Source organism: Methylobacterium sp. Leaf112 (assembly GCF_001423295.1).
GTDB lineage: Bacteria > Pseudomonadota > Alphaproteobacteria > Rhizobiales > Beijerinckiaceae > Methylobacterium.
In genome coordinates this window covers 1-84,366 of record NZ_LMNG01000006.1, presented here as the reverse complement: position 1 = coordinate 84,366, position 84,366 = coordinate 1, and the positions used below count along the sequence as shown (strand labels likewise).

Sequence of the window (84,366 nt, the reverse complement as noted above, 5' to 3'; positions counted from 1 at the left end):
AAGCCCGGCAGCCCGCTGCTCGGCACGCCGCTGGTGCCCGTGGTCTACCGGATCAACATGCGCGACCCCAACAGCCTGTTCCTCACCCAGGCCTTCCGTATGCGCAACCGCGACCTCGTCTACGTCTCCAACGCCCCCTTCACCGAGGTTCAGAAGGTCCTGTCGGTGTTCTCCACCGTCACCGCGCCCGTCGCCGCCGGTGCCTCCCTCTACGCCACCGCCCGCTGAGAGGACGATGCGGGCCGGAGCGGTCTTCCTCGGGGCGATGGTCCGCGCCGGGTTCGCCCGTTGCGGAGCGCGGCACGAATCCAGACTTGCGTTCTCGTGCAGCTTCCCGCACGGGTCGGGCGGTCCAAGGGGTGCGAGCCCCGCATTGTCTTCGGTAGATCCGCTGAAACCTTCCTGAGGTCGAACGAGGCGTGAGACGGGGCGAGACGAGGTTCAGACGCGCGACCCGGCGCCTCGGGCTCGATGGGCGGTGGGCGGCCGGCCTCCTGCTGTTGAGCCTCGTGCCGGTGAGCCTCCTGCCGGCCGGGGCCGCGCGGGCGGACGTCGTCATCGGCGTCGCCGTGCCGCGCTCGGGCGCCTACGTGGCGGTGGGCGAGCAGGTTCTGCGCGGCGTCCAGGCTGCGGCCCGCGATGCCAACGCGAAGGGCGGCCTCGACGGCCAGACCATCGTCCTCGACGTGCAGGACGACGCCTGCGATTCCAACAAGGCCGTGGCGGTGGCCAACCACTACGCCGCGCAGGGCGTGCGCCTCGTGGTCGGCCATGTCTGCTCCAACGCCTCGCTCGCCGCTTCGGAAGTCTACGCCGCCAACGGCACCCTGATGATCACGGCGGCGTCCGTGGCCGCCAAGCTCACCGATCGCGGCCTGCCGACGATCTTTCGGGTCTGCGGGCGCGACGACGACCAGGTCAAGCTGTCGGCGACGATCCTGGCCGAGCGCTTCCGCGAAAAGAAGATCGCCATCCTCAACGACCTCACGCCGGGCTCGCGCAACCTCGCCGCCGCGACGAAGGAGAACCTCAACCGCATCGGCATCAACGAGGCCCTCGCCACGGCCTTCGCCTCCAGCGACGCCGACGACGCGGCGCTGGCCGACCGCCTCAAGGAAGCCGGCATCGCGGTGGCGTATTACGGCGGGGACGCCCGCGAGATGGGCCGTCTGGTGCGGATCGCGGCCGAGCGGGGCTACAGGCCGCAATGGTTCGGCACCTCGGCCATCGCCACCCAGGAATTCGCTACCATCGCGGGACCGGCCAGCAACGGCGTGCTGATGACCTTCTACCTCGACCCGCGCCGCAAGCCCGAGGCGGCAGCCGTGGTCGCCGCCTTCAAGGCCGAGGGCGTCGAGCCCGAGGGCTCGACGATCTACGGCTACGCCGCCCTCCAGGCCCTGGTGGCGGCGGGCAACTTCGCCCACAGCCAGGATTCCAAGCGCCTCGCCGCGACCCTGCATGCCGAGCGCTTCGACCTCGTGCTCGGTTCCGTCGGCTTCGACGCCAAGGGCGACGTCACGGCGCAGGGCTACGTTCTCTACGTCTGGAACGACGGGACCTTCGCTTACGCCAAATGATCCCGGCCCCGATGATTCTTCGCCAAATGACCCGGCACGGGATCGTTTCGGGCGCGTCCCCGTTCGTGAACCGATGGCCGGACGGGCCGCCCGCGCCGATTCTCCGGTGCGTGGATCGATTGTGAAGCGAGGCGTCATGCCCCCACCCCTCTCCGGACGCGCCCTCCCCCGGCGCGCCCTCCTCGCCGCCGGTCTCGGCGGTGCGGCGGCCGTCGCCGCGCCCGCCCTCGCGCAAGGGGCGCCGGAGCTGCGCTGGCGCCTCGCCAGCGCGTACCCCAAGGGCCTCGATATCCTGTACGGCGCTGCCGAGACCCTGGGCCGCCTCGTGGCCGAGGCGACCGACGGCCGTTTCCAGATTCAGGTTCAGGGACCGGGCGAGCCGGTGCCGGGGGACGGAATCCTCGATGCCGTCGCGGCCCGCACCGTCGAGATGGGCTATGCGCCCGCGACGCAGGGGGTGGCGAAGGACCAGACCTTCGCCCTCGCCACCGCCATCCCCTTCGGCCTCAACGCCCGGGGTCAGTCCGCGTGGTGGCTCGACGGCGGCGCCGCCGACCTGTTCGCCGAGATCTTCTCCCGCAACGGCCTCGTGGCCCTGCCGGCCGGCAACACCGGCGCGCAGATGGGAGGCTGGTTCCGCAAGGAGGTGAAGGCAACGGCCGATCTCCAGGGCCTCAAGCTGCGCATCGCCGGCCTCGGTGGCCAGGTCCTGGCCAAGCTCGGCGCCGTGCCGCAGGCGACGCCCGGTCCGGAGATCTACGGCGCCCTCGAAGCCAAGACCCTCGATGCCGCCGAATGGATCGGCCCCTACGACGACGAGAAGCTCGGCCTCCAGAAGGTGGCGCCGATCTACCATTATCCGGGCTTCTGGGAGGGCGGCGCCCTCATCCACGTCTGGTTCAACGCCGAAGCGTGGAAGGCCCTGCCGAAGGCGTATCAGACGATCCTGCGGTCTGCGGCCGCGCAGGTCCACGCCGAGGTTCAGGCCCGGTACGATGCGCGCAATCCCAAGGCCCTGCGCCGCCTCGTCGCCGCCGGGGCGCAGCTGCGTCCGTTCCCCCAGGAGGTGATGGAAGCCGCCTTGAAGGCGTCGACGGATGTCTACAACGAGATCGCGGGCAAGAATCCGGACTTCAAGCGCATCTACGAAGCGATGCGGACCTTCCGGAACGAGGAATACCTCTGGTTCCAGGTCGCCGAGTACACCTACGACAACTTCATGATCCGCGCCCGCGCACGGGGATGACTTCACGATCCGCGCCCGCGCGGGGGGACCTGCATCGCGCCGAAAAAAAGGCCGCTCCGAAGAGCGGCCCGAAGTCTAGGGAGGAAACGCCCAAGAAGGGCAACGGGAGCGCGACGCCATCGCGTTCCCGCAATGCACAATCTGATCCTCCCGCTCGGAAATGCAAGGCCGTTGGGGCAGCACCCCTGTCGCTTTTCGTGCAACCCGACACGTTGTAATCCGTCTGTCTCCAAAATGTCGCAGGCCCCCGGTGGCGTCCCTGCAACGTCGCCGAGCCGCATCGAGACGGGCGGGGCCAGCGTCAACGCCCTGATGCCAAGGGGTTTTTCGAGCGCGACAAAGACCGGTCCGCGGTGCGGATCTGGCCGAAGGCCGTGCTCATCCGCCGCCGCCGCGCGTGTCGCCGAGGCTCTACATTTTCAGCACCACACGGGATGCGGCGGGCACGATGACGATACAGGCAGGACGAATCAGGGTGTTGAACGACGTGGAACCCCGCGCGGACGGGGCCTACGTCGTCTACCTGCTGCAGCAGGCGAATCGCGCCCATTTCAACCCGGCGCTGGAATACGCCGTCGCGGAGGCCAACCGCCTCGGCGTGCCGGTCGTCGCGTGCTTCGGCCTCCTCGACGGGGCCAACGGCTTTCCCGAGGCCAACGCCCGGCACTATGCCTTCCTGCTGCAGGGCCTCGCCGACGCCAGGGCCGGGTTCGACCGGCGCGGGATCGGCTTCTGCCTGCGCAAGGCCTCCCCCGCCGAGATCGCCATCGACCTCGCCCGCGACGCCGCCCTGCTCGTCCTCGACCGCGGCTATCTCGCCATCCAGAAGCGCTGGTACGGGGAGATCGTGGCGGCGGTGAAGACCCGCATCGTCCAGGTCGAGGGCGATGTCGTCGTTCCCGTCGAGGTGGCCTCGACCAAGCACGAATACGCCGCCCGCACCCTGCGGCCGAAGCTCAACCGCCTGTTCGACGACTATATCGTCGGTCTGTCCGAGCGCACCGTGAAGCACAGGGCCGGGCGCGGCCTGCCGAAGGCCGAGATCGACATCGCCGACCCGGACGCGGTGCTGGCCGGCATGACCCTCGACCGGGACGTTCCCCCGGTCAAACGCTTCACGGGCGGCGAGACGGAAGCGCGGCGGCGCCTCAAGGCCTACCTCGCCGGCCCGTTCGCCACTTACGGGGCCGAGCGCAACAAGCCCGAGGCGGGCGCGGCCTCGCACATGAGCCCCTACCTGCATTTCGGCCAGATCTCGCCCGTGGAGATCGCGCTCGCCGTGCGCGCCGCCAGGACCGGCGGGGACGACGACAAGACCGCCTATCTCGAGGAGCTCATCGTGCGGCGCGAGCTCGCCATGAACCACGTCCACTACACGAAGGGCTACGAGTCCTACGCCGACGCGGTGCCCGAATGGGCGCGCAAGACCCTGGCCGAGCACGCCGACGATCCGCGTCCGCACACCTACACCGAGGCCGAACTCGCCGCGGGCGAGACCCACGACGTCCACTGGAACGCGGCCCAGGCCGAGATGCGCGAGACCGGCTACATGCACAACCACCTGCGCATGTACTGGGGCAAGAAGATCCTCGACTGGTCGCCCTCCCCCGAGGAAGGATTCAGGCGCACCCTGCGCCTCAACAACCGCTACTTCCTCGACGGCCGCGACGCCAATTCGTTCACCAACGTCGCCTGGGTCTACGGCCTGCACGACCGCCCCTGGGCCCGGCGCAAGGTCTTCGGGACCGTGCGCTACCAGAGCGAGAATTCCTTGAAGAAATTCGACGCCAAGGCCTACCTGAAGACCGTCGCGGAGCTGTGCGCGGCGGAAGGCGTGAAGGCGTGATGCAAGGCGTGATTCGAGAGGGGTGATGCAAGGCGGGCCGGCGCCGGGTATGCGCCTTGCCTGAGGCGCCGTGCGCCGCAACGCCGGATCCCCCACCCATGCCGTCCCGTTCCCGCATCCGCCCCGCCATCACACGTTTGCGCAGTGGGGCCGTCGATGCCTTCGCGGTCTGGCGGCGGCGGCTGCTGTTCCTCCTCGGCGGCATCGGCGTCGGCCTCGCCGCCGTCCTGATGGCCAAGCTCGCCGATGCGGCGCAGGAGGGGTTCCGGATGATCCTGTCCCTGTCGCCCTGGATGGCCCTCGCGGTCACGCCCGTGGGGTTCGGCCTGTGCACCTACCTCGCCCGCACGGTGTTCCCGAATTCACAGGGCTCGGGCATTCCCCAGGTGATCGCGGCGCGCCACACGGCTACGGCGTCCCTGCGGCGGGCCCTGGTCTCCCTGCGCACGGCCGCGGGGAAGATCGTCGTGATGGCGCTCGGGCTGCTGTTCGGCGCCTCCACGGGACGCGAGGGCCCGACCGTCCAGGTCGGCGCGGCGATCATGGCCGCCGTCGGCCACCTCACCCCCAATCGCCAGCCCGGTCTCATCCTCGCCGGTGGGGCCGCCGGGGTTGCCGCGGCCTTCAACACGCCCATCGCCGGCATCGTCTTCGGGATCGAGGAACTCGGACGCGCCTACGAGGCCCGGACCGGCGGACTGATCGTGGCGGCCATCGTGGCGGCCGGCCTCACCGCCCTGGCGATCACCGGCAACTACACCTATTTCGGCACCACCGACGCGGCCCTCCCGTTCGGCCCCGGCTGGATCGCCGTGCCGGTGATCGGCGTCCTCGGCGGGCTGACGGGCGGCGTGTTCGCCCGCGTCGTCATCCTGTTCGCCCGCGGATTGCCCGGGCGTCCCGGCGCCGTCATCGCGCGCCGGCCCATCGTGTTCGCGGTGGCCTGTGGCCTCGGTGTCGCCCTGTGCGGCCTCGCCTCGGGCGGCGCCGTCTACGGCACCGGCTACGAGGAGGCCCGCACCCTCCTCCATGGCGCCGGTGGCGGCGCCCTCGATTTCGCGCCCCTGAAGTTCCTCGCGACCCTGTTCTCGGCCATCAGCGGCATTCCGGGCGGTCTGTTCGCGCCCTCCCTCAGCGTCGGGGCCGGCCTCGGCGCCGTGTTCCAGGGCGCCTTCCCGGGGGTGCCCGTGGCGGCCCTCGTCCTCGTCGGCATGGTGGCCTACCTCACCGGCGTGCTCCAGGCGCCCATCACGGCCTTCGTCATCGTCACCGAGATGACCCAGGGCCACGCCCTGATGATCCCCCTCATGATCGCCGCCCTCATCAGCGACGCCGTCTCGAAATCCATCTGCCCGGAGGGGCTCTACCATGCCCTGGCCGCGGGCCTGCTGGCGCGGGCGGAGAACCGTCAGGCCGGCTGATGCGGCCCGACGACCGGGCCGACCCCGGACGCCCGACCGAATCCGCGAGCTTGGCGGGAACGGAAGCGTGACCGCAGGGTTATCGCTCGTTCCCGCGTGCTGGAGTGCTGCGCATGACCCTGTTGAAATGGGCCCTCATCTGTTTCCTGATCTCCCTCGTGGCGGGTGGTCTCGGCTTCACCGGCATCGCCTCGGGCGCGGGCTCCCTGGCGCGCATCCTGTTCGGGCTGTTCCTCGTGGTGGCGATCGTCATCGTGGTCGTGGCCTTCGCCGTCGGGCAGGCGGTCTTCTGATCCCGTGGCGGGCGGCATGACCGGCGCGGCGCCGATGCGGGATCGGATCTGCCTCGTCACGGGCGCGACCTCCGGCATCGGCTTCGAGACGGCCCTCGGCCTCGCCCGAAGGGGCGCCCGGGTCGGCCTCGTCGGTCGCGATGCCGCCCGCACCCGTGACGCGGTCGGGACGATCCAGGCGGCGGTCCCGGGTGCACAGGTCGATGCCTTCGTGGCGGACCTCTCCGCACAGGCTGAGATCCGGCGTCTCGCCGGTGAAGTCCGGGCGCTTTATCCGCGCCTCGACGTGCTCGTGAACAACGCCGGCGCGATCTTCGACAGCCATCGGCTCACGGAGGACGGGATCGAGCGCACCTGGGCGCTCGATCATCTCGCCTATGTGTGCCTCACCCTCGAACTTCTCGACCTGCTGAAGGCGAGCGCGCCGTCGCGCATCGTCAACGTCGCCTCGGCGGCGCACACCCGTGGGCGCATCGCCTTCGACGACATCGGCCATGCGCGCGGCTTCTCCGCCATGACGGTGTATTCCCAGGCCAAGCTCGGGAACGTGCTGTTCACCAAGGCCCTCGCCCGCCGCCTCGACGGCACGGGCGTGACAGTGAACGCCCTGCATCCCGGCGTCATCGCCAGTGGGTTCGCCGCCGGCACCGGGGGCTGGTTCGGCTTCGGCTGGCGCCTGATCCGCCCGTTCATGGCTTCGCCGGTCGCCGGTGCGGCCACGTCGATCCACGTGGCGAGCGCACCGGAGCTCGCGGGTGTGACGGGACTCTACTTCGCGCGCTCGCGCCCGGTGGCGACCTCGCGCCGGGCCGCCGATCCCGATCTGCAGGAACGGGTCTGGCACCTGAGCCTCGACCAGCTCGGTCTGCCTTCGACGGCCGCGTCATCCGGAGCGGCGGCGACCTGACCGGCCTGAATGCATTCCGCGCATACCCATCCCCTCATTCGGGGGCGTTGTAGGGTGCAGTGCAAAATGGCATCTCAGTCACATGCACCGCAGCGATGGCGTCGCCGCGGTGTGCCCTTCTTGGGCGTTTCCTCCCTAGACTTCGGGCCGCTCCCTCACCGGGGCGGCCTTTTTTCGTCTTCGGTGGAGCGGCTTCTAGCCTCCCCGCCCCCTGGCGACAAGCACAATGATGCGCCGGCCGCCGAAGGGGTGGTGTTTTGTTGCGCAATTCTTCGTGCGGACAGCCGATTCATGCTTCCGTGGGCACGAAGGCCCCCGACAGGGCCTCCGCGATGAGCGCCCGCGTCTCGGCCACGCCGTAGAGGGCGACGAACGAACCGAAGCGGGGGCCGCGCGCCTCGCCGAACAGCACGTTGTAGATGGTGGTGAACCAGGCCTGCGACACGCCGGGCCGTCCGTCCGGGCTCTTCGCCTTGCCCGAGAGGTCGGGAAAGTGCCGCCGCCCGACCTCGTACACGATGGCCTGGAGCCCTTCCGGATCGGTCGAGCCCTCATGCGCCGCCAGGGTCTCGGACAGGTCCGAGAGGGCGGCCGCTTCCGCCTCCGTCGCCGCCCGGTAGGTCTTCTGCGGCCGCACCACGTCCCGGAAATACGCGAGTGCGTGGCCGACGAGCCGGGCGAGGACTGGATGGGTCTGCGGGCCGACATCCGGATCGTAGCGGCGGATGAAGCCCCACAGCACCGCCGGATCTTCGGTGTTGGCCACCGCCGCGAGGTTGAGGAGCATGGCGAAGTTGAGCGCACCGCCCTTGCCGACCGCCTCGGCCGCCGGCGGCCGGCCGGCGTGCAGGTGCCAGACCGGGTTGCCGAGCTGCTGGGCCGGCTCCTGGCCGGGAAACTTCTCGAGGAAGCCGAGATAGTCGTCGACCTGGCGCGGGATCATCTCCACGAACAGGCGCTTGGCCTCGCGGGGCTTGTTGTACATGAACAGCGCCAGGCTGTCGGCGGTGCCGTAGACGAGCCAGTCGTCGATGGACAGGCCGTTGCCCTTCGACTTCGAGATCTTGCGGCCTTCACGATCGAGGAAGAGCTCGTAGTTGAAGCCCTCCGGCGGTTCGCCACCGAGGGCGCGGGCGATCTCGCCCGACAGCTTCACCGAATCGATGAGATCCTTGCCGGCCATCTCGTAGTCGATGCCCAGCGCCACCCAGCGCATGGCCCAGTCGGGCTTCCATTGAAGCTTGGCATGGCCGCCGGTCACGGGGGTCTCGTAGGCCTCCCCCGTCTTCGGGTCGCGCCACACCAGGGTGCCGGCGCCAGACCGCACCTCGTCGATGGCCACCTGCATCACCTCCCCGGTCACAGGGTGGATCGGCAGGAACGGCGAGTAGCTCGCCGAGCGCTCGGCGCGCAGGGACGGCAGCATGATCGCCATCACGGCCTCGTAGCGGTCGAGCACAGTCAGCAGGGCCGTGTCGAACAGCCCGGCCTTGTAGCATTCGGTGGCCGAGCGGAACTCGTAGTCGAAGCCGAACGCGTCGAGGAAGCGGCGCAACTCGGCGTTGTTGTGTGCGCCGAAGCTCTCGTGGGTGCCGAACGGGTCCGGCACCTTGGTGAGGGGCTGGTTGAGGGCCGCGATGAGCATCGGCTTGTTCGGCACGTTGTCCGGCACCTTGCGCAGACCGTCCATGTCGTCCGAGAACGCGATGAGCCGCGTCGGCACGCTGTCCTTCGTCAGCACCCGGAAGGCGTGACGCACCATGGAGGTGCGGGCGACTTCGCCGAAGGTGCCGATATGCGGCAGGCCCGAGGGGCCGTATCCGGTCTCGAACAGCACTTCGCTTTTTGGGTTTCGCTCGAGCCGTGCCAACAGCTTGCGCGCCTCCTCGAACGGCCACGCGGTGGCGGAGACGGCGGCCTCTATGAGGGTGGGGTCGAGGGCGAGCGGGGACGAAGTCGAGGACGACATGAGGCCGGGGTTCGGTTCCAGTGAGCGCCTTGGCGGAAGGGCGTCACCCTAAGCGGGATTGCGCCGGCAGGCCAACGCAATCCCGTCTTCGAACCCCTGAAGCGTGCGGACCGGTTCCGGCGGCGGGCGCTTCAGCCGTTCTGCTGACGCGTGAGGCTGCTCGCGTCGCCGGACGTATCGGTCATGGGGCTCGTGGATCCGCTGACGTTGTCGCCGCCCGTGGCCTCGGCGCCCACGTCGTCGGCCAGGCGGTTGCCGACGTGGTCCTGATACTGCTCGGTCTGGACGTTCTTGCTGTCGAGGCCGCGCTCGTCGCTGTGCTGGGCCTTGTCGCGATTGCTCAGGACCATGTTTTCCGGGAGGATGCCCTCCGGGAGATCGGTCATCGCGCCCGTTCCGGAGCTCTTGCCTTGGGTGCCGGGCCCCATCTTGTGCTTGTTCGCGTTCGCCATGCTGCGCTCACTCTCTCATTCGGCTTCGCCCCGGGACGAATCCGCGCCGGGGCAGATCGCGTTGGGGGAACGATGTCAGTGCGACCGGGCGGGACTGTTGCCGTCCGCGTCGTGGGCGTGGTGACGGTCACGTTCTCCGCCGCCGCCCGAGACGTGGGACTTGGCATCGCTGGTCGGGCTGCCGGGATTCGAGCCGTCACGCGTCTCCGCTTGCGGCTTGCTCGCGTCCTGGTGACTGCTGCCGGGGCCGCCGTGATGCCGGTCGGCGGCAGGTGTCTTCTTCGAGGTGCTCATTACCGATCCTGCTGATGGCCTTGATGGGTGGTGTTCACCTTGGAATTGCCGGCCTGACCGATCGTGTCGGGGTTCCGGGTCTGGCCCGAACCCTTGGGCCCGGTGGCGAGGGGGGCGTCGGGTGCGCTTCCGGGCCCCTTGTCGGACTGGTTGGCCGGGGGGACGGGCGGTGCCTTGGTGGTCATGCGGCCTCCTCTGGGCATCGAACGGGTGATGAGGACTCAACCGGACTGTCGCGCGCCGGTTCCGGATGCACTGGTCTTCGCGGTCGCGCCGCAAGACTTCGCGGCGAACGGCGAAGGACCGGCTCCGCTGGCGATGCATCGCCTTCCGACAAGGCTGTTATGGCGAAGCTATGGTCCGGTAGAAGTTGCGGACCTGATCGCGCCTTGTCGGGCGATGACGTAATGTCGGCCGGTGTGAGCTTGCTGTAAGTCGTCGTTTTGAGGTGCGATACGCATCGGATGCGCGCGATACCCTTGGGATGCGCGCGATACCCTTGCCGGGAGCGAGTTCCCCGGGCAGAACGGTGCCGTTCGCGGAACGCCCTAGAACGGACTGACGGGGAAGAACCTGAGGTAGAGTTCGGCGTACTTGCCGTCGTCCCACACCCGCTGCAGGGCGTCGTCGAGGGCGCGGGCCAAGGCCGCGTCGTCGGGTCGGGTGACGAGGCCGATGCCCTCGCCGAAATAGCGGTTCTCGAGGTAGTCGCCGCCGACGAGGGCGCAACACTGCGCCGATTCGATGCCGCCGACCCACAGGGCGAGGTTGAGGCCGTCGGCGAAGACGTACTCCACTTCGCCGCGCCGCAGGGCGCCCTCGGCGGCGGCGAGATCGTTGAAGTCGCGCGCCTCCGCCTTGGGGAAGAACGCCTTGAGGTAGGCCGCGTGGGCGCTGCCCGCGACCACGCCGACGCTGCGGCCGGCGAGGGCCGTGGCGGAGGGGACGGGCAGCGCCTTGTCCGTGCGCGCCGCGAACCGGCCCGGCCAGCGAAAGTACGGCCGGGTGGCCAGGAACCGCGCCCGCAGGGCCGGCGTGAGCGGGATGGCGGCGGCGACCACGTCGCCCTGCTTGTCGGCCAGCGCATCGAGCAGCGTGTCGAAGCGCCGGGCCTGGACCGTGCAGGTCAGGGCGAGTTTCTCGCAGACCGCGCGGGCGAGCTCCACCGAGAAGCCCGTGGGCGTGCCGTCCGGCCCGGGGAAGTGCAGGGGCGGGAACTCGTCGTCCGTGAGGAAGCGGACCGTGCGGCTCGTCTGGGGCGCGTCGATGCGCTCCTGGCGCGCGCGCGGGTTCCAGAAGTTCGGGATGGCGACCCCCTGTCCCGGCGCGGGAGGCGTCTGCGCGTCTGCGCGTCCCACCAGCAGGGCCATCGCCACGGCGAGGACCGCCGGAGAAATCCAGCGCGTCCTTGACCTCGGGGTTGTATTCGTGGTGCGCTGGTTGTGCGCGGACGCGGTCTGGCTCACGCCGTCTCCCTAGCACGTTCTCGAGCCGCCGGGAGACGCTCCCGTTGTCGATCCTCGGTTTACCCTTCGTGTCGCAGGCCGGCGTCTCGCCCCTGCCGCCCGACCTCGCCTTCCTCCTGGATCACGGTGTCGATCCGGCAGCCCTGGCCAAGGCCGCCGACCGCGCCCGCGCCTGGGGCACCGACGGAGCCTCCGCCCTTCTCGCGTCGGGCACCGTCACGGAGGAGGCCTATTACCGGGCACTCGCGGCCGAACTCGGCACCCCCTTCCTCGCCGACGCGATCCCCCTGGGGCCCGGCGCACGCTACCCCGAGAGCGTGGTCGCCGGCGTCGCCCCCCTGCTGCCGGGCGCGCCGGCCGCCTTCGTCCTGGCGCCGCGCGGCGCCGCCATCGCTGAAGTGCTGGGCGGGCGCAGCCCCATGGGTCGGATGCCGGCACTGACCACGCCCCGCGCCCTGCGCGAGGCCGTCTTCAGCGCCAACCCCGCCGGCATCGCCGCCGCCGCGGCGGATTCCCTTCAGGTCCACCGGCCCGACTGGGCGCTGAAGGCCCGTCCCATGGGACCGACCCTCGCCATCGCCGGCCTGATCGCCGGACTCGCGGTGGTCGCCATGGTCGAACTTCCGCCCACCCTGGTCGTGGGCCTCTGGACCGCCGTCCAACTCGTGCTCCTCGCCATGGTGACCCTGCGGGTCGCCGCCGTCAGCGTCGAGGCGGAGGGCGTGGCGGCGGACGCGTGCCTGGCCGATGCCGACCTCCCCGTCTACACGGTGTTCGTCGCCCTGCACCGGGAAGCGGCCGTGGTCCCACGCCTCACCGCGGCCCTCTCGGCCTTCGACTATCCGGCGGCCAAGCTCGACATCAAGTTCGTGATCGAGGCGCACGATGCCGAGACGGCCGCCGCCCTGGCCGCCGCTGATCTCCGGCGCAATGATCCGTTTTTGCGATCAAAGTCCCGTTTCGAAGCATTTGCTTCGCACGGGATAGTTACCGGACGTTAAGCGAGGCTGTTTTCGCGAGAAAGCAGCCTCGCTGTCGTTCACGGCTTATGTCGTGCCAGGATCAATGCCGCGAGCATGACGGCGTAGGTGCCAACAGCCTCGCGGCGGTCGCAGCCAGCGGCTGACCAAGCCACCCCGCTACGATCCGACGTCATGCCTGGCAGTCATCCCGTCCCTGTCGTGCGCGGCGCCAGCAACGTCCGACTGTGGCGGGAGTTTCCCATGCGTCGAGGCGCCGGACGCGCCTTTGCCAGCCCCGAGCCCCAAGGAACATCATGTCCCGCGAGACCAGCATCCAGGCGACCGAGAAATTCGGCGAACTTGTCAACGGCGGTCGTTTCGAATCCTTCCCCGAAGTCGTCGCCCCGGATTGCCACGATCATGACCCTGCGCCGGGCCAGCACATGGGTCCCGAGGGATACCAGGCTTTCTTCACGCAGCTCCGTTCCGCCTTCCCCGACATGCAGGTCGAGGTGAAGAAGCTCGTCGCCGACGGAGACAGCGTCGCCTTCGCCTACACGCTCACCGGCACGCACCAGGGCGACTTCAACGGCCACAAGCCGACCGGGAAGGCCATCAAGGTCCGTGGTATGCAGATCGGCCGTTTCGTCGACGGCAAGATGGTCGAGCGGTGGGGCTCGTCCGACGAGCTCGGCATCCTCAAGCAGATCGGCGCCATCGAGGGCTGATGGAGGCTTCCGCGAGGGCGTCCCGGCCACGGGACGTCGTCAAGGCTCAGCCCGGGGCGGCCCATGGACCGCCCCGGACGCTCAAGAACCGATCGCTGGCTACCCGACCCCTCAGGCGCTCCGGGCCTGGTCGGGATGACGGCGATCCGCGAACTCCTCGATGATCTTGGCGCAGAAGGCCGGCAGGTCCTTGGGCGTGCGGCTGGTGACGAGCCCCTTGTCGCAAACGACCTCCTCATCGACCCATGTGCCACCGGCGTTCTCGATGTCGCGCCGGACCGTAGGATAGGAGGTCAGCGTCCGCCCTTTCACGACGTCCGCCTCAATCAGCGTCCATGGCCCGTGGCAGATGACCCCGACCGGCTTGCCCGCAGCGAAGAAGTCCCGGACGAACGCCACGACATCCTTGCTCGCCCGGAGCTTGTCGGCGCCTACGCAGCCGCCGGGGATGACGAGCCCGTCGTAGTCCGCCGCCGAGGCCCCATCGATGGTCCGGTCCACCTTGTACCGGCCGGCCGGATCGAGATCGTTGTTCACGGTCTCAGCCTCGCCTGCCTCCAGACCGATGACCGTCACGGTCGCCCCGGCCTGCTTCACTGCCTCGTGGGGCTTCGCGAACTCCGGCTCCTCGGTGCCGCGCGGCGCGATCAGGATCGCGATCTTCTTGCCCTGTAAGCTCATGTCATCGTCCTTCTGGATGTCAGGTTTCAATAGAGGCGCAGGTCGCGCCGTTCCTCACGCCGGGATGCGGTCGATGCCGGCGGTATCCTCGGCCGCCACGCCGTTCTCGCGGTGGCGGAAGTCGCTCAGCGCCCTGTAGACCTGGAGGCGCGCCCGCATCACCGAACCGAGCGGTCGGTGCGCCGCGAGGCTGTGCGCCGGGCGAAAGGTCATGACCTCGTCGAAGTAGCGCACCCGTTGCGGCGAATAGGCGTCCTGGCGCGGAAGGCGGAGCGTCGCCACCGTCCGGTAGGGGCTGACCGAGACCGGCCAGTCGACCGAGGCGTCCTCGATGGGCTGCCGCTCAGCATCCGCCCAAAGCTGCGCCTTAAGCTCAAACATCACCTCGTTCTCCCGGAAGAACGCGACGGTGGCGTGCCGGAAGCCGTCCTCGTCCTGGTGCGGGTCGAGCCGCCACTCGGACAGCGCACGTTGGGACTCGTTCGCGGGTTCAGCCCCGAGCTTGGCAACGAAATCGCCGAAGCGTACCGGCGCCTGGCTGAAGTAGCTGTCGGCCAGCGGGTGGCTGTAGGGGTGCCCGAAGAAGTCGGCGAGCGCGCTCTCGGTGCCGAAGGCATGCAGCGCCTTGTTGAGGTTGCGCATGGTGGAGGACACCGCGCTCTTCACGCCCTCCGGCAGACCGGTCGACTTGCCGATGACAGTGCCGTCGCGCAGGAAGCCGGCCGCTGTACCGGACGGGAAGGTCGTGCCGGTTGCGAGCACGAAGTCCTGGGTGTCGACGGAATGGCCAGGGAGCTTCTCCCCGGGAACGTCGAAGACCTTGATGGACATGCCGCGATGGGTCGACACCCGGTCGCCCAGGGTCTCGCCCGGGCCCTGCGCGAAGCGTACCGCGACGGGATGGCTACCAGGCGTGGCGAACAGCCCTTGCGCCAGTTCCGACGAAAGGCCCGCAGCGACCGTCAGCTCGCCCGTGACGCAAGCCGAGCTCTTGGCGTGGCTGGCACGGACCGCGTGGTGCTCCCGCTTCTCGACCGTCTCCGACTGCTGGGTCATGCCCTTTATGATGCCGTCGATGGTATCCTGCTCGTCCGGCGCCGGTTGCTCGATGTCGGGGGCGTAGCGCAGGTAGGTCATGCTTATCCTTCGGTTGTAGCCTCGACCGTGCTTGGTCACTCGCTGAGGCAGGCTGCCGCCCAGCCATCTCCCGATGCCGGACCCGCCCGGAAGCAGGCGCTCCTCGGACGTTGGCTGGGCCTTACTGTCGTGAATGCGACTCAGGCAGATCGGTTCTCTGACACCCCCGGGCGGTTCGGTCTTTCCCGACGGACCTTCCACGGACGACCGAATGGAACACGAGCCCAGACGCAGGAAAGTCCCGCACAACCGCTGGGCTATCGGCTGGTACGACGACGGTGTCCGCTTCGATGTCTCGTCATTCGAAAGCGTCCGAACGCATAACCACCCGTCACGGGCGTTCGTGGCGGCTGCCACCGATCGGATCTCGATGATTGGCCACCAGCGGATGAAGGACCCGGACGTCGCTCAGACGGCGTCGTGGATCGCGTCGATAACTTGGTCCGCGCTGTAGGGCTTGGGCACGAACAGGCCGTGGTCCGGGATTTCCCCGTCGGCGAAACGCTGGCGTCCCGAGGTCACGACGAGGCGGATGTCGGGCCACGCGTCGTGGACGCGACCGGCCAGGGTCACCCCGCACATGGTGCCCGGCATGTCGACGTCCGTGAAAAGCGCGCCGATGTCCGACCGCTCGTGAAGGATGAACCACGCCTCGTCGGCATGGCGCGCCTCGACGATCTCGAAGCCAGCATCCTCCAACATCTCGACCGCGCAGAGGCGCACGAGGTCGTCGTCCTCGACGACGAGGACGGCCGAGGCTTCCATGGAGCGCTTCGTCGTCATGGTTTTGCAACACAGGTTAAGTCGATTGGTTGCGAGCGGAGCCGCGTCATTTGAGCGGTCCCGGCATGCACCGAGGAGCGTCCTGGGCGCGGCCGCATCAGGAGGGCCTCACGGAAAGGTTCGTCTCTCTCCTTTTCGTGATGTCGACCAGGGCTGGCCGAGACAGTCACGGATAGCTTTGCCGGAGCAAACGCGGGCGGCGGGAGTTCCCCACTGCCAAGGCGGGAATGCGCCCCCCGCACGACACAGGGTCCGGTTCGGAAAGACGCATGGTTCAAGGAACGACTCTGGCCGGTGACGAGTGGACGCTCGAAAGTTTCACAGGGGCGATCCACCGGGGTGGCGTCGGCCTATGGGCATGGTCGCCGGAACGGCGCCTGGCTCAACTCGACGGTTTGTGCCGGGAGTTCTGGGCCACGACGGAGTCGGTCGTCACCATCGACGCCCTGTTCGAGAAGGTCGCCGCCGACGACCGCCACGGCATGATGCTCGACTGGGCGGCCAGCGCCAACGACCCGCAGCCCTACAGCTTCGATTTTCGCATCGGGGACGGACCCGACGCGCGCTGGATTTCGGCGCGTGGCGTAGGTGGGGATGCCGGCAAGGTCGGCGAGTGGGTCCAGGCCATCTTCCTCGACATCACCGACCGGAAGCGGGCCGAGGAAGCCGAGCACCTGCTGACGTCCGAGCTCGCCCACCGCGTCTCGAACATGTTCACCGTCGCCCGGGCGCTCACCGCCATCGTAGCCCGGGACGCCAAGTCGACCCCGAGTTTCGCCGAGGACCTTTCGCGGCGCTTCGGGGTGCTGCACGAGGCGACGACCATGGCGACCCGGTCGCACAAGCTCGACCAGGGCAACGTCAGGCTGGGTGACCTCGCCGAGCGTATCCTGTCTCCGTACCGGAACGGTGCCAACATCGACGTCGACGTGGACGCCGCCGCGGTCGCCACCCCCGACAGGGTCAACGACTACGCGATGATCTTCCACGAACTCGCCACCAACTCAGCCAAGTACGGGGCCCTGTCCGGAGGCGGCGATCTCAAACTGGTCGGGCGCATCGAACACGACGTCCTGACCCTCGACTGGACCGAGGGCGCCGCCCCGTCCGGGACGTCCAAGGCGGAAGGCACGGGATTCGGTTCGCGCCTGCTCAGGCAAACCATCGAGCGCAGCCTAGCCGGCCGGTTCGAACGCACCATCGACGATGGCGGCCTGCACTTCCGGATGGTCGTTCCGGCGGCCTGACCGGCGTCGCGTCCCATCGTGCGAACCGGATCGGCGCGGCTAGGTGCCGTGCCACCATGCGGCTCCGACTCACCCTCGGAGTTGGCCCATTCCTCACCTGTGGATCCGAAGCCCTGCGCGCATCGGCCCACCTCGAACCGTGGTTCAGCACCCATGGCGAATTTGCTAGACGGCCTCGCGTGACAGACGCGACAGACCTTCCCACGCCGGCCGAGGCCGAGGCAGAGATCGTTCTGCGGGACACGCACCGCATCCTCTCCGAGATCGCCGGAGGGGAGGACATCACCGACCCGTTCGCCGCAGCCGTGCGCGCGACGCGAATGCCGATGATCATCACGGACCCGCGCCAACCGGACAACCCAATCATCTTCGTCAACCGCGCCTTCACCCGGCTCACGGGGTACGCGCACGACGAGATCATCGGACGGAACTGCCGCTTCCTCCAGGGACCCGAGACCGACCGGGACGACGTCGCCCGCGTGCGCGAGGCCATCGCAGCCCGGCGCGGCATCGAGGTCGCGCTCCTCAACTACCGCAAGGACGGCACGACCTTCTGGAACCAGCTGCTCCTGGCGCCGGTCAAGGACGCCGCCGGCGAGGTCGCGTACTTCTTTGCGAGCCAGTACGACGTCAGCGCCGACGTCTTGCAGCTCGCGGCCTTGCGCGGCGAGAACGCCGCCCTGTCGGCGGCCCGCGCCACCGACGCCGAGCGCCTGCAGTTCAGCGAGATGGCGCTGCGGCTGGCGACCGAGGCGGCCGAGATCGGCACCTGGGACCTCGACATCGTCTCCGATGCACTGACCCTGTCCGAACGCACCCGCGGCCTGTTCGGCCTGTCTCCGAACGCGCCATGCGGTCTCGGTACGCTTCGTGACTGCCTGCACCCCGACGACCGGGAGGCGACGCTGTCGGCGTTCGCCGCCACCCTCGATCCGGAGCGGCGCGCACCGTTCGAGGCCGAGTTCCGCGTCGTCTCCCCCTTGGACGGTACCGTGCGCTGGGTGGGGGCCAAGGGGCGTTGCCTGTTCGACGAGCATGGCCGTGCGTTCCGGGCGCTCGGGACCATGGTCGACGCCACGGCCCGGCGAGAAACCGAGGAGCGCTACACGGCGCTGTTCGAGGCGGTCGACGACGGCTTCTGCATCATCGAGTTCATCGACGGGCCGCACGGTCCGGCGAGCGACTACGTCCACACCGTCGCCAACCAAGGCTACGAGCGCCAGACCGGGATCGCGAACATCGTCGGGCGGACGTTGCGCGACCTCGCGCCGGACGAGGCCGAGGGCTGGCTAAATCTCTACGGCGGCGTGCTGCGGACGGGGGAATCGATCCGGTTCGAACGGGCGTTCCCGGTTGCCGGTCGGCACATCGAGGTCTCGGCAGCGCGGATCGAACCGGCGAGCCGGCGTCAGGTCTCGGTGTTGTTCCGGGACGTCACCGCCCGCAGGCGCGCGGAGGCAGACCTCCAGGCCAGCGAGGCGCAGTTCCGCGCCTTCGCCGAGGCCGTGCCGAACCAAGTCTGGGCGGCCCGGCCGAACGGCACGCTGTACTGGTTCAACGGGCAGGCATACGCCTACACCGGCGTCGATCCGGGTAGCCTGAACCGGGTCGCGACCTGGGTCGACCTGATCCATCCCGACGACCTGCCGGCGGCCCGGGAAGGCTGGGCTCGTTCCATCGAAACGGGTGAGCACTACGAGGTCGAGTTCCGTATCCGCGGGGCCGATGGCGCCCATCGCTGGTTCCTGGCGAGGGCGCAGCCTGTCCGGGACGCGGCCGGCACGATCACACAATGGGTCGGTACCCATACCGACGTCGACGAGCGACGCCGCCAGGCCGAGGAGCTCGAACGCCAGGTTGCCGCGCGTACGGCCGAGCGGGACATGATCTGGAGGGCATCCTCGGACATGCTCTGCGTGGCCAACTTCGACGGCCGCTTCGTCAGCCTCAACCCGGCCTGGACGGCGACGCTCGGCTGGACGGAAGCCGAGATGAAGGCCGGCCCGTTCCTCGACTTCGTCCATCCCGACGACCGCGCCCTGACCGAGGAAGCCGCGGTGGGTCTGGCGCGGGGCGACGCGCAGATGTCGTTCGAGAACCGCTACCGCCATCGCGACGGAAGCTGGCGCTGGCTCTCCTGGAACGCGGTCCCGACCGGTGGCCTGATCTACGCCACCGTGCGCGACGTGACCGCCGCCAAGGCCCAGGCCGAGGCGCTCGCCCGAACCGAGGAGGCACTGCGGCAATCGCAGAAGATGGAGGCGGTCGGGCAACTCACGGGGGGCCTCGCGCATGACTTTAACAACATGCTGGCGGGCATCGTCGGCTCGCTGGAGCTGATGCAGACGCGCATGCTCCAGGGCCGGATGGGCGACCTGGAGCGCTACATCGGGGCCGCCCAGGGCGCGGCCCGACGCGCCGCCGCCCTGACGCACCGCCTGCTCGCCTTCTCCCGACGCCAGACCCTCGCGCCCAAGCCGACCGACGTGAACCGGCTGATCGAGGGCATGGAGGAGCTCGTGCGCCGCACGGTCGGGCCGGCGGTGTCCGTCGAGGTGGTCGGCGCCGGCGGCCTGTGGCCGACCCTGGTCGATCCGAGCCAGCTTGAGAACGCCTTGCTCAACCTCTGCATCAACGCCCGGGATGCCATGCCCGACGGCGGCCGCATCGTCGTCGAGACGAGCAACCGCTGGCTCGACCGGACCGCCGCCCGCGAGCGCGACCTGGAGCCGGGGCAGTACGTGGCGCTGTGCGTCTCGGACAACGGCACCGGCATGGCACCCGACATAGTGGCCAAGGCGTTCGACCCGTTCTTCACCACCAAGCCGATGGGCGAGGGTACGGGCCTCGGTTTGTCGATGATCTACGGCTTCGCCAAGCAGTCCGGCGGGCAGGTGCGGATCTATTCCGAGCCTGGGAACGGCACGATGGTCTGCCTCTACCTACCCCGCCACCGCGGTGAGGCGGATGTGTCGGAGGCGGTCCCGGACCTTTCGGCGGCCGCCAGGGCCAAGGCTGGCGAGACGGTGTTGGTCGTCGACGACGAGCCCACCGTCCGGATGCTCGTCACCGAGGTGCTAGAGGATCTAGGCTACGCGGCCATCGAGGCGGGCGACGGCGCCTCCGGCCTCAAGGTGCTGCAGTCGGACGTGCGCATAGACCTGCTGGTGACCGACGTCGGCCTGCCCGGCGGCATGAACGGACGGCAGATGGCGGACGCGGCCAAGGTCTCGCGCCCCGGCCTGAAGGTGCTGTTCATCACCGGCTACGCCGAGAACGCCGCGCTCAACCACGGCCACCTCGCCCCCGGCATGGAGATCCTGGTGAAGCCGTTCGCCCTGGAGGCGCTCGCAAGCCGCATCCGAGGGCTGATCGAGGAGAGGTCGTAAGGTTCGAGGTCCGTTGCGGCATCGCCGGAACGACGCGGTGGAGCATGGACGATATCGCCGGGTCGGTGGATAACGATGCACCTGCGCCAGGGCAGCTTGAATTTTACGACAAGCGGACTGCGGCTTAGCGGAAGTGCATAATGTTTGGTTGCTTGGCTCTGACGACTGCGGCACTGTTTACCGGGGCAGCATTTTATATAAATATCGCCGAGCATCCTGCTCGTGCAATTTTGTCAGACAGTGCATTCCTGACGCAATGGAAACCTTCATATAATCGAGGGCTCCTGATGCAGTCGAGCTTAGCGATCATTGGGTTCTTGCTAGGCGCCGTCGCATGGTGGATCGAAGGAAGGTTACTTTTTCTGGTCGGCGCACTTCTGATGATAGCGAATTGGCCCTGGACGTTATTCGGTATCTTGCCGGTCAATCGGGTGTTGATGGCTACCGAACCAGCGGTAGCCGGTCCGGAAACACGAAAGCTTCTCGCTAAGTGGAACGGGCTGCACGCGGTGCGGACCGCGTTGGGGATTGCCGCTACGGTCTGTTTCCTCGCCGCGCTCACTGCAAATCCAAACTGAGCCACGATTCGCTACCTACTCGGTAGGTCGTTCGGCGGTTTGCTCGAAGGTCCTGGGGGGGCCGCTAGCCGTCACGACGCGGTCTCAGTTCCACGATGTTGGGGCCTTCGTTCCCTAACGCCACCGGCGAACCGAGAACCTCGGCGACCTTGCGCGCGAGTTGCTCCCGCTTGAACGGCTTGCCGATGAGGTGGACCCCGTCGTCGAGGCGACCGTGGTGGACGATGGAGTTCTCCGTGTAGCCGGACATGAAGATCACCCTGACCTCCGGGCGGATCGCGGCGATGCTCTCCGATAGATCGCGTCCGCGTACCTTGCCGGGCAGCACCACGTCGGTCAGCAGCAGGTCGACCTGCGAAGCGTGGAGCCCGAACATCCGCAGGCCCTCCTCGCCGTCGGCCGCCTCCAGCACCCGGTAGCCGAGGTCGGAGAGGATCGCGCAGGCGATCTCGCGCACCGCCGCCTCGTCCTCGACCACCAGCACCGTCGCCGATCCGCGCGGCAGGTCGATGGGGGCGGACGTGCGGGTCGCCGCGGCGGTGACGGCCTTCATGGCGCGCGGCAGGTAGATCTTCACCGTCGTGCCCTGGCCGGGCTCGGAGTAGATCTTCACATGCCCGCCGGACTGCTTGACGAAGCCGAACACCATGGCGAGGCCGAGCCCCGTGCCCTTGCCGTCCGGCTTGGTCGTGAAGAAGGGTTCGAACACCCGCGCCACGACCTCGCGCGTCATGCCGTGGCCGGTGTCGGAGACCGCCACCATGGCGTAGTCGCCCGGCGTCACCTCGGTGTTGTCGCGGGCGTATGCCTCGTCCAGCACCTTGTTGCCGAGCTCGATGGTGAGGCGGCCGCCGCCCGGCATCGCGTCGCGGGCGTTCAGGGCGAGGTTGAGGACGGCGCTCTCCAACTGCGCCGGGTCGGCCATGGCCGGCCAGAGCCCGGCGGTCTCGACGTAGCGGACGTCGATGTGCTCGCCGAGGGTGCGACGCAGGAGCGGCACCAGATCGGGCATGGTGGCTGCAAGGTCGATGGCGGCAGGCGCCAGCGGCTGCTTGCGGGCGAATGCGAGGAGCTGGCTGGTCAGGGTCGCCCCGCGCTGGGCCGCCCAGGCCGCGCGCTCGATGCGCTGCTGCAGCTTGGGGTCGTCGCTCACCTTGGCGCGTACGAACTCAAGGTTCCCGACGATGACCTGCAGCAGGTTGTTGAAGTCATGCGCGATGCCCCCGGTCAGCTGGCCGATGGCCTGCATTTTCTGGGCTTCCCGCAGCACACCCTCGGCCTGGACGCGCTTGGTCATATCGGAAAGGGTCAGTACGAACCCGCCGTCCGGCATCGGGGTGCGGCGGATCTCAAGGTGGTGGCTGTCAGCGCGCTGGCGCTCGTAGGTCACGGCCTCGCCCGGCTGCTGGCTGCCATGTCGGATCTGATCCTCGGTCTCCAGGGCGGGACGGCCCGGCTCCGCCGTGTGCTCGACGAAGGCGGCGTAGGCGGTGCCCGGACGCACCATCGCCTTGGGCAGGTCGAGCAGAACCTGGAAGCAATGATTCCAGTTCTTGAGCTTCCGATCCGGTCCGAAAACGGCGACGCCCTGGCTGAGGCTGTCGAGAGTGGTGCGCAGGCGCAGGACGAGATCACCCTGGGCGATCTCCGCCTTGTGGGAGCGCGACCATGCTTGGTTGAGGAGCCGCGCGGCAGCCAAAAGGACCAGGATGGCGAGCGCGGAGCCGCCGATCACCATCCAGCGCACCCAGCCGGCACGGGCATCGTTCTGGGCGACGCGTTCGGTCAGCAACTTCTCCTCGTCGGCGAGCATCGCCGACAGGGACGCCTCGGCATCCCTCATGTACGCCTTGCCGGCATCCGAATTGACGATGCGTAGCGCCGTTTCCAACCCGGAATCCCGCCGCGCCTGCACGGTCTGGGCGAGTTCCTCCAACTTGTGCTGGATCACGGGTGCGAGGTCCCGCAACCGTTGCTGCTGCACCGGATTGTCGGCGGTGAGTTTTTGCATCTCGCCCTGGAGCACGCCGATGCGGTCGCGGGCGGCGTCATAGGGTGCGAGGTACTCGTCCTTGCCCGTGAGCACGTAGCCACGCTGGCCCGTCTCTGCGTCGCGCAGGGCGATGGCGAGGTCCTTGAGCGTGCCGAGGACGTCGTAGCTGTGCTGCGACCACTGCCGCGCGTCGCGGGAGGCATTGAGCCTTTCCCAGGTCATCGCGCCGACGAGGGCGAGGATAGCCAGCAGCACCCCGAGGATCAGGACATTCGCACGGGCGACGAGGTGCTTGGTCATGCCGTCCCTCCCCCGTTCGACGCCAATCGCCACCGACTGGAGCCCGGACCGAGATCCCAGTCCCTCGGACGCAGTGAAGGGGACGCTCGGAGGCCTACGCGTCGATCATGGCACAACGCACGGCGCTTGAGGGAAATGAAGCGCTTCCCATTGCCTGCTTCCCTAGGAGTCGCGAATTTCCACGCTCCAAGCGTGTGGTCACCGACCCACGCGCTGCTGCAGGTGCGCAGGGTAGCGGTCCCCTTGCACCGTCACCTTGCCGAGCACATCCGCGATGGTGGCCAGGTCCTCGGGACCGAGCTCGACCTCGGCCGCGCCGATATTCTCTTCAAGCCGGTGGAGCTTGGTCGTCCCGGGGATGGGCACGATCCACGGCTTGCGGGCGAGCAGCCAGGCCAGGGCGATCTGGGCCGGCGTCACGCCCTTGCCGGCGGCGATGCCCTTCACGACCTCGACCAGGGCCTGGTTCGCCTTCCGATTCTCCTCGGAGAAGCGCGGCACGCTATTGCGAAAATCGGTCTTGTCGAAGGTCGTCGCCTCGCTGATCGCACCGGTCAGAAAACCCTTGCCGAGCGGACTGAACGGGACGAAGCCGATCCCGAGCGCCTCGCAGGTCGGAAGCACCTCGGCCTCCGGCTCGCGCCACCACAACGAATACTCGCTCTGGAGCGCCGCGACCGGCTGGACGGCATGGGCCCGGCGAAGCGACTGCGTACCCGCCTCCGACATGCCGAAATGCTTGACCTTGCCCTCGCGGATCAGGTCGCGGACCGTGCCGGCGACGTCCTCGACGGGCACGTCCGGGTCGATCCGGTGCTGGTAGAACAGGTCGATCCGGTCCGTCCCGAGCCGTCGCAGCGAGGCGTCGGCCACCGCGCGGATGTTCTCCGGGCGGCTGTCCAGGCCCTTCTGCACGTCGCCCCCGGGGAAGCCGAACTTGGTGGCGATGACGACCCTGTCGCGGATAGGGGCGAGCGCCTTGCCGAGCACCTCCTCGTTCACGAACGGGCCGTACGCCTCGGCGGTGTCGAAGAAGGTCACGCCCCGCTCGAAGGCGGCGCGGATCAGCGCGACCGCCTCCCGCGTCTCCGTGGCGGGGCCGTAGCCGTAGCTCAGACCCATGCAGCCGAGACCGATGGCCGATACTTCGGGGCCGCCCGTGCCCAATGTGCGCGTCTTCATGGTGGTGCTTCCGTGAGTTGAGTTTTGCCGGCGCGGGGCGATCAGGCCCGGTACTGCGCGTCGGTGACGTGCTCCATCCAGTCGACGGGGCTGCCGTCGCGCTTCTCCTGGACGGCGATGTGGCTCATGCCGGTCGTGGCAGTGGCGCCGTGCCAGTGCTTCTCGCTGGGCTCGAACCAGACGACGTCGCCTGGCCGGATCTCCTCGACCGCGCCGCCCTCGCGCTGGACCCAGCCGAGGCCGGCCATGACGATCAGCGTCTGCCCGAGCGGATGGGTGTGCCAGGCGGTGCGTGCGCCCGGTTCGAACGTGAAGTGCGCCCCGGCCACCCGGGACGGCTCCGGCGGCCCGAACAGCGGGTCGACGCGGACGGACCCGGTGAACCACTCCGCCGGTCCCTTGCCGGACGGCTGCGAGCCGCTGCGCCTGATCTCCATGACGGATCTCCTTCGTGCGTCGCCGGCCCCGCCGGTCGTTCATGACGGCAACCTAGCCCTCGGGCCTTTGGCCGATTAGACGGTAAGATCGGCATGGGGCTATGAATAAGGTTCATGAATGGCGCGCGAGAACCTCAACGACCTGGCGGCCTTCGTCGCGGTCGCGCGCGAGCGGAGCTTCACCCGGGCGGCGGCGCAGCTCGGGGTCTCGCAATCGGCCCTCAGCCACAGCATGAAGACCCTTGAGACGCGCCTCGGCCTGCGTCTGCTGACCCGCACCACCCGCAGCGTCGCCCCGACGGAGGTGGGGGAGCGGCTCCTCAGGACCGTGCGATCACGCCTGGAGGATATCGACGAGGAGATCGCGACGCTCACCGGTATGCGGGACAAGCCCGCCGGAACCGTCCGCATCACCTCGGGCGAGCACTCCGCCGAGACCATCCTGCTGCCGGCCATGGAGCGGCTGCTGCCTGCCTACCCCGACATCAAGGTCGAGATCGTCACCGACAACGGGCTGACGAACATCGTCAGCGACGGCTTCGACGCCGGGGTGCGCCATGGCGAGATGGTCGAGAAGGACATGATCGCGGTGCGGATCGGGCCGGACATCCGCATGGCCGTCGTCGGATCGAGCGAGTATTTCGAGAACCGTGGGAGGCCCCGGAAGCCGCAGGACCTGATGCACCACCGCTGCATCAACCTTCGCCTGCCGACGCGGGGGAACATCTACGCCTGGGAGTTCGAGAAGGCCGGCCGCGAGCTCAACGTGCGGGTCGAGGGCCAGATGGTGTTCAACAACACCGGCCTGATCCTGAAGGCCGCCCTGGGCGGGCTGGGCCTCGCCTACCTGCCGGAGGACCGGGTGCGGCCCTACGTCGATGAGGGCCGACTCAAGCGGGTCCTGGCCGAATGGTGCCCCCCGTTCGCCGGCTACCACCTGTACTACCCGAGCCGGCACCAGCACGCCCCGGCCTTCGCCCTGGTGGTCGAGGCGCTCCGCTACCGGGGATGAGGACCTTCGACTGCACCCCGGGAAGCGATCCCATCGAGTATCCCGAAGCGCTTTAACTGCTATCGGCAGGAAAAGTTGGCTTTGGCAGGCTGGTAATTCAAAGTAATACTTGACTTAGGGGGCGTTCGGCCCTATAGTCTGTCTATCGGCACAGCGAGAGCTTGTCGTGTCTCCCGTGCCTCCGGCGTTTGCCGTTCGGTGGCGCGGGTTCCCGCAAACGTCCGGAACCGAGGTCAGCCATGACTATCGTCCAACAGAACCATCCACCCTCACGAAGGAACATTTACCTATGTCAGGTCACGTAACCCCCACCCCCACCCCTTCCCCGACCCTCCCGCCCATCATCCCCTACGCCCAGATCACCCGCGACATGCTCGCGGCCGTCAACCGCTACGCAACCCCGATCTCCATCTCGCATGGCTCATGGGGTCAGCATTGGGGCACCGGCTCCTACCTCGAAGACCCGAGCGGAGCGCTCCTGCTCAGCAACGAACACGTGCTCGCGCTGCATCCGTCCCAGGCGCTGACGCACAAGTTCCGCAACCTCGACACCATCTGGCAGATCACCGGCCCGTGCCTTCGCGCCCCGCATCCGCTCGATGGCGCGCTCGCCCGCGTCGCCCCCGCAGTCTGGCAGGGCCACGGCCACCACGGCGGCGCGGTGCCGCCGAGCCGGATCGCACCTCTGCATGCCCCGGTCGATTGCGAACTCCTCTTCGTCTACGGCTTCGCGGCACAGAATGCCCGCTTCACCTTCGGCACCATGGTCGCGAACGGCACCGGCTACCTGTGTCAGGAAACCCCAGGCGGCGCGGCGCTCTCGGGTAATGCCTTCAACCGGCTCACCTCGTCCGGCGTGTTCGACCCCGCCCTGCATTTCGCGGTCGAGCACCGGCCCGGCCCGGCCCAGCACGTCGTGGGCAGTGGTCCGTTGCCAGTGCCACCCGGTATGAGCGGCTCGCTCGTCTGGAACACGCGGTACTACGAGACGCTGCAAGCTGGCGGCACCTGGAACGCCGGTCTGGCGCAGGTCACCGGCTTGATCTGGGGGTGGGATTCGACCTCGGGTTACCTCGTGGCGACCAGGATCGATCAGGTGAATGCCTTGGTCACAGCCAGCATCGGCGTCATCTGATCGAGACGGGACGGGCGGCAACGCTTCCCGTACCCGTCTTCCAAAACCATACGGGCAAGCCCGGCGGCGTCTCGACGGCTCGCCCGATCCGATGGCGTTCAGGCGGTCCGCGAGCAGCGGTGGTGGTCCGGGCTACGACCACCTTGTCATGCGGACCTCCGCCGTACCGGGGAAGAAGCTGGCGGGCCACCTGCCAGCCCACGGCGGCGACTGTCCCGAAGCGCCGACACGGCCTCGTCGGCAGCCCTTTGGCCGCTGTCGTGCGCCCCGTGGGCGGTCGTGAAGTCGAAAGGGTGGGTTGCCTCGCCCGCGAAGAAGAGGCGGTCCTCGTAGGGCTGGGCCAGCCGAGCCCGCGCCTGGGACCGGCCCGGAAGGGCGCAGCTATACGCTCCGCCGATGGATGCCATCCGGCTCCATCCGGTTGCCGCGAGCGGTCGGATCGCGGACGCCACGTCGGTGCCGAACAGGGCTGCCAACTCCGCCAACACGAAGGCGAAGCCGGCGGCCGGGCCTTCCTCCTCCAAGATCCGAGCGCCTTCTCCCCCGAGGAACGCCTCGATCACCGGCCATCCGTTCGGGCGGATGGAGTAGGCGGCGGCCCTTGGGTCCCGCAGGTTGCCGTAGGCATGCGAGTCCGGCTCGAACGCGGCATCGCGCCCGATCTCCAGGAAGATCTTTTCGTTGCGACCGAGAGGCAGGGCGGCGGCGGCCTCGCGCCATGGGTCCACGTGGGAGGGAAGCCGGATCGCGTCGCCGGCCAGGACCGCGGTCGAGACCGTGAGGATGGCGGCCCCGGCCCGGACGGTGCCGGCGCGCGTGGTGACCGCGACGCCGTCCGCCGTCAGGTCGATCCGCTCGGCGGGGGTGGCGAGCCGCAGCGCCGTCGAGGACGGCAGGCTGGCGGCGACCAGCGTGCCGTATCCAAGCGGCAGGTGCCAGTTCCAGCCCGTCGAGGCATCGTCGTAGGTGAGGTAGTCGGCGGCGGATATCTGCTCGGGGGCGACGCCGCTCATGAAGCCGGCGATGGCTCGCACGTAGGCGTTCCAGGTGCCGCCGGGCTCAAGGGCATCGCTGGCTCGGTCGCTATTCGCCGCCACGGTCCGGAGCCGCTCCTCCCAGTCGCCGAACGCCCCCTGCGCCACCTCCTGGGCGTCCTCGTCCTGGGTGCTGCCGGGATGCGCCTTCGACCACGGCGGCTCGCCTCGGTTGACCGGAAAACCCGATGCCTCGGCGATGCCGACCCAGGCGTTGCGGTCGCCTGAGTGAAGCCACTCGCAACCGAGATCGAGCGGATAGCCCCCTAGGTCCTGCGTGTGGGCGCGGCCTCCGAGACGCGACGACGCCTCCAGCAGCAGGGTCGACGAGCCATGGGCCGCTAGCCGCCGTGCGGCGCCGATGCCGGCGGCGCCTCCCCCTACGATGATGACGTCGAACGTGCTGTCCATGAGGCCAAGGTGAGGTCGGACGACACCGCTTCCAAGACACCGACGCCTGGTGCGACGCGGCCGACGATACCAGGACGACCAGTTGCCCATCCTGACGGCGGCGTGACGAAATTATTCGATATCCGCTTGCCGAGAGAATCCTCGGCGCCTAGATCTGGGAGAGGAGCCGATGGCCTGGGCTGCAAGCGACCCAAAAGGCGGCGAATTCGATCTCGGATCGACCTCTGTACGGCAACCATCTCAGCCGGCGCAGGGTGATCATGAAGCGCTTGTGATTACCCCTTCAAGACGCCGGGTTGAAATGGATATGCCATGTCCCTTCCCAAGGACTGCGCGGACCACCTCCGCTCGAACTACAAGGCCCTGACCGGCAAGAAGCTCGGATCGGGACACGCTCACGAGATCGTGGCGGCCTATTTCGGCTATCCCACGGCGGCGGCACTCCAGGCGGAGCGGCGGTTTCCGCTGGATGCCATGGCTGAGGCCGATTTCCTCATCCCCGACCTTCGACTCATGGACGGACGGGTTCGCCAGATCCAGAAGGAACTCGTCGGTCCGCCTGACGTGAACGGTCTCGCATCCGTCCTAGGCGCTTTCATCGTCGCTTCCGGGCACTTCGCCGGGGAGGTCTGGCTTGCCCGTCAATTGGACGACGAGGTCAACGATTACGTGCAACGCAACCCCGCGGAGGTCGAGGAGGCGTTATCCGGAGAGATGGCGACCACGAACGCCTATTTCGACGAGATCTACATCGACGAGTGCGACGTCCAGCCGAACCCCGATGCGTTGGTGGTGACCGTGTCGGGGTCGATGGATGGCGAGAACGACCCGGATCAGGTCTACCACGGCGACAAGATCCTGTTCACGAGCGTGCTGACATTCGAGCGCGTTTCCGGTCGCGTTGGCTACGCCCGTCCCGAATTCGATACCAGCGGCGGCATCGATACCGAGGGTATGTACGACTACGAGGACGCATAGCGTTTCGGTGAGGCTGAACCGAGACCCGGCGACGCGATGGCCCCACGACCCTTGTCGGTCGTGGGGCCATCCGACCTTGCGGGCGTCGGAGCCTTCCCGGGATGCGGTCCAGGGATCGGCTGGTGGAAATCTTCGAGGACGTCGCACCGCCGCTCGACCTCAACGTGGACGAGTGCCGAAAGCTGAGGACCGTACGGCCCGATGGATGGCCGGAAGGCCCTCCGTCCGGGGGCTACGACTCTGACAGGCGTAAGGTCGTGGACGCACTCATGTGAAGCGGACCCGGGTTCCGGTCGGGTAGGTTCCCTTCCTGCGCCCCTCCCGGCACGCCTCCACTTGGATCGCGGCCGGCACGCGGGCCTCCATCCCTTTCAGGATGCCCTTGTAATGGGTCTCGCGGAATGGGGTTTCCTCGACGACGAAGCGCTCGACCTCGTCCACATTCGTCACGGACCCGGCGAACCGACGCGAAAGGATGCCTTCGAGTTGCGAGGTGTCCTGTCCGTCGAAGAGGACCTGTTGGCTGGGATCCGTCGCATCGGAGAAAGTCATCCCCCCGCGCTGGTCCACGGACCACATGGCCTCCTTCATCTTCTTGAGACCCCGCTGGTTCTTCGTTGCGAAGAACAGGTAGTAGTCGGTTCTTTCGCGACCGTTGCGCATCTCGAAGTGACGGACATAGCGTGCTCCGGCCACGGACAGGAGTTGCTTGGCGTAGAGATCGCGGATGCCGGCCTTGCGCTGAGTCGGTGGGAGCATGGTCAGCCGGCGCCATTCCCCGCAGCCGAACAGGGCATCGAAGTTGGCCCCCTGATCGGGATGCGCGAGGAAGCGATTGATCTCCTCGAACATGAAATTGACCAACACCTCGCCGCTGGCGCGGTCCATCAGGTCCCGCATCGCGGCCATCGGAATGCCGTTCCATCCGAACGGGTCGACCAAGGCGAACACCGGTGCGTTCCGGGGGTGGTTGCGGAGCGCATCGGCGTAGACCTGCTCGAAGCCCTCGCCCGCATGGACGTGCACATGGAGGTTGCGCGGCTGGGGCCGGACGGCGAACAGCGCCGCGATGCATTCCCGCAACCGGTCAGCCCGGGCCATATCCTTCTCGATAAAGTGGAAGTGGCACTCCGCCGGGATCGGTTTCGGCTGGTCGAGGAATGCCTTGAGCGCGATCAGCGGTGAGCCGTCGCTGCCGTCGTCGTAGACGCCGGGTCCGGCGAAGCCGTCGACGAGGACCATCCGCGGAAAGCCGCCCTGCGCCAGGATCGGAAACCACGCTTGCAGGTAGCGCCGAAGGATCTCGTGCTTCGCCCTGGTGTGGTCCTCAAGGGGCCACGTGACCTGCTGCGGTTTCATCCGTCGCCCCTACGCCACGGCGGACAGCGCCGCGCGCGCACTCCTCGGCCATCCATTGTGCTCCCGTCCATCCAGCAGCCGGCCACCGGTTTTCGGCGAACGGCCGCCCCATTGCTTGAAAAAGAACGGGACGTCGGCACGCGTGCACTGTTCCAGGAGGTCGACGACCCAGGATCTCTCCATGGGGCGGGCGCCAGGCCCGCTTTCGCCGCCCACAATGACCCAATGCAAGCCGTTCAGATTTAAACTGCCGACGGGGCCTAACAAGGGCTCGACCGACAGGAAACGCACGGATGCGTTTGTCTTCGAGAGGTGAGTGACCCGAGACTTCTTGCTGCCGTCCTCGACGGACACGCCGAGCCAGATGTGAGGTGGCACTGGTCCGTCTCGATAACGGGCGTTGACGTAGTCGCGCATCAGCGAACTGCGCTTCGTCAGTATCTGGAACTCATGCCAGTCGGCCCGCTCCATGGTGTCGAAGACACGGTCCACGAACGAGACCGGAACGTCCTTGTGGAACAGGTCGCTCATCGAATTCACGAAGATCATCCTCGGACGCCGCCATGTGAGCGGCTGTTCGAGACGGTTCGGGCGGAGGGTCAGGTCGAAACCCGACTCGAATGGATGATCCGGGACGCCCCGGAAGCGCTCCGAGAACCTCGCGGCATAACAGTTGTCGCAGCCGGCGCTAATCTTGGTGCAGCCCGTCACCGGGTTCCAAGTCGCCTCGGTCCACTCTATCGCCGAATTCTGGGCCATGTGAACAAAAATAGAACCTATGGAGGGATGTGGCAACGGTCAGCTTGGCCGAGCGGGATGCCTTGCACCAGACCTCGGAATAAGCCCTCCACTCCGTGACCGACGCCAGTGGCAGCGCCTCACTGTCCTCACGGACCGAGCGTCCGAGGTCACGATCCTCCAGGAGGCGATACGTCATTTCGAACCGGCGCGCCCCGTTCGCGGGCTGATCGCAATGGCGCACGGTCTCAGCACGTTGAAGGCTTGGCTATCGCTTGCCCGCCCGACGACCGAGTACGGTCCAACGTAGGTAAGGGCAGTCTTGATGGTGCGCCGCTCGGAACGTGGCTCCTTCAGGAGAGGAGGACGCCGACACCGGAGACGATGCCGCTTGCGATGACGCCACCGCCGGCGCGCATGCCCAAGTCCTTGATGACCGCGAGCGCCTTTCCAACCTTCTTTCCGTCGGGGTTCGCTTTGCCCGCCTCGGCCTGCGCCTCCGCGACGACCTCGCGCATCTCGTCCCTGACCGCAGACGGGAGATGTGCGATCAGGCCGCTCGTCTCGGCCAGGAAATCCCGGACCTTCCGGACGTCCATGCCGCCGTCGGACGTCTGGTTCGCGGCAATCGTGTTCGTGCCGCCGGAGACGTTGCCGGCGACGCCGATGGACTGGTTCTGGGCGATGAAGTTCTGGGTCACGCTGTATGCCTCCGTCCGTTCCGATGCGGTGAACATGGTACCGTCGCCGAGGACGCCGGCGCTCTCTAGGGCAATCGTCCAGTCGAGGATCAGCCGACGCACCATTCCCAGCGCACGCGAGACCTCCATCGAGGTGAATCGATACCGGGTGGGAAACGTGAGTGCGCTTCCGTAGGCATCCATCCGCACCGGCCCACGTGCCGCCGTGAGATACCCGGAGGACGCACCGTGGAGCAGCTCTTCCAACTCGTAGACCGATTGGAAGAGGCCTACGACCGGCTGGGCGCCCTCGTGGACGATGGGGCACCATCCACGCATGGGGTTGCGGAACTCGTGCCAGCACTCGACGATGCGGTAGGGCGGCAACTCGTCGTCCGCCCCATAGCCGTCCGTCTCCTTCTCCAGCCAATCCGGCACGCCGGGCAGCGACAGTCGTCTCGCCGCGATCCGCGCACGGCTCAGGATGCTCGCCAGCGGAACGTTGCGGTCCTGGGCCTCCGCCTGGACCTTCAGGATGATCGACTGATGCACGCTCGCGGCACCTTCGCATTGGGAGGACGTCGCCGGATCGCGGCGTAGGGCGCGACCGCGGATGAGCCGTGGCAGGGCGACCATGTTTGCACGCCTCCAAGGGCTCGGTCACGAGGCAAGCTTGAGGAACAAAACGAGCCCAGAAACCTTAACTTGCAATTGTCGGCTGAGGTTGCCATCGGCCGAAGACTTTGCGCGAAAAGCTTTCGAACCGAGGCATCGAGCGGTCGACGGTCGTCGGGGATAGCCGATGAAGTGCGAGATCGAGTTCCTGCCGGTCGGCGATGCGTCGAAGGCCGGTGACGCCATCGTCATCCGGTACGGCGAGCCCTACGATTACAAGCTGATGCTGGTCGACGGCGGGCATGCCAAGACCGGCGAGCAGATCGTCGCCCACCTCAGGCGGTTCTTCGGTCCCAGCCCGGTCCTGGAGCACGTTGTCCTGACCCATGCCGACGGCGACCACGCTTCCGGCTTACGCACGGTCTTCGAGCGGATCCCGGTTCGAAATCTATGGATGCACGCCCTCTGGCTCCATGCCGAGGAAGCGTTCCCGTTGTTTGCAAACAAGGCGACGACCATCGAAAGCCTCACCCGTCGGATCAAGGGCGAGTACGATATCGTCTCGGACGTCTACGACCTGGCCGCAGAACAGGGGTGCGCCATACGCCCAGCATTCGCAGGCAGTGACATCGGACCATTCCGCGTTCTGTCGCCGGACCTATGGACCTACCTTCACCTGTTACCCCAGTTCGATAAGACGCCGGACCCCGACCAGCCAGCCATCGAGCGACAGGGCCTATGGATCGGCAAGGCCAGCCCGGCGAGCCGCCTGTTCGAGTCTGTGAAGGCGTCCCTGCAGAGCTGGACGACCGAAACCTGGGACAGGGAGCGTCTCAGGGACGGCGGCATCACCAGCGCCAGCAACGAGTCGAGCGTTGTCCTGTACGGCTCGTTCGACGGCGGCCCGGTCCTGCTGACGGGGGATGCCGGCAATCGCGGGCTGGGATGGGCGGCGGAAGCAGCCGTTCGGATGGGGCTTCCTCTCCAGGGCTTCCAAATGGTGCAGGTTCCCCATCACGGCAGCCGCCGCAATTCCGGCCCGACCATGCTGAACCGCATCCTGGGCCCGATCCAGCCCCAGCACGGCCCGACGCGGTTCTCCGCCTACGTTTCGGCCCCTGCCGACGACAGCAAGCATCCACGCAACATCGTGCTCAACGCCTTCACCCGGCGCGGCGGCTACGTGATCGCCACACAGGGCGTGTCCAAGGTGCACTGGGGCGGATTCCCGGCCCGACCCGGATACACCGCGGCCGGTCAGGTGCCGTTCTTCGACCGCGTGGAGGAGTACACGTGAGCAAGGGGTCCACGTCCAAGGCCCTGAAGGATGCGAACCGGCCGAAGCTCTGGACGACCATCGCCGCGAACGTCGCCGTCCTCTATGCCTTCTCGCAGTACCAGGCCGTCTCCACCGTCGGTCTCAAGGGCGTGGTCGCGGGCGCCACGAGCCTCGTCCCACTGTCGCTGGCCCTCATCCTCACCACCGTCGCCAACGGGCTGCTGAGCGACCCCACCAAGACCCGGCTGGTCTTCCTGCGTTGGAAGCATGCATTGCCCGGCCACCGCGCCTTCAGCGTGTTCGCCGCCTCCGATCCCCGCATCGACCTCAACGGCCTGAGGAAGCTGCTGGGCAAGGACTGGCCGACCGACCCTGTGGCCGAGAACCGGATGTGGTACCGCCTCTTCAAGGACAGCGAGAACGATCCGGCGGTCCTCTACAGCCATGGCGAGTACCTGTTCACCCGCGACTACACGGGGTTCGCGGCGTTGTGCCTGATCGGGCTGGGTGCGGCCGCAGCCGTCATAATCGAGCCGCCGACGGTCCTGATGGCCTATCTCGGCTGCCTGCTGCTGCAGTTCCTGGTCGTCCGGCACACCGCGTCCACCTACGGCGAGCGCTTCGTATGCACGGTGCTCGCAAGGAAGGCGGCGAGGCCGCTCAGGCAGCCCGCCTCGACGACGAGGCGCGATCCGAAACCCGAGAAAGCCACCTGACGTTCACCCGGCTTTACGCACAACGGTGCCGTATAATCGTCTAGCGCCTGATGCATCAATTAAGATTTTATGATAAAGGCAGGCTATGCGCGATTTAAGAAATCGATCAATGGCTTCGAGCCCTTGAGAAGATCGACGATCTCTTTCAGGCCGCTCGATTTGGTAAGTCTAACGTCGGGCAAGAACTCCCTCGTTATAAAACCATCTTTTTTCAAGTATTCCATTGCCGGGTCGTCATGCTCGAATTGAAGCGGCCCGCGCTTCAGTGACTTGCCGCTTTGAGACTGTATTCCGTTGGGGAACAGTTCCACAAATGAGTGACTCGTGACGATGCGCTCAAAATCTTTGAAGCCATGTGAAACCTTTCTACGGTAATTCAGTAAGTCCGGACCCTTAGGGTTGGGCGCTCCACCTCCGACGAAACAATTGCCGGGCTCAATGTGTACAGCGTAGCTGGCTGCAAGGCCCTGAATGCCCTGTAGACCCACGACGATATAGAAGTCCGTCTTGTATGGACCCTTCCCTTTTCCAAAACGCAGGTCCCGGTTGAGTCGTGTCACGCATGTCTCGGGCTTCGGAGGTTTCTTTGCTATTGCCTCATCGAATTTAGATACCTCTGCGACGATGCATGCGGCGAATTCGGTGACATCATTTTTTGTTCTATTCATCTCATCTTGTTGATCATGTGCCCATTGCGTCGAATTGTTATTTTTGAGGCGCGCCAAGAAATCGAAACTATCCTGCTGCAACATGATGACGGCCTATTTCTGATTTTTAGGAAAGAATTATTGTGGCGAGCAGTTTAGTTCGAAAAAATTACGCCACACAAACTCAAATAGAGGGATTTAGTCTCTCGAAGTTTGTGTACGTTGCATTATCATCCGGAAGACCTGACGAGTCGTAGGTTATTGACCGCTTCGGCATTGCAATGCGCTGGGTCTTTAGACCACCACTTTTTAAGATGTTCATGGCGACGCCCGGGATAACGTTCAGGCAACATTTCCGCCGCCGACACTGTCTCGGCGGTAAACACCCGGTAATCCTGCCGTACCTCGCAAAAGGCACCGATCATTTGGCGACCTTCGTCGAAACCCAATCCGATAGGCCAGATCACGTGTTCGCGACGCTTCTCTCCCGTAGAGACATAGGTGATCCTTACCTTGCGCTGCTCTCGAATTGCTTGTCGCAGGACCATCAGATCGGGTGGTTCGGTGCCGTCCTTCCTCCCGCAGACGTGAAAGGCATCGCTCTCCAGTTCGTCCCGCATGTCCGCAGGAAGGACCGCGCTGATCTTCGCGAGCACATTGGCCGCGGCGAGCGCCAATCCCGGGTCGGTATGCTCCGAGACCCATTGCGCGCCGAGCGCCAAGGCCTGGATCTCCTCGTTCGAGAACATGAGGGGAGGCAGCATGAAGCCAGGTCTCAGGACGTAGCCTATACCCCGCTCCCCTTCGATAGAGGCACCGAGCGCTTGAAGCGCGGAGATGTCACGGTAGATCGTACGCAGTGAAACTCCCGCTTCCATGGCCAGATCCGCGCCGGAAACCGGATGCCGGTGTCGACGCAAAATCTGCATAAGGTCGAGGATGCGTTGACTTTTGGTCATGGGGCTAGCCCGTCATGATCGCCGCGGGGAAGCGGCACGGTCTGCTCAACCGAACGAAACCAGCGCCTTGCCCGGAAGCTTTCGGCCACGTTCCAGAGCTGTCAACAACGGGATGGCTTGAAACAACGGAACGGTCTCCGCAACGGGCAGTCGAAGAATCCCGTCGCCCGAAGCCTTTGCCAGGGCGTCGAGGATGTCTGGCCTCGCATTGATGATGATCGGCTTCAGCCGCCGGTCGAACAAGGCCCTGACGAATTTCAAGGGCTGCGGATCGATGTCGAGGAACACTCCACCCTTCCTTAGTAAACTCATCCCCACCGCGATCCGCATCGTTCCGGCGGTGTCGTAGACGACATCGTAGCGATGCCCGATCCTGGCGAGATCGGTGGAGCGATAGTCGTAGACGTCCTGAAGGCCCATCGCCTGGGCGCGTGGGAACGACTCGGCGCTGCAACTCCCGGAGACCTTGGCCCCCAGCATCCTCGCCAATTGAACAGCCGCCTCGCCGACCGCGCCGGTGCAGCCGTTGATGAACACGTGCTGCCCGGCCTTCAGGCGCGCCTTGTCGACCAGTCCGTTCCACGCGGTGACGCCAGGCGTGCCGAGACACGCGGCGGCCTCAAAGGAAACACCCTCCGCCATCTTCGCCAGGAAGGTATCCGGAGCGATGACGGCTTCGGCCGTCGCCCCGCAAGCTTTTATGTTCGTCAGGCCAAAGACCGCATCTCCCGGTTTGACCCGCGTCACACCCGCGCCGACGTCGAGAACCACGCCGGAGAAATCGCATCCCATGGCGCGCGGAAAACGCTTGCCGGTTACGAGCTTCATGTCACCGCGGCGAACCTTCCAGTCGACCGGGTTCAGGGCCGCGAAACGGACGTCGACCGCCACTTCGCCGGGCTTGAGACCCGGCAGTTCGAAGGAGGCAAGGCGCATGACCTCCGGGCCGCCGTATCTATCGTACTCGATGCGTCTCATCGGATTGACCAGGTCTCGCTGCTGGAAGGTGCGTTCCGGCAACCTAGAACGGCTCAGTGACAGATTGTGTCAGCAGCGATTGCGTCCGTCGCTTTCCCGCCCGCATCCAATTCACCGACATCGGCGAAGAGCCGCTTTCAGATTGAAGGTTACCTCGACGAAAGGGCCTCTCGTCCGACCTGAGATCCCACGCATCAGAGCGGACAGGATGCTGTCGTTCGACACGCATCGGATGGATCATACTATGAACGACTGCCGCAGCCGTAAAGAAGGCTATTCGGCAGCTTTTCCCTCCAGCGGCGACAGATTATCTGACGACGGACAGCGTCAATATGCCCGCTGCGAGAGATAAGAGCGCCAAATAAACTTCTCTCTTGAAGCTTTGGCATGTGTTAGACTGATCTAGCCATAACCTCAAGCGCCGAATGAAAATCAAGTGAATAGTCTACGTTTTTATGCCAGTTTTTCCGGTTTACGGCCGGCCTTGACATTGGTTGCTCCCCAATAGTTATGCGTCGAAGCGATTTTGCCGTTCTCATCGAATTTCATGACGTCCAGCGTCTCGACTATCATATCTTGGCCGTCGATGGTCATCCGTGCCACGAAAGCCGCAGCACCATAGTCGCCCGCGATGCGCACCTCGCCTTCGAGACGCATCTCGATGAACCCGCCCATCGCCTCGAATGATCCTTGAAAGAAATCGAACAGCTCCTTGCCACGTCGTTCCTGGGAACCCACGGGGTCAAAAATTACGCCATCGGGCGCGAACAGATCGACGATGCCTTGCGCATCGCCCTTGGACATCCGATCCCCATATTCCTGAAATGCCCAGCGAATGTGTTCCGGGCTGTTCTTTGCCGAGATACTACCGAAAAGCATCTTCAGCGGGGTCGGTAGGCTGGTAAGTTCTGTCATCGTTTATTCCTTACTAAGCGATTGAATAACTGCCACCTTGATTACCGCACAACGCCCTCGAAAAGTTACGAGCAGTCCAGTCTATGCGGGAACGTAGCTTAAGCGGTGGCCCCGAGCGCAAAGTCAGCCCTGGCGGCCCGGCTAAGGCTCAAGCGGATCAGCAAACGATGGAAGGGCCTGATCACGGCAATGTAAGCCCGCGCACGACGATTGTGGCATCGAACAACCGTGGTCGCGAGCACGCGGTCGAAGTCATCAGATCCCTTCTGGACCAACAAGGAGATGCGCAAATCCATGAGGCGGTCATCCTTCCCCACTATCAGCTCGTCGTCATGCATCGACAAAACCGGGAAAATGCCGACATGATCGCTGCCATCATCCGAGCCGCGCGGCTTTTCGGCTGCCTTCAGTCCGAGGCGACGGGTAACGCCGTCACGGATCGAGAACAGGGTCTTTAGCCCCGGCAAAGGTTGGCCGAGGACTGCCTCTCCGATTGCGCGGAGGTTGGTGTTCAAGCCGCTACGAAGGGGTGCGGAAAAGGTGTCGACGAGGTCTGCATCCCGGTACCAATCCGCTAACCGGCTTTGGACGGGGGGCGGTTGCTCGGTCACGGTCGGGGAATAAGTCATTTTCTGGAAGTACCTTTGTGAGGCCCTGTCGCCACCGCAGCAGCACTCGCTCGGCTCGGATCGTCTTGGTGTGGTTGAGGCTCTGTGCGGCAAATTGATCCCTACCGACCAGCATGGATTACCGTCTTTGCAGTGAAAGGCGTGTATTGGACGCCTCTCCCGGCTACTCAGAACTTACCGTTCTGGTTTTTCCATTCAGACTTGGCACGGATGGCCTCGATCACGTCCCAGTGCTCGGCAATCTTTCCGTTCTCGACGCGGAACAGATCATAGAAAGCGGTCGACCGACCGGCGAATGTACCCTCGCTCATGGTGAGCACGAAGTTACCCTGGCCCAACACACGGTGCACGGTGTCATACTTGATGGCGAGCCCGTTTTTCGCCATGGAATCGAACGCCTTGCCAAGCTCGGACAGGCCGTCACCGATCTGGGGATTGTGCTGGATGTAGCTGTCGCCCTCGAAGTAACCAGCAAATTTTTCCGTTCGGCCGTTGACGAGGATGTCGTCGACGTAGGCTTTCACGAGCGCCTTGTTGGCCTCGGTCTTGTCGAGGTCGGAGATCGCGGTCTGACCGTCCGTCATGGTGTGACCGCTCGGGTTGGGACCTGCGACTTCCTGCAAGTTGTCCCAGTGCTCAACGATCTTGCCAGATTCGAAGCGGTAGATGTCGAAACCTACCTTCGAGCCGAAGAATTCATAGTTGCAGTGCGCCACTACGAAGTCGCCATCCTCGAAGATACGCACAATGTCCACCCTGACCGAGTCCTTAGGCAGGGCGGCAAGCATCTGGGTGAAGCCGGAGAGGCCGTCCGGGACGGCGAGATTGTGCTGGATGTAACCATCGGCACTAATCACGGAGATGGCGTCTGAGGCACCCGACGATGCGGCTTCGAGCAAGGCGATAACCTGCTGTTTTCTTGTGGTCATGGTCGTCTCCTGTGCGAGGGCGGCCATGATGTCCGCAGCATCAGAGCGGCAAGGGTTGTAGAAGCGGCAAGATCCAGACGCCGCATTGAATGAACGGACGGCAATATGTATTAGAAATGGATACATATTAGTATGTACCTAATCCACGCACAGACTCCTGTAAAGGGGCGGCGCGGCGAATTCGCTGGACTGTCAGGCCGTCTCGGTGGCGTCCGCCCTCAGGTTATTTTCGTTCATGGCTACTTCGGCAGCCATGCTCGCAATCGTGGTGCGGGCAAGCTCCGCAAGCAGCGCCCGCTCCGTCGCCTGCATGTGTGCCTTGAATACCGGTGGGATATGACGCCCGATGGGACAGGCCGGATTGGGGTCGGCATGGATGCCGAACAAGGAACTTTCATCATCGACCGACTGATACACGTCTAGCAACGTGATCTCTTCGCCCGGTCGAGCCAGCAGGGCACCACCACCCGTTCCCATCTGAGATGTCGTAAGACCGGCCTTGGCAAGCTGGGACATCAGGCGACGGATCAGGGAAGGATTGGTGTTGACGCTCGATGCGATCAGCTCCGAGCTTGCGGGCACCCCCTGCTGGGCTTGCAGGATGATGAGGATATGGGTGGCGACGGCGAAGCGAGTGTTCATAGGGCGAGGCCCGTGGGTCGGATTTTCAACTGGCACCGTAAGTGGTGTTGCAGCCCTCACTTATCACGATGCAAGGCTGCGGGGCCGGCTTTCCTCCGAGGCTGTGTGAAAACGTGGTCCGCCCCCATTGAAGTGGTCCGCCTGTTACCGCGTGCCTGGCGCACCTGAGGTTGACCCCGTTTGTGGTCCACGACCTATGCAAGGTCTCGGGCTGTGACAGCTTGGTTGGCGAAGGCTCGGGGCGTCAAGCCGACCAGGGCCGTGTGGGGTCGAGGCGACCTCAAGCCGGCGGCCCTATGGCGGGGGACTCCGACAGCCTTTCCATAATCCGGCTCAGGGTAACGGGGGCCAATCCCAGCAATCGACGCCGACGTCGAGGCTTGTACGGGTAGCCGGGATGCTGCCGTGGGAATGTCCGTAGACGTGAAGGTCGCCGTGCCAGCCGTGGGGCCAGGTCAGGTGCGCATGGTGGCTGACGGCCGACTTCATCTGGCTCCCCCGCAAGTCGATGGTGAAACTGGTGCGTCCGGGCGTCTACCCTCCGCTCCGCGGCACGGCATTGCGCCTCGATGACGACGCCTCGATCCTCTACAAGCGTGGACTTCTTCCGGACCTACCCGGGCAAGTACGTGCCCAACCCCCTGATGATGCGGGCCCAGCGCCTCGACACCCCGTCATGGGACACGGTCCTCCGCGAGACCCTGGCGCTCACGAAGATGAATTGGAACAACACCCAGTTCGACGGCGGCCTGCCCATCACCATGCGTGCCGCCCGCCAGGTCGGGGAGATCCTGAAGCACGTGCCCACCGGAGCGCTGCCTGACCCGCGGTACCGCTTCTACATGTGAGTCCGTTCACCCGGCCTTGCGCACCAGAGTGCCGTCCGGAGCCTTCTCGAAATACTTCCCGTGCTCCCACCGGCCGATCATCTTCTTCTTCAGCGTGTCCTCGTCGAGCGGCTCCTTGTGCAGCCGAGCCCCACGGTGGATCGAGTCCTTCAAGCCTGCCAGGATCTCGTCCAGCGGCCGCGATCCGCCGACCGGCATCATCTCCGCCACCTCGGCCATGACCCGATCCCAGAACTCCTCCGCGCGTATCCGGTCCAGGCGCCTCCGCATCTGCTCGTTCTCGGCCCGCAGCTTCAGCACCTCGGCCGCCTCCCGCGCCAGCCGGACGTTCTCCTCCCGTAGGAAATCGCATTCCGTCAGGGCGTCGTCGCGGAGCTCGTCGTTGGCCCGGAGCCTGGCCTCCAGCTTCCTGCGGTCGTCCTCGAAGAGCTTCGCCTGGCTCGCCTGCGCGGCCTCGACGACAGCCCGCGTGAACGCCACGAGCTCGCCCTGGACCGTCTCCGGCAGGTCGTTCACCACCAGCCGCGGCCGGTAGTCCCGGTCCGCTTTCCACTCGCGCAGGATCGGCCCGACGATCCGGTTGGTGCCGCCGTTCGGCAGCGCGGCGATCAGGTTGCGCAGGCTCACGCGCTTCCGGGCGGCGAGCAGCTTGTCGCACGCCCGGTAGATCATCGCCTCGTAGATCGCGTCCTTGCCCGCCATCGCCCGCACTTCCTCTCGACAAGAGGATGAGGCCAACGTGGTTAATGATTCCGAAAGCTTGGGACGCAGGCACGGGGAAGCGCGTCCCGGTGCCCGCTGCCCTCGGAGTCGCGAATCCGCGGCCCCGAGCCTGGCCCGCCACGGGTCCCGGACCGGATTTCCTCGAAACACGGGGGTATCTTCCACAGCGATCCACCGCCCGCGGAGAAAGTCGGCCACCGACCGGCCAGGAACTACCGAGGCCTGTTGACGCCGTCGAATTCCAGCTGCAACCGTTCGCCATCCGTTCCCCGGCGCAACCGCCCCACACCCGGATCGAGACGTGCCCCTTCCCGACACCATAGCGAGACGCCGCCCGCCCGCCGGCGGGACCGCGCCCGCTTCCCGGACCATCCCAGGGGCCTGACCGACGCTTGCGCGTCCGGCGGCCCGAGAGGCCGCCATGACCGATCACGTCGACGCCATCGCTGCGTCCCCCCGAGCCTCCTTCGCGGCGCCACCGCTGGACACCGACGATAGTGCGCGCCACATCGGCGAGATCTTCCGCCGTCTGGCCCAGGCCGCCGAAACCTTCCCGCCCCAGGCGTATGCCCGGATCGTCGCCGCCGTCCTGGTCGCCCTCGGCAAGGCCGTGCTGGTCGAAGCCGAGCGCCACGCCGAGAGGCTGCGCGAGCGGATGGCGCCGGCTCGGCCCGGCATCAAGGTTTCCGCGAGCGCCCGCCGAGTCGACTTCGACGGGTGGGACCCCGGCGATCCGACCGAATCCTGACCCCGCCCAACTACCAGCGAGCCAACCGATGAAACTGATATCGACCCGGTCCGCCGAACGGCGGCCCCGCCCCCATACCCGACCCGAGACACCCCCCGGGGCCTGACCGGCGCACATGGATGCGCGCGGCGGCCCGTCGATGGAGGCTGCCACCATGCGCAAGAACAAGACCCCCGCCCAGGCCCTGAAGCGCCTCACCCGCATGACGGGCCAGGAATTCAAGGACGCCTACGACGACGGCTATTCCGTGTACGGCGAGTCCTCCCATGAGCAAGGCAAGCCGCCCACGCCGGAGGAGGTGTTGGGATCGGCGAGCGTCTCCACCGTTCTCGCGATCAGCATGTTGCACGCGATGCTGCCGACGAAGGTCCTCGCCCGCATCCAGGCACCCCCGAGCCTTGCCCTGGTCGTGAGCGTTCCCGGGCCGGACTGGATCGGTCCCATCGCCCACGCACTGACGTCGTTGAGGGCCTGGACGGAGGTAATTAAGCGAGATGGATCCAAGAAGATCAGCGACAATGCCTCTGTCGGGGGAGACAGTGTTGCATCGGCTTTGGGGGCAGGACGTAGCGTTGTCGGCGTAACGACAGCCCCTGACCGCTACCTGCCTGCAGCCCTCGTCGCGGCTGCCGACCTCCGCATCGAACTGAAGCCGCCAACCCCGAAGGCTCTCCGGGCAACCATCCGGCTCGTCACCGGGCGCCGTGCAGGGCCCTTGCCCGCCGACCTCATCCGGGGCTTGGGCTTCAACGAGATCGCGGCCTGCATCCGCAGGGGCAGCAGGCCGCGCGATTGCGTTCGACGGCTCAACGCGGCGTCTGCCTCGAAGAGGACATCCGCCCCCGACCTCAAGGCCGTTCCTCTGTTGAGGGACACGGTCGGCTACGGCGCTGCCCAGACGCACGGCCTGGCACTGATCGACGCCATCGAAGCTTATCGGCGCGGCGAGCGGACGTGGACATCAATCGAAGGCAAGAACATCGTGCTTGCGGGGCCGCCCGGAACAGGTAAGACTACTTACGCTCGAAGTTTTGCCAAGTCCTTGGGCGTCAACCTAACGGTGACCAGCGTCTCCTCTTGGTTCGCCCAGACCAATGGGTACCTCAACGACATCTGCCGTAAGGTTGATGAGGTGTTCTTAGAAGCATCTCAAAACGGCGGAGTTCTATTGATTGACGAACTCGATAGTCTTCCTTGCAGGGATCAATGCGATAGTCGACATCGTGATTACTGGGTTACCGTCGTCAATCACGTGTTGATGACCCTGGACGGCGCCGTTTCGAGCCCAGCGTCCAAGCTGATCATCATCGGAGCCACCAATTTCCCGGACAGGCTCGATCCTGCCCTGACCCGCCCTGGCCGCCTCGACCGCATCGTGCGGATCGATCTGCCGGACGAGGCCGCAATCGAGGGCATCCTCCGCCAGCACCTCGCCGGAGATCTGATGGACCAGGACCTGGGACCTATCGCGGCCATCGGCGCTGGCGCGACCGGTGCCGACATCGCCGGATGGGCTTCAAGCGCCCGCATGGTCGCCATGGCGGCCAAGCGTCCGATGGTGTTGTCGGACCTCATCGGTCGCCTCGTTCCCCCCGAGACGCGCTCGCCAGCCGAGCTTCTCGCGGTGGCACGTCATGAGGCTAGCCATGCAGCCGTCCTGACGATCAAGGGACTGGCTGAAGTCTCGATGGTGTCCATCGTCGCCCAGGGCAGCTTCGCAGGCCGCACGACGAGCCGCTTGGGGGATACGTCCAAGATGTCGGCGGACAAGCTCGATGATCTTGTCGTCAGCGTCCTGGCCGGTCGCGCCGCCGATCATCTCTGGGACACCGTCACGTCGGGCTCGGCCGGCGGTTCGGGCTCGGACCTCGCCTATGCCACCGCCCTCGTCGCAGGAAAGCACGCGAGCTGGGGGCTCGGGACGAGCCTTCTCTACAGAGGGGATCAGGCAACGGCTGTATCCCTCATCAGGACTGATCCTGTTTTCAGGCGTACTTGCGAAGACGACCTCGCCCGTTTGTACGAAATCAGCCGCGACCTGGTCAGCCGGAGCACCGACCTCATCGACCGGATCGCGCACCGCCTGGTCGAACGCCGCGTGATGGGCGGGGACGAGGTCCGAGCGATGATCGCGGGCTCGCCGCCGGCCACCGCCAAGGGGGCTCGCAAGGCCGGCACGGGAGGGGTCCATGTCTGATCGGGATCAGGATGCCCGCATCGGCCAGATCGTCACCGCCCTGGTGTCCCTCGGCCGGCTGCTGGACCCGGCCGACATGGAGGACATGCTCGGTGCCATCGGCGTCGAGGTCGACACAGGGTGGGAGATCGTCCTCGAACGACGGATGGTCCGGCGAGCCGACGGCAACGTCGTCGCCTTTCCGGGGAATACCGCTCCCGCTCGGGAGTAATCCCTGGGCTTTCGTCCACAGGCAATGCTGGGGCCAGGAAGATCGTTAACCTGTGGTCAGGCGCGCGGTGGCATCCTGACCATCCGCCCACAAGACCGCCCACCGGCCACGACCAGGCCCCAACCGAAGGAGGTCATCATACTCGACATAATAACCACCTCCCTCCGGTCCGGCGGTGCCCACTCGATGGCGATACCTCCCCACCGGAACTGACCCGGAGCGCCCCAGGGCGCCCGACCCTTCGCGATCACCCCGAAGGCCCGCCCGTACACGGGGCGCGGTGTCACGCTTGTTCCCCAGGAGGTTACCATGCCCTCACGCCAAAGCATTCTCCTGTCACGCCGCCAAGCCTGTGGCGCCCTGGTCATCGGCGGGACGAGCCTCGCCACAAAAGGGTGACAGGCTGACCCTTGCCAAAGGGAGAGACCGGGTACGTCGCGCAAGCGGCCACCGGGCTCATCGGCTTCGATTGGTCCGATACCGATCCGGACCGCCATCCCGCACCGAAGTGGGGCGGGCCCTCGGTCGGGACCATCGGCGACCCGTTCCGCGGGTTCGAGCACACCCACGAGAGCGAGCCTGAACGCGCGCTCCTGACCGTGCTGATCTCGCTCCCCAACGTGGTCCGCATCCGTGAGCAGCGGAAGGTGCAGTACGAACTCGCCGACGGTACGCACCACTACACCTTCGACGTCGAGGTCGAGTGGGCGGACGGCATCCGAGAGATCGTAGCAGTCAGACAAACCACCGATGGCCTCCATCGGGACGACACGGTCCAAATCGTCAAGACGATCTGCGCCCAGCACGGGAACAGGATCGCCCACGATTACCGCGCCGTCACCTACGAGACCCTCGACCCCTACGCGGTGCTCAACGGCCGGGAGATCATCGACTGCGGCCGGGACCATGACCACGCCGGAAAGGACGCCGTCCGCAAGGCGCTCCGAAGGCTCGGTCCGGTCACAACGCTCCGGGAGGTCGCCACGGCGACCGGCCTCGGCCAACCCGGGGTCCGGGCGGCGGTGGCGCTCCTGCAGTCGGGCATCCTGATGAACCCGCCCGGGAAGTGGCTCGACCTCGATCTCCCGCTGGAGAACCGGGTCTCGGGCGTCGACGTCCGAGAACAGTAACCATCCCCCTTAATCGGGCCGACAGCTGCGCGCGGGAAGATGACCACCACCGTCATCTTCCCGCCGGCGGATCGGACGCCGGAGAACGAGCGAAATGTCCGCACAAGCATACGCGTTCGGTCACAACGACCGCATCACCATCGATGGCGTCCACTATCGACCGGCCGGGCGACAGGGGCGCGCCAACCTGCTGCGCCTCGTCATCGACAACGCTGTGATCGACACGTCGATCAAGCCGCTGACCGACGAGGAATACGTCCGGCTGCATAGCGCCCGGAAGATCCGCATCGAGGAAGGTTTCTACTCACACGCGTACCAACTGCTGCGCGACCGAGCCGCCGGCACGGACCTGTCCGACCTTTCGGACCTCAACGAGGAGCAGCTTCGTACAATCGCCTGGAAGGTCGAGTGGTGCGTCCGATTCAATCAGGCCCGCATCGGCGCCGAAGGGTACGAGACGCGGCCGAACAAGACCCCGGAGGACATGGCCGCCTTCATCGCCAGCGAACGGGAGCTGGTCCATCGCTGGTACATCGACACCTTCGACGAGTCGCGACCGGTCGGCCGCTTGAAGGCGGGGTATCCGCGCAAGCCCTACGACTACCCGGGCGCCACCACCCTGAAGGAATGGCTCGACCTCTTCGATAAGGGCGACCATCAGCCCGGCGCGTTCCGACCCCAATACGAGAAGTGCGGCAACCGGCGGCAACTCGATCCCCGGGCGCTCGCAATCGTCGAGCGCGAGGTCCGCAAGTTCGCGACGGGAAACAGGATCAAGCCGGTCGACGTTTTCACCCGGGTCGAGGCGGAACTCATGATCCTGAATCGCCGGCTTCCGCCCGAATGCCACGTCTCCGTAGGCGACAAGGCCATTCGCCGCCGCATCAAGAAGTTGCCGCCGATCCTCATCGACCTCGCCCATCTCGGAGCCAAGAAGGCCGAGCTCAAGTACAACCCCGTCGGCGAGGGAGTGGTAACGGTCGACGGTCTGACGAAGCTCGCACGCATGGACCGCGTCGAGATGGACGACTGGACCTTCGACCTGTTCGCCATCCTCAGGCACAAGCATACCAGGCACGTCGTGACCCCCGGCGCCAGGAAGGCGTTGCGGACGCTCGACAAGAACCGACACAGCGTCCGATGCACCGTCACGGTCGCCATCGACACCGTCACGAAGTGCATCGTCGGCCTGCACGTCACGCCCTTCGCACCATCCGCGGCCGGATCGAAGTCGGCGATGCAGAGCATCGTGGTGAACAAGGCCGCGGCGGCCGCGTATGCGGATTGCGTCAGCGACTGGCCCATGATGGCAAGGCCGCTCTCGGTGGCGACGGATGGCGGGTCGGCCTTCCAGGGCGACTTCCACACCACGCTCGGAAAGCTCCAGGTCGAACATCTTCTGCCGGGCACCGATCCGCGCTCGCGCGGCACCATCGAGTCGTTCTTCAAGACCATCAAGAGGTTCTGCCGGATCTTTACCGGGCAGTCTTTCTCCAACATCGTCGAGAAGGGCGAGTACCAGTCCGAGGCGATGGCCAGCCTGCTCATGCAGGATGTCTACAAGCGTCTCGTTCGCTTCATCGTCGATGAATACCATCACAAGACCCACACCGGCCTGGGTGGCGAGCGTCCCTACCAGGCGTGGCGGTACAACACGGCCGAAAAGCGGGAGTGGCCGGAATTGCGGCCGCCGCCGGACCATTACGGCAGGCTCCATGCCTTCGGTCTGGCGGTGCCGAACCGCGTCGTTGGCGTCGACGGCGTCACCTACCTCCACGCCGTCTACACCCACGACCTGATGGCGAAGCTGCGGGGGTACCTCGGCCAACGGCGGGTCACCATCGTGACCGACCCCTGCAACATGTTCGGCATCCTGGTCAGGGTTCCGCCCGACCTCCGGCACCATTTTCCGAACGAGGGCGCCTACCTGCACTTCGACTCCGACGGCATGGAAGGAATTAACCTGGCCGAATGGCTGAAGGAAAACCGTGCCCTTCGCCGCTACGAGAAGCAGGAGAAGCTAGCCGGCAACCCGTTCCGGCTCACCGCCCATCTCGACCTGATGGCCGAGGCCGAAGAGGCCCGCAGACGCGCGGGCGTTCCCTCGCACGTGGTCTCGGAGGAGCAACTCAACGCCCTGGTCAAGCTGGTCGAGAAGGGTGGCGCCATCCGGCGCGAGAAGAAGCCCGCGCCCTCCGGTGCGCCCGTGAATGGCGACGTCGGCTCGGGCAGCATCGGGATTTCGGTTGCAAAGCCGGCCCGTGCACGACGGCCCGAAGGCGGCGCCTCTCCCCGCTCGACGACGGCGGACGACGACTCGATCAACATGTATGGCGAGGACGACGAATGAGCGGCGGTCGTAAGGACTACGATTTCGACGCCGTCGAGCCTAACACCAGCGACCCAAGCGCCGCGTTCGAGGCCATGCGAGCCAAGATGCCCGCACGGGACCTCGCGATCATGGAACGCCTCGACATCCTGGAAACGGTCTATGTCGAATGCGGACGGGACAAGGTCCTCCTTGAGACGTTCGGTAACTTCATGCGGAAGTACCTGACGAGAAAGGCGCAACGCAGAAAGCATTCAAACGTATTTTTCGTAACCGGACCGAGTGGCGCCGGAAAGACCGAGGCCGTCGAGCGGCTGTTGCGGGAATATCCGGCATTGCAGCCCGAGCGGAAGTCCTACGGTCTCGTTCGGCGTTACGTTTCGATTTCCCTGCAGGGCTACGTGATCCCGCGCATCCTCGCGGAGAACATCATGGTCGAGGCCGGGCATCCAATCGCCAAGGCCGGTCGAGGCGACGCGTGGAACCAGTTGTCGGGCGCGCTGATGAAGCGGGGCGTCTCGCTCGTGCACATCGACGAGACCCAGCACATCGTCAAGGACAAGGGCAGGGAGGGAGAGAACGAGGAGCTTGCCAACGCCATCAAGGGCGCCGCGAACTCACCGACATGGCCGATTGCCTTCGTTCTTTCCGGGCTGCCGAGGATCCTCAAGCTTCCCATCGACGACGAGCAATTCGAGCGGCGATCCCGCTGGGTCGATTTCCCGGACCTGAATATGGACACGCAGCGCATGCTCGTCGTCCGCATCCTGCAGAAGATGACCAAGGCTGTCGGCATGGGCATCGGGAACATGGGGGAAACCGACATGCCCGAACGGTTGGCGCATGCCACCCGCCATCGCTACGCGCGCGTCTGCGAGGGCGTCGTCGAGGCCATCCATACGGCCCTCGACAACGACCTGCGTACGACCGTGCTGACCCGTGAGCACTTCTCGCAAGCCTGGACGAACCAGACCCGGGCTCCCGGGGTCAAGCTCTACAATCCATTCGAGGTCGATGACTGGGCCAGCCTGCCGCAAGGGTCGTACCTCGGCAAGCCTGGTGACGAGGTGAACGGATGACGGCGGGCTTGCCCATCGAGCCGCTGAAGTGGAGTTTTCCGCCCCATCACCGGGAGCCCGCCTCCGGTTACGCCTCTCGTCTCGCGGCCCTCAACGGCGTCGACCTCGCTTCGCTGATGCGGGTATCGGGCATTTCCGTGCGCCATGTCCACGGCGGCCGTCCGGAGGGCGTGCGTGGCGTTGCCGACCTGGGCGGCTTGGATGTCGCCATGCGCCGGGAACTGGCACGAAACACCCCTTTCCGAGCCACCAAGCACACGTACGCCCGGTTCAGGGACGAGAAGTTCGCCTGGGGTTCGATCCTATCGGCATGCTTCCGCTTCTGTCCCCATTGCATCCATCGGGATCTCGTCGAGGCTCCTACCGACGTTCCGCTGGCCGCCCGTCCGTGGTTGCGGTTCGAATGGCTGATCGCCCAGGTCCGGTCATGCCGGGTGCATTCGGTGCTCCTTGCCGAGACACAACCCGTCACGAGGACGGTTCCGGACTTCGCGCAGGCGATGGATGCCGAAGTGCTTCCGCAACTCGATGCCCTCCGGGCCGCAGCCGTCGCCGCCAAGCCGAACGCGTTCGAGCATTGGCTTCTCGGTCGGTTGGAAGGAGAAAGTGACCGGACGAACTGGCTCGATGGCATGCCTCTCCACGCCGCAATGGCGACCTGCGAGGCGATTGGCGTCGAAGGCATCGGCGACGGGAGCGTGCCCCTGTCGGAACTCGGGATCGCGGCGATGTCGGAGGCATCGTTGTCCGGCTATCGCGTGGCGTCGGGCGGAAGGGGCGACATCGACCGCTTCCTGGACGCCCTCGTCGCCAGGAGCCACGCGGCCGGCTACGTCGGGATCAAGACCACGTACGGCTACATCCTGGAACTCCTGGGACGTACCCTCGACGACCCGGCCTTCGAACCCATCCGCGACATCGTCAGGCGGCACGCCATGGACAACGTGCCCCTCCCCGCGGGTAGCCAGGTCCTGGGACAGGTCCTTGAGGAAAGGCGCCTCCATACGCTGACCTCGGCCGCCGCGGCCTCTGGGACATCCTATCCGACCCTGCGCGCCATCTTCTCCAGGTCGGGTATCGCGCCGGCCCCGGCCTGCCCGGGCCAACAGCGTCACACGGTCCGTGTGGACGTGTTCGAGGAGAGACTAAGGGAATTCGCAGCGGCACTCAGGGTCGACGACGTGGTGACCACGTTCGACGTACCGAAGCGGCACCTCCTGGAACTGATCGCCCGCGGGTACGTCCGGACGCTGTTCGGGTCGCGAGAGGTCCACAAGGCACGGCACCGCATGGCCCGAGCCGATGTCGACGCCTTCATGGAGCGCCTGTTCGAGGGGGCGGTCCCGGTCGGGAAGCCGACCCCACGACAGGTCACCTTCGGTCGCGCCTGCTTCATCGCGTCGACCAACATCGGCGACCTGGTCGGCCTCGTCCTCGGCGGGACGCTGGCTTGGAGGGGGGCACTGCAAGGGGGCCGACGCTACGGGGATCTGCTGGTCGACGCCGACGAGGTGACCCGGGTCCTCCAAGGGGACGACCCAAGGCGCCGGAACCTCACCAAGGTCGAGATCGCCAAGGCATTGCCCGGCCTGCGCCGGTCGGTCGTGGAAGCCTTGATCCGCGCGGGGCGGTTGACGGTCGTCACGGAATTCTGCCCGGCAACCCGGCGAAGGCTGCCGCTCGTCGCCCGTGAGAGCTACGATGCGTTCACGGGCCGGTACCAGACCGTGACCGACATCTGCCACCTCCGGAACCTAGACCCCCGTGTTGTGAAGCGGCGCTTGGCCGAGGCCGGCTGCCAGCCTGCATTCGATGCGAACGTGATCGGGAATGCGATCTACGAGCGCAATGACGCGCTCGAAGCGGCCCTGCTCGATTGCCCGCCCCGTGGTGCGGTCTGGGCGAAGAGCCACCCGGGTGCCTCGCGTCGCGTCAGGGCGTGACGGGGCCCTAACGCGATCCAATCCGACAGGCTGACCCGGAAGCGGTGGGCGGTCGCCGATCCGGTCAGGTGACCACCGCCGATGTCACTGCATCGGTCCGGGGGCGGTCGGCATGTATTCCGCCCAGACGCCGTCGGCGAGGGTGAACTCCGTCAAGCCGAGCGACATCGCGATCTCGCAGACGACGACGAGGCGCTCCCGGGTCTGCTCGTCGGCGGCATCCACCGCTGCATTGGTCAACGGCTCGTCGCCGGAGATGACGTGCCTGAGGTATGCCAACCGACCGCGGGCATCAGCCTGCGTGTAGCCCTCGCGGGCCAGGTCGGCGGCCCTCCCCGGCAGGTAGTCGGGGTCGACCGGCATCATGATCTCATCGAAGGCGAACCAGCGCATCGTCGCATCGAAGTTCGCCAGCCATGCCTTCTCGGTCTCGGCGCAGATCGAAAGCTTGAAGATGGCGCCGTCCATCGCCTCCTCGCGCGATCCGCACGGAACCGAATTCCCGATCAGCATCGGCACCCCGGCCGGCAGGTCCCTGAAGGCCAGGTCGGCGCGCCAACCCTGCGGCGTCTCGTAGGCGTGGACGCCGGCGACGTTGCATAGGCGCCAGTGCGTCGACCACTTCGGGGACTGCATGATCGCGGCGAGCTCGGGCTTCTCGGCGGCGTCCGAGAGCTTCCCCTTGAGGGCGTCGAGCAAGGACGCAGCCTGCATCTGGTTCTGTATCGTTCCGTGATCGTACCGCATCGAACGCCGTTCCCGTGGCGGCCGGACTGGCCTGTCGCGGCAAATGTCCCATCGGCCACGGCAAGCCACAAACGGACCGTCGTTTCTGCCGCATTTCGACGAAGGGAAAACGGATCTTTGCGGCTCTGGGAGTCGAAACATTGGTGCTCGACCGGCTCATTCCCTAGGGAACGAGAGCGCTTCTTTGGTCCGTAGATCAGCCGCAGCCCTGCCGCCCGGGGCGGAGATCGTGGTGGTGCCGCCCGGCCTGCCGCGCACGAAGCCGCGTGCCCTCAACTGCGCCCTGCCCCTCGCCCGCGGCGCCTGCCTCGTGGTCTACGACGCCGAGGACGTGCCCGATCCGGGCCAGCTCCGCGCCGCCGCCGCGCTGTTCGCCCGCAGCGACCCGAGGACGGCCTGTCTCCAGGGGCGCCTCGTCATCGACAACCAGCGCGACGGCCCGCTGCCGAAATGCTTCGCCCTCGAATACGCCGCCCTGTTCGATGTACTGATCCCGGCGCTCGCCGCCTGGAACGTACCGATTCCGCTCGGGGGCACGTCGACGCATTTCCGGACCCACATCCTCCGGGCCGTCCACGGCTGGGATGCGTGGAATGTCACCGAGGATGCCGATCTGGGCCTACGCCTCGCGCGGGCGGGCTACCGGGTCGGCGACCTGCCGAGCAGCACCTTCGAGGAGGCTCCAGCGCGGCCCGGCGCATGGCTGCACCAGCGCGCCCGCTGGATGAAGGGCTTCATCCAGACGAGCTTCACCCACGGCCGTCAGCCGCGCGAGACGTTCCGCCAGCTCGGGGCGTTCGGGACCCTGGCCGCCATCGCCCTGGTGCCCGGCACCGTCGTCTGCGCCCTCGCCTACCCGTTCCTGATGGGGCACGCCGCCTACCGGTTCGTGTTCGCCGGGGTCGAACCCGTCGCGGGATTCTGGAGCAACCTGCCCACCGGCACGGCGGTCACGGTGTTCGTGTCCGGCCTCCTCGCCATGCTGCTGCCGGCCGCCCTCGGCTGCGTGCGCCGGGGCTGGTGGGACCTCCTGCCCTACGTGCCCCTGATGCCGGCCTACTTCCTCCTCGTCAGCGCCGGTGCCTGGCTCGGGCTCGTCGAACTCGTCCTCGCCCCCGACCGCTGGAACAAGACCGAGCACGGCCTGTCGCGCAGCTCCCGCAGCGGGGCGCTGCACCGAACCTGACCCTCAGCCCCAAAAGTGAATGCCGGTTCTCGGGAGAAGCCGATGCGGAGACAGAGCGCTCACAGCATCTTGGCGAGGTCGGCGGCGGCGGCCTCGGGCGGCTTGGTCAGGTTGAGGGCGTTGAGGAAGCGGTTCTGGCCATCCATCACGTAGACCAGGGCCGTGTGCTCCATGGTGTAGTCGCCGTCCTTGGTCGGCACCTTGCGGACATAGGCGCGGTAGCCTTTCACCGCCGCGGCGATCTCCTCCGGCGTGCCCGTCAGTCCGACGATGCGCGGGTCGAAGCTCGCCAGATAGGCTTTCAGGGCAGCGGGCGTGTCGCGCTCGGGGTCGACGGCGATGAACAGGGCCTTGGTGTCCTGGCCCTTCGGTCCCAGCGCGCGGAGCACGTCGCCGATCTGCTGCAGGGTCGTCGGGCAGACGTCCGGACAATGGGTGAAGCCGAAGAACACGAGATGCGTCCGGCCGGTGAAATCACGCTCGGTGACGCGGCGCCCGTTCTGATCCGTGAGGGTGAACGGTCCGCCGACGGTGCTGGTGGCGACGACGTTGGCCTGGGGCACCAGAACGAACACGGCGGCGACGCCCAGGGCGACGAGGCCGACGGCGAAGAAGATGAGCGGCAGAGCGCGACGCATGGGACACCTTGGCGGGGGATTCTCTGGGCGACCCTCGGGACCGATCCGGAACCCGAAGCCGCGAATCCCGAATCCGGAATTCTCAGGTCTGCAAGACCACGCGACCGGGATTCGGGCAACCGGCCCCGGCGTCGCGCGCGATATGAACGGGCTCGCTCCGTTCCCGACGCCGCGGATCTCCACAGGGTCACCACCGGAGCAGAAGGGCCCTGTGGGCGATGGTTCTTGGGGACGATGGGTTCTGGGGGACGATAGCTTCTTGGGTCGCGGTGCTTCACGTCTCCGCTGGCGGGGACTTCGCGATCATGGGGAATGCGGTTCGGAGCCCGATACGTTCGCCGTGGCCGAACTGAACGCCGCGCCGCAACTGGGCGCCCGTCAGATCGCGAGCTTGTCCGGCTCGGCCATCGCGGGGGCGGCCTGCGCACTCGTCCGACGCAGCGCCTCGCCGACCATGAGGAGCGCCGGCCCCTCGTGGCCCGAGGCCTCGACGCGGTCGGCGAGGTCGATGGCGCTGGCTTCCACCACTGTCTGGTTCGGCCGGGTGGCGTTGAACACGAGAAGCGCCGGGGTGCCGGGGGCGAGGCCCTCGGTCATGGCGCGCTCCAGCAGCACGCGCAGGGTCTTCTTCGGCATGTAGACCACGGTGGTCACGCTCGGATCGGCGAGGGCGCCCCAGTTCAGGTCCTCGGGCAGCGCCCCGCGCCGGTCGTGGCCGGTGACGTATTGCAGGCGCCGCGCCGCGTCGCGGTTGGTGAGCGAGACGCAGAGGGAGGCCGCGGCCCCCTGGGCCGCCGAGACGCCGGGCACGATGGAGACGGGGATGCCGGCCTCGCGGCAGGCGTCGATCTCCTCGCCGGCCCGGCCGAACACCAGGGGGTCGCCGGATTTCAGGCGCACCACCTGCTTGCCGGACTTGGCGAGCTGCACCATCAGGGCGTTGATGTCGTCCTGGCGGCAGGAGGGGCCGTGCCCGGTCTTGCCCACCAGCATGGTGCGGGCCTCGCGGCGCGCGTAGTCGAGGATCTCGGGCGCCACGAGGTCGTCGTAGAGGATCACGTCGGCATTGCGCAGCGCCCTGAGCGCCTTGAGGGTGAGGAGTTCGGCGTCGCCCGGTCCGGCACCCACCAGCGTGACGGCCCCGCCCTTCGGCGCGGCCTCGGTCTCGCCCAGCAACTCGGCGAGGTCCCTGTCGGTGGGCGCCCGGTCCGGCTCGGCGAAGGCGCGGTCGGTGAACCGCTCCCAGAAGGCGCGGCGGTCCGAAAAGCCGTGGAAGCGGGCGGTGACCTCCTCGCGCCAGTCGCGGGCGGCGCCGATCCAGGCCTTGAAGCCGCGCGGCAGCATGCCCTCGATGCGGGCGCGCACGGTCTGGCCGAAGACCGGGGCGGCGCCCTCCGTCGAGATGCCCACCACCATGGGCGAGCGGTTGACGATGGCGCCGAACTTCACGTCGCAGAGATGCGGGCGGTCGACGGCGTTGACGATGGCGCCGGCCCGGCGTCCGGCGGCGACGAAGGCGATGCAGTCGGCCTCGTCCTCCATGGCGCCGATGACGAAGGCCGCGCCCTGGAGGTCGGCCTCCGCCCACTGACGCGCGTGCAGGGTGACGGAGCCGGCGACGATCTCGCCCGGCACGGCGCGGAGTTCCTCGCTCGGCTCGGGGGCGTAGACGTCCACGTCCGCCCCGGCGGCGGCCAGCAGCTTCACCTTCCAGGGCGCGCCGCCGTTGGAGCCGGCCAGCACCGCGCGTTTGCCCTGCAACGGCACGAAGACCGGCAGGACGGCCAGGGGCTCGAGGCCGGCGGCATTGGCGCCGCGGGCGGATTCGGGACTGGCGGGGCGGGTTTCGCGGGGCTGGCGAGGTGTGCTCATGGATCTCGGATCGGGGTCCTTCGTACCCACAAAGTGAGCCTATGCTGCGTTGCGCGCAAGCGCCTGCGGCAGCAGCTTGCGGATCTCGGGGATGCACGAGCCGCAATTCGTTCCGGCCTTGCAGGCGACGCCGACGGCTTCGACGGAGCCGGCGCCGGCCGCGATCACGCCCGTGATCACGTCGAGGCCGACGCCGTGGCAGGCGCAGATCGTCGGACCGGCCGAGGCCGTCTCGGCCCGGCCCGAGAGCAGGGCGCGGCGGGCGGCGGGCTCGATCTCCTCGGCGGCGAAATACGCCTTGGCCGCCTCCCAGCTCGGTCGGGCCTCGCTCGGGGCGAGCGCCAGGCAGGCGACCAAGCGAACTCCGTCATAGACGGCGCAGCGGTAATGCCCCCGCGCATGGTCGGCGTACTCGGCGAGTTCCAGGCCCTGGAACAGGCCGCGCATCATCAGGGCGACGGCGCGCGAGCTCTCCTGGGTGGCGAAGTGCAGGCCGGACCCGCCCTCCACCGTGGCGCGCGCCCACCACCAGCCGGCGGGCGGGGTATGCGCCTCGCGGGTGAGCAGGAAGCCGCGATTGCGGTAGGGCGCTGGGCTCAACGCGGCCGGCGTCGCCTTGAGTTCGGGCTGGCCCGAGACCGGGTCCGGCACGCCGCGCACCAGGGCGCCGACGCGGGCATCCGACGCGGTGGCGTCGCTCCAATGGAAGGCGGCGAAGAGATCGCCCCGGCGCACGCCCTCCGTGACCATCGCCTCGAGGATCGCGGTGCCGTGGGGCGTGGAGATGCGGGCGAGATCGCCCTCCGCGACGCCGAGGCGGGCGGCATCGTCGGGGTGGATCTCGACGAAGGGCACGGCGCGGTGGGCCGAGAGACGCTGGCTCTTTCCCGTGCGCGTCATGGTGTGCCAGTGGTCGCGCACCCGGCCGGTGTTGAGGACGAAGGGGTGTTCCTCCGTGACGGGCTGGGCCAGGGCGGGCGCCTGCACGGCGACGAAGCGGGCACGCTTGTCGAAGGTGTAGAACTGGCCGTCGGCGAACAGGCGGGCCCGGCCCTTGCCGCGCTTCGGCAGGGGCCATTGCAGGGGGGGCGTTCCCGCATAAGTCGCATCGGGCATGTCCGCGAGGGCGCCGATGTCGAAATCGCGGGTGCCATTGTTCTCGTAGGCCGACAGGGCCGCGTGCTCGCGGAAGATCGCGGCCGCGTTGGGATAGGCGAAGGCCTCGCCGTGGCCGAGGCGCTTGGCCACGTCCGCGATGATCTGCCAGTCGGCCCGCGCCTCGCCGGGCGCCTTGAGGAAAGCGCGCTGGCGCGAGACCCGGCGCTCGGAATTCGTCACCGTGCCGTCCTTCTCGCCCCAGGCCAAGGCCGGCAGCAGCACGGTCTTCTTCCCCGTCGCCCGGGCGGTGTCGCTGTCGGCCACGGCCTCGGAGACCACGTAGAGGTCGAGGCCCTTCAGGCTCTCGCGGATGGCGTCGGCCCGGGGCATGGAGACGACGGGATTGGTGCCCATCACCCACAGGGCCTTGATCTTGCCGCGCGCCACCGCCTCGAACAGGGCCACCGCCTTCATGCCCTCGCCGGTGATGATGTTGGGCGCCTTCCAGAACCGGCGGACGCGGTCCACCTCCTCGGGGGCGAAGTGCATGTGGGCGGCGAGCATGTTCGCGAGCCCTCCGACCTCCCGCCCGCCCATGGCGTTGGGCTGGCCGGTGAGGGAGAACGGCCCCGCGCCGGGCCGACCGATGCGGCCGGTGGCGAGATGGCAGTTGATGATGGCGTTGCCCTTGTCGGTGCCCTGCGCCGACTGGTTCGCCCCCTGCGAGAACGCCGTGACCACGCGCTTCGTACCGGCGAACAGGGCGAAGAACCGGGCGACATCGGCCTCGGCGAGGCCCGTCGCGGCGGCGGTGGCGGCGACGCTCGGGGCGATGGCGGCGGCGCGCTCCAGGGCGCCGTCGAAGCCGCTGGTATGGTCGGCGACGTAGGCCGCATCGACGGCGCCGGTGGCGGCGAGATGCACGAGCAGGCCCGAGAACAGGGCGGTGTCGGAGCCGGGCGCTAGGCCGAGGAACAGGTCGGCCTCCTCCCCCGTCTGGGTGCGGCGGGGATCGACCACCACGAGCTTGGTGCCGCGCTTGGCGCGTGCGTCGATCATCCGGCGGAACAGGATCGGGTGGCACCAGGCGGTGTTGGAGCCGACGAGCACGATCACGTCGGCCTCGTCGAGGTCCTCGTAGCAGCCCGGCACGGTGTCCGAGCCGAAGGCGCGCCGATGGGCGGCCACGGCGCTCGACATGCACAGGCGCGAGTTGGTGTCGACGTGGGGGGTGCCGAGGAAGCCCTTCGCGAGCTTGTTGGCGACGTAGTAATCCTCCGTGAGGAGCTGGCCCGACAGGTAGAAGGCGATGGATTCCGGCCCGTGCTGCGCGGCGATCTTCTGCAGGGACCCCGCGACGGTGCCGAGCGCCGATTCCCAGCTCGCGCGCGCGCCGTCGACCTGCGGATGGAGCAGGCGGCCGTCCAGGGAGACGGTCTCGCCCAAAGCCGAGCCCTTGGAGCAGAGGCGGCCGAAATTGGCCGGATGCGCGGTGTCCCCGGCGATGCCGACCCCGCCCTGCCCGTCCGGCGTCGCGAGTACGCCGCAGCCGACGCCGCAATATGGGCAGGTGGTTTTGACGGGGGCGGGCGCCTGGACGTGCGCGTTCATGGCGTGATCCTCGGCGGGGTTTTTTGTCAGCATGGATGGGAGCAAGAGTCGGGCCTGAAGCGCCGGCCAGCCCTCCTCCCCCTTGTGGGGAGGAGTTGGAGGTGGGGGGGTCGGGTGCCCCTCATGCTGCGGGGTCTGGCGGAACCGCCCCCACTCCTAACCTCTCCCGACAAGGGGGAGAGGGACGCGCCCGTTCTGAAGAGCGCCAGATATGCGGAGTTCGATAGCCCACGGCGCCGGGAGGGTTTTGCCTCTCAGTACACGTCGGCCTGATACCGCCCGGTCTTCTTCAGATGGGCGAGGTAGGCCACGGCCTCGTCGGGGTTCTTGCCCCCGTGTTGGCCGGCGACGTCGATGATCGCCCGCTCCACATCCTTGGCCATGCGCTTGGCGTCGCCGCAGACGTAGAAATGGGCACCGCCCTCGAACCACTTCCAGAGTTCGGCGCCGTTCTCGCGCATGCGGTCCTGCACGTAGGTCTTTTCGCCGCCGTCGCGGGACCAGGCCAGGGACAGGCGGGTGAGCAGCTTCTTGTCCTTCAGGGCGTTGAGCTCGTCCCTGTAGAAGAAGTCGCTCGCTTGGCGTTGGTGGCCGTAGAACAGCCAGTTGCGGCCCGGCGCCTGCGTGGCGTCGCGCTCGCGCAGGAAGGCGCGGAACGGCGCGATGCCGGTGCCGGGGCCGACCATGATCACGTCCTTCGACAGGTCGTCGGGCAGGGCGAAGCCATGCGCCTTCTGGAGGTAGACCTTGACCTTCATGCCCTCGGGGATGCGCTCGCCGAGATGGGTCGAGGCCACGCCCAGCCGCAGGCGCGAGCGGTGGCTGTAGCGGACCGCGTCCACCGTGAGGGAGACCCGGCCGGGATCGGCCTTCGGCGAGGACGAGATCGAGTAGAGCCGGGGCTGCAACTCGTCGAGGGCTTCGAGGAACACCTCGGCGTCGGGCCGCGCGCCGGGGAACTTGTGGAGCGCGCCGAGCACGTCGAGATGGGCGGCGTCGCCGTCCGGATCCTCGCCGGCGGCGAGCGCCTGGGTCTTCTTGCGCGCTTCGCCCGAGGTGAGGAGGGAGAGGAGCTGGTAGAGCCCGTCGGGCGCGCCGCCCAGCGCATAGTCCGTGAGCAGGCAATCCCGCAGGGTCTTGCGTCCGATCCTGCGCTCGGGACGGGCCCCGAGCTCGGCGATGACCGCGTCGACCAGGGCCGGGGCGTTGGCGGGAAACAGCCCGAGGGAGTCGCCGACCACGTACTCGATGGGCGTGTCGGTCAGATCGATCTCGACGTGCCAGGTTTCCTTCTCGCCCCCAGGCGCGTTCAAGCGGAGCCGAGACAGGAACGTCGCCTCCACGGGGTTCTCGCGGCAGAAGCCGAGGGGGCCGAGGGTCGGTTCGGCCTTGGGCGCGGTGTCGCCGGCGGTCTTCGGGGCGGCCCCGCCGCCGGCGCCGAACTCCTCGTCGAGCTTCTTCAGCATCCGGAGCGTGTCCTTGCCGCCGGGCTGGCACAGGTTCAGGCGCTCCTCGCTCTTGAGGAAGATGGCGTTGGCGTAGTCGGCGCAGTTGTAGCCGCACTGGCCGCAATCCTGCTGCGCCATGGCGGCCATGAGCTTCTGCGCCTCGGGCCGTTCACGCGCGAGCTCCATCCGGTCGGGCAGGGGCATCGACGGGTCGTGCCACGGCGCGTCGTCGTTGTCGGCGAGCTTTTGGCCGCCGCCCATGTCGCCGGGGGCCAGCGCCGTGGCGCCCTCGACGGCGGGGCCCAGAAGGGCGGCGAAGTAGCCCGACAGCCACGAGCGCTGGTCGGGGTTGAACGGGGCGTTCTCGGGGATGAGAACCAGCGGGGGCGTGACGTGCTCGCTCATGCGGCTGCCTTCAGGACGGGTTGCTCTTCGGCACTGTGGCGCAGGGATTCGGGACCGGTGCGCAGGGTGAAGGCCTGGAAGCTCTCCTGCGGGCCCTCGCGGCTGCCGAGGTAGCTGCGTAGGAGCGCCTCGATCCGGGCCGGGCAATCCTCGGCCTTCACGGCCTTCCAGATCTCGGTGCCGATCTTCGGGCTGTCGCCGAAGCCGCCGCCGACGACGATGTCGTAGCCCTCGACGGTGTCGCCCTCCTCCGAGACCACCACCTTGGCGCCGATGAGCCCGATGTCGCCGATGTAGTGCTGGGCGCAGCTATGGTGGCAGCCCGTGAGGTGCACGTTCACCGGCACGTCGAGCTCCTTGAGGTTGGCCTCGATGTAGTCGGCGATGACGAGGGCGTGGCCCTTGGTGTCCGAGGCGGCGAACTTGCAGCCCTGGTTGCCCGTGCAGGCGACGAGGCCGGCGCGGATGCTCGACGCCTCCGTGGTGAGGCCCAAGGCGGCGACCCGTGCCTGGACCTCGGCCACCTTCGCGTCAGGAACCCCGGAAAACAGGAAGTTCTGCCAGACGGTCATGCGGATGGCGCCGTCGCCGCATTCGGTCGCGATTCTGGCCAGATCCCGCATCTGGTCGGTGGTGAGCTTACCGACGGGCAGGATCACGCCGATCCAGTTGAGGCCGGGCTGCACCTGGGCGTGCACGCCCACATGTGCGAAGCGGTCCATGGGGCCGCGCGGGGCAACATGGGCGGGATCGACGCGGTCGAGTTTGCGGCCGAGTTCGTCTTCGACGGCGGCGAGGTACTTGTCGAAGCCCCAGGCGTCGAGGACGTATTTCATCCGGCTCTTGTTGCGGTTGGTCCGGTCGCCGTTCTTGATGAAGACCCGCAGGATGGCGTCCGCCACCCGGTTGCAATCCTCGGGCTTCAGCACGACGCCGGTGTCGCGGGCGAGATCGCGGTGGCCCGAGATGCCGCCGAGCACGAGGCGCATCCAGATGCCGGGCGCCACGGCGGCGCCGTCGAGAACCCGGATGGCCTGGAAGCCGATGTCGTTGGTCTCCTCCAGCACCGGCATGACCCCGCCGCCGTCGAAGGCGACGTTGAACTTGCGCGGCAGGCCGAACAGCGAGCGGTCGTTGAGGATGTGGTTGTGCCAGGATTTGGCCAGCGGCCGGGTGTCGAGCAGTTCCTGGGCGTCGATGCCGGCGACCGGCGAGCCGGTGACGTTGCGGATGTTGTCGGCGCCCGCGCCGCGCGCGGTCAGGCCGAGGTCGATGAGGCCGTCGAGGAAGGGCTGGCCGTGCTCGGGCGTGATCTCGCGGACCTGGAGGTTCGCCCGGGTGGTGACGTGGCTGTAGCCGCCGCCATGGGTGTCGGCGAGATCCGCGATGCCGGCGAACTGCCAGTGCTGCAGGATGCCGTTGGGGATGCGCAGGCGGCACATGTAGGAGTTCTGGGCCGGTGCCACCCAGAACAGGCCGTGATAGCGCCAGCGGAAATTGTCCTCCGGTTTCGGGGCCTTGCCGGTGGCGGCCTCCGCGATGAGGCGGTTGTGGCCGTCGAAGGCGTTCTCGGCGCGCTTCCACTTCTCCTGGTCGCAGAGCTTGCCGCCGGCCTTCACCGTGGCGTCCTGGGCCTTGATGTGGATGGCGTCGGGCCCGGTGGGTTCGGCCGGGGGGGCGCTTGCCTGCCCGAGGGCGAGGCCGCCGGTGAGGCGGGCCGCGGAGATGCCGGAGGCGAAACCTTCGAGGTAGCGCTTCTGCTCGGCGTTGAAATCGTCAGCCATGAAAGCCTCCGTCAGGCTGCGAGGGGTTGGGGGGCGGTTCGCCCGAACATCAGGTCGTCGCGATGCGCCGCGACGGAGGCGCCGGTGCGGATGAGATCCTTGCACCAGCCCTGCTCGGCGATGTCGCCGACGAACACGGCGCCGAGCAGCCGGTCGTCGGCGACGATGAGCTTGCGGTAGAGCCCGAGGCCGGGATCGCTCATGAGGATCGTCTCGGAGCCCTCCGGCGCCTCGATGGCGCCGGCCGAGAACACCGGCAGGCCCGAGACCTTGAGGCTGGTGGCGAGCGACGTGCCCGCATAGGCCACCTCCTCGCCGACGAGGTGGCGGCTCAAGGTCTCGGCCTGCTCGTAGGCGGGCTCGACGAGGCCGTAGATCTGGCCGCGATGCTCGGCGCATTCGCCGAGCGCGAAGATGCGAGGATCGGACGACTGCATCCGGTCGTCGACCTTGATGCCGCGGCCCACCGCGATCCCGGCATTCTGGGCCAGGGCCACGTTGGGGCGCACCCCCACGGACATCACCACGAGGTCGGCGGGCAGCACGGTGCCGTCCGACAGGATCAGGCGCTCGACTTTTCCGTCACCCTCGACGGTGGCGGTGTCGGCCTTGAGCAGCACCTTGACGCCCCGCGCCTCCATGGCGCGCTTCACCAGGCCAGCGGCGGCGTGGTCGAGCTGGCGCTCCATCAGCCGGTCCATGACGTGGAGAAGCGTGGTGTCGACGCCCAGGCGCGCGAGGCCGACGGCGGCCTCGAGCCCGAGAAGCCCGCCGCCGATGACGATGGCGCGGGCGTGCTCCACCGCCGCCTTGCGGATGGCGGTCACATCCGCGAGGTCGCGGAACGTGAGGACGCCGGGCAGGTCCATGCCGGGCTTCGGCAGCCGGATCGGCACGGAGCCGACCGCGAGCACGAGCCTGTCGAAGGGCAGGACGTGGGTCTCGCCCACCATCACGAGGCCGTTCTCGCGGTCGATTTCGGTGACCGGCGCGCCCGTGATGAGGCGGATGCCGTGGCTCTCGTACCAGTCGAGGCCCCGGAACGCGCAACCGGCCTCGTCGACTTCGCCGCCCAGCAGGGACGAGAGCAGGACGCGGTTGTAGGCCGCCTGCGGTTCGGCGCCGACGACGGAGACGTCGTAGCGCCCCGGCGCCCGCTCGGTGAGGCGCTCCAGAAACCGCAACGACGCCATGCCGTTGCCGATGACGACCAGCCGATCCTTCATCGCCGCGTCTCAGGCCGCCATGGCCGGCTTGGCGTGCCGGGCATAGAGGAACTCGAGGACGGCGGCGCGGGCGTGGGTGTATGTGGCGTCCTCCACGAGATCGAGGCGGCGGCGCGGCCGCTCGAGATCGACGGTCAGGATCTCGCCCACCGTGGCGGAGGGGCCGTTGGTCATCATCACGATGCGGTCCGAGAGCAGCACCGCCTCGTCGACATCGTGGGTGATCATGATCACGGCGTTCTTCAGCCGCGCATGGATGTCCATGAGCGAGTCCTGGAGATGCGCCCGGGTGAGCGCGTCGAGGGCCCCGAACGGCTCGTCGAGGAGCAGGACCTTCGGCTCCATGGCCAGCGCCCGGGCGATGCCGACGCGCTGCTTCATGCCGCCCGAGATCTCGCTCGGGCGCCGGTCGGCGGCGTGGGTCATGTTCACCAGCGCCAGGTTGTGGTCGATCCAGGCCCCACGCTCGGCCCGCGATTTCTTGCCCTTGAACACCTTGTCGACGGCGAGCGCCACGTTCTCCCGCACCGTGAGCCAGGGCAGGAGAGAGTGGTTCTGGAACACCACGGCGCGGTCGGGGCCGGGGCTGTTCACTTCCTTGTCCTCGAGCAGCACGCCGCCGGTCGAGGCCTTGAGCAGGCCGGCGACGATGTTGAGCACCGTCGACTTGCCGCAGCCGGAATGGCCGATGAGCGAGACGAACTCGCCCTTGTCGATCTTCACGCTGACGTCGCGGAGCACCTCGTTGGTGCGGCCGCCGCGGGTGAAGGAGATGCCGACGTTCTCGATGCTGAGATAGGTCATGGGATGATCCTCAGGCCGTCGCGGTGCCGCGGGTGACGAGATTGCCGACGAAGGCGACGAAGCGGTCGAGGATGAAGCCGATGATGCCGACATAGACGAGGGCGACGATGATCTCGGAGATGTGGGAGGAGTTCCACGCGTCCCAGATGAAGAAGCCGATGCCGACGCCGCCGATGAGCATCTCGGCCGCCACGATGGCGAGCCAGGACAGGCCGACGCCGATGCGCAGGCCGGTGAAGATGTACGGCGCCGCCGAGGGCAGCATGATCTTGGAGAAGAACTCCAGCGGGTTGAGGCGCAGCACCGCCGAGACGTTGCGGTAATCCTGCGGGATGTTGCGGATGCCGACCGCCGTGTTGATGATGATCGGCCAGATCGAGGTGATGAAGATCACGAAGATCGCCGACGGCTGGCCGTCCCGGAAGGCGGCGAGCGAGAGCGGCAGCCAGGCGAGCGGCGGGATCGTGCGCAGCACCTGGAAGATCGGGTCGAGGCCGCGCATGGCCCATTCCGACTGCCCGATCAGGGTACCGACGAGGATGCCCACCACGGTGGCGAGGGCGAAGCCCAGGGCCACGCGCTGGATGCTGGCGGAGATGTGCCAGAACAGGCCCTTGTCGGTGCCGCCGTTGTCGTAGAACGGGTGGGCGATGATGTCCCACGCCTCGGTGACGACGCGCGAGGGCGGCGGCAGGCCGGCGCCGGGGCGCGAGCACAGCAGCTCCCAGATCACCAGGAAGGCGATGAGCACCACCACGGGCGGGATCAGGTTTTTCGCGATGGTGTTCAGGGTGGCCATCGTGACGAACGGCGCGCGCTTGGGTTTGGCGGCCGCCTTCGCGATGGCGGGGCTGGCGGCGATGGTGGAGGTGTTGGCCATCACGCGGTCCTCTTGATGCCGAGGCTGGACAGGTAGGCGGCGGGATCGGCCGGATCGAAGACCTTGCCGTCGAAGAACGTTTCCTTGCCGCGCGACGTGGAGGTCGGGATCGCGGCGACGCCGAGGGCCTTGGCCGCCTCGCGCCAGATGTCCTCGCGGTTCACCTTGGCGATGAGGGCCTTGGTGTCGGTCTGCGCATCGAACTTGCCCCAGCGGATGTCCTCGGTGAGGAACCACAGGTCGTGGGACTGGTACGGGTAGGAGGCGTTGTCGGCGAAGAACTTCATGATGTGCGGGCTGTTCTCGACCATGCGGCCGTCGCCGTAATCGATGGTGCCCTTCATCCGGCCGGCGACGTCGGCCACCGGGATGTTGATCCATTGGCGCTTGGCCACGATGGCGGCGAACTCGTCCCGGTTCTCGGGCTTGTCGCACCACATCTGCGCTTCGAGCACCGCCATGGTCAGGGCTTTGGCGGCGTTCGGATGCTTCTCGACCCAGGAGGCCCGCATGGCGAAGGCCTTCTCGGGGTGGTCCTTCCAGAGTTCGCCGGTGGTGAGCGCCGAGTAGCCCAGGCCCTGCTGCACGAGCTGCGCGTTCCACGGCTCGCCGACGCAGAAGCAGTCCATGGTGCCGACCTTCATGTTCGCCACCATCTGGGGCGGCGGCACGACGATGGTCTCGATGTCCTTGTCGGGGTCGATGCCGCCGGCGGCCATCCAGTAGCGGATCCAGAGGTCGTGGGTACCGCCCGGGAAGGTCATGGCCGCCTTCACGGACTTGCCCGAGGCCTTCTTCTTCTCGACGGCCGCCTTGAACACCTTGGAATCGAGCCCGACCTTCTGGTCGAGGTATTCCTTGGCCACGGAGATGCACTGGCCGTTGACGTTGAGGCGCGCCAGGATCTGCATCGGCACCGGGACGTTGTTCTGCGTCACCCGGCCCGCGGTGATGAGGTAGGGCATCGGCGAGAGGATGTGGGCGCCGTCGATGCCGTTGCCCTCGGAGCCGAGCACGAGGTTGTCGCGGGTGGTGCCCCAGCTCGCCTGCTTCAGCACCTCCACGTCGGGCATGCCGTGCTTGGCGAAGAAGCCCTTCTCCTTGGCGACGAACAGCGGGCCGGCATCGGTGAGGGCGATGAAGCCGAGCTTGGCTCCCTTCACCTCCGGGCCCGCCCCCTGCGCGAAGGCGCCGCCCGGGAAGGCCGTCCGGGCGAGTGCCGCCAGGGAGAGGGTCGCGGCGGCCCCCTTCAGGACGTTGCGCCGGCTGTTGCGAAAACCATCACTCATCGAAACCGGAATCCTCGCCAGGACTGCAAAGCGCCAAAACAGAAAGCCGCCGACCAAGCACATCCGTCGGACGCATAACGGTGCGTGCCTTGGGGAGACTCGGGTCAGCGGCTCTGCCGACGGATAAGGCCCGTCGTCGTTGACGGGCCTTCGGCTCCTAGCAGGAGGCGTGCCAGGACGAAGGGACGGCCTCCGTGCGTGCGTCCCGGCAATCCTGTCGGGGATCCTGCGCGCGACCTAAGCGGATGCCAGTTCTGGAATTTTTCCAGTTTGTCTCAGGTCCCTCCGTAATGGTCGGGCGAGACGGGCCCGAGCGCGACGCACGGCCTCACGGACCTGTGATTCTACGTGCCGGAACCATATCGTCCTCCGACTCGGTGGAAAGCCTCGCTCCCGCACTGCACAATCCGCGTGCAGAATGCCGGTGGCACGGGCATGTGCCCGCCCAGTGCGAGCCGCATCAATCCGGCAGAGCGGCGTCGTACAGATCCGGGCGATAGAGGCCGTGGGCGCGCTCGCTCACCTCGGGCGTGGCGACGATCTGGCCGGCCTCCGTCATTCGGTCGAGGAGCCAATCGACCTGGGCGGGCCTCGGCCGCTCGGCCGTCTCGCCGAACAGGACGAAATCCGGCGCGTCCCGTCGCGTGCCGTCGGGATCCACCACCACCGTGCCGGCCAGGGCGCGGCGGACGAGGGCGGGCGCGATGGCGAGGTGGTCCGGCCGCGCGAGCAGGCGTGCGAGTTCCTCGTGGTTCTCGCGCCGCGCGCACCAGCGGCCGGCCCGACGCACCGCCCGCACCAGGGCTCCGCAGGTCGGCGCCGCGTAGGCGGGCAGGGCCAGCACCTTCTCGGGGCAGTCCGGTGCGAGCGCACAGCCGAAGGCCGCGATCCGACCGTAGCCCTCCTCCACCGCGAGGCTGTTCCAGGGACTTCCCGCGCAGAAGCCGTCGATGTGCCCATCCCGCAGGGCTTCGGCGATGCGCGGTGGCGGGATCACCACCATCCGCACCGTCCCATCGAGGTCGAGGCCGCCGCGCGCGGCGAACAGGCGGAGCTGATAGGTGTGGCTCGAGAACGGATGCACGGTGCCGAGGGTCAACGGAGCCCCCTGCCCCGCGCGCGCGCGGGCCACCCCGGCGAAGGCCGAGGCCACCGTGTCGAGGCCCTTGTCCCCCGGTCCGTCGCGCATCATGGCGGCCCAGAGCGGCCGCGACACCGTGATGGCGTTGCCGTTGAGGTTGAGGGCGAGGGGCACGGCGAGGCGCGTCTCGGGTCCGCTGATCCCGAGGCTGCTGGCCAGGGCCAGGGGCGCCAGCATGTGGGCGCCGTCGAGGTGGCCGAGGGCCAGCCTGTCGCGCAGGGTCGCCCACGAGGGCTCGCGGACGAGATCCACCGCCAGCCCCTCGGCCGCGGTGAACCCGCGCTCCACGGCGACGATGAGCGCCGCCGCATCGACGAGGGGCACGTATCCCAGAGCGAGTCTCATCTGACCACGGCTCTCATCCGAGCAGATCCGCCGCCGTGACGATGGCGCGGGCGATGTCGGCGATCTTGCGCTTCTCGTTCATGGCTTTCCGCCGCATCAGCCGGTAGGCCTCCTCCTCGGGGAGGCCCTTGGCCGTCATCAGGATGCCCTTGGCCCGCTCGATGAGCTTGCGGTCGGCGAGTTCGCCCCGCGCCTCCAGCAGTTCGCGCTGCAGCCGCGCGAAGGCGTTGAACCGCAGGATCGCGACATCGAGGATCGAGCGGATGCGCTGCGGGTGCAGGCCGTCGACCACGTAGGCCGAGATGCCCGCATCCACCGCCGCCTGCATCATCGGCACGTCCGAGCGGTCGACGAACATCGCCACCGGCCGCTCGACGTGGCGCGACAGGCCGGACATCTGCTCGAGGATGTCGCGGCTCGGGCTCTCGACATGGATCACCACCACGTCGGGGTTCAGGGCGGCGACGCGGGCGGGAAGATCGGCGGTGTCGGGCAGGATCACCACGCGGGCGATGCCGGCCGCCGCCAGACCCTCTTCGAGGATCGCCGCGCGCGCCGGGCTCGGGTCGATCACGGCCACGGTGAGGGACGGCTCGGTCATCGGTGTCCGAAAGCGGGGCTGGGTGTCCGAAGCGAAGGGCGCGGGGTCCGACATTGGGGGAAGGCCGCCCTTCCGCTGATCGCACGGCCTCACGATTCTCGGCAAGGCGAGGTTTTGGGCACGGGCGGTTCGTCGTGTCGGCAACGGCCTCGGCCCGAAGCAGCGGGGAGCGGGATGCATCGCGCCCGGCGTGGTTTACCTTTGCGAAAGGAAATAGCCCAGCTTCCGCCGTAAACGGCGCCGCTAATGGGGTTTCGAAGACGATGGATTGCGAGGACGCCGGCATGACGGAGCGAAGCCAGTGCGGGTGTGCCAATGACGGCCTCGCCATGGATGCAACCTCCGGCGTCACCCCGCCCCTGCTTCCCACCCTCGTCATGGCCCTCGTGCTCGGCGCGGCCTCGCTGTTCTGCCGCGAACCGGAGGTGCCCGCCCCGGCCCCCACGACCCTCGCGGCGCGGATCGCTTCGGCGCCCGCGACCCTGGTGTCCGAGGCCGTTCCCGCGACGCCCTTCGTGCCCGCCGCCCTCACCTTTCCGCGCCAGTTCCCCCTGATGGTGGCGGCGCACGTCGCCGCTCCGGTACAAGGCACCCCTCCGGTACAAGGCACCGTCGCGGCGCCCGCCGTCGCGCAGCACCGGCCCTCCGGGCCCCGTGTCGCCGCCCTGCGTCGGCCCGCCCCCGCCAAGGCCATTGCCGCCCCCGCGGCGGCGCAGCACGCCGATCCCGTCGGGACCGTGGCGCAGGCGGAGGTGCCCGTCGAGGAGGGCGGCCTCCTGCCCGATCTCGCCCTGCCCTTCGCCCCGGCGATCCGGGCCGTGGGCCGGGCTCGCGATTTCGTCGGCGTTCAGGGCGCTGCGGCGCGCACGCAGGCCTCTGCGCTGGGCGGCGCGGTGGTGGACTTCGTCGGGACCCTGCGCTGAACGCAGTCCGGTTTCACCCCGGTTTCGCCGCCCGGCTTCGGGCAATCGCCGAATGGACCCTGGACCCTGCCCCCTCGGGGGACTAGGTGGACGCCATCGATGGTGCGGCGCCACGCGGCGGGGCCCATCGAGAGGTGGCCGCGACGAGGGCGTGAATGGCGGGACGGATCGAGGATTACGCGCTCGTCGGTGACGGCCGCACCGCTGCCCTGATCGGGCGCGACGGCAGCGTCGACTGGCTGTGCTGGCCCCGGTTCGATTCCGCCGCCTGCTTCGCCGCCCTCCTGGGCACCGAGGATCACGGCTTCTGGAAGCTCGGCCCCGCCGACCCGGCGGCGAAGACCTCGCGGCAGTACCGGACCGGCAGCCTCGTCCTCGAGACCGAACACGAGACGGAGGCCGGATGCGTCCGGGTGACCGACTACATGCCGGCCAACGACGGCTCCCACCTCGTGCGCATCGTCGAGGGACTGCGCGGCGACGTCGCCATGCGGATGCATCTCGCCGTACGGTTCGATTACGGCTTGGCCGTGCCGTGGGTGTCGCACAACGAGCTCGGGGACCTGCGCGCCATCTCGGGGCCGCACAAGGTGGTCCTGCGCACCCTCGTGCCGCTCCACGGCGAGGGCCAGACTACGGCGGCCGATTTCACCGTGGCGGCGGGCGAGAGCGTCGCCTTCACCCTGAGCTACGGCCCCTCGCACGAGGACGACCCCCCGCCGGTGCAGCCGCGCAAGGTGCTGTTCGAGACCGATCGCCACTGGCGCGACTGGTCGAACCGCTGCGCCCGCGGCACGCCGTGGGACGCCATCCTGCAGCGCTCGCTGCTGACCCTGAAGGCGCTGATCTACCATCCCACCGGCGGCATCGTCGCCGCGCCCACCACCTCCCTGCCGGAGGACCTCGGCGGCGTGCGCAACTGGGATTACCGGTTCTGCTGGCTCCGCGATTCCACCTTCACCCTCATCGCGATGATGGATGGCGGCTACCTCGACGAGGCCCGCGCCTGGCGCGACTGGCTCGTGCGGGCGGTGGCCGGCAACCCCGAGCAGGCCCACATCCTCTACGGCATCGCCGGCGAGCGCATGCTGCCGGAGATCGAACTCGACTGGTTGCCCGGCTACGAGAACTCGAAGCCCGTGCGCATCGGCAACGCGGCCGTCGAGCAGTTCCAACTCGATGTCTACGGCGAGATCTTCGACGCCCTCTACCAGGCGCGCCAGCGCGGCCTGCTCGGCGATGCCGATGGCTGGCGCGTCGGCCTGGCGCTCCTGCGCCACCTCGAGAAGGTCTGGAGCACGCCGGACGAGGGCATCTGGGAGGTGCGCGGCGGGCGCCGGCACTTCGTCCATTCCAAGGTGATGGCCTGGGTCGCCTTCGACCGGGCGATCCGCTCCCAGGAAGAGGGCGAAACCCGCCCAGGGGCGCCGGTGGAGCGCTGGCGCGAGATCCGCGACCAGATCCACGCCGAGGTCTGCGAGAAGGGCTTCGACACGGAGCTGAACAGCTTCGTGCAGTCCTACGGTTCGAAGCGCCTCGACGCGAGCCTGCTGCTCATCGCCCATATGGGGTTCCTGCCCCAGCACGATCCGCGCGTCGTCGGCACCGTCGAGGCCATCGGCCGGACCCTCATGCGCGACGGCTTCGTCCTGCGCTACGACACCGAGGACCAGACCACGGACGGCCTGCCGGGCGACGAGGGCGCCTTCCTGCCGTGCAGCTTCTGGTACGCCGACAACCTCATCGGGCTCGGCCGCTGCGAGGAGGCCAGGGCCCTGATCGAGAAACTCATCGGCGTCTGCAACGACGTCGGCCTCGTCTCGGAAGAGTACGACGTGAAGGCCAAGCGCCTCGTCGGCAACTTCCCACAGGCGTTCAGCCACGTCACATTGGTGAACACCATCCTGAACTACAGCCGCGCCAACGGGCCGGCCCGGGAACGCAGCGCGGGCGCGGAGGATGGAACCGGGTCCGAGGGGGCATGCTTCCAGGGGGACGAGGCCGGGGAGGCCAAGGTCGACGAAATCAAGGTCGACGAAATCAAGGCGGTCGAGATGTCGGCCTGACGGCCGGCACTATGGGAATCGAGGTGGGCGGGTCCGGCGTCGCGTCGGCGACCCCCCACGGGACGAGGGCCGGATCCGCGGCGCGGGCGGCCCAGGCGACACGAAGGAAGACGTGAGATCATGAGCGGAGCCGACACCAAGCCGAGCGAGGCCCTGAGCCCCATCGACAAGCTCAGCATCGATACCCTGCGCACCCTCGCCATTGATGCCGTGCAGAAGGCGAATTCCGGCCATGCCGGCGCCCCGATGGCGCTCGCGCCCGTGGCCTACACCCTGTGGAACCGGTACCTGCGCTACGATCCGGCGCATCCGCACTGGCCCAACCGCGACCGCTTCGTGCTCTCGGCGGGCCACGCCTCGATGCTGCTCTACGGCCTGCTGCATCTCGCGGGCGTCGCCCAGACCGACGGCGGCAACGAGCCGGCGGTGTCCCTCGACGACATCAAGAACTTCCGCCAGCTCGACAGCAAGACGCCGGGCCACCCGGAATACCACTTCACCACCGGCGTCGAGACCACCACCGGGCCGCTCGGCCAGGGGGTCGCCAATTCCGTCGGCATGGCCATGGGCGGGCGCTTCCTCGGCGAGACCCTGAACCGTCCCGACCTGCCGCTGTTCGACTTCAACGTCTACGCGATCTGCTCGGACGGCGACCTGATGGAAGGTGTGGCCTCCGAGGCCGCCTCCATCGCCGGGCACCTGCGCCTGTCGAACCTGTGCTGGATCTACGACAACAACACCATCACGATCGAAGGGCATACGGAACTGGCCTTCTCCGAGGAGGTCGCGACACGCTTCCTCGGCTACGGCTGGCAGGTGCTGCGGGTGGCCGACGCCAACGACGTCCACGCGATCTCGGGGGCCCTGGAGACCTTCCTCCAATCCAGTGACCGGCCGACGCTCATCGTCGTCAACTCGATCATCGGCTTCGGCGCCCCGAAGAAGCAGAACACCTCCAAGGCCCATTCCGACGCGCTGGGCGAGGAGGAGGCCCGGGGAGCCAAGCGCGCCTATGGCTGGCCCGAGGACGCGCAGTTCCTCGTGCCCGAGGGGGTGCGCGAAAACTTCCAGGCCGGCATCGGCGAGCGCGGCGCGGCGCTCTTCGCCGACTGGGAGCGGTTCATGGGGCAAGCCAAGGCCGCCGAGCCGGCGCTGGCCGAGGAGATCGACGCCCTGCACGCCGGCCGCCTGCCCGCGGGCTGGGACCGCGACATCCCGGTCTTCCCGGCCGACGCCAAGGGCATGGCGACGCGCGAATCGTCGGGCAAGGTCCTCAACGCGATCGCGAAGAACGTGCCCCACCTGCTCGGCGGTTCGGCCGATCTCGCCCCGTCGAACAAAACCAAGCTCGAATTCGAGGGCGCCGGCACCCTGACGCCGTTCGAGCCGGGCGGCCGCAACATCCATTTCGGCGTGCGCGAGCATGCGATGGGCTCCATCGTCAACGGCCTCGGCCTCGTGGGCCTGCGTGCCTACGGCGCCACCTTCCTGGTCTTCGCCGACTACATGCGCCCGCCCATCCGCCTCGCGGCCCTGATGGAGCTGCCGGTCTTCCACGTCTTCACCCACGATTCCATCGGGGTCGGCGAGGACGGGCCGACCCACCAGCCGGTGGAGCAGCTCCTCACCCTGCGGGCGATCCCGGGCCTCGTCACCCTGCGCCCGGCCGACGCCAACGAGGTCGCGGAAGCCTACCGGGTGATCATGGGCTTGAAGGACCAGCCGGCGGTGCTGGCCCTCTCCCGCCAGCCCCTGCCGACCCTCGACCGCTCGCAGTATGCGAGCGCCGCCGGAACCGCCAAGGGCGCCTACGTGCTCGCCGACTGTGAAGGCACGCCCGACGTGATCCTCATCGGCACCGGTTCCGAGGTGCAACTCTGCGTCGGCGCCTACGAGGCCCTCAAGGCCGAGGGCGTGAAGGCCCGCGTGGTCTCGATGCCGTCCTGGGACCTGTTCGAGCGCCAGGACGAGGCCTACCGCAACTCCGTCCTCATCCCGGACGTGCTGGCGCGGGTCGCCGTCGAGCAGGGCTCGGTCATCGGCTGGGACCGCTACGCCGGTTCCGCCGGCACGATCATCGGCATGCACACCTTCGGCTCCTCGGCGCCGATCAAGGACCTGCAGGCCAAGTTCGGCTTCACCCCCGAGAAGGTGCTTCAGGCCGCACGCGACCAGATCGCGCGGCACAAGAAGTAGGGTTCGGGGGTTTCTCGAAGGTGGGATGCGCTCCCCTCGTTGGAGGGGGGCGCATCCCGACATGATGGCTGAACGGCGCTCCCCCGCGTGAGCGCCACGCACCGCGACGGACGACGAGGAGTTTCCATGAATCCGCTCAAGGCTCTCTTCCCCGAACAGGGCCAGGCCGTGTGGCTCGACTTCGTCGCCCGCGGGTTCGTCCTCGACGGCAAGCTCAAGGCCCTGGTGGACGAGGACGGCCTGCGCGGCGTGACCTCGAACCCGTCGATCTTCGAGAAGGCCATCGGCGGCTCGCAGGAATACGATGCCGCCCTCAAATCGGTGATGGACCAGGGGGACGCCCGGGTCATCGACCTCTACGAGGGCTGCGCGATCGCCGACATCCAGGCGGCGGCCGACGTGCTTCGGCCGGTCTACGAGGCGAGCGACGGGGCCGACGGCTACGTCAGCCTCGAGGTCTCGCCCTACCTCGCCCTCGACACCGACGAGACCCTGGCCGAGGCCCGGCGGCTTCACAAGACGGTGGCGCGCGACAACCTGATGGTGAAGGTGCCGGCGACCCGTGAGGGCATCCCGGCGATCCGGGCGCTGACCGCCGACGGCATCAGCATCAACGTCACCCTGCTGTTCTCGGTGGAGACCTACGAGGCCGTGGCCCGCGCCTTCATCGACGGCCTGGAGGAATTCGGCGCCAAGGGCGGCGACGTCTCGAAGGTGGCGAGCGTCGCGAGCTTCTTCATCAGCCGCATCGATGTGGCCGTCGACAAGGCCCTCGACGACAGGATCGCCGCCACGGAAGGCGCGGATGAGAAGGCCGCGTTGGAGGCTCTCAAGGGCAAGGTCGCAATCGCCAACGCCAAGCTCGCCTACCAGCGCTACAAGGCGGTCTTCGCCGAGCCGAAATGGCAGGCCCTCGCCACCAGGGGCGCGAAGGCGCAGCGCCTGCTATGGGCGTCCACGGGCGTGAAGAACAAGGCCTATTCCGACGTGCTCTACGTCGAGGAGCTCATCGGCCCCGACACCGTCAACACCATGCCGCCGGCCACCATGGACGCCTTTCGCGATCACGGCACCGTGAAGGCCGCCATCGAGACCGACGTTCCTCGGGCCAAGGCCGTGATGGACGGTTTGGCCCGTGCCGGCATCGACATCGAGACGGTCGGCGACCAGCTCGTGGACGAGGGCGTGCAGCTCTTCATCGACGCCGCCGACAAGCTCCTCGGCGCGGTCGCGGGCAAGCGCATCGACTTCCTTGGGCCCAAGCTCGACGGCCAGACCCTGGTGCTCCCCGAGCCCATCGCGGCGGAAGCCAAGAAGGCCGTGGAAGCCTGGCGCGCGTCCGGCGCCATCCGCCGCCTGTGGGCCCACGACAAGACCGTGTGGTCGAATGCCGACGAGGACACCTGGCTCGGCTGGCTGCGCATCGTCGAGGACGAGCTCGCCCGCGTCTCCGACTACGCCGCCTTCGCCGACGACGTGCGCCAGACCGGCTTCACCGACGTGGTGGTGCTCGGCATGGGCGGGTCGAGCCTCGGCCCCGAGGTGCTGGCCGAGACCTACGGCACACGCGAGGGCTTCCCACGCTTACGCATCCTCGATTCCACCGACCCGGATCAGGTGCGCGAGACCGAGGCCGCGATCACCCTCGAGACGACGCTGTTCATCGTCGCATCGAAGTCCGGCTCCACCCTGGAGCCCAACGTCTTCCGCGACTACTTCCTCGGCCGGATGAAGGCGGCGGTGGGCGAGCGCGCCGGAGCGCATTTCGTCGCCGTGACCGATCCCGGCTCGGCCATGGAGGCGGCGGCCAAGGCCGACAACTTCCGCAAGATCTTCTACGGCGTGAAGCAGATCGGCGGACGCTACTCCGTGCTCTCGGCCTTCGGCCTCGTGCCGGCGGCGGCTTCCGGCATCGACGTGAAGGCGTTCCTCGACACCGCCCGCACCATGGTCCGCTCCTGCGGACCGGCCGTGCCGCCGGCGCAGAACCCCGGCGTCCTCCTCGGAACGGCGCTCGGGGCCGCCGCGCTCGCAGCCGGGCGCGACAAGGTCACGTTCATCGCCTCCCCGGGGATCGACACCTTCGGCGCCTGGGCCGAGCAGCTCATCGCCGAATCCACCGGCAAGGACGGCAAGGGCCTGATCCCCATCGACGGCGAGCCCGTCGACGTGCCGGCCGTCTACGGCCTCGACCGGATCTTCGTGTACCTGCGCCTCGACAGCCGGGCCGACGCCCGTCAGGACGAGGCCGTGCGCAACCTCGAGCGCGAGGGCCATCCCGTCGTCCACATCACCCTGGCGAACGAGGAGCAGCTGCCGCAGGAGTTCTTCCGCTTCGAGATCGCCACGGCGGTGGCCGGCGCGATGCTGGGCATCAATCCGTTCGACCAGCCCGACGTGGAAGCGAGCAAGATCGAGACGAAGAAGCTGTTCGACGCCGCCGAGGCGAGCGGGTCCCTGCCCGCAGAGACGCCGCTCTTCTCCGACGACACCCTCGCGCTCTACGCCGATGCGAAGAACGCCGAAGCCCTGCCCCAGGCCGGCGAAGGTCTCGACGCTGCGTTGAAGGCGCACCTCGCCCGCACCAAGGCCGGCGATTACGTCGCCCTGCTCGCCTACGTGGCGCGCAACCCGAAGCATCACGCGATCCTGCAGGATGCCCGCGTCGCGCTGCGCGACAAGACCCGGCTCGCCACCTGCCTCGAATTCGGCCCGCGCTTCCTCCACTCCACGGGGCAGGCCTACAAAGGCGGGCCCGACACCGGCGTCTTCCTCCAGATCACCGCGGACCCGTCGGAGGACCTGTCGATCCCGGGGCGCAAGCTCGGTTTCGGCACCGTGGTGGCGGCCCAGGCGCGGGGTGATTTTGCGGTGCTCGCCGAACGGGGCCGGCGGGCCCTGCGGGTCCACATCAGGGGCGGCGAGGTCGAGGCCGGCCTGAAGCGCATCGCCGCCGCGCTGAAGGCGGCTTTGGCGTAGGGCGGGCAGTTCGACGTTCCAGCGCTGCGTCATTCCGGGTCCGCCTCTGGCGCCCCGGAATGACGGCGCCGGTGATGAAGAGCCTTCTATTGGTTGTTTCGGCGCGGGGCCTCGGCGCCCCGCGTTCCTCACGCGACGGAGATCACCCATGCAACTCGGCATGATCGGCCTCGGCCGGATGGGCGGAAACATCGTCCGCCGGCTGCTGCGCGACGGGCACACGGCCGTGGTGTTCGACCAGAGTCCGGAGGCCGTGGCGGCCCTCGTCGCCGAAGGCGCTACCGGCGCGGCGAGCCTGGAAGAGTTCGTCGGCAAGCTTGATGGGCCGCGCACCGCCTGGGTGATGCTGCCGGCCGGCGCCGTCACGGAGGGCACGATCGCCACCCTCGCCGGCCTCATGGCCGCCGACGACGTGATCATCGACGGCGGTAATTCGTTCTACAAGGACGACATCCGCCGCGCCGCCGAACTGAAGCCGAAGGGCATCCATTACGTCGATGTCGGCACCTCCGGCGGCGTCTGGGGCCTGGAGCGCGGCTACTGCATGATGATCGGCGGCGACGCCGCGGCCGTCGTGCGCCTCGACCCGATCTTCAAGACTCTGGCGCCGGGCCCCGGCACCATCCCGAAGACCCCCGGCCGCGAGGGGCGCGATGCCCGCGCCGAGGACGGCTACATCCATGCAGGCCCGAGCGGCGCCGGCCACTTCGTCAAGATGATCCACAACGGCATCGAGTACGGCCTGATGCAGGCCTATGCCGAGGGCTTCGACATCCTCAAGCATGCGAACTCGACGGACCTCCCCGAGGGCCAGCGCTTCGACCTCAACATCGGCGACATCGCCGAGGTGTGGCGCCGCGGCAGCGTCGTCTCGTCCTGGCTCCTCGACCTCACGGCCGGGGCACTCGCGGGTGACGAGAGCCTGTCGAACTTCTCGGGCTTCGTCGCCGATTCCGGTGAAGGTCGCTGGACCCTCAATGCGGCCATCGAGGAATCCGTGCCCGCCAACGTCCTCTCGGCGGCCCTCTACGCCCGCTTCCGTTCCCGCGAGGATGCGAGCTACGCCGACAAGCTGCTGTCCGCCATGCGCAAGGGGTTCGGCGGACACCAGGAGCCGAAATAGGGGCCGCACCGCATCCCCTTCGATCGACGCGCCGAGACCTTCCGAAACGAGGAGCCGCGATGATCCCCCTGCCCAACGATGCAGACCTTCTCGCCGATGCGGACGCCGTCGCACGGGCGGCGGCGGACCGGCTCGTCGCCCTCTCCGAAGCATCGCCGGAGGGGGGCATCGCCGTCTGCCTCTCGGGCGGTTCGACGCCGAAGCGCCTCTACGCCCTGTTGGCTCGCCCCGAGTATGCGGACGCCCTCCCCTGGGCGCGCCTGCACTGGTTCTTCGGGGACGACCGACACGTGCCGTGGGACGATCCGGAGAGCAATGTCCGCGCCGCCCAGGACGCATTCGGGGATGCGCCGATCCCGCCCGGGCATCTCCATCCCATCCCCACGGGCGGTACCCTGGAGGCCGATGCCGCCGCCTATGAATCGGTACTGAAGGCGTTCTACGGAGCCGAGACCATCGATCCCGACCGCCCCCTGTTCGACCTCGTTCTCCTCGGCCTCGGCGAGGATGGGCACACCGCTTCGCTGTTCCCGGGCAAACCGGCCGTCGAGGAGAGCGGCGCCTGGGTCGCTCCGGTGCCGGAGGCGGGCCTCGCCCCGTTCGTTCCCCGGATCACCCTGACCTTCCCGGCCCTCGCATCCGCGCGGCATGTTCTGGTGTTGGTCACGGGGGCGTCCAAGCGACGACCGCTCGAGCGCCTCGCCGATGGTGAAGACCTGCCGGCGGCCCGCATCGCCGGACCGGTGACGTGGCTCCTCGATCGCGCCGCCGCCGACGCCTGACGATCAGTTCGAGGTCGCGACGATCCACGGCGAGATGATGCGCATGGACGCCGTCTCGGCCTGGACCGGGGCGACGGCGGTCGGCGGAACCTTGCGTGCCTGGGCCGTCATTCGCCGGGCTTCCGCGGCCGGGATCGCTCCGGCGGGCATCACCATGGCGGAGAGCAACGTCCGGGTATGCCTGTCGATGAAGGCGGACCGCCCAATGCTCTCGAAATCGCGCGCCGCGTGGCGCTTGTCCGGATCGCCGGTGAACACCTTCACGCCGTCCTTCAGAACGACGATGTCGCCGGGTCGCAAGGTCGGATCCTTCATGAACGCGGCGGCGGCACCCGCGCTCATGTCCAGAGGCACCTGGCGGTCGCCGACGTGGAGCTTGAGCGGTTCTGCCTTCGGCAGGGCGGCGTAGCGCGTCATCGGGCGTGGCCGCCTGTTCAGGGCCCGGGCGGCACGGCGGACATCCGTCTGACGCGCGCCCAGGGTGTCCGGTGCGGGCACGGGTTGCACCGCCGCGGGCGGGCTCGGCTGGAACAGGCGTTGGAACAGGCCGCCCAATCCGTCATCGGCCGCGAAGGCGGGCCTCGGCAGGGCGAGGCACAGGCTGGCGAGGAGGGTGGCGGCAGCGGCGCCACGCACGAAAGGCCGGGCTCGGGTCATGGGAATTCGGCTCTCGTTGTCAATCCCCGCTGCACGCCGGGATGAGCCGTTAACGGATCCTCAATCTGAACAGTTCCCATCGATTCGTGGGCTTTGTCGCGAATGCTTAGGATCGTCTGAGGCCGATCGCGCGAATTCCTCCGGCGGGTCGGGAGGGCCGACGGCCGGACTCCGGATATAGCTCTTCCCGCCACCGATAGACCCTCGATGCATCCGTTGTGAGGCGGGAGCGCGAGGCGGCATGCAAGGCCACACCGACGACTTTTTATTGGAACATGGGAAACGATCGGCATCTGACGACTTGAACGTCCCTGTGACTCATCTCTCCCGGCGAATGGATCGCCGCGATGGGAGAGATCGCCCCGGGAGCAAGCGGTCCGTGAACGAAACCAATTCCCTTCTCTATTGCGGTGCCGCCGCCTTCGATCCCGTGACCTACGGCGTCGCCCAGGGCCTGTCCGAGATGTTTCCGCTCGTGGAGCACCCGGCGGGACTCGCCGGCGACGAAGCCACGCCGCAGGACGCAGAGGGATCGGACGCCGCATCCTGATCCGCTCGGACGCCCGCCGCCGCGCTCGGGTGATCGGCACAGCAAAGCCACCGTATCGGGAATGATCAGGTTCATTCGGCGGGGGACGGTTTTTCGTATCCAGGTCGGATTAGGCCCGATCGCTACGGTGAGCCGGCGAACGACGTCCGGTCAAGCGCATGCATCGTGGCGATCAAGACTGACCCAATCGCTGTGCAAGCGGAACGATTGGGCGATCCCGTTGATTGATTGGGTCCTCAGCTCAAGGAGAATACCGTGAACCGGACCCTGCAAACCCTCGCTATCCTGACGGTCCTCGGCGCCGGCCCGGCCTTGGCCCAGACCACCGTGACCGGAACTCCCGCCCCCGACGCCAAGTCCAGCGCCACGTCCGGCGGCCAGGAGGCCGTGACCCGGCCGAACACCGACAAGCCCGATGCCACCAAGCCCGGAACGGCCCACGCCGCCACGGGTGCGAAGCTCGAAGAGGGCGCGAACAGCTTCACCGAGGCCCAGACGCATCACCGCCTTACGGAAGCCGGGTACAAGGACGTCAAAGGTCTGACCAAGGACGAGAAGGGCATCTGGCGCGCCAACGCGATGCTCGACGGCAAGCCCGTCAAGGTCGGCGTCGATTTCAAGGGCAACGTCGCCGCGCAGTAAGCGCGACCTCGACCAATCCTTCACGATCCGAACAGGAGTCCACCATGGCACACCAGACCATCACGGCCCTCTACGACAATTACGATGATGCGAGCGCCGCCGTCGCCAAGCTCGAAGCGCAGGGCATTCCCCACAGCGACATCAGCATCGTCGGCAGCAACGAGGGCGATCGCCACAGCGGACGCGTCGGTACGCACGCGACCACGACCGGCCACACCGACACGACGGAGAGCGCGGCCACCGGCGCCGGTACCGGCGCGACCGTCGGTACGGTCCTGGGCGGTGCCGCCGGCCTCCTCACCGGTCTCGGTCTGCTCGCCATACCGGGCGTCGGCCCCGTCGTCGCGGCCGGCTGGCTCGTCGCCACCCTCACGGGTGCCGGCATCGGCGCGGCAGCGGGCGGTCTGGCCGGTGGTCTCACCGGTGCGGGCCTGAGCGAGACGGATGCGCACACCTATTCCGAGGGCGTGCGCCGCGGCGGCACCCTCGTGACGGTGCGCGCGGACGAGACCCGCTCGGCGACCGTCATGGACGTTCTCGAGGAGCATGGCTCCATCGACATCGACGAGCGCGCTCAGGGCTGGCGCGCCGAGGGTTGGACGGCACCGCAGGCCGCTTCCGCCGCGCATCCGAGCGCACTTCCGAGCGCTGCCGATGGACGGACCCGCGTTCGGGCATACCCGTCGAACCCCGTCTAAGGTTCGCGCCGCTTCGGTGAAAGACAACGCCCCGCGATCCGTCGCGGGGCGTTTTTCGTGACCGAAACCCCGGTCGCGCCACGCACACGAAAGAACCGCACCGCGCTTCGCGCGATCCGGCTGCTGACAGAGCTGCAAAGAGAAAGATGGGTCCCGGAGCCGAAGCCCCGGGTTCTGTTTCGACGGTTACCCTACCGCAAGATGCTTACGCCGCGAGGCGGGCATCCATGACAACGTTATCGTTGGCATTTAGAGTTTTGGTCAGATGCCTGGAATAGGGGTTACCTACGCCAAACCGGTCGAAACCTTACCGACAGTCGCATCGTATCCCACCGAAGTGAGACTGAACTCGCGATCCCTTTACCGCCCAGTCGATCCTATTTCGCCCCCATCAGAAGCCCAACGCTACCCGGATGTCCCGCGATGAGCTTTTGGTGGAGGCGCCGGAGTACTGCCCTCCGGGTCCTGAAACGTTATTATGAACCGGTCATCAACCGCACTCGGAATATAGGTGATGCCTCGCCCCGGGTCCAGTCCGGGCTGCACCGAAACGATGCCCACGGTCCGCTCCCGCCCTATGCCGTCTCATCTTGGCCGGCGTACCAGTCCGCGTAAGGCGTGTTGCGCGCGAGGCGGCGGTTGAGATCCGGCGCCCCATCCGTCCACCAAACCGGCCCACGCTCGCCGAGACCTCGCTTGGCGCGATCGACGGCCGCTCGGGCGTCCGCGACGGCGGCCGCGTCGTCGCCCTTTCGGCCGGCCTTCACCGCACGCCGGGCATCCATGAGACCGTGCACGAGACGATCGCGGACATCTGCGGACAGATCCGGCCGGGCCCGCCGCCAGAGCCGCCCCCGCACGACGATGTAGCGACCGTCCGGCGTCTCCAGGACCCGACGGTCAGGCGCGGGCGTGACGCTGTTCATCGATAAGCGCCTCGACGGCCGCGATGGTATTCTCCAGATCGGCGATCCGGCGCAACATGCTGTCCGGTGGCAACATGGCGACTTTCGCAGCGTCCAGGATGAGATCGCGCTGAGCATTCTTCAGGCGGTCGAGAAGAGCTTCCAAGTCTGACATGGGCTCGCCTTACGGCATCGCTCGGCAAAGTGGAATCCGATTCTGACGAAAGCCGACCCGGCCGACGACTGCCTGCGGACTTGTCCGCAACGTCGTTCGCCGATCGGGTTCATCCGAAGGCGTTTCGCCGGAAGCGTCGAAGCCAGTCTCGGAAAGCGCTCGGAATTCGCATCGGTCGGAAACAGAGATCAGAGCTCGCAAGGCTCGGGGGACCGTTCGATGAGGACCGCAATCGCATCGAGCAGCGCCGTGTCCTCGCCGGCCATCGCGTCCATGGCTCTCATGCGGCGCAGAACCGTACCGGCGATGGCTTCCTCCACCGTGGCTTCCGCGAACGCGTAGTAGATCGTCGCCTGCTCCCCGTCGCGATGGCAGCGGCCCTCGATCTGTGCGACCTGGATCGCGCTGTGGCGCATGTCGTGGATGACGAGGGCACGCACCGCCTCGCCCCCCGGCATCTCGTTGCGGTGGAGCGAGATCGATTCCGTGACGGTGAAGACCATGACGTCGCGTGCGCCGGACTGGAATGCCACCCGTTCGCTCTCGTTCGTCCCGGCGTCCCGCGTTCCGTCGATGCTGCCCACACGCCAGCCGCGTCGGGCTAGAATTTCGGTGAGGGCGGCGCCCGTTTCCAGGAAGGCGACGGAGATCGCCACAGCCTGGCCGGCTTCGAGCAGGGTCTCGACGAAATCCGCCGTGCCGTCGACGCGCAGAAGGCTGGCCTTCTGCCGAAAGCGCAGATCGGCCGCCCACCCGGCCGGGCGGCGGCCGCTCCCGCCGAGCAGGCCCCAGGCCCGGCGAAACTCCCGCCAGTTGGCATCGTAGAGCCGGCGCGCCGCTGGATCGAGGGCGGTGGCGGCGAGCTCACGCTGCACCTCGGGCCAACCGGCGATGTCGCCCGGACGCCGGCGCAGGCCGATGGCCTTCGATCCCCCATAGAGAAGATCCGCCATCACTGCGCAGTCGCGCGCATTGGCGGTCCAGCTCCAATTGACCCACCGGCCCTTCGCCCCACCGATGCCGAGGCTTCGCAGGAGGATGCGGAAGTCGGCCAGGGTCTCGCAGGGAGAGCCGGCGGCAGCCCCGAGGAGTCGGCCGAGATAGGACAGTTCGTGCGGCGCCTGACCCGCGGTGGCACTGAGATAGACCGTGAAGGTGGCAGCTTCCGCGATCTGGCGGCAGACCAGGCTCTGTTGGGCCGTCGGATTGCGCAGGCGGTGGCTCTCGTCGAAGGCGACGAGGGGCCAGGTCCGTTTCAGGACCCCGCGCTTGGCGAGTTCGTTGTTCTTCGCCCGCGTCGACCGTTTCGTGCTCGCGGCCGGGGGGGCCATGAGCGATTTGGTGCGCTCGTAATTGATGAGCGTCACGGCCTTCGGCGCCAGGCCCGCCTGCGCGATGGTCCGCCGCCATTGCGGCATGGCGCCCTTCGGGCAGACGATGAGGATCTCGGATTCAGGCATGCGCGCCAGGGCGCTCCACACCGACAGGGTCTTTCCCAGCCCCGTCATGTCGCCGAGCAGGAAACCGGGTTTCCTGTCGGCCCGCGCCTCTAGGATGGTCCGAGCCGCCTCCTCCTGATGCGGACGAGGAACGAGGAGGTCTGGCGACTCGGCGATGGGACCGGCTCCTTGGCACAGCGAAAAGCCCCCGACCGTGAGGTTGGGGGCTTTTGGTTTGTTGTTGTGATGTTGGTTGCGGGGACAGGATTTGAACCTGTGACCTTCAGGTTATGAGCCTGACGAGCTACCGGGCTGCTCCACCCCGCGCCAGGGTGTTTTGCCTTTTGGGCAAGTTCGGATCGTCTGGAGGGGATGTGATGTGCTGTGCAGGTCTGGCGGCG

General features: G+C 67.6%; 72 protein-coding genes, 1 tRNA gene, 1 other RNA gene and 2 pseudogenes. 35 read left to right on the top strand and 41 right to left on the bottom strand.

Translation table 11 applies throughout. The features are described 5' to 3' along the window. From ASF52_RS04945 to ASF52_RS04915, 7 genes and pseudogenes are all read left to right on the top strand, one after another. Window positions 1-228, top strand: a pseudogene (locus ASF52_RS04945) (polysaccharide biosynthesis/export family protein); the annotation flags it as partial. Window positions 229-494: 266 nt separating this feature from the next. Continuing rightward, window positions 495-1,580: a branched-chain amino acid ABC transporter substrate-binding protein gene (locus ASF52_RS04940; protein WP_056168639.1), complete on the top strand. Its 1,086-nt coding sequence runs from the start codon at window positions 495-497 to the stop codon at window positions 1,578-1,580. Window positions 1,581-1,716: 136 nt separating this feature from the next. Further along, window positions 1,717-2,826, top strand: a complete 1,110-nt coding sequence (locus tag ASF52_RS04935; protein WP_056168597.1) for a TRAP transporter substrate-binding protein — start codon at window positions 1,717-1,719, stop codon at window positions 2,824-2,826. Window positions 2,827-3,274: 448 nt separating this feature from the next. Continuing rightward, entirely contained in the window at window positions 3,275-4,672 is a 1,398-nt protein-coding gene (locus ASF52_RS04930) for a deoxyribodipyrimidine photo-lyase (protein WP_056168594.1), read from the top strand. Between the two features lie 98 nt (window positions 4,673-4,770). After that, entirely contained in the window at window positions 4,771-6,093 is a 1,323-nt protein-coding gene (locus ASF52_RS04925) for a chloride channel protein (RefSeq protein ID WP_056168590.1), read from the top strand. 113 nt (window positions 6,094-6,206) lie between these two features. Further along, on the top strand, window positions 6,207-6,386 hold the full coding sequence (locus ASF52_RS04920) for a DUF1328 domain-containing protein (RefSeq protein ID WP_056168587.1): 180 nt from the start codon (window positions 6,207-6,209) through the stop codon (window positions 6,384-6,386). Window positions 6,387-6,402: 16 nt separating this feature from the next. Next, window positions 6,403-7,293: an SDR family NAD(P)-dependent oxidoreductase gene (locus ASF52_RS04915; RefSeq protein WP_443136654.1), complete on the top strand. Its 891-nt coding sequence runs from the start codon at window positions 6,403-6,405 to the stop codon at window positions 7,291-7,293. A 289-nt stretch (window positions 7,294-7,582) separates the two neighbouring features. On the opposite strand, the gene ASF52_RS04910 is transcribed toward ASF52_RS04915, so the two are convergent. From ASF52_RS04910 to ASF52_RS04890, 5 genes are all read right to left on the bottom strand, one after another. Beyond that, the gene (locus ASF52_RS04910; RefSeq protein ID WP_056168584.1) at window positions 7,583-9,262 is read right to left on the bottom strand and encodes a lysine--tRNA ligase; all 1,680 of its coding nucleotides are present in this window, start codon (window positions 9,260-9,262) and stop codon (window positions 7,583-7,585) included. 131 nt (window positions 9,263-9,393) lie between these two features. Further along, window positions 9,394-9,714 carry a hypothetical protein gene (locus ASF52_RS04905; protein ID WP_056168580.1) on the bottom strand — a complete coding sequence of 107 codons (321 nt, stop codon included), beginning with the start codon at window positions 9,712-9,714 and terminating at the stop codon, window positions 9,394-9,396. 75 nt (window positions 9,715-9,789) lie between these two features. After that, entirely contained in the window at window positions 9,790-10,008 is a 219-nt protein-coding gene (locus tag ASF52_RS04900) for a hypothetical protein (protein ID WP_056168577.1), read from the bottom strand. After that, the gene (locus ASF52_RS04895) at window positions 10,008-10,193 is read right to left on the bottom strand and encodes a hypothetical protein (protein WP_056168573.1); all 186 of its coding nucleotides are present in this window, start codon (window positions 10,191-10,193) and stop codon (window positions 10,008-10,010) included. Before ASF52_RS04895 ends, ASF52_RS04900 begins: the two co-directional genes overlap by 1 nt. A gap of 363 nt (window positions 10,194-10,556) precedes the next feature. Continuing rightward, entirely contained in the window at window positions 10,557-11,474 is a 918-nt protein-coding gene (locus tag ASF52_RS04890; protein WP_443136653.1) for a transporter substrate-binding domain-containing protein, read from the bottom strand. Window positions 11,475-11,518: 44 nt separating this feature from the next. On the opposite strand from ASF52_RS04890, the gene ASF52_RS04885 reads away from it, so the two are divergent. Then, window positions 11,519-12,475: a hypothetical protein gene (locus tag ASF52_RS04885; protein WP_056168571.1), complete on the top strand. Its 957-nt coding sequence runs from the start codon at window positions 11,519-11,521 to the stop codon at window positions 12,473-12,475. Between the two features lie 275 nt (window positions 12,476-12,750). Then, entirely contained in the window at window positions 12,751-13,164 is a 414-nt protein-coding gene (locus ASF52_RS04880; protein WP_056168569.1) for an ester cyclase, read from the top strand. A 111-nt stretch (window positions 13,165-13,275) separates the two neighbouring features. Here ASF52_RS04880 and ASF52_RS04875 read toward each other — a convergent pair whose 3' ends face one another. The 3 genes from ASF52_RS04875 to ASF52_RS04865 form a co-directional block, all read right to left on the bottom strand. Then, a complete protein-coding gene (locus ASF52_RS04875) occupies window positions 13,276-13,845 on the bottom strand; it encodes a type 1 glutamine amidotransferase domain-containing protein (protein ID WP_056168623.1) in 570 nt (189 codons plus the stop codon). A gap of 54 nt (window positions 13,846-13,899) precedes the next feature. Continuing rightward, window positions 13,900-14,982, bottom strand: coding sequence for a catalase family protein (locus ASF52_RS04870; protein ID WP_056168566.1), 1,083 nt, complete (start codon window positions 14,980-14,982; stop codon window positions 13,900-13,902). Window positions 14,983-15,390: 408 nt separating this feature from the next. Further along, the gene (locus ASF52_RS04865; protein WP_056168564.1) at window positions 15,391-15,765 is read right to left on the bottom strand and encodes a response regulator; all 375 of its coding nucleotides are present in this window, start codon (window positions 15,763-15,765) and stop codon (window positions 15,391-15,393) included. Between the two features lie 269 nt (window positions 15,766-16,034). Here ASF52_RS04865 and ASF52_RS04860 point away from each other — a divergent pair, with 269 nt between their 5' ends. The 3 genes from ASF52_RS04860 (at window position 16,035) to ASF52_RS21875 (ending at window position 20,979) form a co-directional block, all read left to right on the top strand. Continuing rightward, the gene (locus ASF52_RS04860; protein WP_056168560.1) at window positions 16,035-17,012 is read left to right on the top strand and encodes an HWE histidine kinase domain-containing protein; all 978 of its coding nucleotides are present in this window, start codon (window positions 16,035-16,037) and stop codon (window positions 17,010-17,012) included. A 179-nt stretch (window positions 17,013-17,191) separates the two neighbouring features. Beyond that, window positions 17,192-20,401 carry a hybrid sensor histidine kinase/response regulator gene (locus ASF52_RS04855; protein WP_056168557.1) on the top strand — a complete coding sequence of 1,070 codons (3,210 nt, stop codon included), beginning with the start codon at window positions 17,192-17,194 and terminating at the stop codon, window positions 20,399-20,401. 140 nt (window positions 20,402-20,541) lie between these two features. Next, window positions 20,542-20,979, top strand: a complete 438-nt coding sequence (locus ASF52_RS21875; protein WP_082515196.1) for a DUF1772 domain-containing protein — start codon at window positions 20,542-20,544, stop codon at window positions 20,977-20,979. Window positions 20,980-21,043: 64 nt separating this feature from the next. Here ASF52_RS21875 and ASF52_RS04850 read toward each other — a convergent pair whose 3' ends face one another. The 3 genes from ASF52_RS04850 to ASF52_RS04840 form a co-directional block, all read right to left on the bottom strand. After that, window positions 21,044-23,272 (bottom strand): CHASE3 domain-containing protein, encoded by a 2,229-nt coding sequence (locus ASF52_RS04850; protein WP_056168554.1) that lies wholly within the window; start codon window positions 23,270-23,272, stop codon window positions 21,044-21,046. A gap of 198 nt (window positions 23,273-23,470) precedes the next feature. Next, on the bottom strand, window positions 23,471-24,454 hold the full coding sequence (locus ASF52_RS04845; RefSeq protein ID WP_056168551.1) for an aldo/keto reductase: 984 nt from the start codon (window positions 24,452-24,454) through the stop codon (window positions 23,471-23,473). A gap of 41 nt (window positions 24,455-24,495) precedes the next feature. Next, window positions 24,496-24,891: a (R)-mandelonitrile lyase gene (locus ASF52_RS04840; RefSeq protein ID WP_056168549.1), complete on the bottom strand. Its 396-nt coding sequence runs from the start codon at window positions 24,889-24,891 to the stop codon at window positions 24,496-24,498. A gap of 118 nt (window positions 24,892-25,009) precedes the next feature. Here ASF52_RS04840 and ASF52_RS04835 point away from each other — a divergent pair, with 118 nt between their 5' ends. After that, window positions 25,010-25,903, top strand: coding sequence for a LysR family transcriptional regulator (locus ASF52_RS04835; RefSeq protein WP_056168546.1), 894 nt, complete (start codon window positions 25,010-25,012; stop codon window positions 25,901-25,903). A gap of 289 nt (window positions 25,904-26,192) precedes the next feature. Next, on the top strand, window positions 26,193-27,038 hold the full coding sequence (locus ASF52_RS04830) for a hypothetical protein (protein ID WP_056168543.1): 846 nt from the start codon (window positions 26,193-26,195) through the stop codon (window positions 27,036-27,038). Window positions 27,039-27,184: 146 nt separating this feature from the next. Here the strand turns inward: ASF52_RS04830 and ASF52_RS04825 are convergent, their stop codons facing one another. Further along, window positions 27,185-28,483, bottom strand: a complete 1,299-nt coding sequence (locus ASF52_RS04825) for a flavin monoamine oxidase family protein (RefSeq protein WP_056168541.1) — start codon at window positions 28,481-28,483, stop codon at window positions 27,185-27,187. A gap of 405 nt (window positions 28,484-28,888) precedes the next feature. Between ASF52_RS04825 and ASF52_RS04820 the strand changes: the two genes are divergently transcribed. Further along, window positions 28,889-29,461 (top strand): hypothetical protein, encoded by a 573-nt coding sequence (locus ASF52_RS04820; RefSeq protein WP_244473693.1) that lies wholly within the window; start codon window positions 28,889-28,891, stop codon window positions 29,459-29,461. Window positions 29,462-29,728: 267 nt separating this feature from the next. Here the strand turns inward: ASF52_RS04820 and ASF52_RS04815 are convergent, their stop codons facing one another. The 3 genes from ASF52_RS04815 to ASF52_RS04805 form a co-directional block, all read right to left on the bottom strand. Continuing rightward, window positions 29,729-30,820, bottom strand: a complete 1,092-nt coding sequence (locus ASF52_RS04815) for a three-Cys-motif partner protein TcmP (protein WP_056168534.1) — start codon at window positions 30,818-30,820, stop codon at window positions 29,729-29,731. 9 nt (window positions 30,821-30,829) lie between these two features. Next, on the bottom strand, window positions 30,830-31,579 hold the full coding sequence (locus ASF52_RS04810; RefSeq protein ID WP_056168533.1) for a DUF5131 family protein: 750 nt from the start codon (window positions 31,577-31,579) through the stop codon (window positions 30,830-30,832). Window positions 31,580-31,911: 332 nt separating this feature from the next. Further along, window positions 31,912-32,790 (bottom strand): AbiTii domain-containing protein, encoded by an 879-nt coding sequence (locus ASF52_RS04805; RefSeq protein WP_156629968.1) that lies wholly within the window; start codon window positions 32,788-32,790, stop codon window positions 31,912-31,914. 250 nt (window positions 32,791-33,040) lie between these two features. Here ASF52_RS04805 and ASF52_RS04800 point away from each other — a divergent pair, with 250 nt between their 5' ends. Both ASF52_RS04800 and ASF52_RS04795 read left to right on the top strand, forming a co-directional pair. After that, complete coding sequence (locus ASF52_RS04800; RefSeq protein WP_056168525.1) at window positions 33,041-34,150, top strand: ComEC/Rec2 family competence protein; 1,110 nt, start codon at window positions 33,041-33,043, stop codon at window positions 34,148-34,150. After that, window positions 34,147-34,848: a hypothetical protein gene (locus ASF52_RS04795; protein WP_056168523.1), complete on the top strand. Its 702-nt coding sequence runs from the start codon at window positions 34,147-34,149 to the stop codon at window positions 34,846-34,848. Before ASF52_RS04800 ends, ASF52_RS04795 begins: the two co-directional genes overlap by 4 nt. Window positions 34,849-34,931: 83 nt before the next feature. On the opposite strand, the gene ASF52_RS21870 is transcribed toward ASF52_RS04795, so the two are convergent. The 7 genes from ASF52_RS21870 to ASF52_RS04765 all read right to left on the bottom strand — a co-directional run bounded on the left by ASF52_RS21870 (window position 34,932) and on the right by ASF52_RS04765 (window position 40,547). Continuing rightward, window positions 34,932-35,600 (bottom strand): TIGR02453 family protein, encoded by a 669-nt coding sequence (locus tag ASF52_RS21870; protein ID WP_082515195.1) that lies wholly within the window; start codon window positions 35,598-35,600, stop codon window positions 34,932-34,934. A 125-nt stretch (window positions 35,601-35,725) separates the two neighbouring features. Beyond that, entirely contained in the window at window positions 35,726-36,454 is a 729-nt protein-coding gene (locus tag ASF52_RS04790; RefSeq protein ID WP_056168521.1) for a helix-turn-helix transcriptional regulator, read from the bottom strand. Window positions 36,455-36,499: 45 nt separating this feature from the next. Beyond that, the gene (locus tag ASF52_RS04785; protein WP_056168518.1) at window positions 36,500-37,432 is read right to left on the bottom strand and encodes an NAD(P)-dependent alcohol dehydrogenase; all 933 of its coding nucleotides are present in this window, start codon (window positions 37,430-37,432) and stop codon (window positions 36,500-36,502) included. A 453-nt stretch (window positions 37,433-37,885) separates the two neighbouring features. Further along, window positions 37,886-38,347 (bottom strand): nuclear transport factor 2 family protein, encoded by a 462-nt coding sequence (locus tag ASF52_RS04780; protein ID WP_082515194.1) that lies wholly within the window; start codon window positions 38,345-38,347, stop codon window positions 37,886-37,888. 98 nt (window positions 38,348-38,445) lie between these two features. Further along, window positions 38,446-38,976, bottom strand: coding sequence for a DUF2867 domain-containing protein (locus tag ASF52_RS04775; protein WP_082515193.1), 531 nt, complete (start codon window positions 38,974-38,976; stop codon window positions 38,446-38,448). Window positions 38,977-39,143: 167 nt separating this feature from the next. After that, window positions 39,144-39,932, bottom strand: a complete 789-nt coding sequence (locus ASF52_RS04770; protein WP_200937382.1) for a nuclear transport factor 2 family protein — start codon at window positions 39,930-39,932, stop codon at window positions 39,144-39,146. Window positions 39,933-40,097: 165 nt separating this feature from the next. Then, entirely contained in the window at window positions 40,098-40,547 is a 450-nt protein-coding gene (locus tag ASF52_RS04765) for an Rrf2 family transcriptional regulator (protein WP_056168509.1), read from the bottom strand. Between the two features lie 596 nt (window positions 40,548-41,143). Here ASF52_RS04765 and ASF52_RS04760 point away from each other — a divergent pair. Continuing rightward, window positions 41,144-41,395 (top strand): hypothetical protein, encoded by a 252-nt coding sequence (locus ASF52_RS04760; RefSeq protein WP_056168508.1) that lies wholly within the window; start codon window positions 41,144-41,146, stop codon window positions 41,393-41,395. A 6-nt stretch (window positions 41,396-41,401) separates the two neighbouring features. Here the strand turns inward: ASF52_RS04760 and ASF52_RS22845 are convergent, their stop codons facing one another. After that, entirely contained in the window at window positions 41,402-42,097 is a 696-nt protein-coding gene (locus ASF52_RS22845) for a DNA-binding protein (protein WP_162241017.1), read from the bottom strand. A gap of 442 nt (window positions 42,098-42,539) precedes the next feature. On the opposite strand from ASF52_RS22845, the gene ASF52_RS04750 reads away from it, so the two are divergent. The 7 genes from ASF52_RS04750 to ASF52_RS04720 all read left to right on the top strand — a co-directional run bounded on the left by ASF52_RS04750 (window position 42,540) and on the right by ASF52_RS04720 (window position 51,755). Next, window positions 42,540-42,866 (top strand): hypothetical protein, encoded by a 327-nt coding sequence (locus ASF52_RS04750; RefSeq protein WP_056168503.1) that lies wholly within the window; start codon window positions 42,540-42,542, stop codon window positions 42,864-42,866. Between the two features lie 154 nt (window positions 42,867-43,020). Then, window positions 43,021-45,063 (top strand): AAA family ATPase, encoded by a 2,043-nt coding sequence (locus tag ASF52_RS04745; protein WP_162241016.1) that lies wholly within the window; start codon window positions 43,021-43,023, stop codon window positions 45,061-45,063. Then, window positions 45,056-45,274: a hypothetical protein gene (locus ASF52_RS04740; protein WP_056168488.1), complete on the top strand. Its 219-nt coding sequence runs from the start codon at window positions 45,056-45,058 to the stop codon at window positions 45,272-45,274. Before ASF52_RS04745 ends, ASF52_RS04740 begins: the two co-directional genes overlap by 8 nt. 410 nt (window positions 45,275-45,684) lie before the next feature. Next, complete coding sequence (locus tag ASF52_RS04735; protein ID WP_056168485.1) at window positions 45,685-46,404, top strand: hypothetical protein; 720 nt, start codon at window positions 45,685-45,687, stop codon at window positions 46,402-46,404. A gap of 94 nt (window positions 46,405-46,498) precedes the next feature. Next, on the top strand, window positions 46,499-48,754 hold the full coding sequence (locus tag ASF52_RS22840; protein ID WP_056168482.1) for a hypothetical protein: 2,256 nt from the start codon (window positions 46,499-46,501) through the stop codon (window positions 48,752-48,754). Beyond that, entirely contained in the window at window positions 48,751-49,812 is a 1,062-nt protein-coding gene (locus ASF52_RS04725; RefSeq protein WP_056168479.1) for an ATP-binding protein, read from the top strand. Before ASF52_RS22840 ends, ASF52_RS04725 begins: the two co-directional genes overlap by 4 nt. Then, entirely contained in the window at window positions 49,809-51,755 is a 1,947-nt protein-coding gene (locus ASF52_RS04720) for a TniQ family protein (protein WP_056168477.1), read from the top strand. The genes ASF52_RS04725 and ASF52_RS04720 overlap by 4 nt, the downstream gene beginning before the upstream one ends. 84 nt (window positions 51,756-51,839) lie before the next feature. Here the strand turns inward: ASF52_RS04720 and ASF52_RS04715 are convergent, their stop codons facing one another. After that, window positions 51,840-52,469: a hypothetical protein gene (locus tag ASF52_RS04715; RefSeq protein ID WP_056168474.1), complete on the bottom strand. Its 630-nt coding sequence runs from the start codon at window positions 52,467-52,469 to the stop codon at window positions 51,840-51,842. 232 nt (window positions 52,470-52,701) lie between these two features. Here ASF52_RS04715 and ASF52_RS04710 point away from each other — a divergent pair. Then, a pseudogene (locus ASF52_RS04710) lies at window positions 52,702-53,688 on the top strand (glycosyltransferase family 2 protein); the annotation flags it as partial. 59 nt (window positions 53,689-53,747) lie between these two features. On the opposite strand, the gene ASF52_RS04705 reads toward ASF52_RS04710, so the two are convergent. The 11 genes from ASF52_RS04705 to ASF52_RS04655 form a co-directional block, all read right to left on the bottom strand. After that, the gene (locus ASF52_RS04705) at window positions 53,748-54,326 is read right to left on the bottom strand and encodes an SCO family protein (protein ID WP_056168470.1); all 579 of its coding nucleotides are present in this window, start codon (window positions 54,324-54,326) and stop codon (window positions 53,748-53,750) included. A gap of 378 nt (window positions 54,327-54,704) precedes the next feature. Next, complete coding sequence (gene cysG, locus ASF52_RS04700) at window positions 54,705-56,198, bottom strand: siroheme synthase CysG (protein ID WP_056168467.1); 1,494 nt, start codon at window positions 56,196-56,198, stop codon at window positions 54,705-54,707. A 39-nt stretch (window positions 56,199-56,237) separates the two neighbouring features. After that, complete coding sequence (locus ASF52_RS04695) at window positions 56,238-58,907, bottom strand: nitrate reductase (protein WP_056168463.1); 2,670 nt, start codon at window positions 58,905-58,907, stop codon at window positions 56,238-56,240. A gap of 254 nt (window positions 58,908-59,161) precedes the next feature. Beyond that, entirely contained in the window at window positions 59,162-60,760 is a 1,599-nt protein-coding gene (locus ASF52_RS04690; protein ID WP_056168459.1) for a sulfite reductase subunit alpha, read from the bottom strand. Further along, window positions 60,757-62,544, bottom strand: a complete 1,788-nt coding sequence (locus ASF52_RS04685; RefSeq protein ID WP_056168458.1) for a NirA family protein — start codon at window positions 62,542-62,544, stop codon at window positions 60,757-60,759. Before ASF52_RS04685 ends, ASF52_RS04690 begins: the two co-directional genes overlap by 4 nt. An 11-nt stretch (window positions 62,545-62,555) precedes the next feature. Then, window positions 62,556-63,770: an NAD(P)/FAD-dependent oxidoreductase gene (locus ASF52_RS04680; protein ID WP_056168455.1), complete on the bottom strand. Its 1,215-nt coding sequence runs from the start codon at window positions 63,768-63,770 to the stop codon at window positions 62,556-62,558. Between the two features lie 9 nt (window positions 63,771-63,779). Continuing rightward, window positions 63,780-64,574: an ABC transporter ATP-binding protein gene (locus ASF52_RS04675; protein ID WP_056168452.1), complete on the bottom strand. Its 795-nt coding sequence runs from the start codon at window positions 64,572-64,574 to the stop codon at window positions 63,780-63,782. Window positions 64,575-64,584: 10 nt separating this feature from the next. Then, complete coding sequence (gene ntrB, locus ASF52_RS04670) at window positions 64,585-65,454, bottom strand: nitrate ABC transporter permease (protein WP_056168449.1); 870 nt, start codon at window positions 65,452-65,454, stop codon at window positions 64,585-64,587. After that, window positions 65,454-66,743 (bottom strand): CmpA/NrtA family ABC transporter substrate-binding protein, encoded by a 1,290-nt coding sequence (locus tag ASF52_RS04665; RefSeq protein WP_056168446.1) that lies wholly within the window; start codon window positions 66,741-66,743, stop codon window positions 65,454-65,456. The genes ntrB and ASF52_RS04665 overlap by 1 nt, the downstream gene beginning before the upstream one ends. A gap of 460 nt (window positions 66,744-67,203) precedes the next feature. Further along, the gene (locus tag ASF52_RS04660) at window positions 67,204-68,229 is read right to left on the bottom strand and encodes a CmpA/NrtA family ABC transporter substrate-binding protein (RefSeq protein ID WP_056168443.1); all 1,026 of its coding nucleotides are present in this window, start codon (window positions 68,227-68,229) and stop codon (window positions 67,204-67,206) included. Between the two features lie 13 nt (window positions 68,230-68,242). Next, window positions 68,243-68,830: an ANTAR domain-containing response regulator gene (locus ASF52_RS04655; protein ID WP_056168611.1), complete on the bottom strand. Its 588-nt coding sequence runs from the start codon at window positions 68,828-68,830 to the stop codon at window positions 68,243-68,245. Window positions 68,831-69,114: 284 nt separating this feature from the next. Here ASF52_RS04655 and ASF52_RS04650 point away from each other — a divergent pair, with 284 nt between their 5' ends. The 6 genes from ASF52_RS04650 (at window position 69,115) to pgl (ending at window position 78,899) form a co-directional block, all read left to right on the top strand. Continuing rightward, window positions 69,115-69,753: a hypothetical protein gene (locus ASF52_RS04650; protein WP_156629966.1), complete on the top strand. Its 639-nt coding sequence runs from the start codon at window positions 69,115-69,117 to the stop codon at window positions 69,751-69,753. Between the two features lie 155 nt (window positions 69,754-69,908). After that, complete coding sequence (locus tag ASF52_RS04645; protein WP_082515189.1) at window positions 69,909-71,819, top strand: glycoside hydrolase family 15 protein; 1,911 nt, start codon at window positions 69,909-69,911, stop codon at window positions 71,817-71,819. A gap of 120 nt (window positions 71,820-71,939) precedes the next feature. After that, the gene (gene tkt / locus ASF52_RS04640) at window positions 71,940-74,015 is read left to right on the top strand and encodes a transketolase (protein ID WP_056168438.1); all 2,076 of its coding nucleotides are present in this window, start codon (window positions 71,940-71,942) and stop codon (window positions 74,013-74,015) included. 126 nt (window positions 74,016-74,141) lie between these two features. Next, on the top strand, window positions 74,142-76,994 hold the full coding sequence (locus ASF52_RS04635) for a bifunctional transaldolase/phosoglucose isomerase (RefSeq protein WP_056168435.1): 2,853 nt from the start codon (window positions 74,142-74,144) through the stop codon (window positions 76,992-76,994). Window positions 76,995-77,142: 148 nt separating this feature from the next. Further along, window positions 77,143-78,117, top strand: a complete 975-nt coding sequence (gnd, locus tag ASF52_RS04630) for a phosphogluconate dehydrogenase (NAD(+)-dependent, decarboxylating) (protein ID WP_056168432.1) — start codon at window positions 77,143-77,145, stop codon at window positions 78,115-78,117. A gap of 59 nt (window positions 78,118-78,176) precedes the next feature. Further along, on the top strand, window positions 78,177-78,899 hold the full coding sequence (pgl, locus tag ASF52_RS04625) for a 6-phosphogluconolactonase (protein ID WP_056168429.1): 723 nt from the start codon (window positions 78,177-78,179) through the stop codon (window positions 78,897-78,899). A gap of 3 nt (window positions 78,900-78,902) precedes the next feature. On the opposite strand, the gene ASF52_RS04620 is transcribed toward pgl, so the two are convergent. After that, a complete protein-coding gene (locus ASF52_RS04620; protein ID WP_082478979.1) occupies window positions 78,903-79,556 on the bottom strand; it encodes a hypothetical protein in 654 nt (217 codons plus the stop codon). A gap of 379 nt (window positions 79,557-79,935) precedes the next feature. Between ASF52_RS04620 and ASF52_RS22425 the strand changes: the two genes are divergently transcribed. The 3 genes from ASF52_RS22425 (at window position 79,936) to ASF52_RS04610 (ending at window position 81,446) form a co-directional block, all read left to right on the top strand. Further along, window positions 79,936-80,106: a hypothetical protein gene (locus ASF52_RS22425; RefSeq protein ID WP_156368948.1), complete on the top strand. Its 171-nt coding sequence runs from the start codon at window positions 79,936-79,938 to the stop codon at window positions 80,104-80,106. A 255-nt stretch (window positions 80,107-80,361) separates the two neighbouring features. Then, window positions 80,362-80,748 carry a hypothetical protein gene (locus tag ASF52_RS04615; protein WP_056168604.1) on the top strand — a complete coding sequence of 129 codons (387 nt, stop codon included), beginning with the start codon at window positions 80,362-80,364 and terminating at the stop codon, window positions 80,746-80,748. A gap of 44 nt (window positions 80,749-80,792) precedes the next feature. Continuing rightward, window positions 80,793-81,446, top strand: coding sequence for a general stress protein (locus tag ASF52_RS04610; protein ID WP_056168426.1), 654 nt, complete (start codon window positions 80,793-80,795; stop codon window positions 81,444-81,446). Window positions 81,447-81,609: 163 nt separating this feature from the next. Here ASF52_RS04610 and ssrA read toward each other — a convergent pair. The 5 genes from ssrA to ASF52_RS04590 all read right to left on the bottom strand — a co-directional run bounded on the left by ssrA (window position 81,610) and on the right by ASF52_RS04590 (window position 84,292). Further along, window positions 81,610-81,983: a transfer-messenger RNA gene (gene ssrA / locus ASF52_RS21855) on the bottom strand. 38 nt (window positions 81,984-82,021) lie between these two features. Beyond that, window positions 82,022-82,372 (bottom strand): hypothetical protein, encoded by a 351-nt coding sequence (locus tag ASF52_RS04605; protein WP_056168423.1) that lies wholly within the window; start codon window positions 82,370-82,372, stop codon window positions 82,022-82,024. Continuing rightward, window positions 82,347-82,517, bottom strand: a complete 171-nt coding sequence (locus ASF52_RS04600; protein ID WP_443136652.1) for a hypothetical protein — start codon at window positions 82,515-82,517, stop codon at window positions 82,347-82,349. Before ASF52_RS04600 ends, ASF52_RS04605 begins: the two co-directional genes overlap by 26 nt. Before the next feature lie 197 nt (window positions 82,518-82,714). After that, on the bottom strand, window positions 82,715-84,142 hold the full coding sequence (locus ASF52_RS04595; RefSeq protein WP_056168600.1) for a DEAD/DEAH box helicase family protein: 1,428 nt from the start codon (window positions 84,140-84,142) through the stop codon (window positions 82,715-82,717). A 73-nt stretch (window positions 84,143-84,215) separates the two neighbouring features. Next, window positions 84,216-84,292 (bottom strand) — tRNA-Met (locus ASF52_RS04590). Between the last annotated feature and the right edge of the window lie 74 nt (window positions 84,293-84,366).

Excerpts from the sequence above, each read along its gene's own strand:
- ASF52_RS04935 (WP_056168597.1), top strand. The coding sequence starts at position 1,717 with ATGCCCCCACCCCTCTCCGGACGCGCCCTCCCCCGGCGCGCCCTCCTC.
- ASF52_RS04930 (WP_056168594.1), top strand. The coding sequence starts at position 3,275 with ATGACGATACAGGCAGGACGAATCAGGGTGTTGAACGACGTGGAACCC.
- ASF52_RS04925 (WP_056168590.1), top strand. The coding sequence starts at position 4,771 with ATGCCGTCCCGTTCCCGCATCCGCCCCGCCATCACACGTTTGCGCAGT.
- ASF52_RS04920 (WP_056168587.1), top strand. The coding sequence starts at position 6,207 with ATGACCCTGTTGAAATGGGCCCTCATCTGTTTCCTGATCTCCCTCGTG.
- ASF52_RS04915 (WP_443136654.1), top strand. The coding sequence starts at position 6,403 with ATGACCGGCGCGGCGCCGATGCGGGATCGGATCTGCCTCGTCACGGGC.
- ASF52_RS04910 (WP_056168584.1), bottom strand. The coding sequence starts at position 9,262 with ATGTCGTCCTCGACTTCGTCCCCGCTCGCCCTCGACCCCACCCTCATA.
- ASF52_RS04905 (WP_056168580.1), bottom strand. The coding sequence starts at position 9,714 with ATGGCGAACGCGAACAAGCACAAGATGGGGCCCGGCACCCAAGGCAAG.
- ASF52_RS04900 (WP_056168577.1), bottom strand. The coding sequence starts at position 10,008 with ATGAGCACCTCGAAGAAGACACCTGCCGCCGACCGGCATCACGGCGGC.
- ASF52_RS04895 (WP_056168573.1), bottom strand. The coding sequence starts at position 10,193 with ATGACCACCAAGGCACCGCCCGTCCCCCCGGCCAACCAGTCCGACAAG.
- ASF52_RS04880 (WP_056168569.1), top strand. The coding sequence starts at position 12,751 with ATGTCCCGCGAGACCAGCATCCAGGCGACCGAGAAATTCGGCGAACTT.
- ASF52_RS04875 (WP_056168623.1), bottom strand. The coding sequence starts at position 13,845 with ATGAGCTTACAGGGCAAGAAGATCGCGATCCTGATCGCGCCGCGCGGC.
- ASF52_RS04870 (WP_056168566.1), bottom strand. The coding sequence starts at position 14,982 with ATGACCTACCTGCGCTACGCCCCCGACATCGAGCAACCGGCGCCGGAC.
- ASF52_RS04865 (WP_056168564.1), bottom strand. The coding sequence starts at position 15,765 with ATGACGACGAAGCGCTCCATGGAAGCCTCGGCCGTCCTCGTCGTCGAG.
- ASF52_RS04860 (WP_056168560.1), top strand. The coding sequence starts at position 16,035 with ATGGTTCAAGGAACGACTCTGGCCGGTGACGAGTGGACGCTCGAAAGT.
- ASF52_RS21875 (WP_082515196.1), top strand. The coding sequence starts at position 20,542 with ATGTTTGGTTGCTTGGCTCTGACGACTGCGGCACTGTTTACCGGGGCA.
- ASF52_RS04850 (WP_056168554.1), bottom strand. The coding sequence starts at position 23,272 with ATGACCAAGCACCTCGTCGCCCGTGCGAATGTCCTGATCCTCGGGGTG.
- ASF52_RS04845 (WP_056168551.1), bottom strand. The coding sequence starts at position 24,454 with ATGAAGACGCGCACATTGGGCACGGGCGGCCCCGAAGTATCGGCCATC.
- ASF52_RS04840 (WP_056168549.1), bottom strand. The coding sequence starts at position 24,891 with ATGGAGATCAGGCGCAGCGGCTCGCAGCCGTCCGGCAAGGGACCGGCG.
- ASF52_RS04835 (WP_056168546.1), top strand. The coding sequence starts at position 25,010 with ATGGCGCGCGAGAACCTCAACGACCTGGCGGCCTTCGTCGCGGTCGCG.
- ASF52_RS04830 (WP_056168543.1), top strand. The coding sequence starts at position 26,193 with ATGTCAGGTCACGTAACCCCCACCCCCACCCCTTCCCCGACCCTCCCG.
- ASF52_RS04825 (WP_056168541.1), bottom strand. The coding sequence starts at position 28,483 with ATGGACAGCACGTTCGACGTCATCATCGTAGGGGGAGGCGCCGCCGGC.
- ASF52_RS04815 (WP_056168534.1), bottom strand. The coding sequence starts at position 30,820 with ATGAAACCGCAGCAGGTCACGTGGCCCCTTGAGGACCACACCAGGGCG.
- ASF52_RS04810 (WP_056168533.1), bottom strand. The coding sequence starts at position 31,579 with ATGGCCCAGAATTCGGCGATAGAGTGGACCGAGGCGACTTGGAACCCG.
- ASF52_RS04800 (WP_056168525.1), top strand. The coding sequence starts at position 33,041 with ATGAAGTGCGAGATCGAGTTCCTGCCGGTCGGCGATGCGTCGAAGGCC.
- ASF52_RS21870 (WP_082515195.1), bottom strand. The coding sequence starts at position 35,600 with ATGTTGCAGCAGGATAGTTTCGATTTCTTGGCGCGCCTCAAAAATAAC.
- ASF52_RS04790 (WP_056168521.1), bottom strand. The coding sequence starts at position 36,454 with ATGACCAAAAGTCAACGCATCCTCGACCTTATGCAGATTTTGCGTCGA.
- ASF52_RS04785 (WP_056168518.1), bottom strand. The coding sequence starts at position 37,432 with ATGAGACGCATCGAGTACGATAGATACGGCGGCCCGGAGGTCATGCGC.
- ASF52_RS04780 (WP_082515194.1), bottom strand. The coding sequence starts at position 38,347 with ATGACAGAACTTACCAGCCTACCGACCCCGCTGAAGATGCTTTTCGGT.
- ASF52_RS04775 (WP_082515193.1), bottom strand. The coding sequence starts at position 38,976 with ATGACTTATTCCCCGACCGTGACCGAGCAACCGCCCCCCGTCCAAAGC.
- ASF52_RS04770 (WP_200937382.1), bottom strand. The coding sequence starts at position 39,932 with ATGGCCGCCCTCGCACAGGAGACGACCATGACCACAAGAAAACAGCAG.
- ASF52_RS04765 (WP_056168509.1), bottom strand. The coding sequence starts at position 40,547 with ATGAACACTCGCTTCGCCGTCGCCACCCATATCCTCATCATCCTGCAA.
- ASF52_RS22845 (WP_162241017.1), bottom strand. The coding sequence starts at position 42,097 with ATGGCGGGCAAGGACGCGATCTACGAGGCGATGATCTACCGGGCGTGC.
- ASF52_RS04750 (WP_056168503.1), top strand. The coding sequence starts at position 42,540 with ATGACCGATCACGTCGACGCCATCGCTGCGTCCCCCCGAGCCTCCTTC.
- ASF52_RS04745 (WP_162241016.1), top strand. The coding sequence starts at position 43,021 with ATGCGCAAGAACAAGACCCCCGCCCAGGCCCTGAAGCGCCTCACCCGC.
- ASF52_RS04740 (WP_056168488.1), top strand. The coding sequence starts at position 45,056 with ATGTCTGATCGGGATCAGGATGCCCGCATCGGCCAGATCGTCACCGCC.
- ASF52_RS22840 (WP_056168482.1), top strand. The coding sequence starts at position 46,499 with ATGTCCGCACAAGCATACGCGTTCGGTCACAACGACCGCATCACCATC.
- ASF52_RS04725 (WP_056168479.1), top strand. The coding sequence starts at position 48,751 with ATGAGCGGCGGTCGTAAGGACTACGATTTCGACGCCGTCGAGCCTAAC.
- ASF52_RS04720 (WP_056168477.1), top strand. The coding sequence starts at position 49,809 with ATGACGGCGGGCTTGCCCATCGAGCCGCTGAAGTGGAGTTTTCCGCCC.
- ASF52_RS04715 (WP_056168474.1), bottom strand. The coding sequence starts at position 52,469 with ATGCAGGCTGCGTCCTTGCTCGACGCCCTCAAGGGGAAGCTCTCGGAC.
- ASF52_RS04705 (WP_056168470.1), bottom strand. The coding sequence starts at position 54,326 with ATGCGTCGCGCTCTGCCGCTCATCTTCTTCGCCGTCGGCCTCGTCGCC.
- cysG (WP_056168467.1), bottom strand. The coding sequence starts at position 56,198 with ATGAGCACACCTCGCCAGCCCCGCGAAACCCGCCCCGCCAGTCCCGAA.
- ASF52_RS04695 (WP_056168463.1), bottom strand. The coding sequence starts at position 58,907 with ATGAACGCGCACGTCCAGGCGCCCGCCCCCGTCAAAACCACCTGCCCA.
- ASF52_RS04690 (WP_056168459.1), bottom strand. The coding sequence starts at position 60,760 with ATGAGCGAGCACGTCACGCCCCCGCTGGTTCTCATCCCCGAGAACGCC.
- ASF52_RS04685 (WP_056168458.1), bottom strand. The coding sequence starts at position 62,544 with ATGGCTGACGATTTCAACGCCGAGCAGAAGCGCTACCTCGAAGGTTTC.
- ASF52_RS04680 (WP_056168455.1), bottom strand. The coding sequence starts at position 63,770 with ATGAAGGATCGGCTGGTCGTCATCGGCAACGGCATGGCGTCGTTGCGG.
- ASF52_RS04675 (WP_056168452.1), bottom strand. The coding sequence starts at position 64,574 with ATGACCTATCTCAGCATCGAGAACGTCGGCATCTCCTTCACCCGCGGC.
- ntrB (WP_056168449.1), bottom strand. The coding sequence starts at position 65,454 with ATGGCCAACACCTCCACCATCGCCGCCAGCCCCGCCATCGCGAAGGCG.
- ASF52_RS04665 (WP_056168446.1), bottom strand. The coding sequence starts at position 66,743 with ATGAGTGATGGTTTTCGCAACAGCCGGCGCAACGTCCTGAAGGGGGCC.
- ASF52_RS04660 (WP_056168443.1), bottom strand. The coding sequence starts at position 68,229 with ATGAGACTCGCTCTGGGATACGTGCCCCTCGTCGATGCGGCGGCGCTC.
- ASF52_RS04655 (WP_056168611.1), bottom strand. The coding sequence starts at position 68,830 with ATGACCGAGCCGTCCCTCACCGTGGCCGTGATCGACCCGAGCCCGGCG.
- ASF52_RS04650 (WP_156629966.1), top strand. The coding sequence starts at position 69,115 with ATGACGGAGCGAAGCCAGTGCGGGTGTGCCAATGACGGCCTCGCCATG.
- ASF52_RS04645 (WP_082515189.1), top strand. The coding sequence starts at position 69,909 with ATGGCGGGACGGATCGAGGATTACGCGCTCGTCGGTGACGGCCGCACC.
- tkt (WP_056168438.1), top strand. The coding sequence starts at position 71,940 with ATGAGCGGAGCCGACACCAAGCCGAGCGAGGCCCTGAGCCCCATCGAC.
- ASF52_RS04635 (WP_056168435.1), top strand. The coding sequence starts at position 74,142 with ATGAATCCGCTCAAGGCTCTCTTCCCCGAACAGGGCCAGGCCGTGTGG.
- gnd (WP_056168432.1), top strand. The coding sequence starts at position 77,143 with ATGCAACTCGGCATGATCGGCCTCGGCCGGATGGGCGGAAACATCGTC.
- pgl (WP_056168429.1), top strand. The coding sequence starts at position 78,177 with ATGATCCCCCTGCCCAACGATGCAGACCTTCTCGCCGATGCGGACGCC.
- ASF52_RS04620 (WP_082478979.1), bottom strand. The coding sequence starts at position 79,556 with ATGACCCGAGCCCGGCCTTTCGTGCGTGGCGCCGCTGCCGCCACCCTC.
- ASF52_RS04610 (WP_056168426.1), top strand. The coding sequence starts at position 80,793 with ATGGCACACCAGACCATCACGGCCCTCTACGACAATTACGATGATGCG.
- ASF52_RS04605 (WP_056168423.1), bottom strand. The coding sequence starts at position 82,372 with ATGAACAGCGTCACGCCCGCGCCTGACCGTCGGGTCCTGGAGACGCCG.